At 45.7% G+C, this 115,090-nt stretch carries 114 protein-coding genes, 4 tRNA genes and 3 rRNA genes (2 of these 121 cut by a window edge); 68 read left to right on the forward strand and 53 right to left on the reverse strand.

Annotation, left to right across the window (positions count from 1 at the left end):
- The 19 genes from OCU60_RS03120 to prfC all read left to right on the forward strand — a co-directional run.
- Positions 1-454, forward strand: partial view of a flippase gene (locus OCU60_RS03120; RefSeq protein WP_074372832.1) — the end only. The gene continues 878 nt to the left of window position 1, outside the view; only the last 454 of its 1,332 coding nucleotides appear in the window; its start codon lies beyond the left edge, outside the window; its stop codon occupies positions 452-454.
- Positions 455-470: 16 nt separating this feature from the next.
- Entirely contained in the window at positions 471-1,466 is a 996-nt protein-coding gene (locus OCU60_RS03125; RefSeq protein ID WP_159439455.1) for a glycosyltransferase family 2 protein, read from the forward strand.
- Positions 1,463-2,629, forward strand: a complete 1,167-nt coding sequence (locus tag OCU60_RS03130; RefSeq protein WP_074372834.1) for a glycosyltransferase — start codon at positions 1,463-1,465, stop codon at positions 2,627-2,629. The genes OCU60_RS03125 and OCU60_RS03130 overlap by 4 nt, the downstream gene beginning before the upstream one ends.
- A 185-nt stretch (positions 2,630-2,814) precedes the next feature.
- The gene (locus tag OCU60_RS03135; protein WP_074372835.1) at positions 2,815-3,357 is read left to right on the forward strand and encodes a serine O-acetyltransferase; all 543 of its coding nucleotides are present in this window, start codon (positions 2,815-2,817) and stop codon (positions 3,355-3,357) included.
- A 2-nt stretch (positions 3,358-3,359) separates the two neighbouring features.
- On the forward strand, positions 3,360-4,385 hold the full coding sequence (locus OCU60_RS03140; protein ID WP_083602628.1) for a glycosyltransferase family 4 protein: 1,026 nt from the start codon (positions 3,360-3,362) through the stop codon (positions 4,383-4,385).
- Between the two features lie 15 nt (positions 4,386-4,400).
- Positions 4,401-5,147, forward strand: coding sequence for a heparin lyase I family protein (locus tag OCU60_RS03145; RefSeq protein ID WP_159439456.1), 747 nt, complete (start codon positions 4,401-4,403; stop codon positions 5,145-5,147).
- Complete coding sequence (locus OCU60_RS03150; protein WP_074372838.1) at positions 5,137-5,586, forward strand: glycosyltransferase family protein; 450 nt, start codon at positions 5,137-5,139, stop codon at positions 5,584-5,586. The genes OCU60_RS03145 and OCU60_RS03150 overlap by 11 nt, the downstream gene beginning before the upstream one ends.
- Positions 5,583-6,056, forward strand: coding sequence for a glycosyltransferase (locus OCU60_RS03155; protein ID WP_074372839.1), 474 nt, complete (start codon positions 5,583-5,585; stop codon positions 6,054-6,056). The genes OCU60_RS03150 and OCU60_RS03155 overlap by 4 nt, the downstream gene beginning before the upstream one ends.
- Positions 6,057-6,082: 26 nt before the next feature.
- Positions 6,083-6,541, forward strand: a complete 459-nt coding sequence (locus tag OCU60_RS03160; protein WP_074372840.1) for an acyltransferase — start codon at positions 6,083-6,085, stop codon at positions 6,539-6,541.
- A gap of 3 nt (positions 6,542-6,544) precedes the next feature.
- Positions 6,545-7,360 (forward strand): polysaccharide deacetylase family protein, encoded by an 816-nt coding sequence (locus tag OCU60_RS03165; protein ID WP_083602630.1) that lies wholly within the window; start codon positions 6,545-6,547, stop codon positions 7,358-7,360.
- 298 nt (positions 7,361-7,658) lie between these two features.
- Entirely contained in the window at positions 7,659-8,132 is a 474-nt protein-coding gene (locus OCU60_RS03170; RefSeq protein ID WP_139302107.1) for a hypothetical protein, read from the forward strand.
- A gap of 86 nt (positions 8,133-8,218) precedes the next feature.
- Entirely contained in the window at positions 8,219-9,664 is a 1,446-nt protein-coding gene (locus OCU60_RS03175) for an O-antigen ligase family protein (protein WP_235862165.1), read from the forward strand.
- A 263-nt stretch (positions 9,665-9,927) separates the two neighbouring features.
- On the forward strand, positions 9,928-10,890 hold the full coding sequence (locus tag OCU60_RS03180; RefSeq protein ID WP_074372842.1) for a porin: 963 nt from the start codon (positions 9,928-9,930) through the stop codon (positions 10,888-10,890).
- Positions 10,891-10,971: 81 nt separating this feature from the next.
- Positions 10,972-11,649 carry a YccT family protein gene (locus OCU60_RS03185; protein WP_159439457.1) on the forward strand — a complete coding sequence of 226 codons (678 nt, stop codon included), beginning with the start codon at positions 10,972-10,974 and terminating at the stop codon, positions 11,647-11,649.
- Positions 11,650-11,668: 19 nt separating this feature from the next.
- A complete protein-coding gene (locus OCU60_RS03190; protein WP_074372844.1) occupies positions 11,669-12,115 on the forward strand; it encodes a low molecular weight protein-tyrosine-phosphatase in 447 nt (148 codons plus the stop codon).
- A gap of 354 nt (positions 12,116-12,469) precedes the next feature.
- On the forward strand, positions 12,470-14,035 hold the full coding sequence (locus OCU60_RS03195; RefSeq protein ID WP_074372845.1) for a polysaccharide deacetylase family protein: 1,566 nt from the start codon (positions 12,470-12,472) through the stop codon (positions 14,033-14,035).
- 258 nt (positions 14,036-14,293) lie between these two features.
- A complete protein-coding gene (locus OCU60_RS03200) occupies positions 14,294-15,016 on the forward strand; it encodes a response regulator transcription factor (protein WP_074372898.1) in 723 nt (240 codons plus the stop codon).
- A gap of 273 nt (positions 15,017-15,289) precedes the next feature.
- On the forward strand, positions 15,290-15,832 hold the full coding sequence (locus OCU60_RS03205; RefSeq protein WP_074372846.1) for a porin family protein: 543 nt from the start codon (positions 15,290-15,292) through the stop codon (positions 15,830-15,832).
- A 297-nt stretch (positions 15,833-16,129) separates the two neighbouring features.
- Positions 16,130-17,719: a peptide chain release factor 3 gene (gene prfC / locus OCU60_RS03210; RefSeq protein ID WP_074372847.1), complete on the forward strand. Its 1,590-nt coding sequence runs from the start codon at positions 16,130-16,132 to the stop codon at positions 17,717-17,719.
- A 92-nt stretch (positions 17,720-17,811) separates the two neighbouring features.
- On the opposite strand, the gene srmB is transcribed toward prfC, so the two are convergent.
- Both srmB and OCU60_RS03220 read right to left on the reverse strand, forming a co-directional pair.
- Positions 17,812-19,056: an ATP-dependent RNA helicase SrmB gene (srmB, locus tag OCU60_RS03215; RefSeq protein ID WP_074372899.1), complete on the reverse strand. Its 1,245-nt coding sequence runs from the start codon at positions 19,054-19,056 to the stop codon at positions 17,812-17,814.
- 152 nt (positions 19,057-19,208) lie between these two features.
- Entirely contained in the window at positions 19,209-19,931 is a 723-nt protein-coding gene (locus tag OCU60_RS03220) for a tRNA1(Val) (adenine(37)-N6)-methyltransferase (RefSeq protein ID WP_074372848.1), read from the reverse strand.
- Positions 19,932-20,283: 352 nt separating this feature from the next.
- Here OCU60_RS03220 and brnQ point away from each other — a divergent pair, with 352 nt between their 5' ends.
- The 5 genes from brnQ to OCU60_RS03245 all read left to right on the forward strand — a co-directional run bounded on the left by brnQ (position 20,284) and on the right by OCU60_RS03245 (position 26,983).
- Positions 20,284-21,600, forward strand: coding sequence for a branched-chain amino acid transport system II carrier protein (gene brnQ, locus OCU60_RS03225; RefSeq protein ID WP_074372849.1), 1,317 nt, complete (start codon positions 20,284-20,286; stop codon positions 21,598-21,600).
- 212 nt (positions 21,601-21,812) lie between these two features.
- Positions 21,813-22,911 (forward strand): peptide chain release factor 2 gene (prfB, locus tag OCU60_RS03230; RefSeq protein WP_139302108.1). Its coding sequence is split into 2 segments (ribosomal slippage): positions 21,813-21,887 and positions 21,889-22,911, totalling 1,098 coding nucleotides; the frame shifts between segments, so codons are not numbered across the junction.
- 30 nt (positions 22,912-22,941) lie between these two features.
- Positions 22,942-24,474 (forward strand): lysine--tRNA ligase, encoded by a 1,533-nt coding sequence (gene lysS, locus OCU60_RS03235; RefSeq protein ID WP_074372850.1) that lies wholly within the window; start codon positions 22,942-22,944, stop codon positions 24,472-24,474.
- Between the two features lie 355 nt (positions 24,475-24,829).
- Entirely contained in the window at positions 24,830-26,161 is a 1,332-nt protein-coding gene (gene vpsR, locus OCU60_RS03240) for a cyclic-di-GMP-binding transcriptional regulator VpsR (protein WP_074372851.1), read from the forward strand.
- Positions 26,162-26,731: 570 nt separating this feature from the next.
- Positions 26,732-26,983 (forward strand): DUF1127 domain-containing protein, encoded by a 252-nt coding sequence (locus tag OCU60_RS03245; RefSeq protein WP_074372852.1) that lies wholly within the window; start codon positions 26,732-26,734, stop codon positions 26,981-26,983.
- 99 nt (positions 26,984-27,082) lie between these two features.
- Here OCU60_RS03245 and OCU60_RS03250 read toward each other — a convergent pair whose 3' ends face one another.
- Together OCU60_RS03250 and mutH are read right to left on the reverse strand one after the other, a co-directional pair.
- Positions 27,083-28,132, reverse strand: coding sequence for an NADP(H)-dependent aldo-keto reductase (locus OCU60_RS03250; RefSeq protein ID WP_074372853.1), 1,050 nt, complete (start codon positions 28,130-28,132; stop codon positions 27,083-27,085).
- A 235-nt stretch (positions 28,133-28,367) separates the two neighbouring features.
- Complete coding sequence (mutH, locus tag OCU60_RS03255) at positions 28,368-29,033, reverse strand: DNA mismatch repair endonuclease MutH (protein ID WP_074372854.1); 666 nt, start codon at positions 29,031-29,033, stop codon at positions 28,368-28,370.
- 627 nt (positions 29,034-29,660) lie between these two features.
- Here mutH and rppH point away from each other — a divergent pair.
- The 4 genes from rppH to lgt are packed head-to-tail and all read left to right on the forward strand — an operon-like array spanning position 29,661 to position 34,097.
- Entirely contained in the window at positions 29,661-30,179 is a 519-nt protein-coding gene (rppH, locus tag OCU60_RS03260) for an RNA pyrophosphohydrolase (protein ID WP_074372855.1), read from the forward strand.
- A gap of 2 nt (positions 30,180-30,181) precedes the next feature.
- Positions 30,182-32,428, forward strand: a complete 2,247-nt coding sequence (ptsP, locus tag OCU60_RS03265; protein ID WP_074372856.1) for a phosphoenolpyruvate--protein phosphotransferase — start codon at positions 30,182-30,184, stop codon at positions 32,426-32,428.
- A 19-nt stretch (positions 32,429-32,447) separates the two neighbouring features.
- The gene (locus OCU60_RS03270; RefSeq protein WP_074372857.1) at positions 32,448-33,242 is read left to right on the forward strand and encodes a sulfite exporter TauE/SafE family protein; all 795 of its coding nucleotides are present in this window, start codon (positions 32,448-32,450) and stop codon (positions 33,240-33,242) included.
- A 48-nt stretch (positions 33,243-33,290) separates the two neighbouring features.
- Complete coding sequence (lgt, locus tag OCU60_RS03275; RefSeq protein WP_074372858.1) at positions 33,291-34,097, forward strand: prolipoprotein diacylglyceryl transferase; 807 nt, start codon at positions 33,291-33,293, stop codon at positions 34,095-34,097.
- A 162-nt stretch (positions 34,098-34,259) separates the two neighbouring features.
- On the opposite strand, the gene OCU60_RS03280 is transcribed toward lgt, so the two are convergent.
- Positions 34,260-35,093, reverse strand: a complete 834-nt coding sequence (locus OCU60_RS03280; protein WP_074372859.1) for a thymidylate synthase — start codon at positions 35,091-35,093, stop codon at positions 34,260-34,262.
- Between the two features lie 189 nt (positions 35,094-35,282).
- Here OCU60_RS03280 and nhaR point away from each other — a divergent pair, with 189 nt between their 5' ends.
- Together nhaR and OCU60_RS03290 are read left to right on the forward strand one after the other, a co-directional pair.
- The gene (gene nhaR / locus OCU60_RS03285) at positions 35,283-36,173 is read left to right on the forward strand and encodes a transcriptional activator NhaR (RefSeq protein WP_074372860.1); all 891 of its coding nucleotides are present in this window, start codon (positions 35,283-35,285) and stop codon (positions 36,171-36,173) included.
- Between the two features lie 180 nt (positions 36,174-36,353).
- Positions 36,354-36,647: an ArsR/SmtB family transcription factor gene (locus OCU60_RS03290; RefSeq protein ID WP_074372861.1), complete on the forward strand. Its 294-nt coding sequence runs from the start codon at positions 36,354-36,356 to the stop codon at positions 36,645-36,647.
- Between the two features lie 79 nt (positions 36,648-36,726).
- On the opposite strand, the gene rpsT is transcribed toward OCU60_RS03290, so the two are convergent.
- Positions 36,727-36,987: a 30S ribosomal protein S20 gene (rpsT, locus tag OCU60_RS03295; RefSeq protein ID WP_074372862.1), complete on the reverse strand. Its 261-nt coding sequence runs from the start codon at positions 36,985-36,987 to the stop codon at positions 36,727-36,729.
- Between the two features lie 491 nt (positions 36,988-37,478).
- On the opposite strand from rpsT, the gene murJ reads away from it, so the two are divergent.
- From murJ to ispH, 6 genes are all read left to right on the forward strand, one after another.
- A complete protein-coding gene (murJ, locus tag OCU60_RS03300) occupies positions 37,479-38,993 on the forward strand; it encodes a murein biosynthesis integral membrane protein MurJ (protein ID WP_370738676.1) in 1,515 nt (504 codons plus the stop codon).
- 182 nt (positions 38,994-39,175) lie between these two features.
- A complete protein-coding gene (gene ribF / locus OCU60_RS03305) occupies positions 39,176-40,111 on the forward strand; it encodes a bifunctional riboflavin kinase/FAD synthetase (protein ID WP_074372864.1) in 936 nt (311 codons plus the stop codon).
- A 61-nt stretch (positions 40,112-40,172) separates the two neighbouring features.
- On the forward strand, positions 40,173-43,034 hold the full coding sequence (gene ileS, locus OCU60_RS03310) for an isoleucine--tRNA ligase (RefSeq protein WP_074372865.1): 2,862 nt from the start codon (positions 40,173-40,175) through the stop codon (positions 43,032-43,034).
- Between the two features lie 23 nt (positions 43,035-43,057).
- Positions 43,058-43,558 (forward strand): signal peptidase II, encoded by a 501-nt coding sequence (lspA, locus tag OCU60_RS03315; protein ID WP_074372866.1) that lies wholly within the window; start codon positions 43,058-43,060, stop codon positions 43,556-43,558.
- Positions 43,559-43,648: 90 nt separating this feature from the next.
- On the forward strand, positions 43,649-44,107 hold the full coding sequence (fkpB, locus tag OCU60_RS03320) for an FKBP-type peptidyl-prolyl cis-trans isomerase (protein WP_074372900.1): 459 nt from the start codon (positions 43,649-43,651) through the stop codon (positions 44,105-44,107).
- 29 nt (positions 44,108-44,136) lie between these two features.
- Positions 44,137-45,099, forward strand: coding sequence for a 4-hydroxy-3-methylbut-2-enyl diphosphate reductase (gene ispH, locus OCU60_RS03325; RefSeq protein ID WP_074372867.1), 963 nt, complete (start codon positions 44,137-44,139; stop codon positions 45,097-45,099).
- 85 nt (positions 45,100-45,184) lie between these two features.
- Here the strand turns inward: ispH and OCU60_RS03330 are convergent, their stop codons facing one another.
- Positions 45,185-46,672: a carbon starvation CstA family protein gene (locus OCU60_RS03330; RefSeq protein ID WP_074372868.1), complete on the reverse strand. Its 1,488-nt coding sequence runs from the start codon at positions 46,670-46,672 to the stop codon at positions 45,185-45,187.
- Positions 46,673-46,968: 296 nt separating this feature from the next.
- Here OCU60_RS03330 and OCU60_RS03335 point away from each other — a divergent pair, with 296 nt between their 5' ends.
- Positions 46,969-47,325 carry a DUF2799 domain-containing protein gene (locus tag OCU60_RS03335; RefSeq protein ID WP_370738674.1) on the forward strand — a complete coding sequence of 119 codons (357 nt, stop codon included), beginning with the start codon at positions 46,969-46,971 and terminating at the stop codon, positions 47,323-47,325.
- A gap of 81 nt (positions 47,326-47,406) precedes the next feature.
- Here the strand turns inward: OCU60_RS03335 and murQ are convergent, their stop codons facing one another.
- Complete coding sequence (gene murQ / locus OCU60_RS03340) at positions 47,407-48,327, reverse strand: N-acetylmuramic acid 6-phosphate etherase (RefSeq protein ID WP_074372869.1); 921 nt, start codon at positions 48,325-48,327, stop codon at positions 47,407-47,409.
- Between the two features lie 20 nt (positions 48,328-48,347).
- Positions 48,348-49,466: an anhydro-N-acetylmuramic acid kinase gene (locus tag OCU60_RS03345; protein ID WP_074372902.1), complete on the reverse strand. Its 1,119-nt coding sequence runs from the start codon at positions 49,464-49,466 to the stop codon at positions 48,348-48,350.
- A 216-nt stretch (positions 49,467-49,682) separates the two neighbouring features.
- On the opposite strand from OCU60_RS03345, the gene nagZ reads away from it, so the two are divergent.
- The gene (gene nagZ / locus OCU60_RS03350; RefSeq protein ID WP_074372870.1) at positions 49,683-50,669 is read left to right on the forward strand and encodes a beta-N-acetylhexosaminidase; all 987 of its coding nucleotides are present in this window, start codon (positions 49,683-49,685) and stop codon (positions 50,667-50,669) included.
- A gap of 13 nt (positions 50,670-50,682) precedes the next feature.
- On the opposite strand, the gene btsR is transcribed toward nagZ, so the two are convergent.
- Both btsR and OCU60_RS03360 read right to left on the reverse strand, forming a co-directional pair.
- The gene (gene btsR, locus OCU60_RS03355) at positions 50,683-51,393 is read right to left on the reverse strand and encodes a two-component system response regulator BtsR (protein WP_074372871.1); all 711 of its coding nucleotides are present in this window, start codon (positions 51,391-51,393) and stop codon (positions 50,683-50,685) included.
- A 23-nt stretch (positions 51,394-51,416) separates the two neighbouring features.
- Complete coding sequence (locus tag OCU60_RS03360) at positions 51,417-53,087, reverse strand: sensor histidine kinase (protein WP_074372903.1); 1,671 nt, start codon at positions 53,085-53,087, stop codon at positions 51,417-51,419.
- 246 nt (positions 53,088-53,333) lie between these two features.
- On the opposite strand from OCU60_RS03360, the gene OCU60_RS03365 reads away from it, so the two are divergent.
- Complete coding sequence (locus tag OCU60_RS03365) at positions 53,334-54,401, forward strand: 3-deoxy-7-phosphoheptulonate synthase (RefSeq protein ID WP_074372872.1); 1,068 nt, start codon at positions 53,334-53,336, stop codon at positions 54,399-54,401.
- 11 nt (positions 54,402-54,412) lie between these two features.
- Positions 54,413-55,540, forward strand: a complete 1,128-nt coding sequence (gene tyrA, locus OCU60_RS03370; protein ID WP_074372873.1) for a bifunctional chorismate mutase/prephenate dehydrogenase — start codon at positions 54,413-54,415, stop codon at positions 55,538-55,540.
- Positions 55,541-55,626: 86 nt separating this feature from the next.
- Here tyrA and OCU60_RS03375 read toward each other — a convergent pair whose 3' ends face one another.
- Together OCU60_RS03375 and ettA are read right to left on the reverse strand one after the other, a co-directional pair.
- Complete coding sequence (locus OCU60_RS03375) at positions 55,627-56,019, reverse strand: PilZ domain-containing protein (RefSeq protein WP_074372874.1); 393 nt, start codon at positions 56,017-56,019, stop codon at positions 55,627-55,629.
- Positions 56,020-56,134: 115 nt separating this feature from the next.
- Positions 56,135-57,802, reverse strand: a complete 1,668-nt coding sequence (gene ettA, locus OCU60_RS03380) for an energy-dependent translational throttle protein EttA (protein ID WP_074372875.1) — start codon at positions 57,800-57,802, stop codon at positions 56,135-56,137.
- A gap of 195 nt (positions 57,803-57,997) precedes the next feature.
- Between ettA and OCU60_RS03385 the strand changes: the two genes are divergently transcribed.
- A complete protein-coding gene (locus OCU60_RS03385; RefSeq protein ID WP_159439458.1) occupies positions 57,998-59,998 on the forward strand; it encodes a transglycosylase SLT domain-containing protein in 2,001 nt (666 codons plus the stop codon).
- A 59-nt stretch (positions 59,999-60,057) separates the two neighbouring features.
- Positions 60,058-60,357: a trp operon repressor gene (trpR, locus tag OCU60_RS03390; protein WP_074372905.1), complete on the forward strand. Its 300-nt coding sequence runs from the start codon at positions 60,058-60,060 to the stop codon at positions 60,355-60,357.
- 96 nt (positions 60,358-60,453) lie between these two features.
- Here trpR and OCU60_RS03395 read toward each other — a convergent pair whose 3' ends face one another.
- From OCU60_RS03395 to bamD, 8 genes are all read right to left on the reverse strand, one after another.
- Positions 60,454-61,836: a class II fumarate hydratase gene (locus OCU60_RS03395; RefSeq protein WP_074372876.1), complete on the reverse strand. Its 1,383-nt coding sequence runs from the start codon at positions 61,834-61,836 to the stop codon at positions 60,454-60,456.
- A 20-nt stretch (positions 61,837-61,856) separates the two neighbouring features.
- Positions 61,857-62,237, reverse strand: coding sequence for a hypothetical protein (locus OCU60_RS03400; RefSeq protein WP_074372877.1), 381 nt, complete (start codon positions 62,235-62,237; stop codon positions 61,857-61,859).
- Positions 62,238-62,304: 67 nt separating this feature from the next.
- The gene (gene yjjX, locus OCU60_RS03405) at positions 62,305-62,853 is read right to left on the reverse strand and encodes an inosine/xanthosine triphosphatase (RefSeq protein ID WP_370738677.1); all 549 of its coding nucleotides are present in this window, start codon (positions 62,851-62,853) and stop codon (positions 62,305-62,307) included.
- Entirely contained in the window at positions 62,853-65,177 is a 2,325-nt protein-coding gene (locus tag OCU60_RS03410) for a putative bifunctional diguanylate cyclase/phosphodiesterase (RefSeq protein ID WP_074372879.1), read from the reverse strand. Before OCU60_RS03410 ends, yjjX begins: the two co-directional genes overlap by 1 nt.
- Complete coding sequence (locus OCU60_RS03415) at positions 65,161-66,210, reverse strand: polyamine ABC transporter substrate-binding protein (RefSeq protein WP_074372906.1); 1,050 nt, start codon at positions 66,208-66,210, stop codon at positions 65,161-65,163. The genes OCU60_RS03410 and OCU60_RS03415 overlap by 17 nt, the downstream gene beginning before the upstream one ends.
- 173 nt (positions 66,211-66,383) lie before the next feature.
- Complete coding sequence (gene pheA, locus OCU60_RS03420; RefSeq protein WP_074372880.1) at positions 66,384-67,559, reverse strand: prephenate dehydratase; 1,176 nt, start codon at positions 67,557-67,559, stop codon at positions 66,384-66,386.
- 225 nt (positions 67,560-67,784) lie between these two features.
- Positions 67,785-68,114, reverse strand: a complete 330-nt coding sequence (gene hpf, locus OCU60_RS03425; protein WP_074372881.1) for a ribosome hibernation-promoting factor, HPF/YfiA family — start codon at positions 68,112-68,114, stop codon at positions 67,785-67,787.
- Between the two features lie 386 nt (positions 68,115-68,500).
- Positions 68,501-69,229, reverse strand: coding sequence for an outer membrane protein assembly factor BamD (bamD, locus tag OCU60_RS03430; RefSeq protein ID WP_074372882.1), 729 nt, complete (start codon positions 69,227-69,229; stop codon positions 68,501-68,503).
- A 151-nt stretch (positions 69,230-69,380) separates the two neighbouring features.
- Here bamD and rluD point away from each other — a divergent pair, with 151 nt between their 5' ends.
- The 11 genes from rluD (at position 69,381) to OCU60_RS03485 (ending at position 80,317) form a co-directional block, all read left to right on the forward strand.
- Positions 69,381-70,361 carry a 23S rRNA pseudouridine(1911/1915/1917) synthase RluD gene (gene rluD, locus OCU60_RS03435; protein ID WP_074372883.1) on the forward strand — a complete coding sequence of 327 codons (981 nt, stop codon included), beginning with the start codon at positions 69,381-69,383 and terminating at the stop codon, positions 70,359-70,361.
- The gene (gene pgeF / locus OCU60_RS03440) at positions 70,358-71,077 is read left to right on the forward strand and encodes a peptidoglycan editing factor PgeF (protein WP_074372884.1); all 720 of its coding nucleotides are present in this window, start codon (positions 70,358-70,360) and stop codon (positions 71,075-71,077) included. Before rluD ends, pgeF begins: the two co-directional genes overlap by 4 nt.
- Before the next feature lie 109 nt (positions 71,078-71,186).
- Positions 71,187-73,760 carry an ATP-dependent chaperone ClpB gene (gene clpB / locus OCU60_RS03445; RefSeq protein ID WP_074372885.1) on the forward strand — a complete coding sequence of 858 codons (2,574 nt, stop codon included), beginning with the start codon at positions 71,187-71,189 and terminating at the stop codon, positions 73,758-73,760.
- 586 nt (positions 73,761-74,346) lie between these two features.
- Positions 74,347-75,888: ribosomal RNA gene (locus OCU60_RS03450) — 16S ribosomal RNA — on the forward strand.
- A gap of 61 nt (positions 75,889-75,949) precedes the next feature.
- Positions 75,950-76,026: transfer RNA gene (locus tag OCU60_RS03455), tRNA-Ile, on the forward strand.
- Positions 76,027-76,117: 91 nt separating this feature from the next.
- A tRNA-Ala gene (locus OCU60_RS03460) sits at positions 76,118-76,193 on the forward strand.
- Between the two features lie 300 nt (positions 76,194-76,493).
- Positions 76,494-79,384, forward strand: a 23S ribosomal RNA gene (locus OCU60_RS03465).
- A gap of 77 nt (positions 79,385-79,461) precedes the next feature.
- Positions 79,462-79,577: ribosomal RNA gene (rrf, locus tag OCU60_RS03470) — 5S ribosomal RNA — on the forward strand.
- Together the 16S, 23S and 5S rRNA genes with 4 tRNA genes alongside form the textbook arrangement of a ribosomal RNA operon.
- A 68-nt stretch (positions 79,578-79,645) precedes the next feature.
- A tRNA-Asp gene (locus OCU60_RS03475) sits at positions 79,646-79,722 on the forward strand.
- A gap of 30 nt (positions 79,723-79,752) precedes the next feature.
- A tRNA-Trp gene (locus OCU60_RS03480) sits at positions 79,753-79,829 on the forward strand.
- A gap of 320 nt (positions 79,830-80,149) precedes the next feature.
- Entirely contained in the window at positions 80,150-80,317 is a 168-nt protein-coding gene (locus OCU60_RS03485) for a hypothetical protein (RefSeq protein WP_159439502.1), read from the forward strand.
- A gap of 43 nt (positions 80,318-80,360) precedes the next feature.
- Here OCU60_RS03485 and OCU60_RS03490 read toward each other — a convergent pair whose 3' ends face one another.
- The 24 genes from OCU60_RS03490 to OCU60_RS03605 form a co-directional block, all read right to left on the reverse strand.
- Positions 80,361-80,681 carry a hypothetical protein gene (locus OCU60_RS03490; protein WP_074375089.1) on the reverse strand — a complete coding sequence of 107 codons (321 nt, stop codon included), beginning with the start codon at positions 80,679-80,681 and terminating at the stop codon, positions 80,361-80,363.
- Positions 80,678-81,040: a hypothetical protein gene (locus tag OCU60_RS03495; RefSeq protein WP_139302175.1), complete on the reverse strand. Its 363-nt coding sequence runs from the start codon at positions 81,038-81,040 to the stop codon at positions 80,678-80,680. Before OCU60_RS03495 ends, OCU60_RS03490 begins: the two co-directional genes overlap by 4 nt.
- A 148-nt stretch (positions 81,041-81,188) precedes the next feature.
- On the reverse strand, positions 81,189-81,341 hold the full coding sequence (locus OCU60_RS03500) for a hypothetical protein (protein ID WP_021020709.1): 153 nt from the start codon (positions 81,339-81,341) through the stop codon (positions 81,189-81,191).
- Positions 81,341-81,562, reverse strand: coding sequence for a hypothetical protein (locus tag OCU60_RS03505; protein WP_074375091.1), 222 nt, complete (start codon positions 81,560-81,562; stop codon positions 81,341-81,343). Before OCU60_RS03505 ends, OCU60_RS03500 begins: the two co-directional genes overlap by 1 nt.
- 91 nt (positions 81,563-81,653) lie before the next feature.
- A complete protein-coding gene (locus OCU60_RS03510) occupies positions 81,654-82,064 on the reverse strand; it encodes a virion protein (RefSeq protein ID WP_074375109.1) in 411 nt (136 codons plus the stop codon).
- A 50-nt stretch (positions 82,065-82,114) separates the two neighbouring features.
- Positions 82,115-82,375 carry a hypothetical protein gene (locus OCU60_RS03515; RefSeq protein ID WP_074375092.1) on the reverse strand — a complete coding sequence of 87 codons (261 nt, stop codon included), beginning with the start codon at positions 82,373-82,375 and terminating at the stop codon, positions 82,115-82,117.
- A gap of 3 nt (positions 82,376-82,378) precedes the next feature.
- A complete protein-coding gene (locus OCU60_RS03520) occupies positions 82,379-82,837 on the reverse strand; it encodes a hypothetical protein (RefSeq protein WP_074375093.1) in 459 nt (152 codons plus the stop codon).
- On the reverse strand, positions 82,834-83,217 hold the full coding sequence (locus OCU60_RS03525) for a hypothetical protein (protein ID WP_074375094.1): 384 nt from the start codon (positions 83,215-83,217) through the stop codon (positions 82,834-82,836). The genes OCU60_RS03520 and OCU60_RS03525 overlap by 4 nt, the downstream gene beginning before the upstream one ends.
- Entirely contained in the window at positions 83,214-83,822 is a 609-nt protein-coding gene (locus tag OCU60_RS03530; protein ID WP_074375095.1) for a hypothetical protein, read from the reverse strand. The genes OCU60_RS03525 and OCU60_RS03530 overlap by 4 nt, the downstream gene beginning before the upstream one ends.
- Positions 83,819-84,298 carry a hypothetical protein gene (locus tag OCU60_RS03535; protein ID WP_074375096.1) on the reverse strand — a complete coding sequence of 160 codons (480 nt, stop codon included), beginning with the start codon at positions 84,296-84,298 and terminating at the stop codon, positions 83,819-83,821. The genes OCU60_RS03530 and OCU60_RS03535 overlap by 4 nt, the downstream gene beginning before the upstream one ends.
- Positions 84,298-84,711, reverse strand: coding sequence for a hypothetical protein (locus OCU60_RS03540; protein WP_074375097.1), 414 nt, complete (start codon positions 84,709-84,711; stop codon positions 84,298-84,300). The genes OCU60_RS03535 and OCU60_RS03540 overlap by 1 nt, the downstream gene beginning before the upstream one ends.
- Positions 84,708-84,929 carry a hypothetical protein gene (locus OCU60_RS03545; protein ID WP_074375098.1) on the reverse strand — a complete coding sequence of 74 codons (222 nt, stop codon included), beginning with the start codon at positions 84,927-84,929 and terminating at the stop codon, positions 84,708-84,710. The genes OCU60_RS03540 and OCU60_RS03545 overlap by 4 nt, the downstream gene beginning before the upstream one ends.
- Positions 84,926-85,084, reverse strand: a complete 159-nt coding sequence (locus OCU60_RS03550; RefSeq protein WP_159439503.1) for a hypothetical protein — start codon at positions 85,082-85,084, stop codon at positions 84,926-84,928. The genes OCU60_RS03545 and OCU60_RS03550 overlap by 4 nt, the downstream gene beginning before the upstream one ends.
- 10 nt (positions 85,085-85,094) lie before the next feature.
- Positions 85,095-85,361 carry a hypothetical protein gene (locus OCU60_RS03555; RefSeq protein ID WP_074375099.1) on the reverse strand — a complete coding sequence of 89 codons (267 nt, stop codon included), beginning with the start codon at positions 85,359-85,361 and terminating at the stop codon, positions 85,095-85,097.
- A gap of 10 nt (positions 85,362-85,371) precedes the next feature.
- Entirely contained in the window at positions 85,372-86,178 is an 807-nt protein-coding gene (locus OCU60_RS03560) for a major capsid protein P2 (protein WP_074375100.1), read from the reverse strand.
- A 274-nt stretch (positions 86,179-86,452) separates the two neighbouring features.
- On the reverse strand, positions 86,453-86,740 hold the full coding sequence (locus tag OCU60_RS03565) for an H-type lectin domain-containing protein (RefSeq protein WP_074375110.1): 288 nt from the start codon (positions 86,738-86,740) through the stop codon (positions 86,453-86,455).
- Between the two features lie 107 nt (positions 86,741-86,847).
- Entirely contained in the window at positions 86,848-87,507 is a 660-nt protein-coding gene (locus tag OCU60_RS03570) for an ATP-binding protein (RefSeq protein WP_074375101.1), read from the reverse strand.
- Complete coding sequence (locus tag OCU60_RS03575) at positions 87,494-87,976, reverse strand: hypothetical protein (RefSeq protein WP_074375102.1); 483 nt, start codon at positions 87,974-87,976, stop codon at positions 87,494-87,496. The genes OCU60_RS03570 and OCU60_RS03575 overlap by 14 nt, the downstream gene beginning before the upstream one ends.
- Positions 87,976-88,371, reverse strand: coding sequence for a hypothetical protein (locus tag OCU60_RS03580; protein WP_074375103.1), 396 nt, complete (start codon positions 88,369-88,371; stop codon positions 87,976-87,978). Before OCU60_RS03580 ends, OCU60_RS03575 begins: the two co-directional genes overlap by 1 nt.
- Positions 88,364-88,543 (reverse strand): hypothetical protein, encoded by a 180-nt coding sequence (locus tag OCU60_RS03585; RefSeq protein ID WP_074375104.1) that lies wholly within the window; start codon positions 88,541-88,543, stop codon positions 88,364-88,366. Before OCU60_RS03585 ends, OCU60_RS03580 begins: the two co-directional genes overlap by 8 nt.
- Positions 88,544-88,545: 2 nt before the next feature.
- A complete protein-coding gene (locus OCU60_RS03590; RefSeq protein ID WP_306345751.1) occupies positions 88,546-90,558 on the reverse strand; it encodes a replication endonuclease in 2,013 nt (670 codons plus the stop codon).
- Positions 90,558-90,734 (reverse strand): hypothetical protein, encoded by a 177-nt coding sequence (locus OCU60_RS03595; RefSeq protein WP_157371839.1) that lies wholly within the window; start codon positions 90,732-90,734, stop codon positions 90,558-90,560. Before OCU60_RS03595 ends, OCU60_RS03590 begins: the two co-directional genes overlap by 1 nt.
- A complete protein-coding gene (locus tag OCU60_RS03600) occupies positions 90,727-90,924 on the reverse strand; it encodes a hypothetical protein (protein ID WP_074375105.1) in 198 nt (65 codons plus the stop codon). Before OCU60_RS03600 ends, OCU60_RS03595 begins: the two co-directional genes overlap by 8 nt.
- Positions 90,921-91,148, reverse strand: a complete 228-nt coding sequence (locus tag OCU60_RS03605) for a hypothetical protein (RefSeq protein ID WP_021020732.1) — start codon at positions 91,146-91,148, stop codon at positions 90,921-90,923. The genes OCU60_RS03600 and OCU60_RS03605 overlap by 4 nt, the downstream gene beginning before the upstream one ends.
- Before the next feature lie 167 nt (positions 91,149-91,315).
- On the opposite strand from OCU60_RS03605, the gene OCU60_RS03610 reads away from it, so the two are divergent.
- The 6 genes from OCU60_RS03610 to OCU60_RS03635 all read left to right on the forward strand — a co-directional run bounded on the left by OCU60_RS03610 (position 91,316) and on the right by OCU60_RS03635 (position 96,822).
- Complete coding sequence (locus OCU60_RS03610; RefSeq protein WP_159439504.1) at positions 91,316-91,945, forward strand: LexA family transcriptional regulator; 630 nt, start codon at positions 91,316-91,318, stop codon at positions 91,943-91,945.
- Positions 91,942-92,895 (forward strand): phage integrase, encoded by a 954-nt coding sequence (locus OCU60_RS03615; RefSeq protein ID WP_074375106.1) that lies wholly within the window; start codon positions 91,942-91,944, stop codon positions 92,893-92,895. The genes OCU60_RS03610 and OCU60_RS03615 overlap by 4 nt, the downstream gene beginning before the upstream one ends.
- 15 nt (positions 92,896-92,910) lie before the next feature.
- Positions 92,911-93,351: a hypothetical protein gene (locus tag OCU60_RS03620; RefSeq protein ID WP_074375107.1), complete on the forward strand. Its 441-nt coding sequence runs from the start codon at positions 92,911-92,913 to the stop codon at positions 93,349-93,351.
- Positions 93,352-93,641: 290 nt separating this feature from the next.
- Positions 93,642-94,766, forward strand: a complete 1,125-nt coding sequence (locus tag OCU60_RS03625) for an HNH endonuclease (RefSeq protein WP_074375108.1) — start codon at positions 93,642-93,644, stop codon at positions 94,764-94,766.
- Positions 94,767-95,334: 568 nt separating this feature from the next.
- Positions 95,335-96,543, forward strand: coding sequence for an IS256 family transposase (locus OCU60_RS03630; RefSeq protein ID WP_261854726.1), 1,209 nt, complete (start codon positions 95,335-95,337; stop codon positions 96,541-96,543).
- A gap of 111 nt (positions 96,544-96,654) precedes the next feature.
- A complete protein-coding gene (locus OCU60_RS03635) occupies positions 96,655-96,822 on the forward strand; it encodes a hypothetical protein (RefSeq protein WP_159439436.1) in 168 nt (55 codons plus the stop codon).
- A 38-nt stretch (positions 96,823-96,860) separates the two neighbouring features.
- On the opposite strand, the gene OCU60_RS03640 is transcribed toward OCU60_RS03635, so the two are convergent.
- The 3 genes from OCU60_RS03640 to OCU60_RS03650 form a co-directional block, all read right to left on the reverse strand.
- Positions 96,861-97,139 carry a hypothetical protein gene (locus tag OCU60_RS03640; RefSeq protein WP_074371330.1) on the reverse strand — a complete coding sequence of 93 codons (279 nt, stop codon included), beginning with the start codon at positions 97,137-97,139 and terminating at the stop codon, positions 96,861-96,863.
- Positions 97,136-98,146: a DUF3289 family protein gene (locus OCU60_RS03645; protein ID WP_083602559.1), complete on the reverse strand. Its 1,011-nt coding sequence runs from the start codon at positions 98,144-98,146 to the stop codon at positions 97,136-97,138. Before OCU60_RS03645 ends, OCU60_RS03640 begins: the two co-directional genes overlap by 4 nt.
- Before the next feature lie 191 nt (positions 98,147-98,337).
- Positions 98,338-98,490: a hypothetical protein gene (locus tag OCU60_RS03650; RefSeq protein ID WP_162841952.1), complete on the reverse strand. Its 153-nt coding sequence runs from the start codon at positions 98,488-98,490 to the stop codon at positions 98,338-98,340.
- 292 nt (positions 98,491-98,782) lie between these two features.
- On the opposite strand from OCU60_RS03650, the gene OCU60_RS03655 reads away from it, so the two are divergent.
- Positions 98,783-99,115: a DUF1904 domain-containing protein gene (locus OCU60_RS03655; protein WP_074371387.1), complete on the forward strand. Its 333-nt coding sequence runs from the start codon at positions 98,783-98,785 to the stop codon at positions 99,113-99,115.
- A 24-nt stretch (positions 99,116-99,139) separates the two neighbouring features.
- Positions 99,140-99,862, forward strand: coding sequence for an oxygen-insensitive NADPH nitroreductase (gene nfsA, locus OCU60_RS03660; protein WP_074371331.1), 723 nt, complete (start codon positions 99,140-99,142; stop codon positions 99,860-99,862).
- Positions 99,863-99,952: 90 nt separating this feature from the next.
- Here nfsA and OCU60_RS03665 read toward each other — a convergent pair whose 3' ends face one another.
- From OCU60_RS03665 to rdgC, 3 genes are all read right to left on the reverse strand, one after another.
- The gene (locus OCU60_RS03665) at positions 99,953-100,207 is read right to left on the reverse strand and encodes a YfhL family 4Fe-4S dicluster ferredoxin (protein ID WP_059120062.1); all 255 of its coding nucleotides are present in this window, start codon (positions 100,205-100,207) and stop codon (positions 99,953-99,955) included.
- Between the two features lies 1 nt (position 100,208).
- Complete coding sequence (trhP, locus tag OCU60_RS03670) at positions 100,209-101,609, reverse strand: prephenate-dependent tRNA uridine(34) hydroxylase TrhP (protein WP_074371332.1); 1,401 nt, start codon at positions 101,607-101,609, stop codon at positions 100,209-100,211.
- Between the two features lie 309 nt (positions 101,610-101,918).
- The gene (rdgC, locus tag OCU60_RS03675; protein ID WP_074371333.1) at positions 101,919-102,830 is read right to left on the reverse strand and encodes a recombination-associated protein RdgC; all 912 of its coding nucleotides are present in this window, start codon (positions 102,828-102,830) and stop codon (positions 101,919-101,921) included.
- A 309-nt stretch (positions 102,831-103,139) separates the two neighbouring features.
- On the opposite strand from rdgC, the gene phoB reads away from it, so the two are divergent.
- From phoB to OCU60_RS03690, 3 genes are read left to right on the forward strand one after another with little or no spacing between them, the layout of a single operon-like run.
- Positions 103,140-103,829, forward strand: coding sequence for a phosphate regulon transcriptional regulator PhoB (phoB, locus tag OCU60_RS03680; protein ID WP_074371334.1), 690 nt, complete (start codon positions 103,140-103,142; stop codon positions 103,827-103,829).
- 41 nt (positions 103,830-103,870) lie between these two features.
- Complete coding sequence (gene phoR, locus OCU60_RS03685) at positions 103,871-105,172, forward strand: phosphate regulon sensor histidine kinase PhoR (RefSeq protein ID WP_074371335.1); 1,302 nt, start codon at positions 103,871-103,873, stop codon at positions 105,170-105,172.
- Complete coding sequence (locus OCU60_RS03690; protein ID WP_074371336.1) at positions 105,169-106,140, forward strand: PstS family phosphate ABC transporter substrate-binding protein; 972 nt, start codon at positions 105,169-105,171, stop codon at positions 106,138-106,140. Before phoR ends, OCU60_RS03690 begins: the two co-directional genes overlap by 4 nt.
- A gap of 16 nt (positions 106,141-106,156) precedes the next feature.
- Here the strand turns inward: OCU60_RS03690 and ppx are convergent, their stop codons facing one another.
- Positions 106,157-107,659, reverse strand: coding sequence for an exopolyphosphatase (gene ppx / locus OCU60_RS03695; RefSeq protein WP_074371337.1), 1,503 nt, complete (start codon positions 107,657-107,659; stop codon positions 106,157-106,159).
- Positions 107,643-109,748, reverse strand: a complete 2,106-nt coding sequence (ppk1, locus tag OCU60_RS03700) for a polyphosphate kinase 1 (protein WP_074371338.1) — start codon at positions 109,746-109,748, stop codon at positions 107,643-107,645. Before ppk1 ends, ppx begins: the two co-directional genes overlap by 17 nt.
- A 483-nt stretch (positions 109,749-110,231) precedes the next feature.
- On the opposite strand from ppk1, the gene OCU60_RS03705 reads away from it, so the two are divergent.
- The 4 genes in view from OCU60_RS03705 to phoU are tightly spaced (at most 39 nt apart) and all read left to right on the forward strand, a layout consistent with a single transcriptional unit that may run on beyond the window.
- Positions 110,232-112,421: an ABC transporter permease subunit gene (locus OCU60_RS03705; RefSeq protein ID WP_074371339.1), complete on the forward strand. Its 2,190-nt coding sequence runs from the start codon at positions 110,232-110,234 to the stop codon at positions 112,419-112,421.
- Between the two features lie 17 nt (positions 112,422-112,438).
- The gene (pstA, locus tag OCU60_RS03710; protein ID WP_074371340.1) at positions 112,439-114,079 is read left to right on the forward strand and encodes a phosphate ABC transporter permease PstA; all 1,641 of its coding nucleotides are present in this window, start codon (positions 112,439-112,441) and stop codon (positions 114,077-114,079) included.
- A gap of 2 nt (positions 114,080-114,081) precedes the next feature.
- Positions 114,082-114,900, forward strand: a complete 819-nt coding sequence (pstB, locus tag OCU60_RS03715; protein WP_074371341.1) for a phosphate ABC transporter ATP-binding protein PstB — start codon at positions 114,082-114,084, stop codon at positions 114,898-114,900.
- Positions 114,901-114,939: 39 nt separating this feature from the next.
- On the forward strand, positions 114,940-115,090 hold the start of the coding sequence (phoU, locus tag OCU60_RS03720; protein WP_074371342.1) for a phosphate signaling complex protein PhoU. Its footprint extends 563 nt past the window's final position; 151 of the gene's 714 nt are visible here — the first part of the coding sequence; the start codon lies at positions 114,940-114,942; its stop codon lies beyond the right edge, outside the window.

Consider the following 115,090-nt stretch of genomic DNA (forward strand, 5'->3'; position numbering starts at 1 on the left):
GATTTACTGTTCTGTCGGCGGCGGTATTTTTGTCAGTTTAACCGGGGACTATATCGTTCATCTGCTTTATGGGGAACAGTATCAAGGCGCAGGAATTATTCTCAAGATCCTGATTTGGAAACTGGTGTTTTCTTACTTTGGGGCGCTGTTTTCCCGGGTGCTGATCATCCGACAGTGGACCAGTATTGAACTGATTAAAACGGTGATTGCATCGACGGTTTCTCTGTGTGCATCGATCATGGCCGTGCAGATCTGGGGAGCAACCGGTGTGGCGACGGTGTCAGTGGTTTCTTATGCGATTGCTGATTTATTCGCTTATCTGTTGTTTGCCCGGACACGTATTTTTTTCATGGTTGTTGTGCAAGAGTTGGCGCGTATTGTTATCCGGCCAGTCGAGGCGTTCAGACAGAGTGTGGCATTTCTGGTAGAGGGGCGTCAGCGTTATGGGCATTAGTATGATGGACATTAGTATGATAGACATGAGTATCATTATCCCTGCATACAATGCAGCCGAAACGTTGCCTGATACGCTCAGGTCTATTTTTGCCAGTTGCCCGCAAGATGACTGTCGCTTTGAAGTGATCGTCATTGATGATGGTTCAAGTGATGCAACCCAAGCACAATTAGAAGCGCATTTTGCTCAGCAACTCAGTACCGGCCGCTTGTGCTATCACTACCAGCAAAATGCCGGGGTCAGCGTGGCTCGGAATACCGGACTGAATCTGGCACAAGGGCGTTATATTACATTTGTCGATGCAGATGATGCGGTTCAGCATGACTACCTCATTCGTCTTTATGAACTGATACAACAGCACCCGGATGTTGATATCTTCGAGTTTGGCTATCAGACTTTTCGCTATCAGGTTGACACCGTGCTGGGGCGCGGGCATGTGACACGCTGTCGGGGATTCAATACCAAACAACCCGCATTTGAAGGCGCCGTCTCATCATTTGTCTGGCTGGTCATGTGTCGCTTGATTAAAGCTGATGTGGCAAAGCGAGCTACTTTTCCGGCCGGGGTGAAATACTGTGAAGATTTAATGTACTTGTGTGCCGTGTATGCGCAGGCGCAAACATGTTATGCCAGTGAGCTGGCGTTATATCGGTATCGGATTGGTGAAACCAGTGCGATTTCCCGGGTCACGATGGCGCAGTGTCAGCAGGTCCGTGAGTTTCTTCATACGCATGTGTTTCAGGAACGTCGGGTCAATGGTGAACAACCCAATGGGACTGACCAAACCGATATTGCGCACCTGAAAAAGATTGTCGATGCGAATTTGTATTATATGTGTCACTCGGCTGGTAAACGCACCATGTCATTCTTTGAATTTTGCCGTCAGGTGCAACGTCTGCCGGTGCTGACAATATGCCGACTCTATACTCACGGTTTGTTATCCCGTCGCAAGACGATGATCTGTCTCTTTCCCTCGATTTATTTTTTCGGTCATAGGATGAAACGGCGATGAGAATTATTTTTCGTATTTCTTATATGGGATTTGGCGGGGCAGAGCAGGTGTTTTTGTCTGTCGCCAGAACACTGATGCAGGAGCATGACGTGTTATTCGTCACGGATAGCGCAGAGGGGGCGAGTTACACCACATTGTTGAATGAAAATATTCCAGTGCGCAGTCTGAATGTGAAGCGAACGTTTATGAGTCTGTTGCGTTTTAAGCGTGTGATTGATGCGTTTAAACCTGACGTGATACTTTCGGCTTATCCGGATACCAATGCTGCCTGTCTTTTGTCCGCAGCGATGGCACGGCATCAGGCCAAAGTCGTGGTCAGTGAACACGCCTCAATCGTTGAACATTTTCAGCATAAATCCGCATTGACTCGTTTGAAAGTTCGTCTGATTGTGCAGTGTCTCTATCGTCTGGCTGATCAGGTCGTGGCTGTGTCTGAAGGGGTGATGAACGATATCGTACCGCTCATCAAACGTGCCGATAAATGCTGTTTCATTCACAATCCGGTGCGCTTTGATCAGACAGCCCCTGCGTTCGATGCGCGATCGATTCACCAAACGACCGATGCTCAGCCTTCCGTTATTGCTCAAACCGACGATGATGCTGGCGCGGTGAAAAAGGGCGGCTCTAAAACCATTTTGGCTGTCGGGCGAGTCACGCCGCAAAAAGATTACATGACTTTACTTCGGGCTGTCCGTTACCTGATAGAGACACAACACCAAGATGATATACAAGTCATGATTGTCGGTGGCACACATGATAAGGCCGAGATGGCCCGATTAACCGAGTATATCGAACGGCATCAATTACAGCCTTACATCACCTTTGTCGGATTTTCGGATCAGGTTGAGCGTTATTACGCCCAAGCGGATCTGTTTGTCCTGTCTTCAGCGTGGGAAGGGTTTGGCAATGTGATTGTTGAGGCACTTGCGTTTGGCGTGCCGGTCGTATCCACCGATTGTCGCAGTGGACCGGCTGAAATTTTACAAGATGGTCAGTTTGGCCGTTTGGTTACCGTCGGTGATAGTACCACGCTGGCAATGTCGATGATTGATGAACTCGATACACCGTCTTGTACCCGTGCAGCACGTTTAGAACGCGCTGCACAGTTTTCTGAACGTGAAATCAGTCAACGTTATAAAACACTGTTTGAAGCATTAGTTTAAAAAACTGTTTTAAAACCTTGTCTTAAAGGATTGTCTTAAAAGATTTGTTTAAAAGATTGATTGAAAGCTTGGTGATGTCACGAGTCGGTGCACGATGCCGGATTTCAAATCATGTTGCAAATGTGGTGCACTTTCAAATTCAGTGGGCTTTTTAAAATAATGAGTAAGCTTAAAGGTTTTCGGAGATGTTGAATAATATCAGGGCGGATGTATTTCGCTGGTATGGAAAATACAGCAGGTTGCTGTTGGTTAAGGCCTTTCTTAGCCAGAAGGGATTCCGTTTTGTGTTGCTCATGCGTTTGGCGAAGCATAGTCGGCGCATTCCGGGACTCAATGTATTGTTTATCTTCCTCTATAAGGTATCCAAGATTATTTATACCAGTGATGTCAATTATCGCGCCTCAATAGGGCCGGGACTGAGAATGCACCATGTATTCGGCACCACTTGGGGGGAACATGTCACGATCGGGCGGAATGCGACGATTGTACATAATGTCACCATCGCCGGTAAAGACGGTGCGTGGCCGAGCATTGGTGACAACGTCTATCTCGGTACCGGCTGTTGCATTCTCGGCGGGATTCGCATTGGCAATAACGTGGTTGTCGGTGCCAATGCTGTCGTGACCAAAGATGTCCCCGACAATGCCATTGTTGCCGGCATCCCGGCTAAAGTCGTGTCAGAGAAAGGTTCTGCCGATTTTATCGTTAACCCATGGAGTGATGACTGAGTATGGATATTATCGTATTAGGAACTGGTCAGAATGGCGGGATTGATGCTGTGATTCACAATCTGAAGCTCAATTTGAATCAGCAGTTTCGCTATCGTCGGTTTATCAGCCATAAAGGGGGCAATAAACTATTCGACCTGATGTTGGCGCTGTGGGGATTGTGGGTTGTTTTCTGGCTATCGCTGCTTCCCGGAGAGCGTATTTTTCACCTGCATATGTCTTATCGCGGTAGTTTCTGGCGTAAAAGAATCTACCAGAAGGTGGCGCAGTTTTTCGGTCGTAAGGTGCTGATCCATTTACACGGTTCAGAATTTAAAAAATTCTATCAGGCCAGTGATGCCAACGTGCAGCAGAAGATCCGGCAACTGATCTGTCGCGCGGATGCCTTTATCGTCCTCTCCGAATCATGGCGTGAGTATATTGAGTCGATCCTTGAGTCGCCACAGCAAGCCAATCTAGTGGTATTACCCAATTTTGCTGTTGTCGCACCGTCTCCGGAATCCGAAGGGCGGCAGAATCATGTGTTGTTTTTGGGTGCATTGATCGAGCGGAAAGGTATTTTTGATCTGTTGCGTGCTTTACGCGATTTGCCGGATGTGATTTTACATGTGGGTGGTGGCGGTGATGTGGCGCGTTTTCAGCAAGCGGTCACTGAGTTCGGGGTTGAAAAACAGTTGGTATTTCATGGCTGGATTGATCATGAGAAGAAAGCACAGTTGATGGCCGAAACGCAGCTATTGGTTTTGCCATCTTATAACGAAGGATTGCCGGTCGTGATTCTGGAAGCAATGGCTTCGGGGCTGCCCGTATTGTCAACACCGGTCGGTGGTATTCCCGAGGTGATGATTCCCGGACAAACCGGTTATCTGGTGGAACCGGGCAATGTTGAACAGTTAACCGCGATGATCCGTCAGGCGCTTGCTGACGATGCCCGGTTAAGTCTGGCCGATAATGCGAGAGCGCTTTATCAACAAAATTACGATGTGTCGGTTGTCATGCCGCGCTTAGAAAAACTATATGTCAGTTAAGGTTAGGTTATGATCATGAGGAAAATTCTATATCTATGTCTCTTTGGGGGGCTGGGGAGTTATTCAGCAATGGCTGCGGCCTGTTGCAGTGAAGCGCAGAAGTCTGCCGAGCTGAAACAAGTGCTTGAGTATAATCAACCCGCCGAACAATTCTTTTTTGAAGCCAGTGATAAAGCCATCGCGCTGAAAGATGATGGGGTACAGTTTATTCTGACGGGGAATAATTCTTATATCTTTAACGGTGAACGTTCGGAAGTGAGTGTTCAGAGCCCGTATGACGTTGGTGATACGGTGCGTTATCAGTTCTCTTTTAAGCTACTGGACTCGCCAGTCTTTTCTCAAGGATGGGATGGGGTTTGGGTCATTGTCGCTCAGTGGCATGATCAACCTGATCCGAGAAAAGGGGAGACTTGGTCAAATTATAAGAGTAGCTCTCCGCCGCTTTCCTATCAGCTCGAATATGATGATCAACTCTATCTGGTGCTGCATACGGATAATCATGATGAAAGAATTCCTGTCCGGCCCGAGCAGCAAATTACCTGTCGTACTCAGGTGCACTGGCTCTATAAGACTGATGGCCGGGTGTCAGGCTGGTGTGATGTGGACGGTGTTCGGCATCCGTTTGACTTTGCCGATGACATCATGATTAACGATTACTACCACTATTTTAAGTTTGGTTTATACCGTGACAAAAATATCGATGCGTTGATGGGCATCGAATATAACGCGCTGACGATCAATGAGGTAAACGATGAAGAATAAGATATTGTTGGTGGCTTCTCCTGGCGGGCACTTTGTTCAGTTGAGTCTGCTCTCTGAAAAGCTCGATTGCTGTGAAAGAATTGTCGCGGGGACTTATGATAAGCAGCCCGGATTTATGGCGGGAGAGCGCTATTATCAAATTTCTGACTTTAGCCGCGATACTGCTTATCTGGCGATTAAAGTTGTATTCCAGTGTCTGAAAATCCTCAAGAAAGAACGTCCGTCGTTGGTGGTAACCACCGGGGCTGCTCCCGGGTTGGTGATGGCATTACTGAGTAAAATGAGTGGGATAAAAACAGTCTGGGTTGACAGTATCGCCAACTCGAAAAAACTATCGTTGTCGGGGCGGTTGGCTGCGAAGTGTCGTATCCATGTTATCTCGCAATGGCGAGAGGTCGCTGAATCTCATCAGGTGACTTATCAAGGAAGAGTCATATGATTTTTTTAACCGTAGGTACACAATTACCGTTTGATCGCTTGATCCAAACGGTGGATCAATTGGCCGAAAAATATCATCTGGATGTTTGTAGCCAGATTGGGGAGTCTGACTATCAGGCCAAATCAATTCAGTGTGCGAAGTTTTTTGCGCCCGATGAACTCGATGAGCAGTTCCGCCAGTCTGAATTGATCATCTCTCACGCAGGAATGGGGACGATTATCAATTGCTTGCGAATCCGCAAGCCGTTAATTATTTTCCCCCGGTTAGCTCAGTATCAGGAACACCGCAATGATCATCAGTTGGATACACTGAATTCATTTTCTAATGTGAAAGGCATTTATACCGCCCGGGATGAACAAGAGCTTGAAGCGTTGCTGAGCAACTATCAGGCATTACAAGCGCCCGATGGATTGGATACGCCAGAACGTGATCAATTGGCGCAATATATCCTGTCACTGGCAGGTGCCTGATTGTCTAGCCTAGAGTTGATAGAACGATGATGAAAAAAATTAAAGACTTTATACAAATTCAGGTCCGACAACGTCTGCTTTCTTTGAATGTGTGGTACCTCAACCGCTTTTTCGGGACACACATCGATGCAACGGCAAGAATTTCTTTAAAAGCCAAAATCGATAAACGCAATGGTGACGGGATTTATATTGACGAAGGGACATACGTCGCGTTTGGCGTGGCTATTTTGGCACATGATATGTGTCGCCACCTCAAAGCGGATGTCCGGATTGGTAAAAATTGTCATATCGGCTGCAATTCTCTGATCCTACCGGGTGTCACGATCGGTGATTCATGCATTGTGGCTGCGGGAGCTGTTGTGACCAAAGATGTCCCGTCAAACACGTTAGTGGCTGGCAACCCTGCGATGGTCAAAAAAGAAGGGATTCAACTCAATCGGCTAGGGATCTTTCCGAAAGACTCGGGCTCAAAAACGGAAGAATAATCGATGATAGAGATAAACAATTTATATGCGAATCATCTAAAGTTAAAATTCGGCTGTTTTTTTACCGGATTGATTTTAGTTTTAATGACACCTTTTCAAGTGAGTGCTGACACGATTACATATCCGAATGGGGCGCATGTTGCGGTTCATCTGTCGTATGATGATGCATTATCATCTCAGTTGGATCATGCGGTTCCCACCCTCGATCAATACAATATCAAAGGCTCTTTTTATCTGTTACCGGGCTCAGCAACGCTCAATAATGAGCAACAAGTTGAGGCGTGGAAGAAAGTGGCGCAGAACGGCCACGAACTGGGTAACCATACCGTGTTTCATCCCTGCTCTTCTAAAGGACCCAATCGGGGTTGGGTCAAACCCTATGCCTCTCTGGAGCAGCGGACACCCGAATGGATGGCAGCGGAAGTCAAAATGGCAAATACGTTCCTGTTTTTACTCGACGGGCAAAAAAGTCGGACGTTAACACCACCGTGCTTTGAGACAATGACGGGGAGCGGTGATTATTTGTCGGCTGTCCGGCCATTGGTCGCCGGGGTATATGGACACACACTCCCCAAGCCGGAAGAGGTTTTCTGGTCTGCCCATAATGTATCTGGTCAACAGCTCATCAATTACATTAAACGCTCGGCTGCGAATCCTCAGACTAAAATTATCGGCATCAAATTTCATGGGGTTGGTGGTGATTATTTATCTACAAGCAATAAGGCGCATAAAAAATTGGTGCGATATCTGGCGAAGCATCATGATCAATATTGGGTCACAACCTATAAAAATATTGTCGATTATATCAAGCAACAATAATCCTTTCCCCGAGATGTATTATTTCTCGTCTGCTACGAAGACTCATTGATCTGGCTATTGTGCGATTGATGGGTCTTACTTATGGCTATTTCAGCTTACATTTGTCTCATTATTGATACTTGGATCAGTTACTAATTCAATCGTCTTGTTTTACACCGCCCCCTAATCCTATAGTTTGCACCATCGAATGAATGTAATAGTCATCAACATTGAATTGTTATGTTTATTATCGGATGAGATCGCCATGATTAAATTGGCATAACGACGGGGAATTGTGATGAAACGCAAAGGATTGGTAGTGAATATTTTATGGAGTGTCGGATTGACATTCTCCGTAATGGCCGCACCGGATAACGGGACTCAAACTGATACCGTTTCAGCGGCAGCCGCCCCTAATGAACAAGCACAAGTCGAGCAACGGGTTGAACAGTTGTTTGCTGTTCATTCTCCGCTCGACGTTGTTGCTATGATAGCTGGGGAAAATCCACTTGATGCACCGATGGTACTTCAGGCCGTGTATCGCAAAGCGCCGAATGTTTCTCTTGAGAGCCTGGTGTTAGCTGCGTTTAATGCGGCGCCAGAAGCCGCGTTGGCGATTGCATCAATGGCACTCGATTTGGGGTTAGATGCAACGCTTTTACCGCAACTTGCCATTACTGCTAATATTGACCCGACGACCGTTGCCCAAGCAACCGCAGCGGGTCCTGCCGAAACACAACAAGCACCGCTCATCAGACGCCACCCCCGGGGAAGCGGTATCTCTCCAAGTTAATAGCTAGGTCATGATGTGCAGCCGTAACTTCCTTACTTACCGTCAGAATACAGAATGAAGGACGTGGATCTTGAGAGAGGAAGACCGTGACTCATAGTGAACGTTGGTGCTGGTATTCTTTATTGCTCATGTTGATCTGGCTGCCGATTCCACTGGGTAGCCACAGGATGTGGTCATGGTCGATATTTGAAATCTGGATATCCTGTCAGACAGTATTGCTCAGTGTGTCTTTATGGCACCGGTTCCCTTGGCAGAAAATAAGAAAATTTGTCTGGCTGCTGGCACCGCTGAGTCTCTTTCAGTGTTGGGTAGCCATTCAGGCGATACCGTTACCGGTTGAGATGCTCGGTGTGATTGCACCGGATGTGGCTCAAATTTATCGTCAGGTCGGCGCAGATGTCGGAAGTCTTTCCTATGACCGCTATGCGACATTGACAGGATTGATGAAAGGGATCGCCTATACACTGTTTGCGCTCAATGCGGTGATGTTGATCCATTCCGTTAAGCGTGTGAAAGCCGTGCTGTATGCGTTGGTGATCAGCGGGACTTTCCAATCATTTTATGGGGGCTTGACCGTATTATTAAATAGCCATCAAAGCTGGTTATTTGGTTTGCCGCAAGGCCATCGGGCGACGGGAACCTTCGTGTATTTCAACCATTTTGCCAATTATCTGGTGATGTGTTTGTGTCTGGGGATCGGCCTGATTGTCTCACAATTACATCAGACTGAATCCGGGTCTTGGCATGTGCGTATCCGTAGGTGGTTCAGTGCACTGATGTCCGCCAAAATGATGATCCGTTTATGTCTGATTGTGATGGTGATTGCTTTGATCATGACACGTTCCCGGATGGGCAATGCGGTTTTCTTCTCCGTGATCGCGTGTGGCGGTGTCATTGCGCTCTGCTTTTATAAGAGAAGACCGAGAGCGTTGACGGCATTAATCATCTCTATGATGATCATTGATACATTTCTGGTGGGGACGTTGTTTGGTATTGATAAGGTCAAGCAGCGTATCGAAGCCACTTCCATTGAAACGGAGACTCGCGATCAGGCAGTGCAGTGGAGTCTGGATATTATTCGGGATTATCCGTTGACTGGCACGGGATTAGGGAGCTTTTATTCCACCTTTCCTCACTACACACACTACAATATCGGCTATTACAACTATGCCCATAATGACTATGTTCAATTCGCTGCAGAGGCAGGAATCCCGGCAGTTGTACTTCTCAGTTTACCGATACTGGTCGCACTGTGGTTTTGTTTCAACGTGATCAGAACCAGACATAGCAAGACGTTGAAAGGAACCGCATTAGGATGCCTGATGGGGATTTTGGCGATGATAGCGCAGATTAGTGTCGATTTTCATCTCCAGGCGCCCGCGAATGCGGTGACATTTATTTTGATGCTCGTGTTGTCTGGCTGTGTGAGACAGATTCAAGTCCGTTCGGACAATCATCAGCTTTCGGTTGAAAAGCTTTCAGTTGATAAGTTTTCAGTTGAAAAACTTTCCGTTGAAAAACTGACTGTGTGAACGTCATCGTTTTATTTGATGGCGGTGAATTTAGCTGAGAACTTGTTTTATTTATAAGAATGATACGATAAATATTTTTATTTATTTAGCGCTGAACAAGAACTTTCATGAAATTGACGTCTGCGCGCTCAATCTATGGATTAATCCTGCAAGTCGTTCAGAATACGATAAATATTACGCCTGACCTGTGGCGTAAATCGTTTTTCTGAGATTGCTCGTAGGCGTGAGAGGGCGTCAGTACGATTAAAATATCGGGGAATAAAATGAAAAAAACATTAATTGCTTTAGCAGTGGTCAGCAGCGCTTCGGTAGCTCATGCTGCGGAAATATATTCACTGGATGGTGTCACCGTTAATTTATCCGGTGAAGTCGATGTGCAGTATTATAAATCTCAGGATGAAAGTCAGCATTCTGAATGGAATGTGAACGAAGCGAAGTTTGGCTTTGATATGACTTATGAGATGACTGAGGATCTGGTGGTTGGCTCACATATGGATGTTGATGCCAATGATGAAGAAGACAACAGTTCGGTCAGACGCGGTGATGTGTATGGCAAGATCATCTACCTTCAGTCACACACGATTAGTTTTGGTGCGCAACCGACTATTCTGGATGACTCCGGTATCGGGGATGACTATGAGTTTGGTTTTACTTCCTTCGTTGAAAGTGCGAAAAATGAAGGGGATCAGGTCATTAAATATAAATATGACGGCGGCGAAATGTTTTATGGCGGGCTGGCATATTTAGAGAATAAGAATAATACCAGTACGCCGGGCAGTAACGATGATTATCAGCTCGACGGCAATTTAGGTGCAAGAGTAGAAGATTTTGACTTTACCATTTTCCTTGCACGTGCCCAGAAAAATAAGATTGATATCAGTACCTACGATCTGGAAGTCCGTTATCTGTATGGTGACTGGCAGTTTGCCACAACATACGGTATCTCTTCGACGGAACAGGAAAGTGCATCGGATCGGGATAAATCAACGTATGGTCTGACGGTGAGCTATAGCGATGGAGGCCGGTTGGAGTATGCTGCCGGGTGGGCGGTTGTCGAGACGGATCATAGCATCAGTAATGCTGTGCCAAACGGTGATGTCAATGATTTCTATATCAATGTGACTTATGCTTTGTCAAATGATGTCGCGCTCTATGCCGAAGTTGGTTTGACGGATGAAAATGATCAAGAAACGGGTTATGTCATCGGTATGGATACGACGTTCTGATGTCGTCGGTGCGGCGGCTTGATTGGTCGAGCTGCCGCAGATTCATGAATGCATAAACAAACATCATTTAAGGGAATCATTTTGAAACGCACTCTATCTATTTTAGGCGTGTTCGCCGGGAGTTTTTCTTGCCTAACACTTGCAGCAGAGTTGACCTTACCGAGGAGTGTCGAGTTATTGGCTCTTGATGGTCAGAAAGTTGAGCATACCGAGGTGCTTGAGCTGCCGAAAGGGAAGCATCAGTTCGTATTTCGGTATGAAGAATCACTGCGTTTCGGCTCTCGTAAGAAGAAATATCAGTCAACGCCTTTAATTGTTTCAATCCCATTTTCTGAGTCGGCGCAGGTGGCGTTACGCCATTCTCATCTTCGTGACTATTCAGCGGCAGCGTCAGCATTTAAGAATGGAACCGTCGCATGGCAACTCGTCGATCCGCAAGGCAAGTTCACAGATCTTCAGCCGGTTGAATTGCCCGGTAATCCCGGCTTTCTGCCTTATCAGGATATTGAAGCTGCTATTGGACGCTATAATCGCCAGCATGGGATACCACTGTCATCTGGCGGCACGTCGGTGCGAGCCGAGCAGGTACCTGCGACAACCAAACCACAACAACCGATGAATTCCCGCCAAGCCGTTATTCCTGAGTCAACAGATGCTCAATATTCAGGTGATTTTGTGCCCCAGATTCAGGCTTGGTATTTACAAGCGACGGATGCAGAACGGAAAGCCTTGCTTAAATGGATGATTGAGCAGCAATAACAGTATGAAGAGAGGCCTCATGTTTGAAAACATTCTCGTGATTTGTGCTGGGAATATCTGCCGTTCTCCTTATGCCGCCGGGCGACTTCAACGTCTTATGCCATCTCATACGGTGCACTCTGCCGGATTACTCACCGAGAAAAGCGGGCTTGTCGGTGCTTCGGCATCTCCCGAGGGGCAAGCCATCGCCCGCTCATTGGGGATCGATCTGACGGATCATCAGGCTCAGCAAATTAACCCGGCGATGGTCGATGCTTGTGACTTAATTTTAGCAATGAACCAGAATCAGATTGATATGCTGAGCCGAATGTTTCCGAAAGCACGCCATAAAACGATGCTTTTCGGTCATTGGATCGGTATTAGTCAGATTGACGATCCTTATCAAAAATCCTCCGCAATTTTTCAACAAGTTTATGCTGTTCTTGATCGGGCTGCGAAAGCTTGGTCCGATAAGATCGGTCAGTAAACGATCTCCCTCCTAACGACACAGATTGATTATTTTTTAGTCTACTTGGTCAGTCTGTGCCATATTTATAAACATGTATCATAATAAAATCCCTCTACCTTTTGTCATGTATCCCAAAATAACAAGGTTAAACATACACATACAGCAACCTTACTTTTCTCTGTTATTTCAAATTGTTTTGCCATGCATGATCGCGCCTGATAAATGAACGAAGTTACTTATTGAAATTAAATGGATTTGTCTTGGTGTTTTTATTCAGTCATTTTCGCTGAAACGACACCTGAGGTAACTTGGGGATTTCCCCTTAGTTCATGATAAATAAAATCGCCTGTTTAATAATGAGGAGAGAGAAATATGAAGTTAGTTAGGTGGCTTTTATCTTCACATCACCGATTACTCGGTGGTTTGTTCATGGTGTGTTTGTCCGTGGTTGCGGCCATGGCTCAGGTCAGTGAGGCCGACTCAACGAATCTGCCCACGCCTAAACTACTGGAAAGTTTCGATTCGATGGCGGGATGGTCCGTCAATCGCGGGGGCGTTTTCCGACAGGTCTGTCCGGTGACGGAAGGTCAGGGAGCTATGGCAGTGCTGGGCAAGGGGGAAGAACTATCCCATGCCATTGCCCAGAAGGTATTACCGGAGTCGATCAATTCGAATGATATGGGCGTGATTACTTTTGCTGTGCGTAAGGTATTACCTCGCGTGACGAGCAATCTGAATGTCAGGTTTAGCACGGCTGGTGGTTCGTACACCGGTGTGAATTATAATCTCAATGTGGCCAACCTGAACTCGAATGCACCGTTGAAAACGTATTGGGTTGCATTTCACCAATCTGAAGATCCATTGTTGGCACAATCGGTTGATGTGACAAAAGTTCGGGTCAGTTCGCCGTCTCGCAATCCCCCTTATATGATCAACAATACCATTGATTCACTTTATGCCAATGCGAAAGGTCAACCCACGGTCGTGATCGGGTTTGATGATGGGGAAGATACGATAGAAAGCATTGCCCATCCCTATATGGCCCAGTATGGGTTGGTCGGCACTGTCTATGTTCCGACGCAGCAGGTTGGTTGGGTGAATCGACTGACTTGGGAGCAAATTTCGATACTGTCGGACGCCGGCTGGGCGATTAGTGTGGATGGTTCACCGGATGATACACCGATGACTGATGCCGCAGATGTTGACACGGCGGTTACCAATGCGATTTCCGCGTGGGATGAATTGAAACAGCATGGGCTTGATTCTGAAGCGATGTTTCATCTCTGCTATCCCGGAGGGAAATTTTTCGATACATCCGTTCGACCGATTCAGGTGACATCGATGATGTCGGATGGTTCAAACGTGGTGACGTTGGATGATAATTATCCGATCCATGTCGGGATGCGCGTCTATGGCTCGAATATTCCCAAGAATACCTATGTGATTAACGGCGGTGGGGAGTCCGTTGCTGCGGTCACTTTGTCTCAAAAAATTCCGCCACAAAATTTACCGGTCATGTTTAATGATGAATCCGGGGCGTTTTATTTAGATAAACTTCCGGCAGCGTTACATAAAGCAGGATTTAAATCAGGACGCATTACCGTCGGCGGCGATATGTATACCCGGTTTGGTTTTGGTGGCAGAGAGATGACGACCATTGGTCAAGGTGTCTCTTACATGACATTTAACCAGTTTTCTCCATTGCTCGAACAAGTCATTTTGCGCGGCACCACGATGGAAACTTATTTTCATCGGATTGTACCTGATCCGGAGGAAGGCTGGACGCCGGATACACCGAATCCGGGGATCGACGTTTATGAGTCATTTTTCAAAGCTTATATTGATGCCGTTGCTGAAAAGGTTCAGGCCGGAGAGCTGGTCGTGCTGACCAAACCACAGTGGTATGAGCGGGATATTGATAAAACGGTTCCCGAATGATAATTGAGGCGGAAGTCCACGGCTTCGCAAGATATGATTTGCGAGGATCATATCATTTTCGGAGATCGGATTGATGTCGGTCAGCATTCCCTTTTCGTGCTCACCAAATGGTGACAAAGCCGTCGCGGAAAGGGAATGGCTGGTTGCTGCCCATTCAGTACCGAATGGGTTGATTTGATACAAACTGCTACATTCTTTTTGGCTGAATTTCGCTACACTGGTTGCAAAAGTCGTTTTATTTTGTGGAGCCAGAAATCAATGACCCCCTTGCCGAATTACAATAAACGGATTCTTTTAGTTGAAGATGACACTGAGCTTGCTGGCCTGATCGCGGATTTTCTGTCTCGTTACGGTTTTGAAGTGATAACGGTGAACAACGGGACGGATGCCGTGAAACAAGTGGCTGATCTTCAGCCGGATTTGGTGATTCTTGATGTGATGTTACCGGGAATGAACGGCATGGAAGTCTGTCAAACGATACGCAGTTTCTATACCGGCTATATCTTGATGCAAACGGCTCTGGACGATGATGCTGATCAGATGAGGGGGTTGGAAATTGGTGCCGATGATTATGTGATCAAGCAGGTGCAACCCCATTTATTACTTTCCCGGATTTATGCTTTACTACGACGTTCAGAACGAAGATCACCGCCTGCCAGTACGACGATAGAACCCAATACTCTGATGTGTGGGCCATTGGTAATTGATTTAAGTAATCGGACGGTTGTATTGAATCAGCTCCCCGTTGAGACAACCACCGCAGAGTTTGAACTGTTGGTCTTACTGGCGAGTACGGTTGGTCAAGTGGTGAGTCGGGATGAGATTTTACAGAAAATACGCGGTTTTGAGTACGATGGTTTAGATCGGTCGATTGATCGCAGAATATCTCGATTGCGGCAAAAACTGGTGTTGGACAATGGTAAAGAACTGATCAAAACGGTCAGAGGCGTCGGTTACCAACTCTGTGTTTATTCCGATTGAACTGACCCGAAACCTAACCTTAAACCCACCGGGAGCCGTGAGCGTTTCGTCTACGTCGTAAATAGGATTTGTCTTCACCAGATAAACCGTTTCTTTTGCCAGTGTATAGCAGTTGGAACGACCAACGACCCATTGTGCTGTACTGAGCCCTCTGTACGCTGTTACAGACTGTCACACAGCGTCACCATAAGCCTCTCAAATCTCAGCCTTTGTTCAATGATAATGACGTTGTGATGCATTTTGTCCATTTTCATTGTAGTCAGAGGAAAAGTAATGAAAAAAATCATAAGTCTGTTAGGTGCTGCTGGTGTATTACTCGCATCAACGAGTGAGGCGGCAACATGGGTTGGAATTGAAACAGGGATCGGTTCGTCTGATTATGAATCTGCATCGGACAGTATTGATGCTTCATGGACAGGGGCGATTCAGGCCGGTGTGGATTTGAATCAGAATTGGAGTGTATTGGTCGGTGCACATATGGGTGGGGGAAGTAGCATACCACGCAAAGAAATCGGTGTGATCACCGAGTCAGAAGAGGAGCTTGATTACCGCGCGCTATCGCTGAGTCTCAACCGGAACTTTTACCTCACGGAACGCCAGTTTCTTTATGCGTCTGTGGGGATGAATTATAACCAGACAGAGGTTGAGCTGCATGGCGTCAAAACCATTGATGACGATGGAATTGGCTACAATTTACGAGCGGGATGGTTATTTCGTTTAAATCAACGCTTTTCGGTCAACGTCGGTCTGCAACGGTTAGGGATGAGTGATGTGGATGTTAACTCCGCCAATGTTGGGTTGATGTATCGTTTTTAGCCCCAGCCTGCTCCGTATAGAAGATGGCGGCACTTTTCATTTGGTGAAAAGTGCCGCCGTGGGTCAATTCGTTGCTTACGTGCTCAGAACGGCGTGACGGACGCGGATTTTATCGACGGGTCAATCTTAGCTGATTCTAGTCACTGTGATTGTTGCACAACCAGATTGTTTAAACAGCCAAGATCAGCGAGAATAGCAGCCTCTTACGATTCACATGACGGATTTGATCTGTGGCGCGCCTGAAAGGCAGCTTGAAACATGTGTACAAATCCGTTGTACAGATAAAAGATTTTATTCATGGCTGACCAGAATTTTCTTAACGAAGTTAATAAGCGAAGAACCTTTGCTATCATTTCCCACCCGGATGCGGGTAAAACCACCATTACTGAAAAAGTGCTGTTGTTCGGACGTGCGATTCAACAAGCCGGTACCGTAAAGGGACGTGGCTCGAATCAACATGCGAAATCAGACTGGATGGATATGGAAAAAGAGCGGGGAATCTCGATTACCACATCAGTCATGCAGTTCCCTTACAATGATTGTCTGGTCAACCTGCTCGATACCCCCGGACACGAAGACTTTTCTGAAGATACGTATCGGACACTGACGGCGGTTGACTCTTGTCTGATGGTGATCGATGCCGCAAAAGGGGTCGAGGATCGGACGCGTAAGCTGATGGAAGTGACCCGGCTGCGAGATACACCGATTGTGACCTTTATGAACAAGTTGGACCGGGATATCCGCGATCCGATGGAGTTGCTGGATGAAGTTGAGAGTGAGCTGAATATTCTCTGTGCGCCGATCACTTGGCCAATCGGCTGCGGTAAAAACTTTAAAGGTGTTTATCACCTCCACCGCGACGAGACCATTTTGTATTCTACCGGTCAGGGGCATACCATCCAAGAGTTGCGGATCGTGAAAGGTCTCGATAATCCGGAACTCGACCAAGCGGTCGGTGATGATCTGGCAATGCAGTTGAGAGAGGAACTGGAACTGGTCGTCGGGGCATCCAATGATTTTGATCTGGAGTTGTTTCTTCAGGGTGAGCTGACACCGGTATTCTTCGGTACTGCGTTGGGGAACTTCGGAGTCGATCATGTGCTTGATGGGTTGACTGAGTGGGCCCCGGCACCGTTGCCGCGTGAAACGGTTGAACGTTCAGTTGATGCAACCGAAGAAAAATTCTCTGGATTTGTGTTTAAAATTCAGGCGAATATGGATCCCAAACATCGCGACCGGGTCGCCTTTATGCGGATTGTATCCGGCTCTTATCAGCAGGGCATGAAAATCAATCATGTCCGGATCGGTAAACAGGTGAGCATTTCTGATGCGGTGACGTTTATGGCCGGTGACCGAGCGCGGGCTGAAGAGGCATTTGCCGGGGATATTATCGGCTTACACAATCACGGCACGATTCAGATTGGTGATACTTTTACGCAGGGCGAAACCATGAAGTTTTCCGGAATCCCTAATTTTGCACCGGAACTGTTTCGTCGTATTCGCCTCAAAGACCCATTGAAGCAAAAACAACTGCTGAAAGGATTGGTGCAGTTATCTGAAGAAGGTGCAGTACAGGTCTTCCGTCCGATGCAAAATAACGATCTAATCGTCGGTGCGGTCGGGGTGCTGCAGTTCGATGTGGTGGTTGCACGTCTGAAATCCGAGTACAACGTTGAAGCGATTTATGAGAGTGTTAACGTTGCAACCGCGCGCTGGGTTGAGTGTGATGATGCCAAGAAGTTAGATGAATTCGAACGTAAGAGCCAAGCGAATCTGGCTTTAGACGGTGGGGATAATCTCGCTTATATTGCGCCGACGATGGTCAACCTCAATCTGGCAAAAGAGCGTTTCCCGGACATCGATTTTCGTGCGACTCGCGAGCATTAATCGCGGCATTGTATCGCTATCGCTCATAAGATGATCGATACAAAAAAGCTCCCTGAGGGAGCTTTTTTTGCTCACGACGTTTAAAACCGATGTTACTTCTTCTTTTTGCCGGTTTTCTTGTTCACGACTTTTTTATCTTTGGTGGCCGATTTCTTTTTCTCCGGAGACTTTTTCTTTTTGAAGATCGGCTTTTTATGTTTGGGGCGTAACCCGTCAATGAACCGTTCTTTAATCTCTTCGTTCATATAACGCTGAATCCGTTCGATCATCGGTTGATCATGTGCTTCTACCAGAGAAATCGCGATCCCTTTTTTACCCGCTCGCGCGGTTCGGCCAATTCTGTGCAGGAACACGTCTGCTGTGCGGGGCATATCGTAATTGATGACATGGCTGATATCAGAAATATCTAAGCCACGGGCAGCGACATCGGTTGCCAGTAAAATATTGATGTCACCCTCACGAAAACGGGTAATGGCATTGTTACGACGCTCTTGAGGCATTTCTCCCTGAATCCAGGCACAGGGAACCTGACTGCGTTCTAACTCTGTGCGTAAATCTGCCAGCCGCTCACGGGTTTTCACGAATACGATCGCTCGCTGAGATTGCGTGGTCAGAATCTCTTTGAGCAGCGTATTCTTATGCGCTAAGCTATCCGCCCGGTGATACCACTGGGTGATTTTCTTTCTTTCTCGGCGCGGCGGCTCCGCACGGACTTCGGCCGGTTCGTTCAACAGATCTGCAGCGAACCCATCAACCCCTTTGCCTTCCAGTGTGGCAGAGAACAGTAAAGTCTGTTTACGCCAGCGACATTCAGAGGAAAGGCGGTTGACGGTTGGTGCAAAGCCCATGTCGAGCATCCGATCCGCTTCATCCAGAATCAGCCATTCGATGGCCCGACAATCGAAACGTTCGGCTTCAATGTATTCCATTAATCGACCGGGAGTTGCGACCACAATATCCTGTGTCGCATTGAGCATGTCGGCATGTTGCTGATATTGAACGCCCCCGGTAATCGTAACGATTTTCAGGTGAGTGAACTGAGCCAGTGTCTGGATCTGTTCCGAGACCTGAGCGGCCAGTTCACGAGTCGGCGTGAGGATCAGCATTCGGGCCGGTCCCGGTCTTTTACGGGGAAAGTCAATTAAGTACTGAATCGCGGGCAGGCCAAACGCGGCGGTTTTTCCTGTGCCTGTCGGGGCAGAAGCCATGACATCCCGACCGTCTAAAGCGTAGGGGATGGACTCGGCCTGGACTTGTGTTGGGCGAGTAAATCCTGCTTTTTCAATGGCTTCAAGAAGACAGGGATCGAGTTCTAAGTCTGAAAAATTTTTAATCACGGCTATTTCTCTGCTTGTCGAACGCTCTGCATCAAAACGCTCATTCATCAAACTATCTGTTAAGCTATCCGTTATCAGTGACCTGTGCAATCGGGATGGCAAAACTAAAGGTCGGCATTATAGAGACTTCCATCACGATCTTACATCCTTTTTTACATCTTCAGATAAAACGCTTGGGTAAGTTCGGTAAATGCGGCGGTATAGCGATTTTGTGCGCGGATGGTGAGGTTGGTGACTGTACAAGTATCGTGTGCCGATCGGCTGAGTGAGAATAGCAATCGCGTCGGTGGCTTTGTTGTTGTCGGTGAAACAAGACAATATCGGGTTAAGAACCAACCTTGTTGTTTGGCCTGCTCAATTAACGTATTTCCTTCCTGACAAGGCAGAATCAAGCTGATTTGCCCTGACGGAGAGAGCAAGTGTTGGCAGTGATGTAAGAGTTGTTGGTGAGAAAAACCGGCAACATGGCGGGCAAGGGCTCGTGCAGGCGTCATTGAAACCTGTCCGGTGGTAAAATAAGGCGGGTTACAGATGATCGCATCATAGTTCGAGTGGGGCGTAAAGGTTAAGATATCTTGATGTTCTACCTCAATTCGTGAAGCCCACGGAGAATTGTCCCGGTTATGGATTGCGGTCTGAATCGCTTGTTCATCAATATCGAGTGCGGTGATGTGTGCTTCCGGGAAGCGTTGAGCACAAAATAAAGCTAATAAGCCAGTGCCGGTACCGATATCGAGAATCGAGCGGAGATTCTCACCATTCATCCAAGCGCCCAATAACACGCCATCCGTGCTTACGGGCATCCCACATTCGCCACCGGATACTGAAAATTGTTTGAAATGGAATGTTTTGGGATGCTGTGATTTTTTCTTCATAAATATTGTTTCACCAGTAACAGACTTTATCTCATTGAAGTCGTTTTTAAACGATTTTCAGCGCATAAGACGTATATTTTAGCGAGATGTTGGCAAGAATAGCATGACCTTTCAAGGCCGCTTTGTTGTGCTGTTTTTGTGAATGTTTTGTACGAAATGATTTCTATTTTTGTATCAGTATTTTGCTTTTTTATTAGATTATTGTTCTAGTAAATGTGAATTTACATGGATCGATTGACTAATTGTTTGTGTGTTATTGATTATTTCATCCTGTTTGTTCATGATCGCGCAAAAAATGAAGGCAGTCTACTGCCGCAGTTACAAACACAACATCCACATAAGAAGGTGATCTGTGAAACAGACATTGAAATTAACCGATATTATGGCGGTCGGCTTTATGCTGTTCGCTTTTTTTCTTGGTGCCGGCAATATTATCTTTCCGCCGCTTGCCGGACAAATGGCCGGCGAAAACCTGTCATCTGCAATGAGTGGCTTTTTACTGACGGCTGTCGGGCTCCCGCTGATTGCGATTATTGCTGTCGCCGTGGCTGGCGGAAGCTGGCAATACTTAACCAAAGATTTACCACTCAAAGTATCAACGATTATGGCGGTCCTGATTTTTATCATTATCGGCCCCGCTTTTGCTGCGCCTCGTACAGGGCTCGTTGCTTTTGAGATGGCGTTTAAACCATTAGTCGGTGAAGGTAGCTTCTTTAATCTTACTTTTTTCTCTGTCCTATTTTTTGTGGTTGCTGCTTTCTTCTCTTGGTCTCAGGGAAAACTGATTAATTTGATTGGTAAGGTTTTAACCCCAACACTGTTTATCGGACTGATTATTGTGGCTGTTGGCGTGTTTATTCACCCACAAGGCCCCATTACTGCGGCGCAAGGCGCATATCTGGAAAAGCCTTTAACCACCGGTTTTCTTGAAGGTTATAACACCATGGATACCTTCGCTTCGTTGATGTTCGGTATGTTGATGGTTGATGTCTTACGCGGCAAAGGGATTACTGAGTCCCGAGCGACCACCAAATATCTGATTGCGGCCGCCTTTATCGCAGCTTCCGGACTCGCATTCGTCTATATTTCGTTGTTCTATCTGGGCGCGACCAGTTCAGCTATTGCTACCGGTGCTGATAATGGTGGGGTGATACTCAGTCTTTATGTGCAGGCGATGTTTGGTTACTTTGGTCAGTTTGTCTTATCGATCATTGTATTATTGGCTTGTCTGACGACTGCGATTGGGCTGGTTTCAGCATGTTCTGATTACTTTAGTTCACTAACGCGATTTAGTTATCACCAGTGGGTTATTGCGAACAGTGTGGTTTGTGCAGTGATCGCGAATGTAGGGTTGAGTCAGTTAATTTCACTGTCGATTCCGGTCTTATTTGCATTGTATCCAGTGGCGATTACGCTGGTGGCACTGACATTTGTCCGCAATAAACTACCCAATCCTAAAGTTGCTTACCGAGTCGCTTTGCTGGTGTCTTTTTTGTTCGCGCTGATTGATGCCTTTAAGTTTGTGGGAGTGGATGTTTCCTCTTTTAGCTTCTTACCTCTGTTTGATATTGGCATGGGCTGGGTATTACCGACTGCGATTATCTTTGTTGCGATGTTTGGCATGTCTCGCTCAGAACAATCCATGGAAATCAACGAAGCGACCAACTGATATATTGTGAGTGAGAATTTGCTTGCTATCCATCAAAGCAATTCTTGTCCCCAAATCACTGAACGTGCATGATTCCTGAGAACATGGGCGTTCGGTTCGATGCTGTTGTGGCTGGAAACTGATGTGGAACCAGCAATTTTTCCTGTATCTTCATCACGTTTTTCAGTAGAATTCTTCGGTTAAATTCTACTCTAATAAACGATTGAGCAATCATGTTTGAAATCAACCCGATAAAAAACCGCCTACAGGACGTGTCTGAACGCACAAATGTCCTGAGGGGGTATCTTTGACTATGATGTAAAAAAAGAACGTCTCGAAGAAGTCAACGCAGAACTGGAACAACCCGAAGTATGGAACGAACCCGAACGAGCTCAGGCGCTGGGAAAAGAGCGAGCCACGTTAGAGGCTATCGTTGAAACGATCGATCTCTTGGATCGTGGTGTCGATGATGTCGAAGGTTTGCTTGAACTGGCGGTTGAGGCTGAAGATCAGGAAACGTTCGATGAGATCGGCCCTGAACTGGATGAGCTGGAAGTGAGTCTGGAGAAGCTGGAGTTCCGTCGCATGTTCTCAGGAGAACATGACTCATCCGATTGTTATATTGACCTTCAGGCCGGTTCTGGTGGAACAGAAGCACAAGACTGGACGTCGATGTTGTTGCGGATGTATCTACGCTGGGCTGAAGCGAAAGGCTTTAAGACGGAAGTGATTGAAGTCTCCGGGGGGGAAGTGGCTGGTCTGAAATCCGTCACGGTGCGGATTCTTGGCGAATATGCTTATGGATGGCTGCGGACCGAAACCGGTGTTCACCGTTTGGTGCGTAAATCTCCGTTTGATTCCGGTGGTCGTCGTCATACCTCTTTTGCATCTGCGTTCATCTATCCGGAAGTTGATGAAAACATTCATGTTGATATTAATCCTGCTGAGTTGCGTATCGACGTTTACCGGGCTTCAGGTGCGGGTGGACAGCACGTCAATACGACAGAGTCTGCGGTGCGGATTACGCATTTACCGACCAATACAGTTGTTCAGTGTCAGACGGACCGCTCCCAGCACAAAAACAAAGATCAAGCGATGAAGCAACTTCGTGCGAAGCTGTTTGAGCTTGAACTTCATAAACAGAATGCCGAGAAGCAAGCGAATGAAGATGCCAAATCTGATATTGGATGGGGCAGCCAGATTCGTTCTTACGTGCTTGATGACTCGCGGATCAAAGATTTGAGAACGGGGATCGAAAACCGCAATACTCAGGCGGTTCTGGATGGGGACTTAGATAAATTCATTGAAGCAAGTCTGAAATCAGGCCTTTAAGCTTTTCACCGATATGACAGGTACATCGAAATGACTGATGCGATTCAAAACGAAACGACTCAAGAAAGTAACAGACAAGAAGAGAATAAGCTTATCGCAGAACGACGCGGTAAGTTAGATTATATCCGTCAGGATTGTAAGGCAAACGGTCATCCCAATGACTTTAGACGTGATAGTCAGGCCAGTGATTTGCAACAAATATTCGGTGAAAAGACAAAAGAAGAATTGGAAGCATTGAATCATATTGTGGCCGTTGCCGGACGAATTATGGCAAAACGGGGGCCTTTCTTGGTGATTCAAGAAACTTCAGGTCGGATTCAAGCCTATGCCAGTAAAGATGTGCAGAAAGATCTGAAAGCCAAATATCAAGGTTTGGATATCGGTGACATTATTGGTGTGAAAGGTGCGCTGCATAAATCCGGTAAAGGCGATCTGTATGTCAATATGGAATCCTACCAACTGCTGACGAAAGCGCTGCGTCCATTACCAGAGAAGTTTCATGGTCTGACGGATCAGGAAATGCGCTATCGTCAACGTTATGTGGATCTGATTATGAATGAAGATTCGCGCCAAGCATTTATCGTCCGTTCCAAACTGATTAGTGCCATTCGTCACTTTATGATTGGCAAAGGATACATTGAAGTTGAAACACCAATGATGCAGAGCATCCCCGGTGGTGCAACGGCGCGTCCGTTTATCACTCACCATAATGCGTTAGATATGGAAATGTATCTGCGGATTGCACCTGAGCTGTATTTGAAGCGTTTGGTCGTGGGTGGTTTTGACCGTGTATTCGAAATCAATCGTAACTTCAGAAACGAAGGGTTGTCTCCTCGGCATAATCCTGAATTCACGATGATGGAATTCTATCAGGCTTATTCTGACTATAACGATTTGATGGATTTGACTGAAGAGATGCTGAGTTCAGTTGCGCAGGAAGTGCTGGGTGCAACCGTCATGCCTTACGGGGATGAAATGGTTGAGTTTGGTGGCCGTTATACGCGTATGAGCATGTTAGAGGCGATTAAACACTACAATCCTGACCATGCTGATATTCAAAGCCTTGATAATGACAAGATTCAGGATCGTGACCTGATGGTCGCAATTGCTAAATCGTTGCATATCGACGTTGAATCATTCTGGACATGTGGTCAGTTACTCGAGGAGATCTTTGGTGAAACGGCTGAACCAAAACTGATTCAACCGACGTTCATTACCGGTTATCCGGCTGATATCTCTCCATTGGCTCGCCGTAGTGACGATAATCCATTTATTACGGATCGCTTTGAGTTCTTTATCGGTGGCCGGGAAGTTGCCAATGGTTTCTCCGAGTTGAATGACGCAGAAGATCAGGATGCACGCTTTAAAGCACAAGTGGATGCGAAAGATGCCGGTGATGATGAAGCGATGTTCTATGATGCAGATTATATTACTGCGCTAGAACATGGTTTACCACCGACTGCCGGACAGGGGATCGGTATTGATCGCTTGGCAATGTTGTTCACAAACACGCATACGATTCGAGATGTAATTTTATTCCCAGCAATGCGTCATCAGGGATAATTGACTAAATTTATCACTAGTTACGGATTAAAGTGCTGATAAATACGGAAAGCCTTTCCTTCGGGAAAGGCTTTGTTTTATCTGAAAGAGAAGGTAGGATGATTAGACCAGTGATGATTTCACATATTAGAGGAGTCGAAAGGGGGAAATATATTTCAGGAGTTGTCATCGGATAAGGAAAACGGGTCGTAGTATTTTATCGCTTCTGTTCTTTTTATGTAATTTCTTATGTTAGTCTCATAATTAAGAATATGCGTTTTTTAATTCATACCTATGGTAGCGTAATTATCAATAATTAATACTATATAAGCCCCCAAATAACATAACAATATGAATAAATGATAAGGAATAGTTCATGGGTAATCAGTTCCGTATGGACTCTGTGCCAGGTTCTCTTATCGTGGTTGGTGGCACGTATGAACCATGGCTTTCGGTATTAGAACAAGTTGGTTGGCGATGTTCTCAAGTCGGCGATTTAAGAAAGGCAGATGTTTTGTTTAATGAAGTCGGTCCTTGTATTGGTATTGTCGATTTAAGCCACGATGAGTTCAGTTTAAATGGGGTTGCGAACTTAGTTAGTAGTCATAGACAAGTTCGATGGTTGGCATTCATTCGCGAGTCACAATTAAGCTCAGATACAATATGTCAATTTATTGTAAACTTTTGTATTGATTTCTTTACTGCGCCAATTCCTGATGCGCAGTTGTTGAGCACGATTGGACATCAGCTTGGAATGTTGAAGCTTGAGAAAAAAGTATGGCCTCACTATGGGTTAAACGATCATTTTGGCTTGATTGGAGAGTCGGTTCCAATGAAACGACTCCGTGATCAGATCAAGCGAATTGGACCGACCGATGTGAGTATTTTGATTCATGGTGAAAGTGGTTCAGGGAAAGAGTTGGTTGCCAAAGCTGTCCATCATTCCTCTTCCCGTTCTAAAAAGCCATTTATCTCTGTGAATTGCCGAGCAATGTCCGAAAAACGTTTTGCGATGGAATTGTTTGGTATTGATGCTGATGATGATTTTGTTTCAATTCTGGAAAAAGCAGATGGGGGAACGGTTCTTCTGAATGATATTTTATCGATTACAAAAGATCAGCAGTTGAATTTACTCCGTTTTTTCCAAGAAGGGACGGTAGAGACATCACGAGGATTCCAGGCTGCGGATGTCCGAATCTTGGCCGCAAATGCGACGGATATAGAGAAGGCTTTGATTGATGGTAATTTCAATGACGAGCTATATCACTATATTAATGTACTGCGAATCAATGTACCGAGCTTAAAAGAACGTGTTTCCGATATTCCTTCAATTGCCCGTCATTATCTTCAGCAATTTTCCAAAGAATATAATGCTCAGGCCCGTGATTTTACCGAAGATGCACTTAAAATACTTTCCCGCTATCATTGGCCAGGGAACATTCGTGAGTTAATCAATCAGATAAAACGAATGGTTCTGATGTCTGATACCGTGATGCTCGGTGAGAGTAATCTGGATTTGCCAAAATTTGGGGATGGAAAATTAAGTCTGAAAAGTATCCGTGAACGTTCTGAAAAAGAAGCGTTGATGTTGGTGCTTGAGTCTAATGCCGGGCAAATTACTCAGGCAGCAAAAGAGTTAGATATATCAAGAGCGACAATGTATCGTTTATTGAATAAACATAATTTAATTTCTGAAGATATAAATTAATTATATTTTTGAATATCTTATTTTAGCAAAGTTGTATGGTACTGTTTGAAAGCCTTATGATTTCAGTAAGGCTTTTTTCATTTCATAGGATATTCGCATGACTAAAAATAGTATTAGTGAATTATTTCAACAAAATAATTTATTTTAGTTGAATGTCATCATGAATACATGAACGATTGTTAATTATTGAACTAATCTATTTTTTTACAGAATATTCATAGTTCATTGATTGATTTATTGGGAGATTACTATTAAATTATTGTCGTGGTTTCGACCATAAATATCAACTGGATTGTAACGACTAAAGGAGACACGCTATGAAATCTATATTCCGCATTATTTCTGTTTGTGTGTTTTCATCTCACCCTATTTGTGACTTGCTGACAAGCGTTACTACTTGCATGTCACGACAAATGAAACGAGATATTTTTAGTTAATCAATCCGTAAGCTTTTTTATTAGGCTGCGGAAATGTAGCAGCTTAATAAGTCAAAGAATTCAATTTCCTATTCTGCATTCTGTTAAGTGTAGCTAGATTTCCTCCGGCCATGATCCTTTAGGAGATACTGCTATGCGTCATTCATTCTACTTATCACTCGCAGCATGGCTCATTCGAGCTGATTTACGTCGTGAAGAACGGGTATGGAGAAGAAAAGTAAGTCGGAGTGCTTACGATATTCCATGGAATAACCCATATTTATTGCGTGATATCGGTCTGGAAGCAGATGGTCGCGCCATTGGTCGTTCAATCAATGAAGATCAGCATGTGACTCGTCGTATGCACCTGCTCAGGCAGTTTATATCGTTGCGAATACCGACATAACTGAACCAGGCCAAAAGGGGAGTAATCCTTTTGGCCTGATGCTCACTTAGCCCATAGATGACCTTCGATGTGGTTTAGGGCAGTCAATATCAGTAAAAATTACGGACAAGGGTTGGAGTAGGTCATGGCAATGTCATTGATTTTGCCAATGAGCTCATCCGACAATGTGACATCAATACTATCGATATTACTTTTTAATTGATCTAATGTCGTTGCACCGATGATGTTGGAACCGACAAAAGAGCGCTGGTTGACGAAAGCCAGCGCCATTTGTGCCGGATCGAGTTGATAATCTCGGGCAAGTTGAATATAAGCTTCGGTTGCTTTGATTCCCTGAGGCGTGAAGTAGCGTTTAAAACGTTCGAAGCGTGTACAGCGTGCTCCTTCCGGTTTGGCGCCATCGAGATATTTCCCGCTGAGAATGCCAAATGCGAGTGGGGAGTAAGCCAGTAATTTCACCCCTTCAAAATGACTGATTTCTGAAAGGCCGATCTCAAAGCTACGGTTTAGCAGATTATATGGATTCTGAATCGTGACAATCCGAGGTAAATCATGTTTTTCGGCTAAGCGAAGATAGGTCATCACGCCCCAGGGCGTCTCATTCGAAACGCCGATATAGCGAATCTTTCCTGCCCGGACAAGGTCGGTCATCGCTTCAAGTGTTTCAATCAGCGTTACTTCTTCCTGTTCAGGAAGTTCGGGATAGTTGAGTGTGCCGAAACAGTTTGTCTGGCGTTGTGGCCAATGGAGTTGGTATAAATCGAGATAATCGGTTTTCAATCGCGCGAGACTATCGTCAATGGCTTGGTGGATATTACGATGATCCAGAGCCATATTTTCCCGGATCTGAAGTGGGTTTCTTGGTCCTGCGTTTACAGGGCCGGCAACTTTGCTTGCCAGAACGATCTTCTCTCTTTTGCCTGATTTCTCAAGCCAGTGGCCAATAAATTCTTCTGTTCTTCCCTGAGTCTCCGGAGAAGGGGGAATTGGATAGACTTCTGCCGTATCGATGAAATTCACGCCTCGTTCGAGGGCGTAGTCAAGTTGGCTGCAAGCATCATCACATGTATTTTGTTGACCGAAGGTCATGGTACCAAGGCAGATTTTACTGACTTCTAATGTTGAGTGAGGCAGCTTTGTATAATGCATATGACTTCCTTTCTTGTTAGAGAACCAATTATCCAGTAGATCCGACTGCATATCTTCATTAGGTTTGAGCGTGGTTATATATGCTTCGTCATTCACTATAAGCGAAATTCCTACCGAAAAGGAAATAGAAATTCATCATAAAAAGTCGGTGACGAGTGACAGCATCGCACTGAATAGATCAAGGCTGGGACGATATTCGTTGTGGTGTGATTGTCAGCGGTAAATGATGCCGTATCTATATGAAGTGATGAGCGAGGATCTGCGCGGTAAATTGTGTCCGTAGATAAAATCCCCGGGGACGTGTCCGAATTATTTTTCCGTGATAACCATAAGCTTCCGTTTTGACACGGCCATTGGCTGCTTTAGGGCGTAATTGAAGGATCTCACCATGTCTGGCGGTTACTTGTTCGATCTGGCCGAGTACAATGAACTCCATGAGTTCTTCCCAGTCATTTTTGAGTTGTGCCTCTTGTTCTGGTGAGGGGCTCCATAATAGCGGTGCACCGACTTTTCTGTCCGAGAGCGGAATATCTCGTTCTCCTTCAACGGGGATCCAGAGGACTCGTGACAATTTGTTCCTGACATGACTGTTTTCCCAAGTCAAACCATGGATGCCGGTTAATGGTGCCACGGAGACAAATGTGGTTTCGAGTGGTTTGCCAACATAGCTGATAGGGATACTTTTCAGCTCAATGCCTAGTTTTTCAAAATCCTGTTGCGGTTTGCTTCCTGCGGTTGCACCCAAATGCCATTCGAGAAGTTGCCCGACCCAACCTTTATCTTTTTTCAAATCCATCGGGACTTTTATCTGGGCAATGTCTGCCAGTTCAGCAAAACTGAGTCCGGCTATCTCCCAAGCTCTTTCAATTAATTCACGCTCTGTCTTTGGTTCTGGTCTCATAAGATCTTTCGGATGTTCGTGGTAGAAGCGCAACCGTTTAGGATGTAATGCGCGCTAGTTTAACAGATGAAATGAGAGGTCGTCATGGTTTGTCTGAAAGTACTGTTCTTTGATAATGTCCTCAACTTATCCACAGGATGCTTGTGTGTGATGATTTATTGCTTCACCATATGGATAAATATACAGGTTTTTTCGCCGGGTTCTGTTATTTTTCCAGCAAAATCGCGATTGTTGTGTGGATAAAAATGGTGGTGGTTGATCTTTGTTCGATGTGGTGAGGCCGTTGATCCTTGTGAATTAAATTGGGAGCATGAGTATTGTGTTTTCTGACTTAATATGTTGATAAATAAGTATTAGATTGATTATTTTGGTGGCTATTGAAAGATTTATTGCGAGAGGAGAATCTAAATATTGTGAGTAATCTATCACTTTTTCACATAGTTACTCACAGAAAAGGTGAATAAGATCGGCTAAATTTGTCATCTTGTGTTAATAAGTTAGTTGTCTGAGATGAAATATCAAATTTAGTCCACTGGGTATTTTTGTTTTTATTGTCAATGGATATTTGCTACATCTGGGGATCTATGAAAAAATCAGGAGAAGTTAAATTTTATTAGAGGTTTGCCAGTGATAGATGGCGATGGTTATCGGCTGAATGTCGGAATTGTAATCTGCAACAACCATGGTCAGGTATTCTGGGCGAAACGATACGGACAACACTCTTGGCAATTCCCTCAGGGCGGAATTGATCATGGTGAAACTCCAGAACAGGCAATGTTCAGAGAGTTATACGAAGAGGTTGGTTTAACAAAAACGGATGTGAAGGTCATTGGTTCCAGTCGTCATTGGTTAAAGTACAAACTTCCCAAACGATTGGTACGCTGGGATTCACAACCTGTCTGTATTGGACAAAAACAGAAATGGTTTCTTCTGCGTTTAGAGTGTCATGAGTCTAAAATCAACATGCAGCGTGGAGTAACCCCTGAATTTGATGGTTGGCGTTGGGTGAGTTATTGGTATCCGGTAAGGCAGGTTGTTTCCTTTAAACGCGATGTTTATCGGCGAACAATGAAAGAGTTTGCCTCGATTGCGATGCCATTTAAAGCACGGAAAGTAAAAGGTAAACGGAAAGGGAAAAGAGGATAAGCATGCTCTCTCAGCTTCGGGACATTATGGAACAGGTTTCAAAAGTTGAAGATGTTCATCAGGCCTTTGATATCCTGGTGAAACAAACCTGTGAAGCGATGAATACTGAATGCTGCACGATTTATCTCGCCAATGAAGAAAAACTACGCCTTGAACTGATTGCGACTCAAGGGTTGAAATTTAAAGGTAATAAAATTCATATCGGCTTTGACGAGGGATTGGTCGGGTTAGTCAAACGTTCTGCTGAACCGCTCAATCTGGCCGAAGCCTCTAAGCATCCTAGTTTCAAATATTTCAGACAACTTGGTGAAGAGGTGTACCAAAGCTTTTTAGGTACACCCATTATTTACCGCAAACAAGTGCTGGGTGTTTTGGTTGTCCAGCAACGCTCTCCTCGCCAGTTTAGTGAAATCGAAGAATCATTTATTGTGACGCTTTCGGCTCAGTTGGCTGTTTTGGTTGCACATTCGCAGTCTCAGGGGCTATGGTCACTTGTCAAACAACAGCCTGTTGTACGTGGCATTGGGGTCTCTCCGGGAGTCGCCATTGGTGAGTTTTGGTGGGATAATTCTCAGCCGGAGCTAGAGAATGTTTTGCCTGCGTCGACGCTTGACGTCAAAAAAGAACAGGAGTGGTTATCCAGAGCCGTTGAAAATGCACTGGGTGATTTTCGGCGAATGCGTAAGAAGTTGGATGGTGACATCCATAAAGAAACGCTGGCTATTTTTGATTTGTTTACCCATTTACTCAATGATCCGATGTTACGCAAGGATCTGAAAGAACAGATCCTGAAAGGTGACCGGGCCGATTGGGCCTTGCGTCAGGTGGTTGAAGCATATGTCGAACGCTTTTCCCAAATGTCGGATGTTTACTTGCGAGAAAGAGCACAGGATATCCGGGAACTCGGGCAGCGAATGTTGTACTTTTTGTATAACAGTGAACAGGAAGAGTTGGCGCTGGAAAAGCCGATTATTCTTGTCGTCAGAGAGTTAACCGCTTCAATTCTGGCCAGTATTCCCAAAGATAAACTCTTGGCGGTTGTTTCACTCGAAGGCGCAGCTAACTCCCATGCTGCGATTCTATCTCGGGCCTTGGGGATTCCCGCCATTATGGGGGTTTCCTTAAATTTCAAAGAAATTAATAGTCAATTAGCGATTGTCGATGGTTACAGTGGCTTCATTCATATTTCACCGGATTCTGAAGTTCTGGCCGAATACCAAGAGCTGATGGAAGAAGAAGGTGAATTGTCAGAAATGGTCAATCAAAGCCTTGCCGAGAAAGCGATTACAATTGATGGATATCCGGTCAATATTTTGCTGAATGCAGGGCTGAGTACCGAGAACAATATTGCAGTGAATCAAGGGGTGGATGGTGTCGGTTTGTATCGGACCGAAATCTCGTTCTTATTACAGAATCGTTTCCCTTCTGAAGAAGAGCAGACTCAAATTTATCGTCAGGTTCTATGCGCGCATCCCGACAAGACGGTTGTGATGAGAACATTAGATGTCGGTGGTGATAAGCCTTTACCTTATTTGCCGATTGAAGAGGATAATCCATTTTTAGGATGGCGGGGGATTCGTTTCACACTTGATCACCCGGATATTTTTTTGATTCAACTTCGGGCAATGCTCAAAGCCAGTATAAACACGAGTAATCTGGGCATTCTGTTACCGATGATTTCTGGCATGAAAGAACTTGATGATGCGCTTGCTTTTATTGAACAAGCATTTATGGAAGTTTCGGCAGTGGATGAACGAGTAAAAATGCCTGCAATCGGGATTATGCTCGAAGTGCCATCGATGATTTACCTTTTACCTCAGATGGCCGACCGGGTTGACTTTATCTCCGTGGGAACAAACGATCTGACGCAATATTTATTAGCAGTTGATCGGAACAATGCCCGGGTTGCTGATGTCTACGAATCCATGCATCCGTCAGTCTTGATGGCGTTAAAGCATATTTCTGATGTGTGCCATCAGCATCAGATTAATGTGTGTGTGTGTGGCGAGCTTGCCGGTGATCCGATCGGGGCGTTGCTTCTGATCGGCATGGGGTATCAGACATTGAGTATGAACACAGCGAATGTTGCGAAAGTGAAATACCTCATTCGTCATTCAGAAGTCAAAATGCTGAAAAAACTTGCATCGCAAGCGCTGATGCAAACTTATGGTCATGATATTTATAGTATGATGCGGACTTATTTTGAAGAGTTCGGTTTTGCTGGCTTTATCCGCGCCGGCAAACATTAAGTTAATCTAAGGAACGAGCGTGACCATCACTTTTGTCTTGTTGTTGATTGTGTTAGGTGCTTTTGTCGGTGTTATGGCTGGCTTATTAGGCATTGGGGGTGGTTTAATTATTGTTCCGGCCCTGTTATTTTTATTTCCCTATATCGGCATCGCACCTGATATTGCGATGCAAGTGGCTTTGGCAACCTCTCTCTCCTGTATCATTCTGACCTCTGGCTCTTCTGCATTGAATCATTTACGTTATGGCAATATTGATTTATTAGCCGTGAAATGGCTGACGCCCGGCATTATTGCCGGTGGGTTGACAGGGGCGACGCTTGCTGACTGGATGCCGAGCGGATATCTGCCCAAAGTCTTTGGGATGATTGTTTTTTTTCTGGCGATACAAATGTTTCTTTCGATTCGCCAGCAGATTGCAAAACCGATGCCCGGACAAGGTGCAATGTTATTGAGTGGATGCTTCATTGGTATGATTGCCAGTTTGGCTGGCATCGGCGGCGGGGCGTTGTCGGTGCCTTATCTCAACAAACACGGTGTAGAAATGCGTAAGGCTGTTGGCACATCATCACTGTGTGGCTGTGTGATTGCATTGTCTGGCATGGTGGGATTTATTTGGCATGGTTTTTCAGTAAAAAGCCTGCCTGAATTTAGTCTGGGGTACGTTTATTTACCCGCGTTGCTGTTTGTTGCCTGCTCGTCGATATTTACGACAAAAGTGGGAGCAAAGTTAGCGACTGAGTTACCGACATCAGTATTGAAAAAGGTGTTTTCTGTTTTTCTGATGTTTATATCCGTTTATATGTTGCTGCGCTGAGCGTGGTATGTCATAAACCATTTAATATTGAATAAAGAGTAATGATTTATGTCTCAGGAATTCTTGCAGTTTCCGAATATTGATCCTGTCTTAGTCTCCATCGGGCCACTGTCGATCCGTTGGTATGGTGTTATGTATCTGCTCGGGTTCCTCTTTGCAACTTGGCTTGCGAACCGAAGGGCGGATAAGGAAGGCAGCGGATGGACGAGAGAGCAGGTTTCTGATCTGTTGTTTGCCGGATTTGTTGGTGTGGTGATTGGCGGACGTGTAGGCTATGTCCTGTTTTATGGATTTGAGTATTTTCTGGCCGATCCGTTATATCTGTTTAAGGTCTGGACCGGCGGGATGTCTTTCCATGGTGGTTTACTCGGTGTGATTACGGCAATGTTCTGGTATGCAAAACGCAATCATCGCCAGTTTTTTGCCGTTGCTGACTTCGTCGCACCACTGGTTCCATTTGGACTCGCGATGGGGCGTTTAGGGAATTTTATGAATGGGGAGTTGTGGGGAAGAGTGACACATGTGCCTTGGGGAATGGTATTTCCCGGTGCGGGGCCACTGCCACGCCATCCTTCCCAGTTGTATGAGTTCTTTTTGGAAGGCGTCCTCTTGTTTATCATCCTGAACCTCTTCATTCGCAAACCTCGTCCCGCGGGCTCGGTTGCCGGACTATTTCTGATTGGTTACGGTGCTTGCCGTACATTTGTTGAGTATTTCCGAGAGCCGGATGCACAACTGGGCTTGTTTGCCGGGTTTATCTCGATGGGGCAAATTCTTTCTCTGCCGATGATTTTAGCGGGTGCGTTACTGATGTTCTGGGCTTATCGTCGTCATTCAGGTGTATCAGCACAATAAATCTACATCTTAGAATAATGATTATCAGGCTGGCTCAATGGCTTTAAACGCATTAAAGACGAAGTTATCGAGACATATGACTGGGGATGCGAGAGCCCCGTTTGAGACTTGTCGATATCAAGAATCCCCGATGAAGTGATTCGTCGGGGAAAGATAACGTCGTTATATTGCCACTGGCGCTTTTATCGATGGATGCGGGTCATAGCCAACGATTTCAAAATCTTCAAAACGATAGTCATAAATTGATTCAGGGGTGCGCAAAATACGTAATTCCGGTAGCTGTCGTGGCTCTCGGGTGAGCTGGGTTTTAATTTGTTCCATATGGTTCGAATACGCGTGTAAGTCACCAAAACTGACCACAATTTCATGAGGTATCAGATTGCATTGTTGGGCGAGCATATGGGTGAGCAACGCCAATGAGGCAATGTTATAAGGTAACCCGAGGAAGCTATCTGAACTACGAATGTATAATTGTGCAGAGAGCTTGCCGTTTGAGACATAAAACTGATACAGCAAATGACAGGGGGGGAGTGCCATTTTCCCTTGACTGGCATTGTCTCGAGGTGCCATGGACTCGTCCGGTAAATACTCAACATTCCAGCCATGAAAGAGTATACGGCGACTGTTGGGATTATTTTTTAAAGCATCCACGACATAATCGATTTGATTGATGCTCTCACCTGATTGCGTTGGCCATGCTGTCCACTGCTTACCATAAATCGGGCCCAAGTCACCATTTTCCGTCGCCCATTCATCCCAGATCGAAACACCATTCGCTTTGAGCCAAGTGGTATTGGTATCCCCACTCAGGAACCAGATCAGTTCATTTGCGATACTTTTGAAATGGAGCTTCTTGGTTGTCGTGAGAGGAAACCCCTCTTGGAGGTTGTGACGAATTTGACGGCCAAACACCGAAAGTGTACCGGTGCCGGTGCGATCACCTTTGACATCACCGTTTTCCAGAATATCTTCCAATAATGCAATGTACTGCTTCATAACTTGCCTATTCATGAATTTTTTATCAGTTTAATGAATTTCCCAGAGACTTGTAAGGGGCAGTATCGAAGATATTTCTATGTTCGGATATATCGATGCGACACATTGAAAACTACGATTATTTCGATCATGCTGATGATAGAATACGCCGTACTGGTATGAATTGAATCTGACTGATGGTCTGGGTATATGTCTCATTTGAATTACAATCACTTATATTATTTTTGGATGGTTTGTAAACAAGGCTCGGTTACCAAAGCCGCTCAAGCTTTATTCCTGACACCGCAAACGGTGACCGGGCAAATTAAAGCGCTTGAAGCACGTATGGATGGTCAGTTGATGAAACGTGCTGGGCGACGGGTTGAACCGACAGAGCTGGGACAGTTGGTTTATAAATATGCCGATCGTATGTATGGCTTGAGCTATGAGATGCTCGATATCGTCAACTATAGTCAGCGGGCAAACTTATTACTGGATGTGGGGGTTGCAGATGCCATCTCCAAACAGATTGTCAGTAAGATTTTGTCATGTGCCGTTCCTGAAGATGAACATATTCATTTACGTTGTTTTGAATCGACCCATGAACTGCTGTTTGAGCAGCTTTCTCAGCATAAACTGGATATGATTTTGTCTGATTGCCCGGTTGACTCTGCTCGAAGTCCCGGCTTGTTTAGTAAAAAGCTGGGAGAAAATCAAATGTGCTTTTTTTCATATACGATGCCTCAAGAGAGCTCACTCATCGACTGTTTGTCTGGTGGGCAAATACTGATCCCGGGGAGTCGGACCGCCATGGGAAGAAGTGTGATGCACTGGTTTGATAGCCAAGGTATTCAACCCAATATCATGGGGGAGTTTGATGATGTTGCGCTGATGAAAGCTTTTGCCAGAGAAAATCGAGAGGCTATTTTTTTAGCACCGTCTCTCTATACCGAAGGGGTGAATGGTGATTTGCCGATACATTTAATCGATAGAATCGATGATTTAAAGGAAGAATATTTCGTTATTTTTGCTGAGCGGATGATCCAGCACCCAGCCGTGAAACGTATATGTAGTGAAGATTTTAGTTATTTATCAGTATAATTGGTTCTTTTTCATGGGTAATTGCTTTAATATCTAGCACTTGCTTATTATATAAGTACAAGTTTCGAAAATAATAACCATAAATCGCGATGAATGAACAGAAAGTAAAGTGATTTGTAAGGCTGCAAGGTTGTAGTCGCTATATGTATGAAATGAACCTGTCCATAAAGGGAGCCTTTCGTGAATCTTCAGGAAATGGAACAAAAGTCAGCGAAAGCCGTTGTATTGCTCAAAGCAATGGCGAATGAGAGACGCCTTCAGATATTATGTTTACTGTTAGCGCAGGAATTTTCAGTCGGTGAGCTGAGTGAGAAACTTGAGTTGAGTCAATCTGCATTATCGCAACATTTGGCGTTATTACGTCGGGAGCAATTGGTTGCGACACGGAAAGAAGCGCAGACGGTTTACTATTCGCTCAGTAGTCATGAAGTGAAAGAAATGATTGAATTGCTGTATCGTCTTTATTGTTCGTAAAATGAGCGTTGACTGGCATCAGAGAAATAAAAAAACCGACAAAATGTCGGTTTTTTATTTGTATGAAGCAATTAATGCATTACAGCGCTTTGATTGCAGCAACAAAACGAGCTTTATGACGAGCTGCTTTATTCTTGTGAATCAGGCCTTTTGTTGCCATACGGTCAAGAAGTGGTGTTGCTTCAGCTAGTGCAGCAGTTGCAGCTTCTTTGTCGCCAGCGTTAATAGCAGCGACAGTTTTTTTCATATAAGTGCGCATCATTGAGCGGCGGCTCGCGTTGTGTTGACGATTTTTTTCCGCCTGAATAGCGCGCTTCTTAGCAGATTTACTATTTGCCAAGGGTCTACTCCCAAAAACTTTAGTTCAGTGACATTTTAAGGGCGGGAACTATCCCTTATTTACCTAAAAATGTCAATTCATTTGTGCAAAAACACAACGAACCAAAACATTTTTGGTATCGTTGGACATTCGCGGTTAAGATGGCGGGGATTCTAACAGCATTCTTTTTTGAATGCTAATACTTAATCTGCTCTTTCAACGGTCGTCTTTTTTGTGTTTATCCGTATTTTAACGAGCGTGATGCTGTATCGCTCAGTTTGAATGAATAGACATATTGTTGACACAACTATGATTTGAAAAGCAGCGCATTCTACGTTAAAAAGCTGCACACAGGCAGAAAGTATTCTCAGCACGCCGGATAAAGCCAGCGCGATGCTTTTCATCCTGCTATATCAGTAAAGTCACCGGGATTCTCTCGGATGCGATTTGACATATAAATAGAGGTTACGGTGAGTCAACGTCTTCTCAGGTCTGGTCTGATTGTCAGTACCATGACACTGCTCTCGCGCGTTTTAGGATTATTTCGAGACATTGTGGTTGCGAATCTTATGGGGGCCGGTGCGAGCGCCGATGTGTTTTTCTTTGCCAATAAGATCCCCAATTTTTTACGTCGCTTATTTGCTGAAGGCGCTTTTTCACAGGCTTTTGTCCCCGTACTGACCGAATATCACGCTCAGGGCGATATGGACAAAACACGGTTGTTAATTGCCAGGGCCTCGGGGACGTTGGGCGTTCTTGTTTCGATCGTAACACTATTGGGAATTCTTGGCTCTAGTGTTGTGACGGCTGTTTTCGGGGCAGGTTGGTTCCTCGATTGGTTACATGGCGGTCCGTCGGCCGCAAAATTTGAGTTGGCCAGTTTACTTCTCAAAATCACGTTTCCTTATTTATGGTTTATTACCTTTGTTGCGCTGTCCGGCGCGATTTTAAATACATTGGGTAAATTTGCTGTTTCTTCATTTACGCCTGTATTTCTGAACGTGATGATTATCGGTTCAGCACTCTTGATTGCCCCCCGACTGGCACAGCCAGAGATTGGGTTAGCTTTTGGTGTATTTCTCGGTGGACTGGTTCAATTTCTGTTTCAGTTACCTTTTTTGATGAAAGCCGGGGTTTTTGTCTGGCCGAAATGGGGATGGGATGATCCCGGGGTACGAAAAATCAGAACGTTGATGATCCCGGCTCTATTCGGTGTTTCCGTCAGTCAGATCAACTTATTGTTCGATACCTTTATTGCCAGCTTTTTGCAAACAGGGTCGATTAGCTGGCTTTATTATTCCGATCGTTTGTTAGAATTTCCGCTCGGATTATTTGGTATCGCAATTGCCACCGTGATTTTGCCTGCATTATCAAGAAAGCATGTGGATGCCGAACCCATCGGGTTTGCTAATACAATGGATTGGGGGGTACGGATGGTCTGTCTGTTGGGAATTCCTGCCACGCTTGGTTTGATTGTATTAGCCCAACCGATGATTATGGTCTTGTTTATGCGCGGTGAGTTTACTTTAGTTGATGTACAGCAAGCTGCGCTTTCGTTACAGGCTTACGCTTCCGGTCTTCTGTGTTTCATGCTGATCAAAATATTGGCACCGGGATACTACTCTCGTCAAGATACCAAAACGCCTGTCAAATATGGGATTGTTGCGATGATCACCAATATGTTTTTTAACACGGTATTTGCTTGGTTTTTCGGTTATGTCGGTTTGGCAATGGCGACTGCATTGTCGGCATTTATCAATATGGCCTTATTATATCGAGGGCTCCATTTAGCCGCCGTATATCGGATGCAGCGTTCGACCATCCTATTTATTGTCCGGATTTTTGTTGCCAGTCTGATTATGAGTGTATGTCTTGCTTTGGGAGCTGACCATCTGGCAACTTGGGCTGAGTGGGGCACGTTAAAACGAGCTCTTATGTTGTCTGGATTAATCGTGTCCGGGGGCTGTATTTATGGGGGAGTCAGCTTCATCTGCGGAATTCGGTTGAAAGATATCCGAGTGACCTAATCGGAGTCGTCTCCCGTGTTTATATTGGGGAAAAGTTGGTCTTTCAGTGCGGCTAGCACATCACTAAAGCAGGATGTGGAACGCATTTGTTGGCTTGATTGACTTTCTTCTCCTGAGCTGAGGTTATATAATCCGTCGGTTTCATCACCAGAGAATTGAATCATAGGTTTTAAACGTCCGATATGGAATTAATCCGAGGTATTCATAACATACGTACTCAGCACCATGGTTGTGCGCTGACGATCGGGAATTTTGATGGTGTCCACCTCGGACATCAGCAGGTACTGCGGTTGGTGTCGGAACAAGCCCGTGCACTGGGTGTTCCATCGATGGTGATGACCTTTGAACCACAGCCGATGGAGCTATTTAATCAACATCATGCTCCGGCTCGCCTGACACGTCTGCGTGATAAATTTGTGCAGTTGAGTCGACTCGACATTGATCGCCTGCTTTGTGTTAATTTTGATCATCAATTTGCCCAGTTAGATGCAGAAACCTTTATTCATGACTTGTTGGTCAAGCACTTGGGTGTTAAGTTTCTTGTCATTGGCGATGATTTTTGTTTTGGTCGGCAACGGCGCGGTAATTTTGCGATGTTGCAACAAGCTGGAGAAAAATTCGGTTTCGACGTTGTCAGTACACAAAGTTTTTGTGTCGATCGTCTGCGAGTCAGTAGCACTGCGATTCGAGAAGCATTGGCGCGTGATGAGCTTGCCGCTGCCACAGAGATGCTTGGGCGTCATTACAGTATCAGTGGCCGAGTGTCTCATGGGCGAAAGCTGGGGCGAACCATTGGTTTTCCGACTGCAAATATCCCGTTGAAACGATGTGTGTCTCCTGTTTCCGGGGTGTATGCCGTGCAGGTTTCCGGCCTGACAGAAACACCGATCAATGGTGTTGCAAATATCGGCCACCGGCCAACGGTTAATGGTGTCCGTCAGCAACTGGAAGTTCATTTATTTGACTTTCATGGCAATATTTACGGTAAACAGTTAGAAGTCGCACTTTTACATAAACTTCGAGGGGAGCATAAGTTTGATTCCTTTGAAGCATTGAAACAACAAATAAAATTGGATGCTGAAGCTGCAAGGGTGTGGTTGCTTCAGTATGAGGGTTAGCCGAGACATGTTCGGCTGACATAATGTCTAACTTCGCCCAGTATAACGGAATTAAGAATCGATGAGTGAATATAAAGATACCCTGAATTTACCTGAAACAGGGTTTCCAATGCGTGGCAACCTGGCGCAACGCGAGCCGGATATGCTGCAACGTTGGTATCAAGAGGACCTTTACGGTGCTATCCGTAAAGCTAAAAAAGGCAAAAAATCTTTCGTATTACATGATGGCCCTCCTTACGCCAACGGTGATATTCATATTGGTCACGCTCTGAATAAGATTCTTAAAGACATTATTATCAAATCCAAAACGCTTTCAGGTTTTGACTCACCTTATATTCCGGGGTGGGACTGTCACGGATTACCGATCGAGTTGATGGTTGAAAAGAAAGTCGGCAAACCGGGACAGAAAGTCACGGCTGCTGAATTTCGTGAAAAATGTCGTGAATATGCTGCCGGCCAAGTTGAAGGACAAAAAGAGAGTTTTAAACGTCTGGGAATTCTTGGTGAGTGGGATAAACCCTATCTCACGATGGATTTTGCCACTGAAGCGAACATTATCCGTGCTTTAGGCAAAATTGCCGATAACGGGCATCTGCTCAAAGGCTTTAAGCCGGTTCACTGGTGTACCGATTGTGGTAGTGCCCTTGCTGAAGCGGAAGTTGAATATAAAGATAAAAAATCGCCATCGATTGATGTGCGTTTCAAAGCGGTTGATGTACCGGCGCTATTGTCTAAATTCACTTTAAGTCAGGGGCATGAAGGCGACGGTCACCTCTCTATCGTTATCTGGACGACAACGCCATGGACCTTACCGGCAAACCGTGCCGTCTGTTTACGCGATGATCTGGAATATGTTTTGATTCAGATTGAAGCGGATGAAGCGACAGAGCGTCAGGCTGAGCGGATTATTGTTGCTTCCGAACTGGCCAACGATGTTATGGATCGCGCCGGTATTGAACATTTCCACAATTTAGGGTTTGCAAGCGGCGCTGATTTAGAATTAACCCGGTTTCATCACCCGTTCTATGATTTCACTGTACCTGCCGTTTTAGGCGACCATGTGACGACTGATTCAGGGACTGGAGTCGTGCATACTGCTCCCGGCCACGGTCAGGAAGACTTCGTTGTTGGTCAGGCATATCAATTGGAAGTTGCAAACCCAGTGGGTTCAAATGGTGTTTATCTGCCGGATACTGAATTGTTTGCGGGTCAGCATGTATTTAAAGCAAATGATTCGGTGATTGAAGTCCTGAAAGAAAAAGGCGCGCTGTTACACCATCATGCCTATGAACATAGCTATCCTCATTGTTGGCGACACAAGACGCCGATTATTTTCCGCGCGACACCACAGTGGTTTGTGTCGATGGAGCAGGCGGGACTGCGTCACAAAGCGCTGGAAGCGATCAAAGGTATCAAATGGATGCCAGACTGGGGTGAAGGCCGTATTCAAAGTATGGTTGAAGGCCGTCCGGAATGGTGTATTTCCCGTCAAAGAACCTGGGGTACACCGATTGCGTTGTTTGTGCATAAAGAGACGTCTGAATTACATCCGAATTCTTCTGCGCTGATCGAGCAGGTTGCTCAACGGGTAGAGCAGCAAGGTATTCAGGCATGGTGGGATCTGGATATCGCTGAACTACTGGGTGATGATGCGCAGCAATATGAAAAAGTATTGGATACGCTGGATGTTTGGTTTGATTCTGGCGTGACTCATTATTCAGTCGTTGATTCCCGTGAAGAGTTCCACGGTGCACAGGCTGATATGTATCTGGAAGGGTCTGATCAACATCGTGGCTGGTTCCAGTCTTCTCTGATCTCATCGATTGCGATGAAAGATAAAGCACCATACCGAGAAGTGTTGACGCATGGTTTCACGGTGGATGGACAAGGTCGTAAGATGTCTAAATCGATCGGTAATACCATCGCCCCGAAGGATGTCGTCAATAAATTGGGTGCAGATATTTTACGGTTGTGGGTCGCATCTACAGACTACACCGGTGAAGTTGCCGTTTCTGATGAGATTTTGAAGCGTTCTGCGGATGCATATCGTCGGATTCGTAATACATCCCGCTTTTTCCTGGCGAACTTGAACGGCTTTAATCCGGCAACCGATATTGTGCCGATGGAAGAGATGGTTGCACTGGATCGTTGGGCTGTCGCTCGTGCACTCGCAACCCAGCAAGAAATTATCAAGGCTTATGATGCTTATAACACGCATGCAGTTGTTCAGCGTTTAATGCATTTCTGCTCGATTGAAATGGGGTCTTTCTATCTCGATGTGATTAAAGACCGTCAATACACTGCAAAGTGTGGCGGACATGCACAAAGAAGTTGTCAGACAGCACTGTTTTACATTGTTGAAGCTTTGGTGCGCTGGATGGCACCGATTATGTCGTTCACTGCGGATGAAATCTGGCGTGAAATGCCAGAATTACAAGCAAACGGTGCAACCCGTAATCCGTTTGTCTTTGCTGAAGAATGGTATGAAGGCCTTTTCGATTTACAAGATGGCGAGCCTTTAGATCACGCATTCTGGAGTCATATTCAAGATGTGCGTGGTGTGGTGAATAAGCTACTGGAAGCTGCGCGTGGTGAGAAGATCATCGGTGGTTCATTACAAGCTGAAGTGACGCTGTACGTTGATGGTGAACTGGCAGGTAAACTGAATCGACTTGAAGATGAACTCCGTTTTGTGCTGTTGACCTCGAAAGCCGTTGTTCAACCAGTTTCGCAGAAAACGGAACAAGCTCAGAGTACCGAGATTGATGGTTTGTTTGTCATGGTTTCAGCGACTGAAGCAGAGAAATGTGAACGTTGCTGGCACCATACGGATGATGTCGGTACGATTGCCGGACATGAACATATTTGTGGTCGCTGTGTATCGAACATCGAAGGTGCTGGCGAAGTCCGTAAATTTGCATAAATCAGTTGACTGACGGAATCAATATGACAGAACTGACACTTAAGCGTTCAGGGATCCGCTGGTTATGGCTGGCGGTTCTGGTTTTCGCGCTTGATATTATCATCAAACTGGTCGTCATGAATCATATGGATTATGGATGGCAACACCGTATTGAGGTGCTGCCGTTTTTTAATCTGTTGTATGTCCATAATTATGGCGCTGCATTCAGTTTTCTGAGTGATCAGACTGGGTGGCAGCGTTGGCTATTTACCGGTATTGCGTTGATCGTCGTTCTGTTACTGATGTACTGGATGCGCAAGCAACCCGCATCAGAGCGATGGACAAGCAGTGCTTATGCGATGATTATTGGCGGTGCTGTGGGCAATGTCTTTGATCGCGTTGTGCATGGATTTGTGGTTGATTACCTCGATTTCTATTGGGGAGGACACCATTGGCCAGCTTTCAATCTGGCTGACAGTGCGATCTGCATTGGCGCGGTCATGCTGATTCTTGATGGCTTCCGTCGTAAAGATGAACCCAAATAGTTTATCCAGATTCATTGAATGAATCACCCGAAGCGCTGTCTGTTAAACCGGATAGCGCTTTTTGCATCAAAGCAGGGGAAAGTAAATTACATGACAAATACAAACGAAGCTCAATTGATACAGAAAGGGAGTGCTGTCACTTTTCATTTTACAATTAAACTGAAAGATGGCTCGATTGCTGACAGTACGCATCAGATGGGGAAACCCGCGAAATTAGTCATCGGAGATGGCAGCTTAAGCGACAACTTTGAGCAATGTCTGTTCGGGTTGCAGGCGGGCGATCAACGCACGATCGAACTAAAAGCAACCGATGCATTCGGTCTACCAAACCCTGATAATATTCACCATATGGATCGAACGAAGTTTGCTGGAGATACAGAACTTGACGTTGGTGTGATCATGGGGTTTAGCGGCCCCGATGGCATGGAGATTCCCGGTATCGTGACTGCCATTGAAGGTGAATCAGTGACAGTTGATTTTAATCACCCGCTGGCAGGTCAAGATGTCACGTTTGATGTTGAAATTTTAGCTGTTGAATCGGGTGAATAACGGCGTACGTCGTGAGTTGAGTAAAAACCATGAGCAATGATATGAAAATACTACTAGCAAACCCTCGCGGCTTTTGTGCTGGGGTTGACCGGGCCATCAGTATTGTCGAGCGCGCTTTGGAGATGTATCAGCCCCCGATTTATGTTCGTCATGAAGTCGTCCATAACCGGTTTGTTGTTGAAGATTTGAAGCGACGCGGCGCTATTTTCGTTGAAGAGTTGCATGAAGTTCCTGACAACCACATTGTGATATTTTCTGCGCATGGTGTCTCTCAGGCGGTCCGAAACGAAGCAAAATCCAGAGCATTGACTATTTTTGATGCGACCTGTCCACTCGTGACCAAAGTTCACATGGAAGTCGCCAGAGCGAGTAGAAAGCATATGGAAGTCGTTTTAATTGGACATGCCGGACACCCTGAAGTCGAAGGAACAATGGGGCAGTATGCCAGTCAGACGGGCGGTATGTATTTGGTTGAAAAACCAGACGATGTTGTCGGGCTCAAAGAGAGAGTCAAACATCCGGATGAGCTTCACTATGTCAGTCAGACCACGCTTTCAGTTGATGAAACAGCCGATGTGATTGATGAATTGCGCCGCGTCTTTCCTGATATTCAGGGGCCGCGTAAAGATGATATTTGTTATGCCACGCAGAATCGGCAGGATGCGGTTCGGATTCTGGCTCAGCAAGTGGATGTGATGATCGTCGTCGGCTCTAAGAATTCGTCGAATTCAACGCGGCTGAAAGAGTTAGCTGAAAAACTGGGAACTGCTGCATTTCTCACGGACAGACCGGAAGATATTCATCCGGAGTGGTTATCCGATGCCCACCTTGTCGGCGTGACAGCAGGGGCCTCGGCACCGGAAGCGCTGGTCAATCAGATTCTTGAGCGAATCAAAGAATTGGGCGCTGTCTCCGTCGAAGAAGTGTTGGGACGGGAAGAAAATATGTTTTTTGAAGTCCCGAAAGAATTGCAAATGAAAATGGTCGATTGACCCGTATTCTTTTTAGCGATGATCGAATCAGGGCTCCCTCAGGGAGCCCTTTTCATATCAAGCATTGCCAGAAAACAACATGAAGTTACGCGGTTTTCGTCTGCTTGTCCGATGCGTTTTTCGGATTTGCAAGTGTCGTATCATCATGACTTTTTGCCACTTTGAGTACGTAGGCTAGCATAGCGATAGAAGCAAGGAAGCCGAGGATTGTTGAAATCTGCATGGGTAAACCTAATCCCAGCGTACTACTGTTGAGAATAAAGCTGACACAGACGGTTGTCATGAACAGTGCTGGTACGGTTGTGATCCAGTGGAATTTCTGGTGACGTAAGAGGTAAGCAGAAGCAGTCCACAGCATGACAACTGCGGTCGTTTGGTTGGCAAAACCAAAGTAACGCCAGATGATCGCGAAATCTACTTGAGTCAGAATACCACCGATGACAAAGAGTGGCATTGCCATCAATAACCGGTTGCGCAGGGTTTTCTGCTCGACATTAAAATACTCCGCTAAGATCAGGCGGCTGGAACGGAAAGCGGTATCACCGGAAGTAATGGGCAGAATGACAACACCAAGGAAAGCCAGCACACCGCCGAACACACCCAGTAATCCGAACGAAGAGCTGTAAACCACACTCCCCGGACCACCTTGATCAATCGCTTCAGAAAGTCCGTCCAGCGAGCCGAAGTAGGTCAAAGCAATCGTACACCAGATTAAAGCAATGACACCTTCACCAATCATGGCACCATAGAATACAAAACGACCATTTTTTTCATTTTCCATGCAACGTGCCATCAGCGGTGACTGCGTGGCATGAAACCCTGAAATTGCACCGCAGGCAATGGTAATAAAGAGAGCCGGCCATAGTGGCATGTCGCGTGGATTCAGGTTGCTGAACAGATCACTGATGGCGAAACCACCCATGACGGTGTGCTTGTCGGAGACAAGGATGGCAGTGATTAACCCAACAGACATAAAAATAAGCAGGGCACCGAATAACGGATATAGACGTCCGATGATTTTATCGACTGGAACGATTGTTGCCAAAATGTAGTAAGCAAAAATGATGATGACCATCAGACCAGTACCGATATGGAGTGAGAATTGCTCATTGACCAAGTTGGTAATCATACCGGCAGGCGCAGAAACAAACACAACCCCAACAAGCAGTAAGAGAATAATCGCAAAGGCATTCATGAAATGTTTTGCGCCATTGCCAAGGTATTTGCCGCTGATATTCGGGACCGAGGCTCCCCCGTTTCTGACGGAGAGCATACCCGAGAAATAATCATGTACCGCGCCGGCAAAAATACAGCCAATGACAATCCACAATAATGCCGCCGGGCCGTATAGCGCACCCATAATCGGGCCGAATATCGGGCCGACACCGGCAATGTTCAGTAACTGAACAAGGTAGACTTTCGGGGTTGATATCGGGACATAATCAACCCCATCCCTCATACTGTAGGCTGGTGTCTGGCGTTTCTCATTAATGCCAAATATTTTTTCGACAAGTGTACCGTAAATAAAGTAACCACCGATTAAAGCGATCAAGGAGACGAAGAACCACGACATATTATTTTCCTTCTGTTGGTGGACAGAGATGTTCTATCAATAGACTAGTCTGACCAGAAGCGTTATGCATGACAAAGTCAGTTGAGTGGTCCTATGAAGAATTAAGTGGTCTTCTATCCGCAGGAAGTGGTTTTGATTTGAGGGGTGGTTTGGATGACTCATAAATATAACCCGTGTAAATATTAATGCGCTATCGCTATACAGGGAAATAGGAAACTGGGCATTGCTGTTTGGTGTTTTACGTCGAATGCGTATATGGTTGAAGTAATATAAGTTTAAAACAAGGTGTTGATGTCGTGATAAATTTTCGTAATTGGCTCGGTGGAATCGTGATTTCTTTGCTGCTGTTAGGGTGTGCTGCGTCGGAGCAATCACTGGCTACACAAGGAGATTGGTATCAAATTGGTTATCGTGATGGGATTGCGGGGCATCAACAGCGATCCTATCGAGCTCTTCATCAGTTGGGCGGTGTCCAAATGGCCGATTATGATGAAGGATACGATGATGGTATGACCCAATATTGTAATCCAGATTTTGCCTATCAAATCGGGTTGTCCGGTCAATACTATGATGGGGTTTGTGCCGGAACGCCAACGGGAAATCAGTTCCGTATGGAGTGGCAACGCGGTTGGGATCAATATACCAGTCACTGAGCGATGGTTTGTGTGTCCGTATCTCAGTGACCGGGTATTGAAATGGGCTTATAGGCCTTCAATGAATCTAGTGCCGGGTCTTTAAGAGGATGGTTGGATTGCCTTGCGTAAGACCCCTTCAGATTGTGAGAGTCTATCCAACGCTTCCTGATAACTCATATCGGTCAGCTGCATCAGAATCGCAATTTTCGCGTTGTTTTGGCTCTGTGCCAGTAACTGTTCCGCCTGGTTTTTTTCACAGTCAGTCGCTTGCATCACGATTCTCACGGCCCGGGCTTTCAGCTTTTTATTGGTTGCCTGTACATCAACCATCAGGTTTTGGTAGCTTTTACCTAAGCGGATCATACTCGCGGTTGTCAGCATATTCAGGATCAGTTTTTGTGCCGTACCGGACTTCAGTCGCGTAGAACCGGTTAATGCTTCCGGACCAACCAGCGGTGAGATGGCTATCTGTGCAATGGCCGCAATGTTTGAGTCTGGATTACAAGAGACTGCAACGGTCGTGGCACCGATTTGATTGGCATATTCCAACCCACCAATCACATAGGGGGTTCGACCACTGGCTGCAATCCCAACCACAACATCGTGCTGACTCAGTGCAATGTTGTGGAGATCATGACTTGCCGCACTCGGGGAGTCCTCACTGCCTTCTTGTGCTTTAAACATTGCTTCTTTTCCCCCGGCGATCAAACCGATCACCATTTGATCAGACACTCCGAAAGTCGGTGGACATTCTGAGGCATCCAGTACACCCAGACGACCACTGGTACCGGCACCGATATAAATCAACCGCCCTTTATTTTTAAATGCCGTGGTAATGGCATCGACTGCCGTCGCGATTTGAGGAATGACTTTTTCTACCGCAAAAGGGACGGTCTTATCCTGTTGATTCAGTCGTTCAAGAATGGCTTCAGTGGATAGTAAATCGATATCCATGGTTTCTGGGTTCCGCCCTTCAGAAACCAGTTGAGACAGTGCGGACAATAAAGCATCATTCGTCATAAGTTGTTACTCTTCTGATTCTATTGAGTGGTGTAGATAACGCCCAGTGACACTGCTTTGGTCGCGCCAGTGACTTCAGGAACGTTGCTCGGGCGTGCATGGATGCGTTGGTGTGCCAGCCAAGCAAAAGCCATAGCTTCCATATCATCGTTATCAACGCCTTGTGCTGATGTGTTACTGACCTGCCAGCCTTGCAACAGGGTCTGTAACTCCTGCATTAATAATGGATTGTTGGCACCACCACCACAGACAAACAGCCGAGGCTGAATACCGCTGGTATATAAACAGCTTTGATCGGCAATGGTCTCAGCGGTCAACCGGCACAGGGTTCTTTGCACATTTTCGGGGGGGATGTGATGGTTCAGCAATCTGACTTTCGACTGAACCCAACCTAGATTGAAGTATTCTCTGCCGGTACTTTTGGGGGCGGGGGCAGAAAAATAGCTATCTCGCTTCATCAGTTCCAGCAGCGGTCGATCAATTTCTCCGCTGCGAGCCATCTGTGCATCTCGATCAAATTTTTCCCGCGTGTGGTATTGGCACCAAGCATCCATCAGGATATTACCGGGGCCTGTATCATATCCTAACAGTGGCTTATCCGGTCTGATCACTGAAATGTTGGCAATGCCACCAATGTTAAGCACGACCAAGGTTGAATCATCCTGCAAAAAGACCTCTCGATGAAAAGCAGGGACGAGCGGTGCTCCCTGACCGCCCAGCGCCATGTCTTTACGACGAAAGTCCGCGACGGTATCAATGCCTGTTTTCGTTGCAACAATATGGGCATCACCAAGCTGCATTGTAAAAGGCGTGTCCCCTGTCGGATGATGGTAGACCGTCTGTCCATGACATCCAATGGCTCGGATATCTTCAGCCTTGTATCCGCTTTGTGCCAACAGTGCGTTGACTGCATCGGCAAACAAATGGCCAAGACGATGATCGAGCCTGCCAATTGCAGGAAGATGCGTCGGTTGACCGGTACAGATATCCAGAATGTCTTGTTTGATTGATTCCGGCATGGGATACATCGCAGATGAAAGTCGCCGAATGTTGGAACCTCCGACCTCAATCAGAGCAACATCGACACCGTCCAGACTCGTGCCGGACATCACGCCAATATACAATTCTTGCTGAGTCATAATTGCTTCCCGCTGGTGGAATATCATTGCATTGTAATTGATTTTTGTCACAGCACCACAGTGCATGCAAATCTTTGCTGACGGCTCTTTTTTAGCGGTTCCTCAGAGCATCAATCACCCGGGCAGCAACGTCCCTGTCTTGCGAATAGAACTGCATCCGGACGCTGTTGTGTATATAATCGGCTCAAATCAATCATTCGGGTTCGGGAGATAGGTATGGGGCCGCTGTGGCTAGATATGGAAGGATGTGAGTTGAGTGCCGAAGAGAAAGAGATGTTGGCACATCCGACTGTCGGTGGTGTGATTTTGTTCGCCAGAAACTATTTTGATTCAAGGCAATTACAGGCTTTAACTCAGTCCATTCGTCAGTATGCGAGACAGCCGATCCTGATTGGTGTCGATCAGGAAGGCGGTCGTGTGCAACGTTTTCAGGATGGGTTCACTCGATTACCGGCTGCCGCAAGCTATGCCCGTTCTCCAGAGAGTGAACGGCTCGCGCGACTTGGGGGATGGTTGATGGCCAGCGAACTGATTGCGCATGATATTGATTTAAGTTTTGCCCCGGTTCTCGATACGGGATTTTCCTGTCGGGCGATTGGTAACCGTGCTTTTGGCGAAGAACGTGAGACGGTCATATCGATCAGTCAGGCATATATTCAGGGGATGAAGTCCGCAGGTATGGCGACGACAGGCAAACATTTTCCGGGGCATGGTGGTGTCGTGGAAGATTCACATAAAGAAACCCCATATGATCATCGCGAGGATATTTTTGATACCGATATGCAGGTGTTTCGGCAGCATATTCAGGCGAATTTATTAGATGCGATGATGCCGGCTCATGTGATTTATTCTCATTACGATCAGCAACCTGCAAGTGGTTCAGCATTTTGGCTCAAGCAGATTTTGCGTCACAAACTTGGTTTTCATGGCATCATTTTTTCTGATGATCTGGCGATGGAAGGCGCCTCTGTCATGGGCGATGCGGTTGCTCGTTCCCAGCAAGCTTTGGCCGCTGGCTGCGATATGTTACTGCTGTGTAATGATCGTGCTGCGTCCGTCCGGGTTTTGGATAATCTACCGATCATGGCGGTGTCTGGTGCTGAATGTCTGCAAAAGCAGCGCGTGTTTCGTCCGGCAGAACTGAAAGCGACGCCGCAATGGAAACAAGCCGTGGCAGCACTTGAGCCACTGACGGAGCGGTAAATATTTGTTGCGCTTAACTGATACCGAGCGTTTCTTTTAAGTTTTTCAGGTAGTGCCGACTGACTGGGACGGTATATCCCGAAACGGTCAGCACTTCTGCCAGACCATGCTCGAGTAGCTTGATCTCCTGAATATTTTTCGGATGAATCAAATACTGACGATGGCAGCGCAGCAAAGGGGTCTTTTCTTCCAAATGCTTCAGCGTGAGCTGACTGGTGGCTTTTTTATCGCTGGTCTGGACATGAACCCCTGCCAGATCACTACTGACAAATTCAACTGCCTGTATTGGGATAATGACAATCCGGTTGAGCCCGATACAGGGGATCTGTTCCAGTGACTTGGGGATAATGGAAGAAAAATCCTGTCGTTGTATGTCTCGCTTTAACCGTTGCAGGGTTTTGTGTAGGCGTTGTTCATCAATGGGTTTGAGCAGATAATCAAATGCGTTGTCTTCGAAGGCTTGGATTGCGTATTGATCATAGGCGGTGACAAATACGACTCTCGGCATCGTTTCTTGATCGAGCATTGCCAATAGCTCGATACCAGAGAGTTGCGGCATTTGGATATCAAGAAAAACGACATCCGGTTTGAGCTGGTTAATTTGTTTCAAGCCGTCAATGGCATTCGCAGCCTGACCGACGATTTTCAACGTCTCATCTTCTTCAAGCAGTTGGAGCAGTTCTTCTCTGGCATGTCTTTCATCATCAATAATCAGTACTTGCATTCAGATATTCTCTCAAAGGCATTTTAGGTGAGGTTTGGGAGTAAAAATTGCATCTTGGTCGAGACATCCGGTTGGATGTCGGTTTGCAGTTGCGATGAATGACCAAAGTAATTGATCAGGCGTTTTTCGACGATTTGCATACCCAGCCCATGTGTTTGACTCGGCGAAGCACGGTACAGACCGGCATTATCTTCAACGACGATCAGGTGTCCATGCGTCGTTGGTTGGTTATAAATACGAATTTTACCCTGTCCTAGTAAATTGGAGGTGCCATGCTTGATAGCATTTTCCACTAAAGGCTGGAGGGTAAATGTGGGCAAGCGTCGTTCCATCAGTGCGGGATCGAACTGAATCTCAATATTCAGACGATCACAAAAGCGGGCTTGCTCAATCATCAAGTAGGCGTTTACATGGGCCAGCTCTTCTGCAAGGGTTATCGTTTCTATATTCTGCTTTAAGTTGCTGCGAAAAAAATGAGCCAGATGTTGAATCAGTTCGCGAGCTTGACCGGGATCTGTGCGAATGATCGCACTGATCGTATTCAAAGCATTAAAGAGAAAATGAGGGTTCACTTGCGCGTGAAGGAGTTTGATCTCTGACTGAGCCAATAATGTTTTCTTCTGTTGATATTCACCGTAAAGGATTTGGCTCGACAATAGCTGTGCGATGCCGCCAGCCATTGACATATTAATCGATGAGAATAATTTGCGCTTCTGTTCATAAAGTTTGATGGTCCCGATGACGCGATCATCGACGCGGAGCGGAATGATCAGCGCGGAGCCTAATTTACAGTCTGGTGACAGAGAGCATTGATAGGGGCGCTCGTATCCGTCGAGATAGATAATTTCATTTTTTTCAATCGATTCCAGTGTTTTGGGCGATGAGATCGGGGTATTAGGATGATGATGATCATCTCCGATACCAATGAAGGCGAGGATTTTTTCTCGATCGGTAATTGATACGGCTCCGACATTGGTTTCCTCATAGACGATACGGGCAACCGGTCCTGCGGTTTTGGCGGTGAATTCCTCAGACAGTAGTCCGACGGAACGTTCTGCGATACGTAATGCTTTGCGGGAAAAGGTTGCAGAGTATTCTTCATAAATCGATTTTTTATCCTTGAGAATACTCATAAACAGCGCTGCTCCGACAGAGTTGGCAATAATCATCGGGGCGGCAATGGTACTGACCAGTGAGAATGCTTGGTCATAGGGTTTGGCAACCGATAAGATAATCAACATCTGAATCACTTCTGCGAACAGTGTCACCCCGAAGACCACGCCCGGATGAAACAAACGTTCCCGTAGGTATCTTCTCATCAGATAAGTATGCAGCAATCCACCGATGAGGCCTTCGGTGGTGGTTGAAATCGCACAGGCCAGATCGGTAAACCCCCCGAGTGCGTAGCGATGAAGTCCGCCGGTCAGACCAACGGCAAAACCGACAATCGGCCCGCCGAATAATCCACCCATGACGGCACCGATAGCCCGGGTATTTGCGATAGCATCATCGATCTGTAAGCCAAAGTAGGTTCCCAAAATACAAAACAGTGAGAAAAGCACATAAATGGACAGTCTGTGCTCTAAACGGGAAGAAATGTTCAGGATTGGCAGGAATAGCGGCGTTTTACTGAGCATATAAGCAAGAACAAGGTAGACGCACATTTGTTGCAGCAGGGAAATAATCACATCCATAGTCATACAGAACATCTTATAAACTGTTTGCTTATTCTAGGGGAAGGCACAGCAATAAAATACTCACCAATCAATGAATTGTGATGGAATGAGACCGACAGGATTTTGTAAATTATATTTTACATTTAATGTTGTTATTATTTTACATTCACAAGTGCTGTTTTTACTGGTAATTTAAGCCTTATGTGTGATTTAATTCTCGCTAATAGAGAATGATATGTAAATTTTTTTGTACAGGTGGCAACGATGAATGAACTCAATGATATTAATATAACTGACCAACAGGTTTTGATTACACCGGAAGCACTGAAAGCGAAGCTGCCTCTGAGTGAGAATGCACAGCAATTCATTCATCAGTCTCGTCAGACGATTGCTGACATTATTCATAAACGGGATCACCGTTTACTGGTCGTATGCGGCCCTTGTTCGATTCACGATCTGGACGCGGCCAAAGAGTATGCCAAACGTTTTAAAGCGTTAGCTGAAGCTGTCAGTGATCAGCTGTATTTAGTTATGCGAGTTTATTTTGAAAAGCCACGGACAACCGTGGGTTGGAAAGGGTTGATCAATGACCCGCATATGGATGGTACCTTTGATATTGAACACGGTTTACATGTTGGCCGACAATTGCTGGTCGAACTGGCAGAAATGGACATTCCGCTTGCGACGGAAGCGCTTGATCCGATCAGCCCTCAATATCTCTCTGATACATTTAGCTGGGCCGCTATCGGGGCAAGAACCACGGAGTCTCAGACTCACCGGGAAATGGCCAGTGGCCTGTCGATGCCAATCGGATTTAAAAATGGCACAGATGGTAGTTTATCTACGGCAATCAATGCCATGCAGGCGGCTTCATCGAGTCACCGTTTCATGGGGATTAACGCTGAGGGTCAGGTTGCGTTGCTCACAACGCAAGGGAACTCAAACGGACATGTGATTCTGCGTGGCGGTAAGCAAACCAATTATGATTCAGTTTCTGTTGCTGAGTGTGAAGCAGAAATGCACAATGCGAAACTTGACCCGGCATTGATGGTAGACTGTAGCCATGCGAATTCTCGTAAAGACTTCAGACGTCAGCCATTGGTTGCTGAAGATGCGATTCATCAGATCCGTGAGGGAAATCGCTCGATTATCGGGTTGATGATCGAAAGTCATATTCATGAAGGAAACCAATCCTCTGATTTACCCCGTGAGGAAATGCAGTACGGTGTCTCGATTACGGATGCATGTATTAGTTGGGAAGCGACGGATACTTTGCTGCGTCGCGCACATCAAGATCTGGTTCCATTCTTAGAGAAACGTTTGCAAGATTAAAGAGGTTGTTCATGTCAGTTGAGCTCAACGCGTTACGAGATCAGATCGATGAAGTCGATCAGCAGATGATTCAGCTACTTGCCCGTCGTCTGGCGTTGGTTGAAAAAGTCGGTGAAGTGAAAAGTCAGCACGGTTTACCGATTTATGCCCCGGAACGTGAAGCAGCGATGCTGGCGGCACGTCGTGAAGAAGCGGAGAAACAGGGGGTTCCTGCTCAACTGATTGAAGATATTCTGCGCCGGACGATGCGTGAGTCGTATGCGAGTGAGAAAGATGCGGGCTTTAAGTGTTTGAATCCCGAGTTGCGTCCGATTGTGATTGTCGGTGGGCATGGGCAGTTAGGGCGCTTATTCGCGCGGATGTTCCGTTTGTCCGGTTATACGGTAAATATCCTCGGCAGTCAGGATTGGGAGCGTGCCGATGAACTCCTGCATGATGCGGGAATGGTGGTTGTGACGGTGCCGATTCATTTGACGCTGGACGTCATATCGCAGCTCAAACACCTGCCTGAAGATTGTATTTTGTGCGATCTGACATCGATAAAATCTCAGCCATTACAAGCAATGCTGGACGTGCATTCTGGCCCGGTTGTCGGATTACACCCGATGTTTGGACCTGATGTGCCAAGCCTTGCGAAGCAGGTTGTGGTCTATTGTGATGGTCGTGGTGCAGACCGTTATCAATGGCTGCTCCAGCAGATCTCGATTTGGGGAGCCAGCTTATGCCAGATCCGGGCTGAAGATCATGATCATGGGATGACATTGATTCAGGCGCTGAGACACTTTACCTCTTATGTGTATGGCTTGCATTTATCGAAAGAAAACCCAGACTTAGAAAAACTCCTTCAGCTCAGTTCTCCGATTTACCGTCTGGAGTTAGTGATGGTTGGACGTTTATTTGGTCAGGACCCGAACCTTTATGGTGATATCATCTTCTCTTCAGAAGAAAACATTGCCATGATTCGTCGTTTTTATCAGTGCTTTACGGAAGCAATGACCATCATTGATGAAAAAGAGAAAGGACGATTTATCGAGAGCTTTTCTAAAACCAGTCAATGGTTTGGTGACTACTCGCAGAAATTTATGTCAGAGAGTCAGAATTTGCTCAAACATGCCAATGATGCGATTCATCGCGGGTAAAGTTGCAGTCGTATTTTTCACTGAAAGAACTTAAAAAAGAGCGGGTAAGCCGCTCTTTTTACATTGTCCGCTATATTGCCCTCGATTTAGTCTGTACCAGACGTATCACTTTCATCATCACCTAAATCAGTCAGGTGTTCGAGTTCTCGATGTAAGAGTTCGTCATTACCGACATTCAGCTCAATCAGCCTTTTCAGGTGAGAAATACTTTCGACATCGATATAAGCAATACTCGCGTGCAATGTATTGTTTTCCAAACTGACGATATTGGCTGTCATTTGAATCGAGATATCACTTTCAGGCAGTGGGAATTCAATGTAAACCGATTGTTGTGGATCGAGTCTCGATTCACCAAGGATAGAAAGTAGTATCCCGTGCAGTGATAGATCCTGAACGGTTGTTGCAATGTGAACTGACCCTTGAGTCAGTAAAGCCGGAGCTCGGTAGATAATCCGTGAAAATCGACGTTTTTCTGCCATATCTCTGCCTCTGTATGTGGGGGAAGGGAACTAAGTTACGGAAAATGCACCGTCATCCGTCTTTTCCTGATAAACAAGGCCGCAATGGCGGCCTTGTTTATCTCAACAGAAAATACTATTTCGCAATACGCTTGTATTTGATGCGATGCGGTTCTGCCGCCTGAGCACCCAGTGTCTGTTTCAGCCATTCTGAGTATTCAGTATAGTTACCTTCGTAGAAGTTGACTTGCCCTTCATCACGGTAATCAAGAATATGTGTCGCAATTCTGTCAAGGAACCAACGGTCATGCGAAATAACCATGGCGCATCCCGGAAACTCTAACAACGCTTCTTCCAGGGCCCGGAGTGTTTCTACATCGAGATCGTTGGTTGGTTCATCAAGCAGTAAGACGTTGCCGCCGGCTTTGAGTAGTTTTGCCAGATGAACGCGGTTACGTTCTCCTCCGGAGAGCTCCCCGATGACTTTTTGCTGATCCACACCTTTAAAATTAAAGCGAGAACAGTAAGCTCGGGCTGGAACCTCAAAGTTATTGATCCGAATAATATCGGCACCTTCAGAAATCTCCTGAAAGACCGTATTCTTATCGTTCATACTGTCACGGAACTGATCAACCGAAGCAAGCTTCACGGTATCACCGATGTCGATCGTCCCTGAGTCGGGTTGTTCAGTGCCACTGAGCATCTTGAACAGTGTCGATTTCCCTGCACCATTTGGACCAATAATGCCCACAATCGCACCTTTCGGCATCGTGAATGACAGATCATCAATTAACACTCTGCCATCGAATGACTTGGTGAGATTTGTTACTTCAATGACTTTTTCGCCTAAACGTTCACCCGGTGGGATAAACAGTTCATTGGTTTCATTGCGTTTTTGATGATCGCTGTTCTGCAACTCTTCAAAACGAGCCATCCGGGCTTTCGATTTTGCCTGACGGCCTTTCGGATTCTGACGAACCCATTCAAGTTCTTTCTCGATGGTTTTCTGGCGGGCTTTTTCCTGAGATGATTCTTGCTTCAGACGTGCGTCTTTCTGTTCCAGCCAAGAGGTATAATTCCCTTGCCATGGAATCCCTTCACCACGGTCAAGTTCCAGAATCCAGCCCGCAGCATTATCTAAGAAGTAACGGTCGTGGGTAATGGCAACCACGGTACCGCTGTAATCGACCAGGAAATGCTCCAGCCAAGCAACGGATTCTGCATCCAAGTGGTTGGTTGGTTCGTCTAATAGCAGCATGTCTGGTTTTTCCAGTAGCAGCCGGCAAATCGCCACTCGACGCCGCTCACCACCAGAAAGGTGACTGATTTTTGCATCCCATTCAGGCAGACGCAGTGCATCTGCGGCACGTTCCAGTATATTATCCAGATTATGGCCATCTTTTGCCTGAATTAAGGCTTCCAAATCCCCTTGCTCTTTGGCCAGCGCATCAAAATCGGCGTCCGGTTCCGCATAAGCTGCATAAACCGCATCGATTCGTTCAAGGGCATTTTTGACATCAGAAACTGCTTCTTCAACAATTTCACGGACGGTTTTACTTTCGTCCAGTACAGGTTCTTGTGGCAGATAGCCGACATTTAATCCGGGTTGGGGACGTGCTTCGCCATCAATGTCTGTATCAATGCCAGCCATGATGCGCAGTAGCGTTGATTTCCCTGCACCATTGAGACCCAGAACACCAATTTTGGCGCCAGGGAAAAAGCTTAGAGAGATATCTTTCAGGATTTGTCTTTTCGGGGGCACGATTTTGCTCACCCGAGACATTGTATACACGTATTCAGCCATGACTGATCGTTCCTAACTGTTACTCGTAGACCAAAACGGTCATTTTATACTAATCAGATGATATTTGTTACTCGCAGCCATTTTTTTCATACAGACTTTGGGCGGGTCAGATGATTTGTGAAAAAATATGCAAATTGATGTTGTTTGAGATTTTTTGTTAATTTAGCCTCTCTCATGTAATAAATGAAGGATATCATGGCTAGAATGTTAAAAAGTCGTTTTAGGGGAGTCGGGCCGATTATATCATTGATGAACGGGTCTTGGCGTCGCGTCATTCTGCCGATGGTACTGGGTGGTTTTATCGGTAGTTGCTTCGCACCACGTAGTTTTGCTCAAAGTGATTTGACACTCGCACAACAGCGTCAGCTTTACGAGCGGGCTCAGCTCTGGCTGGATCAAAAAGAGGTCAAAAAATACCATCGTATCCGTGACCAACTGCTTGATTATCCTTTAACACCTTATCTCGATTATCGCTCCATTTTAGTCAACATCGGTGATAAGCCGCCATTGGTCATTAAAAATTTCATTGATAGTCATCGTCATTTTCCATTTGCCGGGCGAATTAGTGCGCCTTATCTGGATGCGTTAGCTCAGCAAAAGAAGTGGTCGGTATTACTGACCTATCAAAAATCCATTCCCAAACAAGAAAAATATCGTTGCTATTACTATACCGCGATGTGGCATACCGGCAGTAAAAATCAAGCATATCAGGGGGCTGAGTCGCTGTGGTTGAGTGGTGACAGTGTTGATGATGCTTGTGATTTTCTGTTTTCTCAGTGGCGAAAAACCCGGTTTTTTACAGATCAACAAGTGATTGACCGGATGTTTCTCGCTTTTGAACAGCGAAATTTTTCTCTGATGAAGTATCTGAATCGACAGTTGAAGACAGATCAGGTACATGTACAAGCGCAGCGATTGCTTGATGTTTATCGTCATCCGAAGCGGGTTCTGACACTCATGAGCGAAGATGCATTGAGTGCCGATGATTCTAAAACTGTTTTGCTTGGGTTGAAAAAATGGGCCGCAGCGAAGCCGATGGTGGTGTATTCACTGCTCGCGCAGCATCAGTTGACGTTGCTGACCGCTGAAGAACAGAATCATCTTGCACTTTATGTCGCCAGACAATTGCTGGATGAACAATCCGCATCAGGCATGACGGAGTGGCGGGATCAAGTGATTGCAACAAGTGGTGATGTTCCGTTAATTGAACAGCGTATTCGTCAGGCAATCAGGCGCGGAGACTGGCATCATATTCATCGTTGGATTGGCTATTTGCCTGAATCGCAACAACAGTTGCCCAAGTGGCAATTCTGGCTTGGTCGCAGTGAGATCGAATCGGGTAATGAAGCCGAAGGGATCAATAAATTAGCTGCGCTCACTGAATTGCGAAGTTTTTATGGGGTTGCAGCGTCTAAAATTCTGCAACAGCCATTTGTCTATCGAACCAGTACGCTGAACTACAACTCTGATTTGATTGAACCCTATCAAAAGGCGTTGATTCGGATTGAGGAATTGATTGAGCGGGAAAAGATAGTGGCTTCTAAAAGTGAGTGGCGGTGGTTACTTCGGCGTGTCTCAGTGGAAGAGCGTGCGATGTTGGCGCGTTATGCTGCCACTGCCCATTGGTATCATTTGGCGGTGGTTGCTTCGATTCAGGCCAAGCTGTGGGCAAACTTGGATCTGCGTTTTCCCAGAGCTTATCTCAAATGGTTTGAGTTTTTTGGTAATAAAAACAATGTTGATCCGATCTCTCTGATGTCTTTGGCAAGGCAGGAAAGTGCCATGGACATTGCAGCGCATTCTCCGGTGGGAGCGAAGGGGCTGATGCAAATTATGCCATCTACGGCTCGCCATGTTGCCAAAAAATATCGATTGCAGTATCACAGGGCTAGTGAGCTGTTTAATGTGGAAAAAAACATTGAGCTGGGAAGTCAGTACCTTCATGAATTGTTGACGCGATATGACGGCAATCGGGTTCTGGCGTTTGCTGCATACAATGCCGGGCCATACCGGGTTGATCAATGGTTGAAAGCATCGGATGGTGAGTTGGATGTGTATCGCTTCATCGAATCGATTCCTTTCTACGAAACCAGAGGATATGTGCAAAATGTCCTGATGTTCGAAAACTATTACCGCTATTTGATGGGCGTAAAAGGCGATTTTTTACAGCATATCGAAGTGGAAACAAAATATTGATTCCATTGGGCGTTAAAACTACTACAATGGATGAAGTGTATCAACCAACGAGTACAGTCATGTTACAGCAACCAAAATTTACTGACTGGCAGGCTTTATTGGAGCTGCTGAGAGAAGCATCGGAACAGGATCGTCTGGCAATGGTATTGACGATGATGATGAGTTCAGATGAGCGGGAAACATTGGTTTCCAGAATCAATATATTTTATGAGTTACTCAAAGGTGATTTGTCTCAGCGCCAGATCAGTCAGATGCTGGGGGTCGGGGTTGCAACGATTACCAGAGGTTCGAACGAACTGAAATCATGTACTGAAGAGAATAAAGCAGCCCTGATGGCGCTGCTGCTTGGAGAGCACTAGCCCGCGTTTTGAATCAAACCGATTGATGTTGGCAGCCGGCATTCGGTCACGTCTCAATCGGCTTATTTTCGCGTCTTACTTCTTACACCCGATGTGTTAGCCGATCCCGCCCTGAGTCAGCTTTTGTGGGTCGAGCAGTTTTTCCAATTCTGCTCTGCTGAGATCGGTTTCCTCAGCTGCGACATCAATGATTGCCCGTTGTTGTTGGTAAGCTTGTTTGGCGATTTTAGCCGCTTTGGCATATCCGATGACCGGGTTGAGCGCGGTGACTAAAATCGGATTCTTGGCTAAAGCAACATCCAAATTATCCTGACGAACCGTAAACGTAGCGATGGCTTTATCGGCTAACGCGGTGGCGCTGTTGGTCAGCAGTTCGATACTTTCCAGAATATTATGAACAATGACAGGTAACATCACGTTGAGCTGAAAGTTGCCGGCCTGTCCTGCAATGGTAATGGTGGCATCATTACCGATGACCTGAGCTGCTGCCATTGCTGTGGCTTCCGGGATGACGGGATTGACCTTGCCGGGCATGATCGAAGAGCCGGGTTGTAACGCTTGTAGCTCTATTTCGCCTAAACCTGCGAGTGGGCCTGAATTCATCCAGCGCAGATCATTGGAAATTTTCATCAGTGCTACGGCGGTTGTTTTTAACTGTCCAGATAGAGCAACAATGGCATCCTGACTACTGAGGTTGAAAAAGAAATTCTCACTGCTGGCGAACTGAATCCCGGTTTTTTGAGATAAATGTTCGACAAAAGCGGCCGCAAAGCGAGGGTCAGCATTGATTCCCGTTCCTACCGCTGTACCGCCTTGTCCTAAAGCTTTTACTGATGTCAGACTGTGCTCAATCCCCTGAATTGCGTGTTGAATCTGATGCGCCCAGCCACTGAGTTCTTGGGCAAATGTAATCGGCATCGCATCCATTAAGTGCGTGCGTCCCGTTTTGACGTGATGACCAACTTCGGTACTTTTATTGTTGAGGGTTTCAACCAAGTGATTTAACGCCGGGAGTAGCTGTTGTTCGAGCGAAAGGGCACTGCTGATTTGGATGGCTGTCGGAACAACATCGTTGCTGCTTTGCCCCATGTTGATATGATCATTCGGATGAATCTGAGTGCCGAGAATTTGGGAAGCAAGTGTCGCAATCACCTCATTGGCGTTCATATTTGAACTGGTTCCGGAGCCGGTCTGAAAAATATCAATCGGAAACTGTTCGAGGTGCTGTCCATCAATGATTTGTTGAGATGCGAGATGAATTGCATTGGCAACTTCATCTTCTAGCAAGTCTAATTGGACATTTGTCTGTGCTGCTGCTTGTTTGATATAAGCTAAAGCCTGAATAAATCCACGTGGCATTGGCCGTTTACTGATGGCAAAATTATTTACAGCGCGTTGTGTTTGTGCCTGATAAAGGGCATCCGCAGGAACCAGCACTTCTCCCATGCTGTCGGTTTCAGTTCTGAATGTTTGTTTCATGAGTGCGCTCCTATATTTGATTAGTCGAGTATGGTCTGAATACTGCTTAATTGTTGTTGTAACGCCATCAGTTTAACATCGCCATCATTTAACTGACGGTAGTAACGTTTGAGCGTGAGGAGTGGAATGTGGATCGAATCAAGACAGATTCGGCGGAAAATGCGGCTGTATATGGGATCTTGAATTGCGTCCAGAAGATGAAAGAATACCTGCCGGAGAAACAATTCATAGAGTAGCGTGTTTTCATCATGTGTCTCGGGACGGTAAAATGATGCGAGTAGCAGGCCACTTTGAATATATTCCTGAATAATCTCAGGCTCGAACCCCGGTGTTTGGTGATGTTGAATGAACCGGTCCTGAGCTTTGAAAAAAGCGTTATATAAGTTCTCTTCTCGATGCATAGTTACCTCACATTATAATGATAATTATTATCATTATAATGTGACAAATGCAAGTTTACGCTACCCATCAGCCGCCATTCGGTGCGAGAGGCAAGTTGTCAGGATAAAGTGTTGGATTGGCAAAAGGAACAAGCGCCAGAATCAGAGCCTGATGATAAACAGAGCCGCGAGTGAGCAGATGGTTGGTGAGTAAACCGATAGCACCGCCCTGTTGTTTGATATTCGTGGTCTGAAACAGATCGTCCATAATGCTACCGAGTTCGGTTCCGGTATTTAATTGCGTGACCACGTCAGGGGGAAGCGGCAGACTTGAAGAGCGTGATTCCCCTCTTTTTTGTCCTGATTCAACGATCATCCATGCGTAAGTAAATTGTCCTTCTACACCGGCTTCCAGACCCACATAGAAATCAGCGTCTGGGGCACGCTTTCGGGCGTTGGCTATGCGGTTCAATGCGCCTAAACGTGTTTCTGAATCACTCATGGGTTGCTCAGCCACATGACTGGGAACGGATATACCAATCACTTCTGCCTCAACGGTTGGAAATACTTCCTGAAAGGCATTCTCTACCGCTTTGATTTTTACTGGGTTGAGCGATGCGACAATAATTCGGGTCATCATGGTGTTCCTTTTGATTGTTCTGTAAGTGTCGTCAGTTCTGCGATTGATAGTGGTTTACCGAAGTAATAGCCCTGTAAATAATCACATTGGTATGTCTGTAGCCATTGATACATGCTTTCTGTTTCGATCCCTTCAGCGGTGACTTCCATATCCTGAGAGTGACACAGGTCAATTAATGGCTTCACCACCAGATGTTTTTGGGTGGCTATTAAAGTATCAAGAAAATGGCGATCTAATTTTATTTTTTGTACAGGATATTGAACTAACTGAGAAATCGATGTGTATCCTGAGCCAAAGTCATCGATCGTCAGACCAAATCCGAGTTTCGATAATTGGTGTAATAGCGGAAAGCCCTGAGATTCAGCTGCGAATGTTTCAGTAATTTCAAACTCTACCAAATGGACTGGAATCTGATAAGTGTGCGCAAGCGCTTCGATATATTCTGCGAGTTGTAATGAGTTCAGCTCTGCGGATGACAGGTTGATTGCGATTTTTTTCGGTTCATCCTGAATATCTTGAAGCGTTGCGAACTCAGCAAAGGCTTTATGGATAACCCAGCGGTCGATATCACCAAATAATCCGGTTTGCTCTGCAATAGGAATGAACTCGTCAGGAGAAACCTCACCCAACGAAACAGATTCCCAGCGCAGTAAGATTTCAAATCCAGCAATTCTTCTCCCGGAGCCGGTGAAATAAGGTTGATAGACCAAGCTAAATTCATGATCGAAAGCGCTGTTTCTCAACGCTCGCTCGATGTTTGCCCGGCGCTGGACAATTTTATCGAGTGCTTTTGAGTAGTGCGCGATCTGGTTTTTACCTGCATTTTTTGCCTGATACATTGCAGTATCGGCATTGGAAAGAAGTTTCTCTATATGTTGACCGTCTTCCGGGAAGGTCGCAATCCCGATACTGGCAGTAATCGGAAAGTGTCCTATTGGTGAATGAATCCGGTTTTGTATTGGTTCTAATAGTTTTTGTGCAAACCTATCTGCAATTTCAGGTTGTTGAGTCGGTGATTGAAGAAGAATGGCAAATTCATCTCCGGAAAGCCGCGCAGCCAGACAATGCGCGTGATAGGTTTGATTAAAGTCCTGACACATTGTTTCGATATGATTGGCAAAATTAATCAGCAATGAGTCCCCGATTTGATGCCCATACTTATCATTGACGTATTTAAAGTTGTCTAAATCAATATAGAGTGCCCAGACATGTGTGTGAGTCTGAGCCAGAATGGCTTTCGCGTGACGTTGAAACTGATGGCGGTTCGCCAGATTGGTGAGGTGGTCGTTTTCTGCTAATAACTTGGTTTGCTGATAGGTCTTTTCCAGTTCGGTATACATGACATAAAAGCGTGATGATAAGCGTCCGATTTCATCATTACTCGACAGGACTTCAATATTTTTGCGCTGATTATTTTCTACCTCCTGAAGTTGGTGATCCAGCCGGGTGATTGGGTTGATGACATGCCGGTACAACAGCAGCAATAACAGGACAACGGTAAAAAATGCAGAGATATTAAACGCTAAGATTAACTCTTTCTGAATCGTATTGAGCTGTTGGACCAGAATCAATGGTGCCGGAGCCAGCGTTGCGAACCTGTCGGACTGAAGTTCAACGGTTTGAATCAGGTCTTCCTTTTGGGCCGATTGATTTTCTGAAGGTTGCTGAGTGAAAAAAATGGCAGTTTGATTATCGTACTCGAGGACCTTTTTCAGATGGTTGAAGCGATCAAGCGTTGCATAGACAAGCACAAAAAAGATTTCATTCTGGTTATAACTCAGCGGTGTTTGCAGTGTTTTTGTATCTAAAACATTATAACGAATTAAGACACCTTCTCCTGATGAATCTTCAGTATAGCCAACATAAGTGGGCTTTTTGGTCTGCTGGTAAACTTGCTCGGTGTTTTTTAGAAGTTTGGGATCCATCTGGGCAAAAGGATCATGACTGGTGTCGGCATAGTAAAGAACCTTATGCTGACTGTCCAAAATCGATAATGCGATAAACTGTTGCTGCTTGGGCTGAAGTGCATAAATGGTATCATTCAGATTATCAATCAGTTCAAGTTGCCGAAACGGATTCTGTTCATGGTGAATATAGTGGCGAATAATATCGCTTTTAGCCAATGTGTAGGCATAACTACTCACCAGCGTATTCGTCTGACGATAATAGCCGGCTAACTTTTCCATGTTGAGCTGTAGGTAGCTATCGGTTCGTTTTATGAGGGCATCTTTTTGCGTTACATAAATAATGTAATTTGATGCTGCGGCACTCAATAAAACAACTGGTGCGATGAGTAATAATATTCTATGGCTGAGCTTCATGCTGATTAATTAAACTATTGATTATTTTTGAGCGGATATTTAAATTCAAGGGTGAAAGTTCCGTATCAATGATGATGTGCTTCATATCCCCGATGGGGGGAAATATACTCTCATCATGAGTAAAACTTGCCGGAAGTCGTTTGAGTGCTGCCATATTGGGTGTCGCTGCACCGATATCCAGCGCATTTTGAGCCGCGATATCCGGCTGCATCAGATAATTCAGGAAGTCTTTGGCCGCCTTTTTATTTTCTGAATTACTATTGATTGCCATACAATCTACCCAAATAAATATTGGACCGGCAGGTGTGATAAATTTCCAGTTGTTATTATTAAAATATCGATTGAGTGAGTATTGATCGCCACTATATCCTAATGCCATGTAAAGATTGTCATTATCTTTGTGATGGCTTCTCACGTAGCTGAGTGCATATTCATAAGTGATGATATTGGCATTGAAACGTTCCATCGCATGATAAGCGGCTCTCAACTCAGGTAAAGAATCTGTTATTGGGGATAAGTGCTGTGCATATAAGAAAGGTAATAATGTTTCGACACTGTCTTGTATCATGCCGATGTGTCCTTTGACCGTTGGTGGTGGATTCATAAATTCAGACCATGTACGCGGTGGTGAAGGTAATTTATTTTCTCTATAGACAATACCAACACTTCCCCAAAAATAAGGGATGGCGTGTGTCCCGCAAACTTGATTCCAACGCGGATCTATATATTGACGGTTTTTTAGCGATGACAAGTCTTCAAATGCATCCTGCCGGGCAAAAATTTGGGCAGAGACATTATCTAAAACAATAATATCAAAAGGAAGTTGAAAACTTTTCAGCATAAGAAGGCTGCGTTCATCATCATTATCAAAATGGAATAGATGTAAAGGGATATTAAAATATTTGCTCCATTGTGATATGACATGTGTTGATAGTGTATCTTCCCATAGATAAATATTAAGTTCTGAAGCCGTGGCTGTTAAGGGAAAAGCTGCAAGGGTAATAATCAGTATTCTAACCAGTTTTTTAACCATCATTTATACGTTTGAACCTGACGTATGCCGATCCTAAAGATAAGCGCTATTGGCTACTTTATCCTGTATCTAAGATAACAATACGACAAAAGACTATGTTTGAGTGAGGAGATTCATTCTATGTTGTCGATGTCGCATTGTCAGCTTGACCATGGCGGGAAATCATCAATTTCTCAATATTGTTCCACTCGGGTCGGTTTTACATTTTCAATCGGGTAACATCCCAGCACTTTGAGGTATTTGGTTAAATGAGTCAGCTCTTCCAAGGCTTTCTGCATTTCGGGAGACGCTAAATGTGCGGCTAAGTCAACATAGAACATTTCTTCCCAAGGATTTCCCATCACCGGTCTCGACTCTAATTTGGTCATATTAATTCCCAGCGTTTGCAACACCTGAAGGGTTGAAACCAGAGCTCCGGCTTCTTGGGATGTTGCCATAATGAGCGTTGTTTTTGCGGGGATCTGTAAGGAAACTTCGACCGGTTTGCGAGCCACAATAATAAATCGGGTATAGTTCTCGGTTTGATTGGCAATATTGGTTTTGATCGGTTGTAACCCGTACAGTTTTCCGCTGGAGGCATTCCCGATCGCGACAACATCATGACGATTCATCTCTTTGACTTTCTGCATGGCATCCGCTGTACTGATGCAAGATTCGAGCGTGGCATGACGCATATAGCCTAAAAACTCACTGCACTGTTGTAGGGGTTGTGGATGGGAGTAAAGGACTTGAATCTCTTCCAGAGGAATGTCTTGTGTTGCCAACAGGCAATGTTCTATCGGTAAGGTTAATTCCCCGACAATATATAATGTGGTGCGCTGGAGCAGATCATACACTTCGTTAATTGACCCTGAGCTGGTATTTTCTATCGGTAGTACACCGTAATCTGCATGGCCTGACTCAACCGCTTTGGTCACGTCTTTGAATTGCTCGCTATTCATCTCAATCAGTTCGACGTTTTTCCGACTAAAATATTCACGCGTTGCCAAGTGTGAATAGGAGCCTTTCGCCCCCAGAAAAGCGACGCGAGATGTTGGTTTTCTGTGCACTGGGTTGGCTAAATTTTGTAAATAGTTTTGTTGGAGTAATACTGAATCTTCAATGATGGTATAAAAAACTTTGGTGATATAGGGAGTATCTAACTGGTATTTTTCTTTGCCATTATTAATCAATTTCACCAGTAATTGTTGTTCTCTGTCAGCATCACGCACGGGTTTGGCTGTTTCCACCTTGCTTTTTGCAACTTCAATGCTCAATTTGCGGCGTTCTGAAAGTAATTGAAGTAACTGATCGTCTAACTCGTTCAGTCTTAAGCGAATATCCTGCAAAGAGTACTTCTGAGACGTCATTAATATATCCTCATAAGAAAAGACCTCCGTACGGAGAGGAGGTCTCTATTTGTTATTTTATATGCGCAATGATTGTCATTTGATTCAGAGTCTCAGCGCTGATTCATCGGATGAATCTAAAATCGAAAATCGTAATTAGTCACACAATAAGCAAGGTGTCATAAGGCGTCAAGCAAAAAAACAGCGCTGAATCAGCGCTGTTTTATATGATCAATTATTTCTTTTTTACAAGGTTGTCGGTGGGTCAATTTTATCTTTATCAGTACGTTTGGCTTCTGGTTTGTGTCTCAGTTTATTGAGCTGACGTTCTAGTTTCTGTTCGACTTCATTCACAGCGATATAGAGATCTTCGTGTGTGGCCGAGGCAACGAGTTGTCCTTTGGGAATCGAAATAACAGCTTCGAATTTTTTCTTCTTATCCGGTTCTTCTTGGAACGTGGTTTGACAGCCAATGATATCAACTTGCCATTTTTCCAGTTTTTTGATTTTCCCTTCGATATGCTCGCGGATTGCAGAGGTGACTTCAATATTTTTACCGATAATGTTTACATTCATAGGTGATTCCTCTGTAGCTATCCCATCTGGATTATCTTCAGGTTACCTATTTAATATGGAAAAAATGTGACGCGCGTCACTTAAATGGGCGATGAATTCTGACGTCGAATCAAACGTGATCTGTCGCAAAGAGTCATTGCGAGAAAGTGAGAAAAGGGTTGAGAATATTTTACGTCACGTTAGATTAGAGGAAGGTTGAACTGAAAAATATTTGTTTTTTAGTGGTTTTTTTCAGCTTGATAAAAAGCGGTCAGTTAAAAAGTCATCAAATCGGCTGCTCAGTCAATTCGTATCTTCTTTCCAAAAAACGGATTTCCAAATAAATGAATTGCTCCTCCAAAAATGAGGAAGAGCAATCCGTGTCAGTTTGTTTCATTCACGCATGTTTATTTGGTGGGGTTTAATTTGATAAGTGTCTGCGTTCGTTTTACCGCGTCAGTTAATCCTAGCTGTTGGTAGGCTTTCAATTGTATCTGTAATGACTTTCTTGCTGCTTCAGTATTCGGGAACGTTTTCTGTAGTTCCTGACAACGTTTGATTGCTGCGATCCATGCTTCTCTTCTCAAATAAAAATCTGCCGTCGCCAAGTCATAATTAGCCAATCTGTTCTTTAGCGCAAAAAGGCGTTGATGAGCATCTTTGGCATAAGGACTATTCGGGTAGCGCTCAAGTAATTTTTTAAAATCGGCAAAAGCTTCTTTCGCCGGTTCAGGATCGCGATCCGAACGATCAATATTAAACAGATCCTGCATAAAGTTGTTATCTTGGGCGATGTTGGTTAGGCCTCGCATATACAGTACCCAATCGATTTTATCGTGCGTTGGATTCAAACGCATAAAGCGATCAATCGTTGCCAGACTCATGGCGAGCTGATCACTTTTATAATAAGCGTAGATCAGATCAAGCTGGACCTGTTTTGAATACGCACCGAACGGATAACGTGAGTCCATTGCTTCCAATTTTTCAATTGCATTGGTCCAGTTACCATTTTGCAAAGAGACTTTGGCTTCTGAATAGAGCTGTGAAGGAGGGATATCGGGAACAACGTGTTCACTGCTGGAGCATCCCGCTAGAAGTGTCAGCGCAAGTAGACCTGATAAAGCTTGATATTTCATGTCAGAAGTGGCTTCCTTTAATTCAAAATAGTTCAGTGAAAGTTCTCTTTGTAAAAGGTTACGTTACTTTCTCTGTGGTAACAGATACAATAGTGCATCATTTTATCCATACTAGGGACTATTAGTCTCCTTGTTTTTTAAAAAGTTCGATATGGCTCAGCAGATTGAATTAAAGAGTACCGTAAGAGATAGTCAGTTAGGACAACGCCTCGATCAGGCGATTGCCGAACTGTTTTCTGATTTTTCCCGTTCTCGTCTTAAAGAATGGTTACTTGCCGGCAAAGTAGTTGTCGATGGTGAAGTGGTAATCAAACCTCGTCAGAGAGTGATGGGGGGTGAAGACATTGTTCTTCACGCTGAACTGGAAGATGAAGAGCGCTGGCTTCCTCAGGATATTGCGTTGGATATCGTCTATGAAGATGATGATATTCTGGTGATCAATAAACCCCGTGACTTTGTGGTTCATCCCGGTGCCGGGACACCCGATGGCACGGTACTGAATGCATTACTGCATCATTACCCACAAATTGCGGAAGTGCCAAGAGCAGGGATTGTCCATCGTCTGGACAAAGATACGACCGGCCTGATGGTGGTTGCAAAGACCGTTCCGGCTCAAACTCGTTTGGTCCGGGCGCTTCAGAAACGAAAAATTACCCGAGAATATGAAGCGATTGCAATCGGAACAATGACCGCTGGTGGTTTGGTTGATCAACCGATTGGTCGGCATTCGACCAAACGAACATTGATGGCCGTATCACCGATGGGAAAACCAGCCGTGACGCATTATCGGGTGGCAGAACATTTCCGTGAGCACACACGGATTAGATTGCGGTTGGAAACCGGACGAACTCACCAAATTCGTGTGCATATGGCATCGATTCAGCACCCGTTATTGGGAGACATTGCTTATGGCGGGCGAGTCAAAATTCCGAAAGGTGCAGATGATGAGGTTGTATCGTTGATCAGAAACTTTGATCGTCAGGCGCTCCACGCGGTAATGTTGCGGTTTGAGCATCCAATTACAGGAGAAGTGCTGGAATTCCATGCCCCAGTTCCTGAAGACATGGTGATTCTGACTGAAGCATTACGTGACGATATCAACACATATGGGAAAGATGAGTATTCATCATGATCATCCCTGACTGGCAGCTTCCTCAAAATATTCGTGCGGTGTCTTCGACACGCCAACGCGGTGTTTCCACCGGGGAATATCACAGTCTTAACTTGGGAATGCATGTCGGTGATGCTACGGAACATGTTGCAGAAAACCGTCAACGGATGATCGCCTATGCTGACATGCCTTCGGCACCGGTATGGATGAATCAAACCCATTCAACACAAGTGCTTCCCATTCATCAGCCAACCACTGATGTGCTGGATGCAGATGGGATTTTTACCCGGACACCGGGAATTGTTTGTGCGGTGATGACCGCAGACTGTCTGCCCATTCTGATGACGAATTCGTCAGGGACTGAGGTTGCTGCGGTTCATGCCGGCTGGCGAGGATTAGCTCACGGTATTATTGAAAAGGCCGTCGCCTGTTTCTCTGGGGAAGTGATGGTATGGCTGGGGCCTGCAATCAGTAAAGCTGCTTTTGAGGTCGGTGATGATGTGGTCGCTGCGTTCACCCGGGTCGATCCAATGGCTGAACAAGCGTTTGAACCACGCCTGCAAGATGGAAAGTGGTCCGCGGATTTAGTGAAACTGGCGCAACAACGACTGCACCGAGTTGGGGTTGAACATGTTTCCGTCAGTGGTTTATGTACATACAGTGATAGTCACAACTTTTTTTCTTTTCGACGGGATGGTGTGACGGGCAGACAAGCTTCATTTATTTGGATCAAATAACCATCTTTTTATGGTGGTGATTTGATCGCTCCCCCTTGAAAAAACGATCAGGCGTATCCATTTTTCTAACAGTGGAATTTTATTGCTCCGAAGCAAGCAGGAGATAGATATGCGTCTTGATCGATTTACCAGTAAATTTCAAATTGCTATTTCTGATGCCCAGTCACTCGCACTCGGGCGTGATCATCAATATATAGAGCCCGTTCATTTGATGGTCGCTTTGCTCGATCAAAATGGCAGTCCTATCCGGCCACTACTAACCATGCTGGATGTAGATGTCATGCATTTACGATCCAAACTTGGAGAAATGCTTGATCGACTCCCTAAAGTGAGTGGTATTGGTGGTGAAGTTCAATTGTCCAATACCATGGGGACAGTCTTGAACATGTGTGACAAGGTTGCCCAGAAACGACAAGATACTTATATCTCTTCCGAAATTTTTCTTTTAGCGGCGATAGAAGACAAAGGGCCTCTCGGAAAACTACTGAAAGAAATCGGTTTAACTGAGAAAAAAGTCTCCGACGCAATAGATAAAATTCGCGGAGGACAGAAAGTTAATGATCCGAATGCGGAAGAACTACGTCAAGCACTTGAAAAATACACGATAGATCTGACTGAGCGTGCAGAACAGGGGAAATTAGATCCTGTCATTGGCCGTGATGATGAGATCCGACGGACGATTCAGGTTCTTCAACGCCGGACTAAGAATAATCCAGTGATCATCGGTGAACCCGGTGTGGGTAAAACCGCCATTGTTGAAGGATTAGCGCAGCGGATCATTAACAGTGAGGTACCGGAAGGGCTTCGCGGACGTCGGGTGCTTTCCCTTGATATGGGGGCATTGGTCGCCGGTGCGAAATATCGGGGTGAGTTTGAAGAGCGTTTGAAGTCTGTCCTGAATGAGCTCGCTAAAGAAGAAGGGAATGTCATTCTGTTCATTGATGAGCTGCATACCATGGTCGGCGCTGGTAAAGGTGAAGGTTCTATGGATGCAGGTAACATGTTGAAACCGGCATTAGCCAGAGGAGAACTTCACTGTGTTGGTGCCACCACCTTGGATGAATACCGGCAGTATATTGAAAAAGATGCCGCGCTTGAACGTCGTTTCCAGAAAGTATTGGTCTCAGAGCCGAGTGTTGAGGATACGGTTGCGATTTTGCGCGGTCTGAAAGAGCGTTATGAGCTCCATCATCACGTCGAGATTACTGACCCGGCGATTGTATCGGCGGCGAGTCTCTCTCACCGATATATTTCGGATCGGCAACTTCCCGATAAAGCGATTGATTTAATTGATGAAGCGGCTTCCAGCATCCGTCTGCAAATCGATTCAAAACCAGAAGCGTTGGATAAACTAGAACGCAAAATTGTACAGCTAAAAATAGAGCAACAGGCGCTTAGTAATGAGCATGATGATGCCAGTGAGAAACGACTGAATATTCTCAATGATGAATTGCAAGAGAAAGAGCGGGAATATGCCGAGCTAGAAGAGATCTGGAATGCTGAAAAAGCCGCTCTTTCTGGTACTCAGCACATCAAAGCTGAACTTGAACAGGCCCGCTTGGATCTTGAAGTCGCTCGCAGAGCAACTGATCTGAACCGGATGTCGGAACTTCAGTATGGCCGAATACCCGAGTTAGAAAAGCAGTTGGATCTCGCGACTCAAGCCGAAATGCAGGAAATGACATTACTGAAGAATAAAGTAACAGATGCGGAAATTGCAGATGTTTTGTCAAAGCAAACCGGTATTCCAGTTTCAAAAATGCTTGAAGCTGAAAAAGAAAAACTGCTACGTATGGAAGATGCGTTGCATAAACGGGTCATTGGACAAGGGGAAGCTGTTGAGGTGGTATCTAATGCGATCCGCCGTAGTCGGGCAGGTTTATCTGATCCCAATCGACCAATTGGTTCATTCTTATTCTTGGGGCCAACCGGGGTTGGTAAAACAGAACTGTGTAAAACACTCGCTAACTTTATGTTCGACAGCGATGATGCGATGGTTCGAATCGATATGTCTGAATTTATGGAGAAGCACTCCGTGGCTCGTTTGGTTGGCGCGCCTCCCGGCTATGTCGGATATGAAGAAGGTGGATATCTGACAGAAGCAGTCCGCAGAAAGCCTTACTCTGTCATTTTATTGGATGAGGTTGAAAAAGCGCACTCTGACGTTTTCAATATTCTGCTTCAGGTTTTGGATGATGGTCGATTAACCGACGGACAGGGGAGAACGGTCGATTTTCGCAATACCGTTGTGATCATGACTTCTAATTTAGGTTCTTCACATATTCAGGAACATTTTAAAGAACTGAATTATGAAACAATGAAAGAGCAAGTGATGGATGTTGTCAGTAAACATTTCCGTCCAGAATTCCTCAACCGGATTGATGAATGTGTGGTATTTCATCCATTGGGTAAAGGACAAATTAAGTCGATTGCATCGATTCAGATTGAGCATTTGCGTCAACGGATGCAGGAAAAAGATTATGACCTTGACGTAGAAGAGGTCGCATTAGAATTGATTGCTCAAGTTGGTTATGACCCTGTTTATGGTGCGAGACCACTCAAACGCGCCATACAGCAATCCGTAGAAAACCCACTGGCGAAATTAATTCTTAGTGGGGAGCTACTACCTGGGATTCCGATTCGTCTGTCAGTAGAAGATAGTCAGATTGTAATGTCACAGTAGAGATGGTTGGATTGAAATCACAAAAGAGGTGTCTGATGACACCTCTTTTTGGTAGGTGGTCATGTGAAAATATGTGATAACTCGAATAAAAGCGCTAAAAAATTAATCGCTTCGATTGATATTTAATCGGTTAGACGGAAAAAGAAAGAATTTATAGCTTTTGCTATTGCTAAGTTCAATTAACGCCATATAATGCGCCTCGTTGTCTCGGGACTCAGTCGCGATTCGATGACGGATTTTGAGTTTTAAGTGCTCAAAAAAAGAGAATAAAAAAGTGTTTGACACAAAGATTTATCTCGCTAAAATGTCCGTCCGCTTCAAGTGCTAACAAAGCGCTTCGGAGCCAAGCTCTTTAACAATATAGACCAATCAATCTGTGTGGGCACTCGTCGATAAATATCAAATAAGATTTTATCAATGAACCGAGTGACCAATATCAAGTTGGAAAGCAGTTTACTGTTATCTGACGAGAGCACAGTCAATTCAGCATTACTTATGTAATGTAACTTTTTGCTTCTGCTTTTTTAAAAAGCGGAGACGAAAAGCAGTATTCATTGAGCCGACACGCAAGTGTCAAAAAAACTTTTAATTGAAGAGTTTGATCATGGCTCAGATTGAACGCTGGCGGCAGGCCTAACACATGCAAGTCGAGCGGTAACAGGAAAGAGCTTGCTCTTTTGCTGACGAGCGGCGGACGGGTGAGTAAAGCCTGGGAAATTGCCCTGATGTGGGGGATAACCATTGGAAACGATGGCTAATACCGCATGACGTCTACGGACCAAAGAGGGGGACCTTCGGGCCTCTCGCGTCAGGATATGCCCAGGTGGGATTAGCTAGTTGGTGGGGTAAGGGCTCACCAAGGCGACGATCTCTAGCTGGTCTGAGAGGATGATCAGCCACACTGGAACTGAGACACGGTCCAGACTCCTACGGGAGGCAGCAGTGGGGAATATTGCACAATGGGCGCAAGCCTGATGCAGCCATGCCGCGTGTATGAAGAAGGCCTTCGGGTTGTAAAGTACTTTCAGCAGTGAGGAAGGGGGTAGTTTTAATAGAGCTGCCTTTTGACGTTAGCTGCAGAAGAAGCACCGGCTAACTCCGTGCCAGCAGCCGCGGTAATACGGAGGGTGCGAGCGTTAATCGGAATTACTGGGCGTAAAGCGCATGCAGGTGGTCTTTTAAGTCAGATGTGAAAGCCCGGGGCTTAACCCCGGAGTTGCATTTGAAACTGGGAGGCTAGAGTACTGTAGAGGGGGGTAGAATTTCAGGTGTAGCGGTGAAATGCGTAGAGATCTGAAGGAATACCGGTGGCGAAGGCGGCCCCCTGGACAGATACTGACACTCAGATGCGAAAGCGTGGGGAGCAAACAGGATTAGATACCCTGGTAGTCCACGCCGTAAACGATGTCTACTTGGAGGTTGTTCCCTTGAGGAGTGGCTTTCGGAGCTAACGCGTTAAGTAGACCGCCTGGGGAGTACGGTCGCAAGATTAAAACTCAAATGAATTGACGGGGGCCCGCACAAGCGGTGGAGCATGTGGTTTAATTCGATGCAACGCGAAGAACCTTACCTACTCTTGACATCCAGAGAAGCCGGAAGAGATTCTGGTGTGCCTTCGGGAGCTCTGAGACAGGTGCTGCATGGCTGTCGTCAGCTCGTGTTGTGAAATGTTGGGTTAAGTCCCGCAACGAGCGCAACCCTTATCCTTGATTGCCAGCACTTCGGGTGGGAACTTCAGGGAGACTGCCGGTGATAAACCGGAGGAAGGTGGGGACGACGTCAAGTCATCATGGCCCTTACGAGTAGGGCTACACACGTGCTACAATGGCGTATACAGAGGGCAGCCAACTTGCGAAAGTGAGCGAATCCCAAAAAGTACGTCGTAGTCCGGATTGGAGTCTGCAACTCGACTCCATGAAGTCGGAATCGCTAGTAATCGTGAATCAGAATGTCACGGTGAATACGTTCCCGGGCCTTGTACACACCGCCCGTCACACCATGGGAGTGGGCTGCAAAAGAAGCAGGTAGTTTAACCTTCGGGAGGACGCTTGCCACTTTGTGGTTCATGACTGGGGTGAAGTCGTAACAAGGTAGCGCTAGGGGAACCTGGCGCTGGATCACCTCCTTACGAATAGATATTGAGATGAGTGTCCACACAGATTGATTTGGTTTATAAGCAAAGAGAGTTTGGGTCTGTAGCTCAGGTGGTTAGAGCGTTCGCCTGATAAGCGAGAGGTCGGTGGTTCAAGTCCACTCAGACCCACCAAATTTTCCTTCTTCGGCGTTACATTGTTCATCGCATAGTCAACTATGCTTGTTCACAATGTGGCTTGAATAAGAAAAATTGACTACACGATGGGGCTATAGCTCAGCTGGGAGAGCGCCTGCCTTGCACGCAGGAGGTCTGCGGTTCGATCCCGCATAGCTCCACCATCTTTAAGGGTTTTTGATAAGAATCTTTAAAGATGGTTTTGTGAGAAACAAAATCTTTGCTCTTTAACAATTTGGAAAGCTGACAAAATAATGTGTGTTTCATTGGAAACAGACGATTATTTGTAAAAGTTCTCAATACTTTCTCGAAAGAGAAAGACCAACACAATCAAGTGTTCTTGGAAATGCACAGTTTACTGTGTCATTCAATTGAGTCCGGCAAAACCAGTCTCTCGCTCATGTAAATCAATGAGAGACACCTTGGTTACTGATAATGCCACTCGAAACTTCTTCGGGTTGTATGGTTAAGTGACTAAGCGTACACGGTGGATGCCTTGGCAGTCAGAGGCGATGAAGGACGTATTAACTTGCGATAAGCGTAGATGAGGTAGTAAAAACCACTTGAGTCTGCGATTTCCGAATGGGGAAACCCATCTGCAGCAGCAGTTATCATCAGGTGAATACATAGCCTGATGAGGCGAACCGGGAGAACTGAAACATCTAAGTACCCCGAGGAAAAGAAATCAACCGAGATTCCGAGAGTAGCGGCGAGCGAAATCGGAGTAGCCCTTAAGCTTTTGCAGCGTTAGGTGAAGTGTCTGGAAAGGCACGCAATAGAGGGTGATAGCCCCGTAACCGAAGGCGCTGTTTAGGTGAAAACGAGTAAGGCGGGACACGTGATATCCTGTCTGAACATGGGGGGACCATCCTCCAAGGCTAAATACTCCTGACTGACCGATAGTGAACCAGTACCGTGAGGGAAAGGCGAAAAGAACCCCTGTGAGGGGAGTGAAATAGAACCTGAAACCGTGTACGTACAAGCAGTAGGAGCCTCCTTTGTGGGGTGACTGCGTACCTTTTGTATAATGGGTCAGCGACTTATATTCAGTGGCGAGGTTAACCGATTAGGGGAGCCGTAGCGAAAGCGAGTGTTAACTGCGCGTTCAGTCGCTGGATATAGACCCGAAACCGGGTGATCTAGCCATGGGCAGGTTGAAGGTTGAGTAACATCAACTGGAGGACCGAACCGACTAATGTTGAAAAATTAGCGGATGACTTGTGGCTAGGGGTGAAAGGCCAATCAAACCCGGAGATAGCTGGTTCTCCCCGAAAGCTATTTAGGTAGCGCCTCGGACGAATACTACTGGGGGTAGAGCACTGTTAAGGCTAGGGGGTCATCCCGACTTACCAACCCTTTGCAAACTCCGAATACCAGTAAGTACTATCCGGGAGACACACGGCGGGTGCTAACGTCCGTCGTGGAGAGGGAAACAACCCAGACCGCCAGCTAAGGTCCCAAATTACAGCTAAGTGGGAAACGATGTGGGAAGGCTCAGACAGCTAGGATGTTGGCTTAGAAGCAGCCATCATTTAAAGAAAGCGTAATAGCTCACTAGTCGAGTCGGCCTGCGCGGAAGATGTAACGGGGCTAAGCTGTAAACCGAAGCTGCGGCAATGCTCGTGAGAGTATTGGGTAGGGGAGCGTTCTGTAAGCCGTTGAAGGTGGATTGTAAAGTCTGCTGGAGGTATCAGAAGTGCGAATGCTGACATGAGTAACGATAAAGGGAGTGAAAAACTCCCTCGCCGGAAGACCAAGGGTTCCTGTCCAACGTTAATCGGGGCAGGGTAAGTCGACCCCTAAGGCGAGGCCGAAAGGCGTAGTCGATGGGAAACGGGTTAATATTCCCGTACTTGTTGTGAATGCGATGGGGGGACGGAGAAGGCTAGGTGGGCCTGGCGACGGTCGTCCAGGTTCAAGTGCGTAGGCTGTAGAGTTAGGTAAATCCGGCTCTGCGTTAGGCTGAGACACGATGTCGAGCATCTACGGATGTGAAGTCATTGATGCCATGCTTCCGGGAAAAGCCTCTAAGCTTCAGTTCACAAGAAATCGTACCCCAAACCGACACAGGTGGTCGGGTAGAGAATACCAAGGCGCTTGAGAGAACTCGGGTGAAGGAACTAGGCAAAATGGTACCGTAACTTCGGGAGAAGGTACGCTCTTGACGGTGAAGTCCCTTGCGGATGGAGCTGTTGGGAGTCGCAGATACCAGGTGGCTGCAACTGTTTATTAAAAACACAGCACTGTGCAAAATCGTAAGATGACGTATACGGTGTGACGCCTGCCCGGTGCCGGAAGGTTAATTGATGGGGTTAGACTTCGGTCGAAGCTCTTGATCGAAGCCCCGGTAAACGGCGGCCGTAACTATAACGGTCCTAAGGTAGCGAAATTCCTTGTCGGGTAAGTTCCGACCTGCACGAATGGCGTAATGATGGCCACGCTGTCTCCACCCGAGACTCAGTGAAATTGAAATCGCTGTGAAGATGCAGTGTACCCGCGGCTAGACGGAAAGACCCCGTGAACCTTTACTACAGCTTGGCACTGAACATTGAACCTACATGTGTAGGATAGGTGGGAGGCTTTGAAGCGCAGTCGCTAGATTGTGTGGAGCCATCCTTGAAATACCACCCTTGTAGTTTTGATGTTCTAACTTTGGCCCGTTATCCGGGTCGAGGACAGTGCCTGGTGGGTAGTTTGACTGGGGCGGTCTCCTCCCAAAGAGTAACGGAGGAGCACGAAGGTGGGCTAAACACGGTTGGACATCGTGTGGTTAGTGCAATGGCATAAGCCCGCTTAACTGCGAGAATGACAATTCGAGCAGGTGCGAAAGCAGGTCATAGTGATCCGGTGGTTCTGAATGGAAGGGCCATCGCTCAACGGATAAAAGGTACTCCGGGGATAACAGGCTGATACCGCCCAAGAGTTCATATCGACGGCGGTGTTTGGCACCTCGATGTCGGCTCATCACATCCTGGGGCTGAAGTCGGTCCCAAGGGTATGGCTGTTCGCCATTTAAAGTGGTACGCGAGCTGGGTTTAGAACGTCGTGAGACAGTTCGGTCCCTATCTGCCGTGGGCGTTGGAGAATTGAAAGGGGCTGCTCCTAGTACGAGAGGACCGGAGTGGACGAACCACTGGTGTTCGGGTTGTGATGCCAATCGCATTGCCCGGTAGCTAAGTTCGGGATCGATAACCGCTGAAAGCATCTAAGCGGGAAGCGAGCCTTGAGATGAGTTCTCCCTGGCGCTTAAAGCGTCCTAAAGGGTTGTTCGAGACTAGAACGTTGATAGGCAGGGTGTGTAAGCGCTGTGAGGCGTTGAGCTAACCTGTACTAATTGCCCGTGAGACTTAACCATACAACACCGAAGGGGTTTTAGGACTCTTAGAGACTTGATTGTGTACGAGAATCAGCTTTTCGAATTGAAAGAATTTGCTTGGCGACCATAGCGTTTTGGACCCACCTGAATCCATGCCGAACTCAGACGTGAAACGAAACAGCGCCGATGGTAGTGTGGGGTCTCCCCATGTGAGAGTAGGACATCGCCAGGCTTTAATTATTTGTTTTCAGAAGAATCTGAAGGCAAAAGCTAGAAAAGACTTCATAGTCTGACCAATGCGGAGTGGTAGTTCAGTTGGTTAGAATACCGGCCTGTCACGCCGGGGGTCGCGGGTTCGAGTCCCGTCCACTCCGCCACTTTATTTTATATTTCGCTTTAGCGATTACAGGGGTGTAGCTCCAATTGGCAGAGCAGCGGATTCCAAATCCGCGTGTTGGGGGTTCGAATCCCTCCACCCCTGCCATTACAAATTGCATAATTATGCAAAACGAAACCCGCTCATTGAAGCGGGTTTTTTGTATCTTGAGAGGGAATAAGGTTGACACAGATCTGTGTGGTGAGTAATTTTTGAATCCACAGGTTTAGAACCCTGTTTATTTCCCTCGGTGTTATAAATCCTTTAGTGATTTATGGCTTTGCCATATCTGTATTATGGTGAGTTGGATAGGGGCGCTTCGGGCGCGCCGTCTTTCCGAGTGGACGGGGTTCTAACCTTATTCAGCTCACCACCCTTAGCTTAGAACCTTTGTATGGTGGTGTGGGTTTAGTTAACTCGGAGGTTTTATGCCGGACGCTATATCTAAAAGACTCGATTTAGCCCATACAGCACGCTTACATCTTATTGATTTGATTGCTTACGCTAAGCAAGATGACTTACATGAAGTGAGAGAAGTGTTGGTTTATCTCAATAATCTGATCACATTTGATGAGCAGGAAAATCCACAGAGATAAAAAAAGGCTCACGATATGTGAGCCTTAAATCATTTGAATTCTATTATCTTGCCCAATATCCATAAGGAATTTTACGAGGGTCACGCGGAAGTTTTCTCAACGTATATTCATCTTGCAGATACATTCTTTCAAAATTACGCTGTCTTGCCCCATATGAAGGTAAATCTCGTAATACATTTACGATACCCTGAACTTCTGGCGAATTAAAATGATATCCTGCATCTAGTAAACCATTCAATGATACGACTAATTCTTTATATTGATCATTTGCATCATATAAATTTTTAATTCTTTCTAACATTGCAATGAAGATGCTACCCAAAGGACTTGATTTCAATTTCTTTACCGTATCAAAGCTATTCATTTCTTTATCTCCCTAAGGAAGATACCTGCAATAACTAAAGATAATATTACTTCTATTGATTGAGCCAAAATATAAACACGAGGTATAGTTTGCTCTGTATATTCAAGCACAGGGTAAATTGTTCGAATTATGATGATAATAGGGTATAACACTGCAATTATCTTCATTGATTTGTGAGTAAATAAATCAATTTTCTTCCATACTCCAAATAATGCAATAACCACAAAAAATGTCATTAGTTGAGAGACAAACTGGATCACTTGCTCAATCGTTGTACCGATATAATCAAATGCTGTTGCGAGTGCGATAGATAGCACAGTGAAAGCAAACATAAAACCGGCTAGTTTGTTATTAGCCATGAGAAACCCCACCTTATAAATCTGATAGTAGCTCATATTATCATACGTTCAGTTATATGAGACCTTTAAGAGGGGTTATATTGCTATGGTGAGATATTGATTCTATATTCGTTCCAATAGAGTTATACATTTAATGTTAAAACTCTTTTTATTTCCTCTGTTCTAACTGAGTAATACGAACATCCAATTTTTCCATCATCAGGCGGAGCCACTTCACATCTGTTTTTAGTGTAACCCCGACACCTATGCCGCTGGATAATGCACTGACAGCCGCAATGATTAACGTCTGATATTCTCCCATTACTTAAATTCATCCCTCAGTGTTTCCCAGACACCGATCAACACAGGGGCAGCGGTGCCAATTAACCCCCCATAGTGAACCCCGTCCGGTGTGATACTGGCGGTTAATAGTTCAGGGTGTCCGGCCGCTAGTGCGACACCGGCACCAATTAAAGCGAACCCTTTCTTAGTCGATGCTTGGTTGATATCGATGCCTAATTTGTTTTTGAAAAAATCGCTCATAATAGATGGCTCCTTTTCAGATATTTGATGGTATACGCTGCCAGAATCGCACCGGCAACCGACAGGGCGAACCGTTTCATGTCTTGTTTTGTCATGCCATTGCAACCCCTTGTTGTGCCATGCTCAGGCCGTAGTAATTGCCGACCTCTTTACGGCTCATGGCATAAAGCAGATGAGCAAGTTGGTCGTTATCATTGACATCAACCGCCTGATTTGGAGCAAGCCCCGTCCATTGGCTGACTTGCTGCACATAGAGCGCGGTGTCATTTTCATTGTCTGGCGCGAACCGATAAATCATTTGACTGAGTGTTTTATACCCTTGGCGGCTGTAACTCCGGAGTATCCGCGCGCCAGCCCGAAAGCCGTAGACAGGGTGTTTGAACTCTTCGAATTCTTTATCACGGTTAAATCCTGATTTACCTTCCCAATCATTCGCTGAGTCACGAATGTTGAGCGGGTTATTGTTGCGAACGCCACGCGGAAGCGTTGAGCGGTAAAGCATATAGGCAAGTCCTCCTGTGATGATGGTCAGGCCAATCAAGAGCGGCTGATTCATGCGCTCTGGTCTTTGACGTAATCTTGATAACGCTGATGCTCGTCAATCAACCATGCATAGCGTGCATTAAATTCGTTTTCTCCTATTGCCTGATTGGGTCGGGCGTCCAGATATTCGATATGTCCCGCTCCGGTTGCGGTATCGTATTGCACCGCCCATTCACCATGGGTCATCTGATAGCCGCCGATTTTGGACATCTCTGCAACAACGCCATCAACGATAATCATCTGGTCTTGTGTAATTGCTGTAACTTTCATGATTCACCTGATTTTCATAATCCAGTAAACGGCAACGGATTGTTGCCGGACATCAACATTGCTCATGTTTGCGGTGTGTTTATGGGCACCGTTACTACCGGCATAGGCCACCGGAACCGGTGTATTACCAAGGTTAAAGTTGCCGTCAGTGCCCGTCGTACCGCTGTTATTGCCGCCACCGGTGGCAGCCCGACGGATTAACGTATGCGTATGTGCCGGCATCTGTGCCTGTGAGAGCGTGTAACTGTCGATATTGATTGCGGTTTTATTCCAGTCTGAGCCGAATATCTCGCCATGCTGATAGCTGTCACCGGCACCGACAACCGCACGGTTTAACATATTCGGGGTACCGTTGGTGCCGTCGCACAGTTGCCAGCCGTGAGGGATTTCACTCAGGGAGCGTGTCCAAATCCGAATATCTCCCCGTTTCCAGCCGGAGGCTTGCGAATAACTAAAATTCATACGCGCTCCCCGATATGAAGCACATCCCCCGCGATCCCCTCTACGGTGACCGCATTCGAGGCCGGAAATTCGACCACCGCACCGGCAGGGACACGGAGAAAACCTTGAATCACAATCTCCCCCTGATTGCCTTCATTTGCCTGTAAAATCAGTCCCTGACGCTTTCGATTGGCATCGATACGTTGAGTGCTGCCATTAAGTACCACGTCATTGCGGCCGTAAATCTCAGTCGGTTGTTGGGTCACGGTCTGAACGGCTTTCCAGTTCGTGACACTGACCTCGGTGTGAGGCATGGTTTTGACCTCAATCTGAGGCACGGTTTTCACCTCAACCTGTGGCAGACTTTGCACCACTGAGACCGGGCTATTTATTTGCATCATTTCACCTCCAAAACGGCAAGACGGGCAGGGGTACTGCTGGCGTTATAGGCGTATAGCTCCCCTGAAAAATCAAATGAGAGTGAGCCGATTGCCGCTTTGCTACCGATGACCAGCGCCCCTCGGTTACCGGAAACATTAAAGTCACCGACACGCAAGGCGGTCAATTCATCACTGATGACCTGCATCACGACCTGACGATAACCGCCCGATGTCAGCTTGGCTTTGGTTTGTGGCGCGATTTCAATATCGGGACGGGTCACCATCTGCGATGAGGATATCGTTGCCACCTTCAGACCATCGGCAACTCTGACACTGGCCTCAAACTGGATCGGCTCAATGATCCGCTGAACAACTAAGCCCGATGTTGAGGCGGGTTTGTGCTCCAAATCTGAAATCTGATAGTCAAAATTCACAATGTCGGGTGAATGATGCGTCAGAAACATATTCTCAAACTCAGTGACTTGAATCCTGTCCCCAGATTCAAGCCGCTGTGGTTTCAGGCCGTCGGCAGAAATAAAAACCGGTGCCGACGTTGACCGGACAATCAAATATTTTCCCCGTCCCCCGACGGTGATCGGGGTTTCGGTATTGGGCTGTAAAATCATGATTTTCCCCTTAGTGCCACAACAGCCAAAACGCCACCGACCACACAGGCCGCAATTGCAAACGTGGTCAGGTAACTACTGTTATCCAGACCGGTTTGCTCACGCTGTTTGGCGGCATCTGCAACGGCAAGGGCGGTACGTGTGTTGTCACTGGCCTGATTTGCAACCGACTTGATCGCATCAATGGCGCTTTTATTGGCTGACAGGGACTTTTCACCAAATGAAAATGCTTCTTTCAGCGAGTTTTTACCAAAAGAGAGCGCTTCTTTGGTTGTGTCTGCACTGGTCTCAAGGGCTTGTTTCGCGGTTTCTTTAGCCGCATTGACCGCCCCTTGATCGGTGACGGTAATATTGCCGACACTGCCTTGAACCCCGCTCAGGAGTATTCCCAGATTATCGCCTTGTACCGCATTGGTGCCGCTGATAGACGTGGTATTGGTTGTGTTACTGCTGCTTGACTTTCCGCCACCGCCCATTAATCACCCCCTGTAAATTGCAGGCACAAGACCGATTCATCACTGTGTGTTTCAGTGGTCACAAAACCAAAGCGTCTTAAAATTCGGGTCATGCCCTGACGCACCGTGTGATATTTCACGCATTGATACCCTTGAGAGCGAACCGCATCGATTATCACGGGTGCCGCTTGTTTGAGTCCCTTGCCGGTCAGTGCCAGAATCAGATATTCGTTTTCATTGGTGACATAACCGACGAAGCGCACCGCAACCCCTTTACCTTTCAGTTGGTAGAAGCTGGCACGTTTACAGGCAACAGCATCACAGCAAAACGCATACTCATATTTGGCATCCGGAACACGATTGAAAGCCGGACGAAGCAACGCCAATTGAGCTTTGATATCAGCCCGATTCGGGCGGATGAGCGTAAATTTCATTTCTTCACCACCACAAACGTTATTGCTGCAATCACAAGGAGCATCGGCAGGCTTTGCATCAAACGTTGTCCCGCACTGCCGCTGAAGTTAATCGCCCCGTTGGTGATGCCCCCGATGGAATTTCTGGCGGTTGCCGTTGCATCACCGGCAGCGCCACCGCCCGCATTAATCGGCATGGTGCCGGAGTTGGTCAGTCCGCCTCCGATAGTCGGGATCATTTCATCTCCTTAACCAGCCGGTAAGTGAGATAACACCCGCCCCCAATCGCTGACAGTTTGATTAACTTCCCCACACCGGAGCCAGCCCAGAAGCCGCCCCCGAACCCTAATACCCCTGTTGCAACGGGGATCAGATAAATCAATGGTATTGGCATTGCTGTCCCCCTATTTTTTAGCCGCCATGACCACAACCCCAATCAGGAGTAACACACCCAGACCGCCCCCGATATACAGGAGGGTCTTGTCATTGCCTTGTGGTGCCGGTGTCACTTTGTTGCCGTTATCATCGGCCTGATGGGTTGCCTGTGGCTGTGTGTTGGCGTTGACCGAACTGTTATCACTGGTAGCGGCTCCGACAAGGTTGTCGAAGCCTTCCCCGACACTATCGAGTAAGCCGGAGCCAAAATTATTTAAATCATCTAAAAACGCCATGATTGCCCCCTTACTTAATCAGGTCGGGGCGAACGATTTTGACGGACTCAACAATGATCGGGATTGAGCCGACAGCATTATCGGTCTTCACCGTAAATTTCAGCTCATTGGTGTGTGCGGTCTGAAACAGTTCATCAATAAAATAACCGCGCATAATCGGATCAAAGTGATACATTCCTGATTGCCAGAATCGACGATTGCGTTTGGCGCGCATCGTTTCAACTGCGCGGGTGGTGTCGTACACCTTGATATAATCGCGGTGAATTTCGAGTGAGTTCACAGTTTCTGACAAGAAATGCATCCGACGAACCAGCAACAACGGACCTGATACAAGATCGAGAAATTCGTTTTCGGTTGATGTCGCTTGCATCGTTTGTTTCTTGATTTGCGGCACGACAATGCGTACACCCTGAGCGGGGGAAACGGTCGCATGACCTTTGAGCACCACACCTGATGCATTGCCGCTCGTATCCGGTGCAATCTCCACCTCAAGGATAATATTGTCTCCGGCCTCGGTCACAAGGGCGGTGTAACGCATCCCGTTTTTAGTTTTGGCGGTAATGTCAGCCAGTGGAATATGATAAAAACCATCAATTGACGGCATCCCTTTGTAAGCTTCAAGGGATTTCATCAACTTGCCGTCAAGGACAATGATTTCATCACCGTTTAAGGTAATCGAAACCCGTTTAATCTGCGCCGGTGACAGGTTGGTTTCAAGAAAGATTTCTTCATAGACGGGGCCGGTTGGGATCACCATTGAGGCTTTTTCCCCGTAGGCAACGCCCGTAAACGAGTTAAGTCGCATCACTGAATTCATACGCTCTCCCCTTAACCGATCGCGTCTTCAACAGAATCAACGTTATTTGATGCCCAGACCACGCCAGCGGCAACCACTGCGGCAATCAGCCCAACCACAGCGATATTCTTTGCGGATAATCTCATGTTTGCTCCAATAAAAAACCGCCCAACATTAGGCGGTCTGTATCAAAGCACACGATTCACAATCGATTCCTAACCCGATTGTGAATCCGGTTTAGAATAAATGTGATAAAAGTCACAATTTGTGAGGTGTATGACATTAAGTATTATTCTCAGCTGTACGCTACAAAGTTAAAAGCAGCCTCTTTTGTATCAGCATCTAGGTTTTCAATACTGAGAGTAAAGCCACTAGTTGAAACATTTTTTAATGAGACTGCTACGGTATAGGTCTCGCTAGAAAAGTTCGATGTATCAGGCGTAGCAATCACGACAGGGGTTGATGTAAATTTACCTGAATCGAAAAATACTTTATAAAGCCCGTTACTATGTTTTTCTGATTGAAAACCACTACCGATTTCTACTGTACCGGTGTGAGACACTCTTCCTATTAATTGAGTCATTATATTTTTCTCCAAAAAGACGTTTTGTGAATACATTAGGTGTTACTTTGATATGTAACTCATTTAATATAGTTCACATTCGCTGTGTGTCTAATAGGTCTAGTAACTCACCATCGGAGCGCCCCTTTTTGATAGGCTTTTCCATCCTGTAGCAGATACTCAAGCGGGTTTAACCGGTCGATTTCATCGGCTGATATACCAGTCATTTTTTCTAAATAAATCGCACTGGTATGGGTTTTTTGCATCATTACACAGGCATGCTGACAGTTATCAATGATGGTTTTGGAAACCTCCTGACCGCGCTGAAACAGGTTAATCGAATGCAGGTTGAACTTGCGCCCCAGTCGCAAAATTTTGCCATGATAACCGGTGGCTTTCCCTGCATTCTCGCTGTGCTCGGCCACTTCTTCACAAATGATTTTGAGCGGCTTTGGATGTTTACCATTGCCGCAGCCCCAAACCACCCGACAAAAGCGGTCAAAGTCTTTGACGGTGGTTTCATGCTTCGGTTGGTAGGCAATCTTAAACCCCTGCCGTGTTTTACGTCCTGCAATCATGGCGGTGGCAAAGTCTTTAATGTTGTCATACCCCCGAACGACTCGCCCCGCCAGTGTGCCGGTATAGTCCCCGACCGGATCAAAGATAGCGACTTGATCGGTTGCGTGGATGAAGAGTTTCTTTGCGGCTGAGGTCTTACCGCTGCCACTCATCCCGACCGCATAGACATGACCATTGTGCAGCGCATTATTAGGGTTAATCGGCTGCATGGTCTGGCTCTCCGTCCTCTTTGGCCGCTTGGATTTCTTTGGCTCGGTCAAGGGCTTTGAGTTCTTTCACTTGGTGATACGATGAAAAACCGAGCGCCCCCGCAGCCATGACAAAGGTCAGCTCTTCTTTGTACTGGATAAGCCACGGGGGAAGCTCGCCCCCGTATTTGACAAACAGCGGTGCGGCAGCCCCTGCAACGCCTTTAACCTGAGCTTCATCAAATACAAAATCTTTGTGAACGAATTGCCGGATCACTTCTTCAGTGACGCCCATCACCGCCATTGACGTCGCTTCACCTGCTGCCAGTGCTGCCGCTTCTTTGGGATCGGTTTTGGTTATAGCTTCATCAGGGTTAAAATCCTGCTCGGTGATTTCACTCAGTAATGCATCTTCATCGGCTTTTGAATGGGTTTCGAAACCGATCTCATGTTGTGCATCATTTTCTGAATATTCCGTTAGATTTTCCATTAAGACACCACCTTGATTGCTTTAATCAGACCCCCGAACACCACGCCTAAAGCGCCCCCTAATCCCATACAGGCGAGGGTGGTCATTGGCTTTGATTGTGTTTCTGGTTGAGGCTCCTGATTGGGTTTATTTTCCGTTTGTTTTTCCGTCTGGATTGGCAATGATTGCGGCTCAGGCTCCGATTGGTGCATCGCTTCAACTTCAGCCTGAACGATTTCAAGGGGCTGAAAGGCTTTCATTTCCGCTTGGGCTGCTTTGCCGGTTCGGGTATCAGGGCCACAATCACAGCGACCGTGAACAAAGGCTGAGCGTTTGCCTTTGCCTTGCTTAATCGCTTTGGGGTGTTTGCAGGTATGACAAACCACATACCCCAGAATATCGTCAGATTCAGTCATGTTTTATTTCTCCTTCAAGTGTGGTGAGTCGGTGATTAAATGCTTTCAATAACCAAATGGTTTTAGTGAGCCACGGCTTGATGAACCCGAAGCCTAACGGGGGCTTATAGGCTTGTGCTTCGGTGTCCATCTCTTCCAGTAATTGGCTTGTTTTTGCTTGTAGTTTGCTCATGTTTACCTGTCTGTAACGGTGGTTAATCGGTGATTGCTGAGTTTCAGGGAGACATAGCGGTCAATGGCTATCGTTGCTCCGCGCATCAACGGGGCAATCAGACACTGAACCCCTTTCACGCTCCATCCGGTGGCCTCGATGAGCGCCTTTTCAAGGGGTGAAATTTCCTTTTCTAAGGGAGGGTTACACTTATTTTCAGTGCTCCAAGGGGAAGCGCGCCGCGCTTCTTGCAGACGCTGAACATCTTTCTTTTTTACAAGACTGTAACGGGTGGCGCAGGTTTTGATGATTTTTCCGAGCCAGTTCACACCAATGACCCGTTTCACGGTATCCCCGTATTGGTTGAAGTTTTCTTCATAAGCAAGCTTGGCTTTTGCGCCCAACTCGCAAAACCCTTTCCAACGGGATTGATCGGCATGGTCACGCAAGGTTTCCAACTCTTCATCAAAGGCGGTATCGACCGCGCTTGCCCGTCGCAATTGCCGCCACAACCCCACAGCAGGGGAGCCGGATTGTGAAAACTGTTTGATACGATGGGTTGAAGCCCATGCTCTGGCCGAGAATGCCGACTCTTCGGCATCATTTTCAGGCATGTGTGAGCCGTTAATATTCTTTGAGATGTATTTGATGATGTAGCCGGTCGCGGTGCCTTTAGCCGGATCGCTGTATTCAACTTTGATGCGGTGTGATTTGTGAAACTGGCCGCCAATCATTAACTCGTCGCGGTCTTCCTCGGTGGCGATTTCCTCACAGATACGCACAAAAGCAGCCTTCTGGCTGGGATGAACGTATAAAAACATATGTGCGTGGGGTGTGCCGTCTTTGTGCGGCTCCGCGACTCTCAGGCCGAACCAGTCAATCTCATGTTTTTTGAACAGGGCACGGGCGCGTTTCCATTGCTCCATAATGTTCTGATGGGCTTCTTTCGGTGTGCAGCCGTTCCATTGACTGGAATTGCGGTGATATTTGGACGGGAGTGTCCACGTCATAAATACGCCCTCATAACCCAAGTCAATCGCGCGCTCTTCATCGCCACGGGAGCGAACCACTAATTCAATCCGTCGGTTTTCTTGGTTGGCGGTGGTACGCTTGACGACTTCCTCTAAATCAAAGGCGGTGCCGGTCTCTGGGTCGAAGACGGCCATTGATTCGATAAACCGCTTTGCTTCTCCCTGTTTCTGACGCCAGCGGGCAAACGAACGACGGGAAATATATTTGCGTTGTCCCTGATTAGCTCCGACCCGATCAAGGGCGATTTGTGAATATTCGATATATTGGGTGCGTAAAAACCGGAATTTACGCGCCAGATAATCGACATCGAGGCAGCGACGGATCGCCCGCTCTAATTCGCGCTCGGCTTCTCGGATATTCGCGTGATGTTTGCGGATTTGTGGCGGCTTGATATGGAGCTGAAACAGCTTATCACTGATTGCTGAAAATACCGCATATAATGCGTCAAGGTATCCATTTTCTGTTGCTTCATCAATAGAAATACTGCCCATGATTGCGGTGAATTCATGGGTGAGGTTCCATGCAAGGCGCTCAATTTGCTCATCACTCATCAGGGTGTCATGATCGAGCGATACGGTTTGATGACCGAGTGTGACAGGGGGTGCCGGTGCATTTTTACGGGCATCGACAAAAGGAAATTTTTTCTCAATCAGCGGGGCGAATTTCAGGCCATGCCGGACGGCATCATTGACCGCTAATTCGATATTCTTACGCGTCGGGTTCGCCCGTTTCCGTCGCCTGTAGATCTGATGCTGGATATCTTCCTGCACGATTTTCGGCAGACGGGGCATAAAGTGGCGTGAAAATGTTGTGCCGTTCTCGAACGTATCCCGCTTTGCTGCGTCTTTTTCGGCTGCATTGTGCTGATCGCCTTTTGCCTCAGCCAGCCGAAGAGCAGCCGAGAGATAAGGCGAATCAGGGCGCACCTGATACACATCAATCAGGTGTTTTTTACGCAAAGTGCGATGGATATGATGACCAATAAAAGAAGCGGTATATTTCATTATTTTTGTGGCGTTAAACCGTGTTTCTCGCGTAGTTTCTGGATTAAGAAAAGGTTTCGTTTACGTTGCTGCTCCGTCATTGCGGCACCGGTGACCATGTCAGGACAGGGTTTGTGATAAGGTGCCAGATAATCGGAGTTGTGCCCCTTGGGTAGGGTATAACTCACATCATCCATAGAATTGTACCTCTATATCGTCCGCCTGTTCCCCCTCAGCCATTCCAATGATATCGCCGTGAAAGGAGTGCAGCGCGAGCCACTCGCCCCCGTTTACCCGTTTGATTTCATCGATGAATACGTTGATGTTTCCGACTTGGCAGACAATGCCGCCCGTCATGCTTTTACGGTATTTGATTTCGTGTTTCATGCTTCACTATCCAACAGTTTTCTTTTTCTTGGCGGGATGGGCAGCATGATCTGATTTGCTGCAATCCGTCGGTCAAACTCAAGTTTGTTGATCAATACCAATCCGCCTGATTGCTCCTGTGGAATGGTGGGAATGATGCAGTCATTGATTAGCTCTTTGACTTTGGTGCGGCTCATTCCGGTTTCTTCACAGAATTTATTGATTGTCTGAACGCTTGCAGACATGGATCAAACCTCCTAATATCGGGCGTAATCGGTTTTTTAATATGTTGCGCGATTATCCGTGCGTTTTTTAATTTATTTCAAATATCCGCCCTAGTCAACTTATTGCGCGGATATCCGTGCGAACAATTTGGAAGGTTTGGCCTATGTTATTGATGGATAAAAATAAAATGTACTTAAAAAATTTCCATTTAAGACTGAAAGAGGCATTAGGAGAACATTCTTATCGCTCTTTTTCTGAAATGAGTGGTGTCTCTGCCACAACCCTGCGCGATTATGTGAACGAAAAAAGCTATCCAACGCTTGATCGATTAGTTGCGATTTCTGATGCTTCTGGGAAGTCATTAGAATGGTTAACCACAGGCGAAATCCCAGATGAAAATATGGTCATTATTTACCAATATGATCTCCGGGTGAGTGCCGGAAATGGTGCATTGGTTGAGCATGAAAATCCTGTTGCTGAATTTCGCTTTAGTGCTGATTGGTTACGTCAGCAGGGGTTACATGGTAAGAGGCTCTCTATTGTTCAAGTCATGGGCGATAGTATGGAACCCAGCCTTTATGACGGGGATTTGATTCTGGTTCGTCATGATGAAGTACGAGACGGGCTTTGTGTGATTCGGATTGATAATGATGTCTTAGTCAAACGGGTTCAATATGACTACGCGGAAGGGAAATTCCTGATTTCAAGCGATAACGAGCGGTATAAAAATATTGAATTGAGTAAAGATTTTAAAGGGGATTTTAAAATCATTGGTCAGGTTGTCCGTGTGTTGCAGAGAGTGAAGCAAGTTGCATGATAAAGCCGAGTGAATGGGGGTTTTTTACCACCCATGATCCAAACCGTTTTTTTGCTCGCGAACGGGATGCCAAGAACCACGAAATCACCCTGACATTACGTGATGAAGAGTTGCACCCGAATCGGGATACCCGACGGCTCGATGAAATGGTCAGTATTTGGTATCGGCTACACGGTAAGACGCTTCGTGATCATATCCGTTTGAGAAAACTCCTTTATCGAATGTCTGAACGGCTCGGTAATCCGATAGCCTCCGACCTGACTAATGAACATTTTGCCAAGTACCGCGAGCAGCGCACACAGGAAGTCAGTACAACCACTGCGAACCGAGAACATGCCTATTTACGGGCAATGTTCAATGAGCTTAAGCGCCTCGGTGTGATCGATTATGACAACCCCGTCCAACATATCCGCCAGTTCAAAGAGCGAGAAGGGGAGCTTCGTTTTCTCAGTCATGATGAGATCGCAACCCTGTTACATGCCTGTCAGCTATCCAGTAATGAATCCCTGATCTATGTGGTTAAGGTCTGCCTTGCCACCGGTGCCCGTTGGAGTGAGGCCGAAAACCTGAAAGCGTCACAGGTGGCCGGAGGGAAAATTACCTTCCTCAATACCAAGTCAGGCAAGAACCGCACAGTGCCGATCAATGATATTTTATTTAATGAATTGAAAGGCCTTGGTAAAGTAGGGGATGAGAAACTATTTTTACATAGCTTGAGTGCATTTCGTAAAGCAGTTGCCCGAGCACAGATTCAGTTACCGAAAGGGCAGATGTCTCATGTGCTCCGCCATACCTTTGCGAGTCACTTTGTGATGCAAGGGGGCAATATTGTTGTACTGAAAGATATTCTCGGCCATAGCGAGATCTCCACAACCATGCGTTATTCACACCTTGCACCAAGTCATTTAAGTGATGCGGTGCAACTTAATCCACTAAATCAACATCAATAATCGTCAGAGGTATAAATGAAATATTTTCTTTTTCTAGTTTTTGCTGCATCTTTTTCTGTGAATGCGAATGTATGGGATACGCTGAAAGAAACACCGGCTACCAAGTATGACATTGGGCGGGTTTATTTTGATATCGGTGCTTATGAGATGTCTAAAACACTCGAAGGTCAAGATGTTGGGAAAACTCACTATGAATTCTCTAAAGTGACCAGCCTTGTCTCTGATGGGAAACTAGGATTTAAGTTTTCATATCAGGCCCGAGGAAAGTACATTAAGAAAGAAGACTGTAATACTTTCTTATCTATATCAAGAAAGATGTTTCCTTCAAATAAAATTGTAAATGACATTTGGCCTGAACTGGATGATGCACATAAGAAAGAAATTGTTGATAGTTTAGTCTTTGAAGCTGATTTGATGAATAAAGATAATGGATCTGTATTGGTTGAGTGTCGGTAGGCTGTTCTAATCGTCTAGGTCACTATTTAGTGTGGCCTAGACAACCGGACTACTGATTTTTCAATAGATATATTTTTTATAGAATTTGTTGGCAAAATCGTTATGAGAAACTATTTTTTATATAGACTGATAGAACTTCATCGACTGAGTTATAGAATGTGATTTCAAAGGTTTAAAAAAGTTTATTCATGTGATTTATGTTTTTATAAGTTAACTGATTGAAACTGCATCTATAAATAATAAATGAGTAATTCTATCAACTTTTTATTTAATAATTAAGTGGGTGGAAAATGGTTAGTTATAAAGGGAAGAATAAATTTGGTCTTTCTAGGTATATTCCTACAGATATAAGAAAAAAAATACGTAGAGATGCTGGTTTTGGTTGTGTCGTTTGTGGTTGTGTACTTATCGAATATGAACATATTGAACCTGAATTCAAAGATGCTTCTGAGCACAACCCAGATAATATGACGATTCTTTGTCCTATATGCCATGATAGAGTAACCAAAAAAATTATTTCGAAAAGAGATGTTTGGGCGGCAAAAAGAAATCCTAAGGGATTACAGCAAGGTTATGTAAACGATTTAATATTTCCGAATACAGATGAACTGGAGTTTTTACTTGGAAGTGTTCAGGTTATAAATGTAGGAATTATTATTAGTATCTATGGTAAACCTCTTTTTTGGTTTGAAAGTTCAGAAAATAATGAAGAACCATTCACTATTTGTTGTATTTTTTATGGGGTAGGTGGCGAGCCGATTGCATATATTAATCGTAATGAATATATTGCACTGATTAAAAAGCAAGATATTGTCAGTGTGGCTTCGAGATTAACTATTTCTGATGATAAATATGGATGTATATTAGGGATGTCACGTGAAGGAGGTAGCCCTATTCATATAACTGAACTTTATATGCAGTATAACAAAATAAAAGTCATGATTAATAATGAAAATAGTCCTTTATATTATGGCAGTGTAGATACTCCAGATTCTAATTTAAATGGGTTTAATAAGTTTGTTTTTAGTGGTGGTAAGGGGAATAGGAGAGGTGAAGTAAATGCTATTGGTTTAAGCCAAATCCCTTGGTGTAAAGAAAACAATAAAATATGTTGGTTGATACGAGCTAATATACATGGTTTGAAGGTGAGAAATAGCATAGGTCATCATAAGGGATGGTTATATTCTAATCTGTTAATTAATTTGAAAGGTGAGATAGTTGGTTATATTAAAGATGGGAAAGCATTTAATGTATTTAATGAGTTTATTTCTAATTATAAGGATGGATTTCTCTCGTATCCTGAAAAACAATATGATGATGGAGAACCGATCTTTATACCAAAGCATTGTCGACAAGGAATATTTTCCAGAACTCAGCAGGAGTATGATCTGAGCTATCGTTTTTTTGGATTCTGAGTATATAAATGAAAAATATAATATTGTTATTTATATACATTTTTATTTTATAAATATTAAATCAAATCAATCTAAGGGAACGATATTCTAGTTAAAATGCTAATTTTTCTTACTATTGATAACTTACATACACCCACATGCGCCCGATATGAAATTTCCCCTTTTTGTAACCCATTGATTTATTAGCAGGGTGAAGGGTTTTCCAAATCCGCGTGTTGGGGGTTCGAATCCCTCCACCCCTGCCATTACAAATTGCATAATTATGCAAAACGAAACCCGCTCATTGAAGCGGGTTTTTTGTATCTTGAGTGGTAACAGGGTTGACACAGATCTGTGTGGTGAGTATTTTTTAAACCCACAGGTGTAGAACCCTGTTTAATTTAACTCAGAAGCATAAAGGCAATTTAAGAGCTTTATGTATTGCTCTCTCATTTCAATATTATGGTGAGTTGGGTAAGGGCGCTTCGTGCGCGCCGTCTTCTGAGTGGACGGGGTTCTAACCTTATTCGGTAGTGTTCAAATTTCTGTGTCATTTCTTTAAACTGAACCAAAAAGGAAATGACACCTTATGTCTGACGATAAATTCGAAATTGATATTCAAGCTTTTGCCAAAGCATTGCAATCCGGTCAGGGCCTCAACGGCAAAGACGGTTTGCTCACCCCGTTGATTAAGCAAATCACTGAAGCCGCGCTCGGGGCTGAAATCGAACAGCACCTTGAAGCTGAGCCCGACAATCGCAAAAATGGAAAATCCCGCAAAACCGTTAAAACCTCATCCGGGGAATTTGAACTTGAAACGCCCCGTGACCGAAATGGCTCTTTTGACCCGCAAACTGTCAAGAAGCACCAGACCCGACTGACCGATGAGATGGAACGTAATGTCCTCTCCCTGTTTGCCCTTGGCAACAGCTATCAACATATCCGGGAATATCTGCTGGATATGTATGGTATCAGCGTTTCCAATGGCACGATTAACGCCATCACCGACCGTCTTATCCCTGAGCTCAGAGCATGGCAGGAGCGGGATTTAGACCCCGTCTATCCGGTCGTCTGGCTTGATGCCGTTCACTACAAAATCAAGGAAAACGGTCGCTTTGTTTCCAAAGCCATTTACACCATCCTTGCACTCAATATCGAAGGAAAAAAAGAGCTGCTGGGGATTTATCTCTCTGATGCCGAAGGCGCGCATTACTGGCTCAGTGTCCTGACCGACTTACAAAATCGCGGTGTCAAAGATATTTGTATTGCTTGTGTCGATGGCCTCAAAGGGTTCCCTCAGGCGATTGAAACCATTTACCCGCAGACTGAAGTCCAACTCTGTGTTATCCATCAAATCCGTAACTCGATGAAGTATGTCGCCAGCAAAAATCAGAAAGCGTTTATGGCGGATTTAAAATGTGTTTATAAAGCGGCAACCCTTAAAGCTGCCGAACATGAGCTGGATGAGCTGGAAGCCAAATGGGGACCACAATACCCGCTGGTGATTCAGTCATGGCGCAATAAATGGGAGAACTTATCGGTGTATTTCAAATATCCCGAACAGGTCCGCAGAGCCATTTACACCACCAATGCGGTTGAGGCGGTACATCGTCAGTTCCGCAAACTGACCAAAACCAAGGGCGGTTTTGCTAATGAAACCAGCTTGCTCAAGCTGTTGTATGCAGGTATGTTGAAAGCCAGTGAAAAGTGGACGCATCCGGTGCAGAACTGGAACCTGACACTGTCTCAGCTCAGCATCCACTTTGAAGGCAGACTCACTCCATATCTGGATTTATAAAAATGGGCGTGACACAGAATAATGAACAGTCTCCCTTATTCAGCTCGCCACCCCTTAGTTTAGAACCTTCGCGGTGGTGTCTATGGTTAAAATATTCACTCAGAGGGTAGAATGCCAGAAACAAACCTTAAAAGACTTGATTTAGCCCATACAGCCCGATTACATCTTATTGATTTAATTGCTTACGCGAAGCAAGATGATTTACATGAATTAAGAGAAGTATTGGTTTATCTCAATAATCTGATCACATTTGATGAGCAGGAAAATCCACAGAGATAGAATCTATGAAAAGCTCTCAAAACTGGGAGCTTTTTATATTAAAAATAAGAGTGGATAATTGACAAAATAAAATAAGTTGCAACAGGAAAGCCACCAAGTAACATATATATGCCAAACCAATACCAATTTTTTTTGTAGAATGTATAAATAGAACCAACTAGAAATAACAATGGCGTTCCGAAGAAAATCATAAGAACACCAATAAATTCAGGGATAAAACCCACATTGATATTTATTTCAAAAACAAAAACTATCCATATATAGACAAATAAAATCAATGGGAAGGTGAGTAGCAAATTTATCATTATTTTCTTCATAGTTTAAATCCGATCTTAGTTATGAAAGGTTGATAGCTGTATCCTATATAGTGTTGTAACAAAAACCATGATCTAAATCCTCCTAATTTTTCAAAAGGTATATTGTCCTTATCTAGATTTTTGTGATTTATATCATTAACATCTAAGCCAAAATGGTCTTGAACCTCATATTTAAATATGCCTTTAATCTGATCCTCTTTGTACTCCAATTTTTCCGCATAAACTCTCATTGACCAAATTCCATGTACAGTCAGAACGGTTCCGTTAAAAAGATCCGAAGTTAATGGTTTGAATTGAGGTAACCGTGCCCCCGAGCTAGATTTCATATAATTACTTGCAATATTAACAATATCCTTGTCTAGTACACCATCTTTAATATTTTCTCCTAAACACTTTTTCAAGGCAGTATGGAAAATGGCTGTAGTTTGATGCTCTCGTAATGCATTATCTAGTAATGGATGCATATAGTAGCCACCTTCATTACGCTCGAACTTATCCACCATTGTAGAAAATATATCTTTTGTTTTTCCTAACATGGAAAAACTAACTACCCCTCCACCAAGAGATCTCATTCGATTAAAATGTTCCTTAGCAGGTAAAGTAAATTGATCTTCTACAACAATATCATAGCCTCGTGATGGAGAGTATCTGGTCTTATTTCTAAATGGTTGCCAATGCCCATAGGATTCAATCTCTTCTCTTTTTTTATCACCATACTTCATATCGTTAGGAGATGGTGCATCAGGATCTTTCGGGTTATAGAAGGTATCCATTTTATTTTCTGTTTCATAGACCAATCGAGGAAATGAGCCAGAAACGGGAAGCCAGTCTTTTTGTTTACTACTTTTTGTATTTTTTTCTATTCTTTCTAAAGTATCATTGTGCGCTTGTGATCTTTGTTGTAAAAGTTCTAGCTTTCTTTGTTCTCTTTCTTTAATGGCTGTATGGTCGATAGCGCCATAACGAGAGCCATTTACTCCATAAGGTTGAGGGCCTTTACTTGACATTCTAATTTACTCAACTAATACGAATACAATTAAATTTAGGCCGTTATATTAAGGTGAAGAGATCAGAAGAAGAAGGACGTAAAATTTGAATTCCTTTGTATGAGATATTTACTCAAAAAAAGATTTCTTTAAGTGATTTTTTTATCACATAAACCCCTTCAATATAAAACTATTGAAGAGATTTATCTTAATTATTTATTCTGTTCTAGCCGTGTCAGACGAACATCCAATTTTTCCATCATCAGGCGGAGCCACTTCACATCTGTTTTTAGTGTAACCCCGACACCTATGACGCTGGATAATGCACTGACAGCCGCAATGATGAAAGTCTGATATTCTCCCATTACTTAAATTCATCCCTCAGCGTTTCCCAGATACCGATCAACACAGGGGCAGCGGTGCCAATTAAACCCCATAGTTAACCCCGTCCGGTGTGATACTGGCGGTTAATAGTTCAGATGGTATACGCTGCCAGAATCGCACCGGCAACCGACAGGGCGATCCGTTTCATGTCTTGCATGTGTCATGCTATAACCCCGTTGCTTTGGGGAAAATATACTGATGGCTAAATATACTTCATTCTATCAACAGCATCAGGGAAAAATGGTATCATTTGCTGAAAAAGAGGAAGTCAGTATGCCCCATTTTCGATTTCGCGCGGTTGAACCGCAGACCGTCCAGCATCTTTCAAAAACATTGGTGGATGAACTACAGTCCCCGATGAACGCTCCCCGTGAAGATTTTACATTCGAATATATATACACCACCTTCTTCCACGAGGGAGAGGTTTCTCATGCTTATCCTTTTGTTGAAGTGTTGTGGTTTGACCGAGGTCAGGAGACTCAGGATCAGGTTGCACAAGTCATTACGCGACAGGTCAGAGAGGTGGTAGGAGAAGATGTTGATGTCGCTGTTATTTTTACAGCACTGAACCAGACAGATTACTATGATAATGCGCAACATTATTAATTGAGAAAATGGAGACAATTTAAAATGAATCCGGTCATTGAAACTATTCAGAACCATCGTTCGATTCGTTCTTTTCAAGAGAAGCCGCTCACAACAGAACAGATGGATACTATTATCGCTTCTGGGATTGCAGCGTCTTCTTCAAGTTTGTTACAAACGGTCTCTATTATACGAGTCACGGATCAGGAGAAACGGCGAGTTTTAGCCGAACTTGCAGGAAATCAGTCTTATGTGGCAAGTGCGGCAGAATTTTTAGTTTTTTGCATTGATTACCAACGCCACACTTCGCTGAATCCAGATGTTCAATCGGAATATACTGAGCTCACTTTGATTGGTGCGATTGATGCCGGGATTATGGCGCAGAACTGCCTGCTCGCGGCGGAGTCGATGGGGCTCGGCGGTGTTTATATTGGTGGCTTGCGCAATGCTCCGAAAGAAGTCGATGAGTTATTGGGATTACCACAATATACCGCGATCTTGTTTGGGATGTGTTTGGGATATCCGGCTCAAGATCCAGAATTGAAACCGCGTTTAAGTCCTCAAGTCATTGTTCATGAGAACAGCTATCAGCCATTAGATCATGCGCTGATCGATGAATATGACCAGAAAATGGCAAACTACTACCAGCATCGCTCGACGAATGCGAAGCAGCAATCATGGTCCGATCAAGTCACTACCAAACTGAGTAAAGAGCAACGGCCTTATATTCGCGATTACCTGAACAGTAAGGGATTAGCCAAAAAATAACAGCGATAAAAAAGCCCAATCAAAAATTGGGCTTTTTCGTGAACAACCTGAGATGGTGGTTATTTTACACAAGGGCAACAGGCTGGAGCATCAGGTCAGCCCTTGAATAATGACAAATTTTTCCAGCAGTTCATCTTCTGTTTCAATATGGTTTGGATCTGTGATGATGCAATTGCTTATCGGACAAACCGACTGACAAGTCGGCTGATCGTAATGGCCTTTACACTCGGTACAAAGATCCGGATTGATTTCATAAAGATGCTCACCAAATGAAATTGCATTGTTCGGACACTCAGGTTCGCACATATCGCAATTGGTGCATTTACTGGTGATCAAGAGTGCCATATTACTTGCCTGTCGGGTTACGGGTATCCTGACCAACGTTCAGATTGCGCATCAGTAATGCATAATCGAGCTTGACGTCTTCAGGGACAGGAATATAGACAAAATGACCGTTTCCTTTCGCGTCATCAATTGTCTCACTCTTGCGGTTTTCCATCGCTTCTAATGTGAACACAATATTCCCTTGTGGCGTCATCAGTTCCAGACTATCGCCCAGACAGAACTTGTTTTTTACTTCAACCTCAACCAAATCACCACGACGTTTACCGGTAAATTCACCTACAAATTGCTGACTATCCGATACAGAATACCCATAGTCATAATTCTGGTAAGCGTCATGCGTATGGCGACGTAAGAAACCTTCGGTATAGCCTCGGTGTGCCAGACTTTCCAGTGTGCCTAAAAGAGTCTCATCAAAAGGCTTTCCAGCAACAGCATCGTCGATTGCTTTGCGGTACACCTGAGCGGTTCGGGCACAATAATAGAATGATTTGGTCCGGCCTTCGATTTTCAGGGAATGAACTCCCATCTTCATGAGGCGCTCGACATGCTGTACCGCACGCAGATCTTTTGAGTTCATGATATAGGTGCCGTGCTCATCTTCAAAAGCCGCCATTTTTTCATCTGGGCGATGGCTCTCAGACAATAACACCACATCATCAGTCGGTTTACCCGCACCAATGGTGTTTTCAGGGCGTTCGTTTTGCACCTCTATCGTTTGTGGCGTATTGGGATCAAATTGCTCGACGATCTGGCCAGCTTCGTCTTCTGTGCCTTTTTCGACTTTGTATTCCCAACGGCAGGCGTTGGTACATGTTCCCTGATTCGGATCGCGCTTGTTGATGTATCCGGACAACAGGCAACGACCTGAATAGGCCATACAAAGTGCACCGTGAACGAATATCTCTAGTTCGGTGTCCGGGCACTTTTCCCGGATTTCTTCAATCTCTTCGAGAGACAGTTCACGGGAGAGAATAACCCGAGTGACACCGTGCATTGACCAGAACTTAACGGTTGCCCAGTTGACGGCATTGGCTTGAACCGATAAGTGGATTGGCATGTCAGGGAAGGCATCCCGAACCATCATGATCAGGCCCGGATCAGACATGATGAGCGCATCCGGCCCCATATCGACAACGGGTTTTAAATCGCGGATAAACGTTTTCAGTTTTGAATTATGCGGCTGAATATTACAGACCACATAAAACATTTTTCCCTGAGCATGGGCTTCATCGATCCCGATTTTCAGGTTTTCATGATTAAATTCATTATTACGAACCCGGAGACTGTATCGGGGTTGCCCTGCATAGACTGCATCTGCGCCATAGGCAAACGCGTAACGCATGTTCTTGAGGCTGCCCGCCGGAGAAAGGAGTTCTGGTACGAATGTTTTTTCTGTTGTCATTGCTTCTATTCCAAATCTGATCACAAGTCAGGCCGATACCACCTGATGGTATCGGAGGGGGCGAATTTTACGTCAAAACAGATTGTGATCCTAGCTTTGTTTCGGATGGATTTAGCGATAAATTCTGGTGGCGCATTGAGATAATAAAAGTGAGATGATAAACAGTGCGATAATCCAAAGCAGTGCGACATGGTTACACTTGTTCGATTTGGGCTGTATTAGGTTTGGAAAAAGTCAAAAGTCAAAAGCCAGAAGCAGGATTTACCCACGTCTGGCTTTTCAGTCATTCAATGTGAATTCAGCTGAGCGTTACTCGGCTTCGGGTAAGCCACCTAATGCTTCAAACAGGTTCGGCAGAAAAGCACTGAGTTCACCACACATCAACGAGAAATCCGCATCGAAGCGAGCGGCACGATCTTCTCGGGGAATATCTTCGTTGTGATCTTTCAGCTCATCGCTGTATTGTACTCTTTTCAGGCTTGCATCGTCGGCCAGTACAAATGTGATTCGCTCCTGCCAGCTTAGCGCCAGTTTGGTCACCACTTTATTGGCAGTGATGTGACTCATAATTTCATCGCTGGTCAGATCCTGTTTTTTACAGCGTACGATGGCACCATCTTCCAGTAACGATTTTAGTTCTGCTTCGTCTTGCAATTGAAAACCTGCCGGTAACTGGCCGCCTTGAACCCATTCGGTGAGCGTGGTTTCGACCGCATTTTGTGGGATCGCCGGGATAACAGGCAAGCTGCCCATTGTTTTACGTAGCAGGGAAATCACTTCTTCTGCTTTTTTATAACTTCCCGCATCGACCACAATTAACCCCAGTGAAGGCAAGATGAGCAAATAGGTATATTGGCTTTTGCTAAACGCGCGTGGGAGTAGGTCAATGATGATATCTTCTTTGAGCGTATCTTTTTCTTTCTTTTTGATGGGGCGGCCTTCTTCCGCCTCAAGCGTTTCTACTTTACTCGAAAGAGAGTCTTGAATCACCGATGCCGGCAAGAGCTTTTCTTCTTTTCTGGCACATACGAGGATGCGGTCTTCAGAAATGTGGGTCAGCATATCCCCATCTTTTCCCATCACACTTGTCCAGCCGAATTTTTGCTTATCTTGACTGCCGCATGGTGTGAAGCGGAATTCATTAAGTTGTTTTTCTAGTTGATCGGCATTGAAGTGGATATCGTTGTTTACACGATAAACCATACAGTTTTTAAACCACATAAAGTCTCTCTTGTCCCATAATCAAGGGCGAATATCATAGGCTAAAAGCCGATAAATGTCTCAGCCGATTTACAATCTCTGGAGCCGGTTAACTTCCTCAATGTTGTTGCATCTCTACCGTGATCGTGTAGATCGATCCGGTAAACATCGATGGTTCAGGATGTTGCGGCAGAACACTGATCTGTGAAAGCACTTATCTGTGAATTTGCGACGAACGTTATGTGAAAATTTGTTTTCAAAGGTCACAAAAGTGTCATAATTATTTTTAATAATGCAAAGCGTTGATAGAAAAATAAAGGCTAATCGGATATGTCCAGAAGGATTCTTGTGGTTGAGGACGAAGCACCCATTCGGGAAATGCTGTGTTTTGTACTTGAACAAAAAGGTTATCAGGCGGTTGAAGCTGAAGATTATGAGACCGCAATAAACAAACTGGCAGAACCTTTCCCTGATCTTGTTTTACTTGATTGGATGCTTCCCGGAGGAAGTGGCATTAATTTTATCAAGCACATGAAACGAGAAGAGTTAACCCGAAATATCCCGGTGGTGATGTTGACGGCTCGCGGAGAAGAAGAAGATAAAGTGCGCGGGCTCGAAGTCGGTGCTGATGATTACATTACCAAACCTTTTTCTCCGAAAGAGCTAGTTGCCCGACTCAAAGCTGTGATCCGGCGCGTGACACCGACAGCGTTGGAAGATGTGATTGATGTTCAGGGGCTCAAACTTGATCCGGTGTCGCATCGGGTGACAGCCAATGATCAAGCGCTGGACATGGGGCCGACAGAGTTTAAGTTACTGCATTTCTTTATGACACATCAAGAACGGGTCTATAGCCGTGAACAGTTACTGAATAATGTCTGGGGAACGAATGTTTATGTCGAAGACCGGACTGTGGATGTGCATATTCGCCGCTTGAGAAAAGCACTGGAAGATGCCGAACACGATAAATTAGTTCAGACGGTCCGTGGTGCCGGATATCGTTTTTCAACGAAAGCATAACTGATGTTGATGGCTTGGTTGAAAAATCGTAGAGGAGTGAGATGGTCGAACGTCTAACATGGAAAAGGCTGGCTTGGGGGCTGGCTTTTTTTTACTGTCCTTGGGTACTTGTCGGTTGGATCTTTGGCTACATGCCTTGGCTGTTGTTGATCGCGACAGTCATTCAACTACTCTGGCATCTGGGCAATCAAGTCCGCCTTTCTGCCTGGCTGTGGGATGAGCGCCGTTTAGGGCCGCCATCTGGCAAAGGACAGTGGGAATATCTCTTTAACGGCATCTACCATCTTCAACAGCATCAGCGTAAAAAGCGCAAAGAGCTGGCGAACCTGATTCGTCGTTTCCGTAACGGTGCGGAATCGTTGCCCGATGGTGTGGTGGTTTTCCGTGATGAAGGCAATATCGTCTGGTGTAACCGGCTCGCTCAGAACCTGTTGGGGTTTCGCTGGCCGGAAGATGAAGGTCAGCCGATATCTAATCTTTTACGGGCACCCGATTTTATTAAATATCTCGAAAAGAATGATTTTACCGAACCATTGGAAATTCATTCACCGCTGAATGTCGAGCGAATGCTGGAATTGCGAATTGTGCCTTACACCAAAGGTGAACACTTGTTGGTGGTTCGTGATGTGACCCAGTTGAAGCAGTTGGAAGGCATGCGCAGAAACTTCTTTGCCAACGTCTCTCATGAATTACGAACGCCAATGACTGTTTTGCAGGGCTATCTGGAGATGACTGAAGATCCGGATATGCTGGGGGGACCGATGTGGGAGAAAGCCCATCTGGTCATGACCGAGCAGTTGAGTCGGATGAATAGTCTGGTCAATCAGTTACTGACTTTATCGAAGATCGAAGCGGCGCCGATGCATGAGTTGGATGAGGTGGTGGATATTCCTGCGATGCTCAAGGTACTGGAGAAAGAAGCCATGAGCCTCAGTGGTGACAATCAGCATCAATTGTATTTTGAAGTGGATCAAACCCTGAAAGTGTTGGGCGATGAAGATCAGCTCAGAAGTGCGGTCTCTAATCTTGTTTATAATGCGGTGAAATATACGCCACCCAAAGCAGAGATTCATGTGCGCTGGTATGCTAGTTATCAGGGGGCATGTCTGGAAGTTGAAGATTCAGGGGAAGGGATTGCACCACAGCACCTGCACCGTCTGACGGAACGGTTTTACCGGGTTGATAAAGCGCGTTCCCGGGATACCGGTGGTAGTGGGCTTGGGTTGGCAATCGTGAAACATGCCCTTTCTCATCATGACTCATATCTTGATATTCATAGTGAAGTCGGGGTCGGGAGTCGGTTTTCTTTTGTATTACCTAAACGTCTGGTTGTGCCGTCATGAGCCGAGTGAAGCGCTGGTTATGGGGCTTTCTGGTGTGTTGGTGGAGTGGTTGGTCATTGCAAGCCGCAACATTGCCCGAGTCGTTGCCTGAATATCAAAAACAGCTTGATGTCTCCGGCAGTCTTTTGTCGGTCGGGTCTGATACGCTGGCGGGTGTCATGTCTTTGTGGGTGGAAGCATTCCAGTCTTATTATCCCAATATTAATATTCAAATGCAGGCTTCCGGCTCTTCGACAGCCCCGCCTGCATTGATACAAGGGACGGCTCAATTGGGGCCGATGAGTCGGGTGATGCGGCACCGGGAGGTCGGGGCGTTTGAACAAACGTATGGTTATAAGCCGACGGCCTTGCGCGTGGCGATTGATGCCATTGGTATTTTCGTCCGGCAGGATAACCCGATTGAAGGGCTCAGTTTTCAGCAAATTGATGCGATGTTTTCTACGACGCTACGATGTGGGGAAACTCAGCATCTGACAAGCTGGTCTCAGTTAGGCATTAAAGCGCGTTGGGCGCTACGGGCGATCCAGTTATTTGGGCGTAACTCAGTGTCAGGGACTTACGGGTATTTTAAAAATCACGCGTTGTGTGGCGGTGATTTCAGCCCAAGAGTTAATGAACAGCCCGGCTCTGCTTCTGTGGTGCAGTCGGTCGCGTCCTCGATGAATGCCATCGGTTATTCTGGCATTGGTTATTCGGTTTCCGGGGTTCGGTTGATACCGATATCCCGTCAGGGGACCAATTATATCTTCCCTAACCGGGATAATATTTTATCCGAGGACTATCCGTTATCTCGCTATCTCTATATTTATATTAATAAAAACCCGGAGCGGTCACTCTCGCCTGCTGAGGAAGCATTCATTCGCTTTATTTTTTCCCGGGAGGGGCAGGCACTGGTTGCTAAAGATGGGTATGTCCCGGTATCGCCACAAATCGCCAGGCAAGAGCTGGCGAAAATCGGGTTAAATTGAGATGCATCGACGTTTTTTAAAAGATTAATGTCCAACCGATATTTTCCCAGTATTGCTGTTCGCTGAGCAAATCGGCATGAAGCAGTTTGTTGTTTTCTAACCATTCGGCATCATGACTGGAGAGAGTCCAGACGTTGTCCTCTGCTGTCAGATATATCTCCGGTAGTAATTCATCACTTCTTTGTCCGTTCAGAACAATCGCTAGTCTGAGAATGTGGATCAGCCGGATGATCTGTTTTTTCTTGTAGAGCGTGAAGTCCGGCATTTCGTTGAGCTTTAACGCTTTTCTCTGAAAACGGGCTAATGTAGAAAGGACTAATTGCTGCTCGCTGTTAAATCCCGGCATATTGGTATAGCGAAGAATATACTCCGAATGACGGTGGTAGCCTTGCAGACTGATGCTGAGACCGACCTCGTGTAACAGGGCACTCCATTCCAGCAAATCGACCAGCTCGTGCTGCTGAGACGAAATATTGGCGCCGTGATGGATTTGATCAAAAAACTGGCGAGCCAACCCTTTGATTTTCGCAGCATGTTCCAAGTCAACTCGATGTTTCTGGGCGAGACTTTCGGTCGTTCTTAATCGAATATCTGAGCATTTAAAGCGTTCTTCCATTTCATACAATAAACCTTCTCTGAGAGCGCCTTGTGAAAAGTGCATCTCTTTGATATTCAGGTCTTTTAAAATGGCATACAGAATCGCAACGCCTGCGGCAAATACCGGTTTTCTTTCGTCACTGAGTCCCTTGAGATCCAATTCTTCAATCTGTGTTTTTTCACAGAGTTTGTCGATCAGAGCCTCCAATCGCTCAATGGTGATGATGCCATCGTCATAGCCAATGCCGATCAACACTTCCCGGACCGCTTTGATTGTACCCGATGAGCCGAACGCACTTTGCCAGCCTTTTTTACGATACTGTCGGGCGACGGATTCCAGCTTTTGCTGGGCGGCAACGAATGCTTGCGCAAACCGCTTTTTGGAGAGCTTACCTTGTGGGAAAAAACGCTGATTATAACTGACACATCCCATCTGGAGGCTGTTGACCAGCTGCGCTTCAAATCCCTGACCAATCACCATTTCCGTACTCCCCCCGCCAATATCAATGACGAGCATTGAGTCTGATTGCGGTTGGGTATGGGCAATTCCCAGATAAATGAGCCGGCCTTCTTCCATGCCCGGAATGATCTCTATCGGGTAGGGCAGGATTGCCCGGGCACATTCAATAAACGTCTGAGCATTCGCTGCTTGTCGTAAGGTATGGGTTGCAGCGATGCGGACATTTTCAGGCGCGAACCCCTGAATACGTTCAGCAAACATCGCAAGGCAATCCAGCCCGCGGGTGATCGCTTCATCATCGAGTTTTTTATTGTCATCCAGCCCTGATGCCAGCCGGACACGCTGTTTATGGCGGCTGACCAGCTGAAGATCTTGAGCGATGACCTGTGCGACAACCATGTGGAAACTGTTTGAACCTAAATCAATTGCTGCGATATGTCGGGGTTCACTGGGTGCTTTCATGCGGCTTTACTTCTGTTGTTTTTTGCTTACGTGTTTGTTTTTCGATATTTTTCAGATAATCGTAAATTGCTATCTGAGAACGTATTTTCTTCCGGTTACCCCGGTTAACATATCGGTTACTCATCTCTTTGTCTATCCAGCGAGCTTTAACCGTATCGGTAAAGTGGATGTTGATGAGATCAATGATGCGTTTTTTCAGGCGCTTGTCACGAATTGGTGCGGCAACTTCAATTCGGTGATCAATATTTCGCGTCATCCAGTCAGCGGAAGAAATATACACCTGCGGATCTCCGTCATTGTGAGTAATGATGACGCGAGGATGCTCCAAGAAGCGGTCTACGATACTGATGATCTGAATATTGTCACTAACCCCTTCTATTCCCGGAACCAGAGAACACATGCCACGGATGACCATTTTGATCTGAACACCGGCAGAACTGGCTTCATAAAGTTTGTTATTCAACTCTCGATCAACCAGGTTATTCACTTTCAAGGTAATGGTGGCTTTTTTATTCGCTTTGGCATTGGTGATTTCATTGTCCAACAATTCATTGAGACGAGCGCGGGAGTTCCGGGGCGATACAATCAGATGACGGAATTTCACTGGCCGATATGGATTTTCAATATAGCCAAATACACTGCGTACCTCATTGGTGATTTCCGGATCTGCGGTTAACAGTGAAAAGTCGGTATAAATCCGAGCGGTTTTTTCATGGAAGTTGCCGGTTCCGATGTGTGCATAGCGGATGATTTCATCTTCCTCTTTGCGACTGATCAAGAGCAATTTTGAATGGATCTTGAGCCCCGGGGCACCAAAAATGACGTGTACACCGGCTTCAGTCAGGATTCTGGACCATTCGATATTCGCCTCTTCATCGAAGCGGGCTTGTAGTTCAACCACCACGGTCACTTGTTTACCATTCATCACGGCATGGATCAGTGAATGCATTAACTTTGAATCTTTCGCGACGCGGTAAATATTAATTTTGATGCTCAGGACTTTGGGATCAAATGAAGCTTGCCTGACCAGCTCGGAAATATGTTCGAAAGAGTGATAAGGGTAATACAGCAGAATATCTTGCTCTTTGATCGCATCAAAACTGTTGTCGAAACCGAGAAAGTCAGCACACTTGAGCGGTGGCATTGGCTTATTTTCCAAGTAGTTCCGCCCGACATTCGGAAATGAGATGAAATCTCTGAAGTTATGATACCGACCACCGGGAAGCAGGCTATCATAATTGGAAATTTTGAGCTTATCGCACAGAAAATGTAACATCTCTTTCGGCATGGTACTTTCGTAGACAAAGCGTACCGGCATGGCTGTTAAACGCTGACTGAGACCTTCCGACATTTGTTCCAGCAAACTGTGTTCCACCTCATGGCTGAGATCATATTCGGCATCCCGGGTCATCTTGATAGCGTAACCGTTGAGTTGGTCATACTCGAAAAACCCTCTGAAAATATCATCGAGACAATAGCGGATAATATTATCCAGTAGCATAATCGTTTTGCGTTGCTTACCTTTTTGCTCCGGTACCATGATAAACCGAGGCAGATGATTGGTCGGAATTTCAATCAGTGCATAGTGAGAATGTTCATCGGTGTTCAGTTCGACGGCAATGTAAGCATATTCATCTTTAAGAAATTGCAGCATATCGGCTTCTTCATTGAGTAGCCAAGGCGTAATATGCTGAATCACTTCACTTTTAAAATACTTTTTGACCCATCTCTCCTGAAATTCGTCCAGTTGGGTTTCATTGACTAAAAAGATTCTCCGGCGAGCCATCTCCTTGATGAGATCGTTATACAGTTCTTCAAATTCCAGATTGAGTTTGAGCGCCTTACTTTGCATCTTCGAGAGGAGATGTTTGTAGGTACTGTTGCCGCCATGCTCTCGGTCAATCAGGAGCCGCCGTTTTACATCGGCAAAACGGACTTTGTAAAACTCATCTAAATTATTAGAAAAAATGCCCAGAAAACGTATTCGTTCAATGAGTGGCACTGACTTATCCGCAGCTTCTTGAAGAACCCGTTCATTAAACGATAACCAGCTTAATTCTTTTTCAATATATAACTTCTCAACACTCATAAAATCAGACCTTTCATGTAACTCAGGGCGATACATTCAGCGACAGCGAATCAGTCATGGCGACTAATTCGCTGTGAAATAATAGTCAGTGAGCCAATGCTTTGTCGATGATATTCACCTCATACAAAGCAAAATATAACTATCAGTAATAACAAAGAAAGTTAGGTGTTTTGTGTTACATTTTTATTTCAAAGTATATAAGACATTTGCTGATTCGTGGAGCAGGTCGGGAATATTTATTTATCTGGCGGCGGGGGACGCACAGAGAAAAGTGCTGATGAATCAAGGATCAAATCAGGCTCATGTGTCACTTGTTATTTCAGGCGGTTAGCGCTTGCTGTAATATAAGTGTCACGTCATTGACATATGCTTATGGGTCGGAGATGTCAAAGCTCGGGGCCTCGTGAGTCTGTTGCAGGCTGGGGACGGGTGTTACTCTCTGTCTGTGTCATTGGTATATAGGTCAGATTCATTAGGACAAACATGTCATACCCTCAGTTTTCTCTCAAAGCAGCGGATAAAAAGCGTCTTGTTAAAGATCGGCTGATTCGTTTGACCGTTCGTGCTGGTGGTGTCAGTGTGCTTGGGGCTTTGATCTTAATTTTTGTGTATCTGATTTGGGTAGCATTTCCCCTGTTCTCCAGCGCTGAAATCAAAATGTCTTCCGTTCATCCTCATGTTGCAGCCGCTGATCAAATTCCGATCCAACTGGCTGTGGATGAGTATGGTCAGTATGTTTTTATGCTCGACCATATTGGTAAAATGACATTCTGGTCGACTCAAACAACAGAGCAATCTCCGGTCTGGCAGCAGCAACTGGGTTTCGAACCCAAGCAGAGTGCAGTCGTTGGGCATTGGTTTGCTGTACTCGGTGCCGATAAACAGCTGGTGATTGCTCGACCTCAATTTACCCATCGGCTTCGTGCGGGAGAGAAGATTTTCGTCCCGAATCTTGAACGATTACCATTGCCTTCATCTCTGCGTACTGTGCTTCCGGAGCAGGTTCAGCGATTAACATTTACTGTGTCTGCACAGGAAGTGACGATCGCATTGGCGGCCCAAGATGGCACGCTGACGGTTTTGTCTTTTGCTCGGCATTCGGAGCAAGTGCGTGTTTTTCGTTTTCCTGAGCAGATTGCAGCGGACGCGTTATTATTGTCACCGGATGGTCATACGTTGTATATCCGCGAAGGTGGCCATCTGGTGATTGCTCAGCGTCATGGTCATGCCTATCCAGTCAGAGAAGTCGTTGATCTGACCCGTGGTGACACACAGCGAATGATCGCCCAAATGGTTTTATTGCCGGGTGGTGACTCATTGTTAGTACGTGACCGACAGGGGGTTGTTACCCAATGGTTTGACGTCATCCGGGATCAAAAAAGACAGTTTATGCCGATCCGCGCATTCAACACCGGTAAGCAGACCCGTCTGATTGTTGCGGATATTTATCATCAGGGATTTTTCTCATTACATCGCGACGGTCAAGTGCGCAATTATCAGGCAACGAATCATAAGCTTGTTCTGAGCCAAAAGCTGTTTGATCAAGCGCCTGAGCGAGTGGCGTTGTCTGAAAATGAAAAATATCTGGTGGCTTATCATCAGGGACGGCTGAATCTGGCTCATATTGATCTCGGATATCCGGAGATATCATTTTCTGCGCTTTGGCAGAAGATATGGTATGAAAATTACCCTGAGCCGGACTATGTCTGGCAATCAACATCAGCTTCAGATAGCTTCGAACCGAAGTTTAGTTTGGTTCCCATCGCATTTGGCACCATCAAAGCTGCGTTGTATGCGATGATTTTTGCGGTGCCGATGGCTATTTTAGCAGCGATTTATACTGCTTATTTCATGTCTGCTCAGATGCGGCGTAAGGTCAAGCCGACAATCGAACTGATGGAAGCATTACCGACGGTCATTATCGGCTTTTTGGCCGGGTTGTGGCTGGCACCGATTTTAGAGCGGCATCTGGTCGCTGCGGTGGTCATGATCATTTTATTACCGATATCGACAATTGTGTTCGGCCTGATTTGGCATTTTTCACCGGAACGATGGCGCAGTACGGTGCAGCGTGGCTGGCACGCAGCGCTTTTGGTGCCGGTACTTGCTGGTGTGATGGTCCTGATGTTGCCCGTTGGCTTCAACCTTGAGACTTGGTTATTTGATGGCGATATCCGAGTGTTTCTGGCGCAATACGGTATCGACTTTAATCAGCGCAATGCGTTGGTCGTTGGTATCGCCATGGGATTTGCTGTGATTCCGACCATTTTTACCATTGCGGAAGATGCGATTTTCTCTGTGCCGAAACATCTTTCTGATGGATCGCTTGCATTGGGCGCGACGCCTTGGCAGACCCTGACTCATGTCGTATTGCTAACCGCAAGTCCGGGCATTTTTTCCGCAATCATGATGGGGCTTGGACGTGCAGTCGGTGAAACCATGATTGTATTAATGGCGACAGGCAATACACCGATTATGGACTGGAATATCTTTGAAGGAATGCGAACACTGGCTGCGACCATTGCGGTGGAGTTACCGGAAGCGGAAGTGGGGAGTAGTCAGTATCGCTTGTTGTTTTTGGGCGCATTGCTGCTGTTTGTGTTCACATTTTTAGTGAATGCGTTGGCGGAATGGATTCGATTGCGCCTGCGAGAAAAGTATCGGGCATTGTAATGTTAGGACTGGATTAAATGGTGAATTGGATAAGGTCCGGCTCCCCGTGGATATGGTTGACAGGTGGTGCGGTGAGTTTCAGTTTACTTGCCGTATTAGGGCTGTTGCTGCTGATTGGCTGGAAAGGGTTAACCTATTTCTGGCCGACACCGTTGTTATCATGGCAGACATTGTCAGGTGAACGTTTGATTGGTCAGCTTTATGACCAGGATAAAGTGCTGGCCTCTCATTTGTCCTCGCCAGAGAACGCCAAGACAGTGGAGAAAGGGGATTCGATTACTCGTTTGCATATTAAGATTGCGAACCGGGATATTTATCCGTCAGATTTTATATCGGTCCTCAAGCGTCAGCTCTCTGAACCTTCGAAGCCACAAGGATGGGCTGTGATTGATCGGGTACGGGACGGACAGTTTTTTGGCAAACCAACGGGTTATCAGCTTGCTGACGGCGTGATGACGGATAACATTGATGCTGCCTTGCAGACCGGATTGCGTGAAGCGGCGCAGCGCCATCAACGGGTTCAAACCCTGATGCATGACAAAGTGCAGGTTTGGAGCCAACAGCTTGAAAAACTCCGGCTCGAGAAACGTAAGCGGGAATTGAACCATCAGCTCAATGCTGCTTATCTGGCACAGTATGAACAGCAAAAATCGGTGCTGGAGCAAAAATTGACCACGGTTTCTCAGACCTTGGATACGTTGCGGGAGCAACTCAGAATGCAAGCGCTGGTGGTGGTCGATATGCGGGGGGATACCATTCGTATTCCGGTCAGTCAGATCTTGAATATATGGTATCCCAACGATATGTCCTTGCCGCAAAAAATGGTTCACTGGGCGCAACAGGTATGGCATTTTGTCTCGGATAATCCCAGAGAATCTAATTCGGAAGGTGGGGTTTTCCCTGCGATCTTCGGCACCATTTTGTTGGTGATTATTATGTCGGTCATCGTGATGCCGCTTGGTGTGGTTGCTGCGATTTATTTACATGAATATGCAGGTGACAATACATTAACCCACCTGATCCGTGTCGCGGTTATGAATTTGGCCGGTGTCCCTTCCATTGTCTACGGTGTTTTCGGACTCGGTTTTTTTGTTTATACCATCGGTGGAACCATCGATTCGCTCTTTTATGCCGAGCGTTTGCCGGCACCGACTTTCGGTACCCCCGGTCTGTTATGGTCAGCGTTGACGTTGGCTGTTCTCACGTTACCGGTTGTGATTGTTGCGACAGAGGAAGGATTAAGTCGAATTCCACTCTCTGTACGTCATGGTTCGTTGGCATTGGGAGCGACTCAATTTGAAACCATTTGGCGGGTGGTTTTACCGATGGCAACGCCTGCTATGATTACAGGGTTGATTCTGGCTGTAGCCAGAGCTGCCGGTGAAGTTGCACCGTTAATGTTGGTCGGGGTGGTCAAAATGGCATCACGTCTACCGGTCGATAATGAGTTTCCATTTATTCATTTAGAAAGAAAATTTATGCATCTGGGGTTTCATATTTATGATGTCGGCTTCCAGACCAGCAATATTGAAGCGGCTCGTCCGCTGGTGTTTGCGACATCATTCTTACTCGTGGCTGTGATTGTTGCGCTGAATCTGACAGCCATCAGTATCCGGAATAATTTGCGGGAGAAATACAGAACAATGGGACAGGATTAATCATGATGCCGCCGAATCATACGCTTGGGTTCCAGCCATCAATTGATGTGAATCACCTCAGTGATTCACAGACAGCGATTGAGATTGATGATCTCAGTCTGTTTTATCAGGGAACCGTCGCGCTCAGCCATATTTCAATGCGGATTCCTAAAGGGCAAGTGACGGCGTTTATCGGGCCTTCCGGCTGTGGTAAGTCAACGTTATTGCGTTGTATGAACCGGATGAATGATTTGGTTGAAGGCTGTCGTGTCGAAGGGAAAGTCACCCTGCATGGTCAGGACATTTATGCGCCATCCGTGGATGTTGCGACGCTGCGCCGGCGAGTGGGGATGGTGTTTCAGCGTCCGAATCCGTTCCCGAAGTCAATCTATGAAAATGTGATTTATGGGCTTCGTTTACAAGGCGTCCGCAATGCGCGGATATTGGATGATGCTGTTGAGCGTTCGTTACGGGCGGCTGCGCTGTGGGAAGAAGTCAAACATCGTTTACATGACAATGCATTCGGTTTGTCCGGTGGGCAGCAACAGCGTTTGGTCATTGCCCGGGCAATTGCGATTGAACCGGAGATTTTGTTACTGGATGAACCGACATCAGCGCTTGATCCGATTTCGACCCTGACGATAGAAGAGCTGATTAATGATCTGAAAACCAAATATACGGTAGCGATTGTCACGCATAACATGCAACAGGCAGCGCGAGTCAGTGATCATACAGCCTTCATCCATATGGGAAAACTGGTCGAATACGCCGATACCGATACTATTTTTACATCACCCGTGAAAAAACAGACCGAAGATTATATTACGGGACGTTACGGATAAACGTTTGTTGTTACGACGATACAATTTAAGAGAGGTATTATGCAGTTTGGTCGTCATATTTCCGGACAGTTCAACGCTGAGCTTGAAGCGATCCGGACTCATGTCCTGACAATGGGCGGGTTGGTCGAGCAGCAATTGTCTTATGCAATGCAAGCATTGCATAAGCAAGATTTGGAACTTGCTCGTCAGG

Source organism: Vibrio spartinae (assembly GCF_024347135.1).
GTDB classification, from domain to species: Bacteria; Pseudomonadota; Gammaproteobacteria; order Enterobacterales; family Vibrionaceae; genus Vibrio; species Vibrio spartinae.

What these genes read in the sequence shown, in the direction of transcription:
- OCU60_RS03125 (WP_159439455.1), top strand. Translation starts at nt 471, where the DNA reads ATGATAGACATGAGTATCATTATCCCTGCATACAATGCAGCCGAAACG.
- OCU60_RS03130 (WP_074372834.1), top strand. Translation starts at nt 1,463, where the DNA reads ATGAGAATTATTTTTCGTATTTCTTATATGGGATTTGGCGGGGCAGAG.
- OCU60_RS03135 (WP_074372835.1), top strand. Translation starts at nt 2,815, where the DNA reads ATGTTGAATAATATCAGGGCGGATGTATTTCGCTGGTATGGAAAATAC.
- OCU60_RS03140 (WP_083602628.1), top strand. Translation starts at nt 3,360, where the DNA reads ATGGATATTATCGTATTAGGAACTGGTCAGAATGGCGGGATTGATGCT.
- OCU60_RS03145 (WP_159439456.1), top strand. Translation starts at nt 4,401, where the DNA reads ATGAGGAAAATTCTATATCTATGTCTCTTTGGGGGGCTGGGGAGTTAT.
- OCU60_RS03150 (WP_074372838.1), top strand. Translation starts at nt 5,137, where the DNA reads ATGAAGAATAAGATATTGTTGGTGGCTTCTCCTGGCGGGCACTTTGTT.
- OCU60_RS03155 (WP_074372839.1), top strand. Translation starts at nt 5,583, where the DNA reads ATGATTTTTTTAACCGTAGGTACACAATTACCGTTTGATCGCTTGATC.
- OCU60_RS03160 (WP_074372840.1), top strand. Translation starts at nt 6,083, where the DNA reads ATGATGAAAAAAATTAAAGACTTTATACAAATTCAGGTCCGACAACGT.
- OCU60_RS03165 (WP_083602630.1), top strand. Translation starts at nt 6,545, where the DNA reads ATGATAGAGATAAACAATTTATATGCGAATCATCTAAAGTTAAAATTC.
- OCU60_RS03180 (WP_074372842.1), top strand. Translation starts at nt 9,928, where the DNA reads ATGAAAAAAACATTAATTGCTTTAGCAGTGGTCAGCAGCGCTTCGGTA.
- OCU60_RS03190 (WP_074372844.1), top strand. Translation starts at nt 11,669, where the DNA reads ATGTTTGAAAACATTCTCGTGATTTGTGCTGGGAATATCTGCCGTTCT.
- OCU60_RS03195 (WP_074372845.1), top strand. Translation starts at nt 12,470, where the DNA reads ATGAAGTTAGTTAGGTGGCTTTTATCTTCACATCACCGATTACTCGGT.
- OCU60_RS03200 (WP_074372898.1), top strand. Translation starts at nt 14,294, where the DNA reads ATGACCCCCTTGCCGAATTACAATAAACGGATTCTTTTAGTTGAAGAT.
- OCU60_RS03205 (WP_074372846.1), top strand. Translation starts at nt 15,290, where the DNA reads ATGAAAAAAATCATAAGTCTGTTAGGTGCTGCTGGTGTATTACTCGCA.
- prfC (WP_074372847.1), top strand. Translation starts at nt 16,130, where the DNA reads ATGGCTGACCAGAATTTTCTTAACGAAGTTAATAAGCGAAGAACCTTT.
- OCU60_RS03220 (WP_074372848.1), bottom strand. Translation starts at nt 19,931, where the DNA reads ATGAAGAAAAAATCACAGCATCCCAAAACATTCCATTTCAAACAATTT.
- lysS (WP_074372850.1), top strand. Translation starts at nt 22,942, where the DNA reads ATGACTGATGCGATTCAAAACGAAACGACTCAAGAAAGTAACAGACAA.
- vpsR (WP_074372851.1), top strand. Translation starts at nt 24,830, where the DNA reads ATGGGTAATCAGTTCCGTATGGACTCTGTGCCAGGTTCTCTTATCGTG.
- OCU60_RS03245 (WP_074372852.1), top strand. Translation starts at nt 26,732, where the DNA reads ATGCGTCATTCATTCTACTTATCACTCGCAGCATGGCTCATTCGAGCT.
- OCU60_RS03250 (WP_074372853.1), bottom strand. Translation starts at nt 28,132, where the DNA reads ATGCATTATACAAAGCTGCCTCACTCAACATTAGAAGTCAGTAAAATC.
- mutH (WP_074372854.1), bottom strand. Translation starts at nt 29,033, where the DNA reads ATGAGACCAGAACCAAAGACAGAGCGTGAATTAATTGAAAGAGCTTGG.
- ptsP (WP_074372856.1), top strand. Translation starts at nt 30,182, where the DNA reads ATGCTCTCTCAGCTTCGGGACATTATGGAACAGGTTTCAAAAGTTGAA.
- lgt (WP_074372858.1), top strand. Translation starts at nt 33,291, where the DNA reads ATGTCTCAGGAATTCTTGCAGTTTCCGAATATTGATCCTGTCTTAGTC.
- OCU60_RS03280 (WP_074372859.1), bottom strand. Translation starts at nt 35,093, where the DNA reads ATGAAGCAGTACATTGCATTATTGGAAGATATTCTGGAAAACGGTGAT.
- nhaR (WP_074372860.1), top strand. Translation starts at nt 35,283, where the DNA reads ATGTCTCATTTGAATTACAATCACTTATATTATTTTTGGATGGTTTGT.
- murJ (WP_370738676.1), top strand. Translation starts at nt 37,479, where the DNA reads ATGACACTGCTCTCGCGCGTTTTAGGATTATTTCGAGACATTGTGGTT.
- ribF (WP_074372864.1), top strand. Translation starts at nt 39,176, where the DNA reads ATGGAATTAATCCGAGGTATTCATAACATACGTACTCAGCACCATGGT.
- ileS (WP_074372865.1), top strand. Translation starts at nt 40,173, where the DNA reads ATGAGTGAATATAAAGATACCCTGAATTTACCTGAAACAGGGTTTCCA.
- lspA (WP_074372866.1), top strand. Translation starts at nt 43,058, where the DNA reads ATGACAGAACTGACACTTAAGCGTTCAGGGATCCGCTGGTTATGGCTG.
- fkpB (WP_074372900.1), top strand. Translation starts at nt 43,649, where the DNA reads ATGACAAATACAAACGAAGCTCAATTGATACAGAAAGGGAGTGCTGTC.
- ispH (WP_074372867.1), top strand. Translation starts at nt 44,137, where the DNA reads ATGAGCAATGATATGAAAATACTACTAGCAAACCCTCGCGGCTTTTGT.
- OCU60_RS03330 (WP_074372868.1), bottom strand. Translation starts at nt 46,672, where the DNA reads ATGTCGTGGTTCTTCGTCTCCTTGATCGCTTTAATCGGTGGTTACTTT.
- murQ (WP_074372869.1), bottom strand. Translation starts at nt 48,327, where the DNA reads ATGACGAATGATGCTTTATTGTCCGCACTGTCTCAACTGGTTTCTGAA.
- OCU60_RS03345 (WP_074372902.1), bottom strand. Translation starts at nt 49,466, where the DNA reads ATGACTCAGCAAGAATTGTATATTGGCGTGATGTCCGGCACGAGTCTG.
- nagZ (WP_074372870.1), top strand. Translation starts at nt 49,683, where the DNA reads ATGGGGCCGCTGTGGCTAGATATGGAAGGATGTGAGTTGAGTGCCGAA.
- btsR (WP_074372871.1), bottom strand. Translation starts at nt 51,393, where the DNA reads ATGCAAGTACTGATTATTGATGATGAAAGACATGCCAGAGAAGAACTG.
- OCU60_RS03360 (WP_074372903.1), bottom strand. Translation starts at nt 53,087, where the DNA reads ATGGATGTGATTATTTCCCTGCTGCAACAAATGTGCGTCTACCTTGTT.
- OCU60_RS03365 (WP_074372872.1), top strand. Translation starts at nt 53,334, where the DNA reads ATGAATGAACTCAATGATATTAATATAACTGACCAACAGGTTTTGATT.
- tyrA (WP_074372873.1), top strand. Translation starts at nt 54,413, where the DNA reads ATGTCAGTTGAGCTCAACGCGTTACGAGATCAGATCGATGAAGTCGAT.
- OCU60_RS03375 (WP_074372874.1), bottom strand. Translation starts at nt 56,019, where the DNA reads ATGGCAGAAAAACGTCGATTTTCACGGATTATCTACCGAGCTCCGGCT.
- ettA (WP_074372875.1), bottom strand. Translation starts at nt 57,802, where the DNA reads ATGGCTGAATACGTGTATACAATGTCTCGGGTGAGCAAAATCGTGCCC.
- OCU60_RS03385 (WP_159439458.1), top strand. Translation starts at nt 57,998, where the DNA reads ATGGCTAGAATGTTAAAAAGTCGTTTTAGGGGAGTCGGGCCGATTATA.
- trpR (WP_074372905.1), top strand. Translation starts at nt 60,058, where the DNA reads ATGTTACAGCAACCAAAATTTACTGACTGGCAGGCTTTATTGGAGCTG.
- OCU60_RS03395 (WP_074372876.1), bottom strand. Translation starts at nt 61,836, where the DNA reads ATGAAACAAACATTCAGAACTGAAACCGACAGCATGGGAGAAGTGCTG.
- OCU60_RS03400 (WP_074372877.1), bottom strand. Translation starts at nt 62,237, where the DNA reads ATGCATCGAGAAGAGAACTTATATAACGCTTTTTTCAAAGCTCAGGAC.
- yjjX (WP_370738677.1), bottom strand. Translation starts at nt 62,853, where the DNA reads ATGACCCGAATTATTGTCGCATCGCTCAACCCAGTAAAAATCAAAGCG.
- OCU60_RS03410 (WP_074372879.1), bottom strand. Translation starts at nt 65,177, where the DNA reads ATGAAGCTCAGCCATAGAATATTATTACTCATCGCACCAGTTGTTTTA.
- OCU60_RS03415 (WP_074372906.1), bottom strand. Translation starts at nt 66,210, where the DNA reads ATGGTTAAAAAACTGGTTAGAATACTGATTATTACCCTTGCAGCTTTT.
- pheA (WP_074372880.1), bottom strand. Translation starts at nt 67,559, where the DNA reads ATGACGTCTCAGAAGTACTCTTTGCAGGATATTCGCTTAAGACTGAAC.
- hpf (WP_074372881.1), bottom strand. Translation starts at nt 68,114, where the DNA reads ATGAATGTAAACATTATCGGTAAAAATATTGAAGTCACCTCTGCAATC.
- bamD (WP_074372882.1), bottom strand. Translation starts at nt 69,229, where the DNA reads ATGAAATATCAAGCTTTATCAGGTCTACTTGCGCTGACACTTCTAGCG.
- rluD (WP_074372883.1), top strand. Translation starts at nt 69,381, where the DNA reads ATGGCTCAGCAGATTGAATTAAAGAGTACCGTAAGAGATAGTCAGTTA.
- pgeF (WP_074372884.1), top strand. Translation starts at nt 70,358, where the DNA reads ATGATCATCCCTGACTGGCAGCTTCCTCAAAATATTCGTGCGGTGTCT.
- clpB (WP_074372885.1), top strand. Translation starts at nt 71,187, where the DNA reads ATGCGTCTTGATCGATTTACCAGTAAATTTCAAATTGCTATTTCTGAT.
- OCU60_RS03485 (WP_159439502.1), top strand. Translation starts at nt 80,150, where the DNA reads ATGCCGGACGCTATATCTAAAAGACTCGATTTAGCCCATACAGCACGC.
- OCU60_RS03490 (WP_074375089.1), bottom strand. Translation starts at nt 80,681, where the DNA reads ATGAATAGCTTTGATACGGTAAAGAAATTGAAATCAAGTCCTTTGGGT.
- OCU60_RS03495 (WP_139302175.1), bottom strand. Translation starts at nt 81,040, where the DNA reads ATGGCTAATAACAAACTAGCCGGTTTTATGTTTGCTTTCACTGTGCTA.
- OCU60_RS03500 (WP_021020709.1), bottom strand. Translation starts at nt 81,341, where the DNA reads ATGGGAGAATATCAGACGTTAATCATTGCGGCTGTCAGTGCATTATCC.
- OCU60_RS03505 (WP_074375091.1), bottom strand. Translation starts at nt 81,562, where the DNA reads ATGAGCGATTTTTTCAAAAACAAATTAGGCATCGATATCAACCAAGCA.
- OCU60_RS03510 (WP_074375109.1), bottom strand. Translation starts at nt 82,064, where the DNA reads ATGCTTTACCGCTCAACGCTTCCGCGTGGCGTTCGCAACAATAACCCG.
- OCU60_RS03515 (WP_074375092.1), bottom strand. Translation starts at nt 82,375, where the DNA reads ATGAAAGTTACAGCAATTACACAAGACCAGATGATTATCGTTGATGGC.
- OCU60_RS03520 (WP_074375093.1), bottom strand. Translation starts at nt 82,837, where the DNA reads ATGAATTTTAGTTATTCGCAAGCCTCCGGCTGGAAACGGGGAGATATT.
- OCU60_RS03525 (WP_074375094.1), bottom strand. Translation starts at nt 83,217, where the DNA reads ATGATGCAAATAAATAGCCCGGTCTCAGTGGTGCAAAGTCTGCCACAG.
- OCU60_RS03530 (WP_074375095.1), bottom strand. Translation starts at nt 83,822, where the DNA reads ATGATTTTACAGCCCAATACCGAAACCCCGATCACCGTCGGGGGACGG.
- OCU60_RS03535 (WP_074375096.1), bottom strand. Translation starts at nt 84,298, where the DNA reads ATGGGCGGTGGCGGAAAGTCAAGCAGCAGTAACACAACCAATACCACG.
- OCU60_RS03540 (WP_074375097.1), bottom strand. Translation starts at nt 84,711, where the DNA reads ATGAAATTTACGCTCATCCGCCCGAATCGGGCTGATATCAAAGCTCAA.
- OCU60_RS03545 (WP_074375098.1), bottom strand. Translation starts at nt 84,929, where the DNA reads ATGATCCCGACTATCGGAGGCGGACTGACCAACTCCGGCACCATGCCG.
- OCU60_RS03550 (WP_159439503.1), bottom strand. Translation starts at nt 85,084, where the DNA reads ATGCCAATACCATTGATTTATCTGATCCCCGTTGCAACAGGGGTATTA.
- OCU60_RS03555 (WP_074375099.1), bottom strand. Translation starts at nt 85,361, where the DNA reads ATGGCGTTTTTAGATGATTTAAATAATTTTGGCTCCGGCTTACTCGAT.
- OCU60_RS03560 (WP_074375100.1), bottom strand. Translation starts at nt 86,178, where the DNA reads ATGAATTCAGTGATGCGACTTAACTCGTTTACGGGCGTTGCCTACGGG.
- OCU60_RS03565 (WP_074375110.1), bottom strand. Translation starts at nt 86,740, where the DNA reads ATGACTCAATTAATAGGAAGAGTGTCTCACACCGGTACAGTAGAAATC.
- OCU60_RS03570 (WP_074375101.1), bottom strand. Translation starts at nt 87,507, where the DNA reads ATGCAGCCGATTAACCCTAATAATGCGCTGCACAATGGTCATGTCTAT.
- OCU60_RS03575 (WP_074375102.1), bottom strand. Translation starts at nt 87,976, where the DNA reads ATGGAAAATCTAACGGAATATTCAGAAAATGATGCACAACATGAGATC.
- OCU60_RS03580 (WP_074375103.1), bottom strand. Translation starts at nt 88,371, where the DNA reads ATGACTGAATCTGACGATATTCTGGGGTATGTGGTTTGTCATACCTGC.
- OCU60_RS03585 (WP_074375104.1), bottom strand. Translation starts at nt 88,543, where the DNA reads ATGAGCAAACTACAAGCAAAAACAAGCCAATTACTGGAAGAGATGGAC.
- OCU60_RS03590 (WP_306345751.1), bottom strand. Translation starts at nt 90,558, where the DNA reads ATGAAATATACCGCTTCTTTTATTGGTCATCATATCCATCGCACTTTG.
- OCU60_RS03595 (WP_157371839.1), bottom strand. Translation starts at nt 90,734, where the DNA reads ATGGATGATGTGAGTTATACCCTACCCAAGGGGCACAACTCCGATTAT.
- OCU60_RS03600 (WP_074375105.1), bottom strand. Translation starts at nt 90,924, where the DNA reads ATGAAACACGAAATCAAATACCGTAAAAGCATGACGGGCGGCATTGTC.
- OCU60_RS03605 (WP_021020732.1), bottom strand. Translation starts at nt 91,148, where the DNA reads ATGTCTGCAAGCGTTCAGACAATCAATAAATTCTGTGAAGAAACCGGA.
- OCU60_RS03610 (WP_159439504.1), top strand. Translation starts at nt 91,316, where the DNA reads ATGTACTTAAAAAATTTCCATTTAAGACTGAAAGAGGCATTAGGAGAA.
- OCU60_RS03615 (WP_074375106.1), top strand. Translation starts at nt 91,942, where the DNA reads ATGATAAAGCCGAGTGAATGGGGGTTTTTTACCACCCATGATCCAAAC.
- OCU60_RS03620 (WP_074375107.1), top strand. Translation starts at nt 92,911, where the DNA reads ATGAAATATTTTCTTTTTCTAGTTTTTGCTGCATCTTTTTCTGTGAAT.
- OCU60_RS03625 (WP_074375108.1), top strand. Translation starts at nt 93,642, where the DNA reads ATGGTTAGTTATAAAGGGAAGAATAAATTTGGTCTTTCTAGGTATATT.
- OCU60_RS03630 (WP_261854726.1), top strand. Translation starts at nt 95,335, where the DNA reads ATGTCTGACGATAAATTCGAAATTGATATTCAAGCTTTTGCCAAAGCA.
- OCU60_RS03635 (WP_159439436.1), top strand. Translation starts at nt 96,655, where the DNA reads ATGCCAGAAACAAACCTTAAAAGACTTGATTTAGCCCATACAGCCCGA.
- OCU60_RS03640 (WP_074371330.1), bottom strand. Translation starts at nt 97,139, where the DNA reads ATGAAGAAAATAATGATAAATTTGCTACTCACCTTCCCATTGATTTTA.
- OCU60_RS03645 (WP_083602559.1), bottom strand. Translation starts at nt 98,146, where the DNA reads ATGTCAAGTAAAGGCCCTCAACCTTATGGAGTAAATGGCTCTCGTTAT.
- OCU60_RS03650 (WP_162841952.1), bottom strand. Translation starts at nt 98,490, where the DNA reads ATGGGAGAATATCAGACTTTCATCATTGCGGCTGTCAGTGCATTATCC.
- OCU60_RS03655 (WP_074371387.1), top strand. Translation starts at nt 98,783, where the DNA reads ATGCCCCATTTTCGATTTCGCGCGGTTGAACCGCAGACCGTCCAGCAT.
- nfsA (WP_074371331.1), top strand. Translation starts at nt 99,140, where the DNA reads ATGAATCCGGTCATTGAAACTATTCAGAACCATCGTTCGATTCGTTCT.
- OCU60_RS03665 (WP_059120062.1), bottom strand. Translation starts at nt 100,207, where the DNA reads ATGGCACTCTTGATCACCAGTAAATGCACCAATTGCGATATGTGCGAA.
- trhP (WP_074371332.1), bottom strand. Translation starts at nt 101,609, where the DNA reads ATGACAACAGAAAAAACATTCGTACCAGAACTCCTTTCTCCGGCGGGC.
- rdgC (WP_074371333.1), bottom strand. Translation starts at nt 102,830, where the DNA reads ATGTGGTTTAAAAACTGTATGGTTTATCGTGTAAACAACGATATCCAC.
- phoB (WP_074371334.1), top strand. Translation starts at nt 103,140, where the DNA reads ATGTCCAGAAGGATTCTTGTGGTTGAGGACGAAGCACCCATTCGGGAA.
- phoR (WP_074371335.1), top strand. Translation starts at nt 103,871, where the DNA reads ATGGTCGAACGTCTAACATGGAAAAGGCTGGCTTGGGGGCTGGCTTTT.
- OCU60_RS03690 (WP_074371336.1), top strand. Translation starts at nt 105,169, where the DNA reads ATGAGCCGAGTGAAGCGCTGGTTATGGGGCTTTCTGGTGTGTTGGTGG.
- ppx (WP_074371337.1), bottom strand. Translation starts at nt 107,659, where the DNA reads ATGAAAGCACCCAGTGAACCCCGACATATCGCAGCAATTGATTTAGGT.
- ppk1 (WP_074371338.1), bottom strand. Translation starts at nt 109,748, where the DNA reads ATGAGTGTTGAGAAGTTATATATTGAAAAAGAATTAAGCTGGTTATCG.
- OCU60_RS03705 (WP_074371339.1), top strand. Translation starts at nt 110,232, where the DNA reads ATGTCATACCCTCAGTTTTCTCTCAAAGCAGCGGATAAAAAGCGTCTT.
- pstA (WP_074371340.1), top strand. Translation starts at nt 112,439, where the DNA reads ATGGTGAATTGGATAAGGTCCGGCTCCCCGTGGATATGGTTGACAGGT.
- pstB (WP_074371341.1), top strand. Translation starts at nt 114,082, where the DNA reads ATGATGCCGCCGAATCATACGCTTGGGTTCCAGCCATCAATTGATGTG.